Source organism: Cronobacter condimenti 1330 (genome assembly GCF_001277255.1).
Lineage (GTDB): Bacteria > Pseudomonadota > Gammaproteobacteria > Enterobacterales > Enterobacteriaceae > Cronobacter > Cronobacter condimenti.
This window is the reverse complement of record NZ_CP012264.1, coordinates 1784119-1899461: the sequence shown is the minus strand read 5'-3', so window position 1 is coordinate 1899461 and position 115343 is coordinate 1784119. Positions and strand designations below refer to the sequence as shown.

Annotated in this window: 102 protein-coding genes, 1 other RNA gene, 5 pseudogenes and 1 other annotated feature (2 of these 109 only partly in view); of the genes and pseudogenes, 39 read left to right on the top strand and 69 right to left on the bottom strand. The window is 56.4% G+C overall.

Annotation, left to right across the window (positions count from 1 at the left end; all coding sequences use genetic code 11):
- From hycC to hycA, 3 genes are all read right to left on the bottom strand, one after another.
- A protein-coding gene (gene hycC / locus AFK62_RS08690; RefSeq protein WP_007676458.1) for a formate hydrogenlyase subunit 3 crosses the window boundary here: on the bottom strand, positions 1-1700 show its 5' portion. It extends 127 nt beyond the left edge of the window; 1700 of the gene's 1827 nt are visible here — the first part of the coding sequence; its start codon is at positions 1698-1700; its stop codon lies beyond the left edge, outside the window.
- A complete protein-coding gene (locus AFK62_RS08685) occupies positions 1697-2305 on the bottom strand; it encodes a 4Fe-4S dicluster domain-containing protein (RefSeq protein ID WP_007676457.1) in 609 nt (202 codons plus the stop codon). The genes hycC and AFK62_RS08685 overlap by 4 nt, the downstream gene beginning before the upstream one ends.
- Before the next feature lie 82 nt (positions 2306-2387).
- Positions 2388-2852 carry a formate hydrogenlyase regulator HycA gene (gene hycA, locus AFK62_RS08680; RefSeq protein ID WP_007676456.1) on the bottom strand — a complete coding sequence of 155 codons (465 nt, stop codon included), beginning with the start codon at positions 2850-2852 and terminating at the stop codon, positions 2388-2390.
- A 237-nt stretch (positions 2853-3089) separates the two neighbouring features.
- On the opposite strand from hycA, the gene hypA reads away from it, so the two are divergent.
- From hypA to flhA, 6 genes are all read left to right on the top strand, one after another.
- Positions 3090-3440 carry a hydrogenase maturation nickel metallochaperone HypA gene (gene hypA / locus AFK62_RS08675; protein ID WP_007676455.1) on the top strand — a complete coding sequence of 117 codons (351 nt, stop codon included), beginning with the start codon at positions 3090-3092 and terminating at the stop codon, positions 3438-3440.
- 3 nt (positions 3441-3443) lie between these two features.
- Positions 3444-4316: a hydrogenase nickel incorporation protein HypB gene (gene hypB / locus AFK62_RS08670; protein WP_007676454.1), complete on the top strand. Its 873-nt coding sequence runs from the start codon at positions 3444-3446 to the stop codon at positions 4314-4316.
- Entirely contained in the window at positions 4307-4585 is a 279-nt protein-coding gene (locus AFK62_RS08665) for a HypC/HybG/HupF family hydrogenase formation chaperone (protein ID WP_007676452.1), read from the top strand. Before hypB ends, AFK62_RS08665 begins: the two co-directional genes overlap by 10 nt.
- Entirely contained in the window at positions 4585-5706 is a 1122-nt protein-coding gene (hypD, locus tag AFK62_RS08660) for a hydrogenase formation protein HypD (protein WP_007676450.1), read from the top strand. Before AFK62_RS08665 ends, hypD begins: the two co-directional genes overlap by 1 nt.
- Entirely contained in the window at positions 5703-6713 is a 1011-nt protein-coding gene (hypE, locus tag AFK62_RS08655; protein ID WP_007676448.1) for a hydrogenase expression/formation protein HypE, read from the top strand. The genes hypD and hypE overlap by 4 nt, the downstream gene beginning before the upstream one ends.
- 93 nt (positions 6714-6806) lie before the next feature.
- Positions 6807-8885 carry a formate hydrogenlyase transcriptional activator FlhA gene (gene flhA / locus AFK62_RS08650; protein ID WP_032984607.1) on the top strand — a complete coding sequence of 693 codons (2079 nt, stop codon included), beginning with the start codon at positions 6807-6809 and terminating at the stop codon, positions 8883-8885.
- Positions 8886-8987: 102 nt separating this feature from the next.
- Here flhA and AFK62_RS08645 read toward each other — a convergent pair whose 3' ends face one another.
- On the bottom strand, positions 8988-10349 hold the full coding sequence (locus tag AFK62_RS08645) for an APC family permease (protein ID WP_007676444.1): 1362 nt from the start codon (positions 10347-10349) through the stop codon (positions 8988-8990).
- Positions 10350-10767: 418 nt separating this feature from the next.
- Positions 10768-11010 (bottom strand): hypothetical protein, encoded by a 243-nt coding sequence (locus AFK62_RS08640; RefSeq protein WP_407641366.1) that lies wholly within the window; start codon positions 11008-11010, stop codon positions 10768-10770.
- Positions 11011-11027: 17 nt separating this feature from the next.
- Between AFK62_RS08640 and AFK62_RS22825 the strand changes: the two are divergent.
- A pseudogene (locus AFK62_RS22825) lies at positions 11028-11138 on the top strand (hypothetical protein); the annotation flags it as partial.
- A gap of 185 nt (positions 11139-11323) precedes the next feature.
- On the opposite strand, the gene AFK62_RS08630 reads toward AFK62_RS22825, so the two are convergent.
- Both AFK62_RS08630 and AFK62_RS08625 read right to left on the bottom strand, forming a co-directional pair.
- Positions 11324-19318 carry an AIDA repeat-containing protein gene (locus tag AFK62_RS08630; protein WP_007676436.1) on the bottom strand — a complete coding sequence of 2665 codons (7995 nt, stop codon included), beginning with the start codon at positions 19316-19318 and terminating at the stop codon, positions 11324-11326.
- A 32-nt stretch (positions 19319-19350) separates the two neighbouring features.
- A complete protein-coding gene (locus AFK62_RS08625) occupies positions 19351-20613 on the bottom strand; it encodes an autotransporter strand-loop-strand O-heptosyltransferase (protein ID WP_007676433.1) in 1263 nt (420 codons plus the stop codon).
- 787 nt (positions 20614-21400) lie between these two features.
- Between AFK62_RS08625 and ynhH the strand changes: the two genes are divergently transcribed.
- The 3 genes from ynhH to lpp all read left to right on the top strand — a co-directional run bounded on the left by ynhH (position 21401) and on the right by lpp (position 23580).
- Complete coding sequence (gene ynhH / locus AFK62_RS23135; protein ID WP_420864776.1) at positions 21401-21604, top strand: protein YnhH; 204 nt, start codon at positions 21401-21403, stop codon at positions 21602-21604.
- Between the two features lie 14 nt (positions 21605-21618).
- Complete coding sequence (pykF, locus tag AFK62_RS08620; RefSeq protein WP_053531844.1) at positions 21619-23031, top strand: pyruvate kinase PykF; 1413 nt, start codon at positions 21619-21621, stop codon at positions 23029-23031.
- A 312-nt stretch (positions 23032-23343) separates the two neighbouring features.
- Entirely contained in the window at positions 23344-23580 is a 237-nt protein-coding gene (gene lpp, locus AFK62_RS08615) for a murein lipoprotein Lpp (RefSeq protein WP_002443218.1), read from the top strand.
- A 139-nt stretch (positions 23581-23719) separates the two neighbouring features.
- Here the strand turns inward: lpp and ldtE are convergent, their stop codons facing one another.
- From ldtE to ydiJ, 9 genes are all read right to left on the bottom strand, one after another.
- Positions 23720-24754, bottom strand: a complete 1035-nt coding sequence (ldtE, locus tag AFK62_RS08610; protein ID WP_007676427.1) for a L,D-transpeptidase LdtE — start codon at positions 24752-24754, stop codon at positions 23720-23722.
- A gap of 94 nt (positions 24755-24848) precedes the next feature.
- On the bottom strand, positions 24849-25265 hold the full coding sequence (gene sufE, locus AFK62_RS08605) for a cysteine desulfuration protein SufE (RefSeq protein WP_007676423.1): 417 nt from the start codon (positions 25263-25265) through the stop codon (positions 24849-24851).
- A gap of 11 nt (positions 25266-25276) precedes the next feature.
- Complete coding sequence (gene sufS / locus AFK62_RS08600; protein WP_007676421.1) at positions 25277-26497, bottom strand: cysteine desulfurase SufS; 1221 nt, start codon at positions 26495-26497, stop codon at positions 25277-25279.
- Positions 26494-27768, bottom strand: coding sequence for a Fe-S cluster assembly protein SufD (sufD, locus tag AFK62_RS08595; protein ID WP_007676417.1), 1275 nt, complete (start codon positions 27766-27768; stop codon positions 26494-26496). Before sufD ends, sufS begins: the two co-directional genes overlap by 4 nt.
- Entirely contained in the window at positions 27743-28489 is a 747-nt protein-coding gene (gene sufC / locus AFK62_RS08590) for a Fe-S cluster assembly ATPase SufC (protein ID WP_007676416.1), read from the bottom strand. The genes sufD and sufC overlap by 26 nt, the downstream gene beginning before the upstream one ends.
- 20 nt (positions 28490-28509) lie before the next feature.
- Entirely contained in the window at positions 28510-30000 is a 1491-nt protein-coding gene (gene sufB, locus AFK62_RS08585; protein WP_007676415.1) for a Fe-S cluster assembly protein SufB, read from the bottom strand.
- A gap of 2 nt (positions 30001-30002) precedes the next feature.
- Complete coding sequence (sufA, locus tag AFK62_RS08580; protein ID WP_007676414.1) at positions 30003-30380, bottom strand: Fe-S cluster assembly scaffold SufA; 378 nt, start codon at positions 30378-30380, stop codon at positions 30003-30005.
- A 375-nt stretch (positions 30381-30755) separates the two neighbouring features.
- Entirely contained in the window at positions 30756-31166 is a 411-nt protein-coding gene (gene menI, locus AFK62_RS08575) for a 1,4-dihydroxy-2-naphthoyl-CoA hydrolase (RefSeq protein ID WP_007676413.1), read from the bottom strand.
- On the bottom strand, positions 31163-34219 hold the full coding sequence (gene ydiJ, locus AFK62_RS08570; RefSeq protein ID WP_007676412.1) for a D-2-hydroxyglutarate dehydrogenase YdiJ: 3057 nt from the start codon (positions 34217-34219) through the stop codon (positions 31163-31165). Before ydiJ ends, menI begins: the two co-directional genes overlap by 4 nt.
- Before the next feature lie 213 nt (positions 34220-34432).
- Here ydiJ and ydiK point away from each other — a divergent pair, with 213 nt between their 5' ends.
- Positions 34433-35551 carry an AI-2E family transporter YdiK gene (ydiK, locus tag AFK62_RS08565; RefSeq protein ID WP_032984634.1) on the top strand — a complete coding sequence of 373 codons (1119 nt, stop codon included), beginning with the start codon at positions 34433-34435 and terminating at the stop codon, positions 35549-35551.
- Positions 35552-35732: 181 nt separating this feature from the next.
- Positions 35733-35840: antisense sRNA RprA (gene rprA / locus AFK62_RS21090), an RNA gene on the top strand.
- Positions 35841-35855: 15 nt separating this feature from the next.
- Here the strand turns inward: rprA and AFK62_RS08560 are convergent.
- From AFK62_RS08560 to ppsA, 3 genes are all read right to left on the bottom strand, one after another.
- Positions 35856-38225 carry a glycoside hydrolase family 3 N-terminal domain-containing protein gene (locus AFK62_RS08560; RefSeq protein WP_053531843.1) on the bottom strand — a complete coding sequence of 790 codons (2370 nt, stop codon included), beginning with the start codon at positions 38223-38225 and terminating at the stop codon, positions 35856-35858.
- 3 nt (positions 38226-38228) lie between these two features.
- Entirely contained in the window at positions 38229-39617 is a 1389-nt protein-coding gene (locus AFK62_RS08555; protein ID WP_007676403.1) for an MFS transporter, read from the bottom strand.
- Positions 39618-39837: 220 nt separating this feature from the next.
- On the bottom strand, positions 39838-42216 hold the full coding sequence (gene ppsA / locus AFK62_RS08550; protein WP_007676402.1) for a phosphoenolpyruvate synthase: 2379 nt from the start codon (positions 42214-42216) through the stop codon (positions 39838-39840).
- Between the two features lie 334 nt (positions 42217-42550).
- Here ppsA and ppsR point away from each other — a divergent pair, with 334 nt between their 5' ends.
- Complete coding sequence (ppsR, locus tag AFK62_RS08545; protein WP_007676397.1) at positions 42551-43384, top strand: posphoenolpyruvate synthetase regulatory kinase/phosphorylase PpsR; 834 nt, start codon at positions 42551-42553, stop codon at positions 43382-43384.
- Positions 43385-43538: 154 nt separating this feature from the next.
- On the top strand, positions 43539-44585 hold the full coding sequence (locus tag AFK62_RS08540) for a 3-deoxy-7-phosphoheptulonate synthase (protein ID WP_032984632.1): 1047 nt from the start codon (positions 43539-43541) through the stop codon (positions 44583-44585).
- 53 nt (positions 44586-44638) lie between these two features.
- Here the strand turns inward: AFK62_RS08540 and selO are convergent, their stop codons facing one another.
- The 20 genes and pseudogenes from selO to AFK62_RS22820 form a co-directional block, all read right to left on the bottom strand.
- Positions 44639-46087: a protein adenylyltransferase SelO gene (gene selO / locus AFK62_RS08535; RefSeq protein ID WP_007676395.1), complete on the bottom strand. Its 1449-nt coding sequence runs from the start codon at positions 46085-46087 to the stop codon at positions 44639-44641.
- A 61-nt stretch (positions 46088-46148) separates the two neighbouring features.
- Positions 46149-46868, bottom strand: a complete 720-nt coding sequence (locus AFK62_RS08530) for an EAL domain-containing protein (RefSeq protein WP_007676394.1) — start codon at positions 46866-46868, stop codon at positions 46149-46151.
- Positions 46869-47019: 151 nt separating this feature from the next.
- A complete protein-coding gene (locus AFK62_RS08525; protein WP_226991927.1) occupies positions 47020-48024 on the bottom strand; it encodes a LacI family DNA-binding transcriptional regulator in 1005 nt (334 codons plus the stop codon).
- A 48-nt stretch (positions 48025-48072) separates the two neighbouring features.
- Positions 48073-49389, bottom strand: coding sequence for a 6-phospho-beta-glucosidase (locus tag AFK62_RS08520; protein WP_007676392.1), 1317 nt, complete (start codon positions 49387-49389; stop codon positions 48073-48075).
- Positions 49386-50717: a PTS sugar transporter subunit IIC gene (locus tag AFK62_RS08515; protein ID WP_007676391.1), complete on the bottom strand. Its 1332-nt coding sequence runs from the start codon at positions 50715-50717 to the stop codon at positions 49386-49388. Before AFK62_RS08515 ends, AFK62_RS08520 begins: the two co-directional genes overlap by 4 nt.
- Before the next feature lie 194 nt (positions 50718-50911).
- The gene (locus tag AFK62_RS08510; protein ID WP_007676389.1) at positions 50912-51376 is read right to left on the bottom strand and encodes an NlpC/P60 family protein; all 465 of its coding nucleotides are present in this window, start codon (positions 51374-51376) and stop codon (positions 50912-50914) included.
- A 77-nt stretch (positions 51377-51453) separates the two neighbouring features.
- Positions 51454-52197, bottom strand: coding sequence for a vitamin B12 ABC transporter ATP-binding protein BtuD (gene btuD / locus AFK62_RS08505; protein WP_007676388.1), 744 nt, complete (start codon positions 52195-52197; stop codon positions 51454-51456).
- Positions 52198-52199: 2 nt separating this feature from the next.
- On the bottom strand, positions 52200-52751 hold the full coding sequence (locus AFK62_RS08500; RefSeq protein ID WP_007676387.1) for a glutathione peroxidase: 552 nt from the start codon (positions 52749-52751) through the stop codon (positions 52200-52202).
- A 9-nt stretch (positions 52752-52760) separates the two neighbouring features.
- Entirely contained in the window at positions 52761-53783 is a 1023-nt protein-coding gene (btuC, locus tag AFK62_RS08495) for a vitamin B12 ABC transporter permease BtuC (protein WP_032984629.1), read from the bottom strand.
- A 77-nt stretch (positions 53784-53860) separates the two neighbouring features.
- On the bottom strand, positions 53861-54160 hold the full coding sequence (gene ihfA / locus AFK62_RS08490; RefSeq protein WP_007676383.1) for an integration host factor subunit alpha: 300 nt from the start codon (positions 54158-54160) through the stop codon (positions 53861-53863).
- A 4-nt stretch (positions 54161-54164) separates the two neighbouring features.
- Positions 54165-56552: a phenylalanine--tRNA ligase subunit beta gene (pheT, locus tag AFK62_RS08485; protein ID WP_007676379.1), complete on the bottom strand. Its 2388-nt coding sequence runs from the start codon at positions 56550-56552 to the stop codon at positions 54165-54167.
- Positions 56553-56567: 15 nt separating this feature from the next.
- The gene (pheS, locus tag AFK62_RS08480) at positions 56568-57551 is read right to left on the bottom strand and encodes a phenylalanine--tRNA ligase subunit alpha (protein ID WP_007676376.1); all 984 of its coding nucleotides are present in this window, start codon (positions 57549-57551) and stop codon (positions 56568-56570) included.
- A 142-nt stretch (positions 57552-57693) separates the two neighbouring features.
- Positions 57694-57818 (bottom strand) — a sequence feature (Phe leader region).
- Positions 57769-57813, bottom strand: a complete 45-nt coding sequence (gene pheM / locus AFK62_RS22445) for a pheST operon leader peptide PheM (RefSeq protein WP_106120997.1) — start codon at positions 57811-57813, stop codon at positions 57769-57771. (Overlaps the previous feature by 45 nt.)
- 118 nt (positions 57819-57936) lie before the next feature.
- On the bottom strand, positions 57937-58293 hold the full coding sequence (gene rplT, locus AFK62_RS08475) for a 50S ribosomal protein L20 (protein ID WP_000124849.1): 357 nt from the start codon (positions 58291-58293) through the stop codon (positions 57937-57939).
- A gap of 47 nt (positions 58294-58340) precedes the next feature.
- Positions 58341-58538 carry a 50S ribosomal protein L35 gene (rpmI, locus tag AFK62_RS08470; RefSeq protein WP_001124225.1) on the bottom strand — a complete coding sequence of 66 codons (198 nt, stop codon included), beginning with the start codon at positions 58536-58538 and terminating at the stop codon, positions 58341-58343.
- A 97-nt stretch (positions 58539-58635) separates the two neighbouring features.
- Positions 58636-59178: a translation initiation factor IF-3 gene (infC, locus tag AFK62_RS08465; RefSeq protein ID WP_012905609.1), complete on the bottom strand. Its 543-nt coding sequence runs from the start codon at positions 59176-59178 to the stop codon at positions 58636-58638.
- Positions 59179-59181: 3 nt separating this feature from the next.
- Complete coding sequence (gene thrS / locus AFK62_RS08460) at positions 59182-61110, bottom strand: threonine--tRNA ligase (protein ID WP_007676367.1); 1929 nt, start codon at positions 61108-61110, stop codon at positions 59182-59184.
- Between the two features lie 277 nt (positions 61111-61387).
- A pseudogene (gene gpJ / locus AFK62_RS21085) lies at positions 61388-61844 on the bottom strand (TipJ family phage tail tip protein); the annotation flags it as partial.
- A 121-nt stretch (positions 61845-61965) separates the two neighbouring features.
- Positions 61966-62145 (bottom strand): hypothetical protein, encoded by a 180-nt coding sequence (locus AFK62_RS23070; protein WP_369834729.1) that lies wholly within the window; start codon positions 62143-62145, stop codon positions 61966-61968.
- Positions 62146-62317: 172 nt separating this feature from the next.
- Complete coding sequence (locus AFK62_RS22820) at positions 62318-62917, bottom strand: NlpC/P60 family protein (RefSeq protein ID WP_007676364.1); 600 nt, start codon at positions 62915-62917, stop codon at positions 62318-62320.
- A gap of 173 nt (positions 62918-63090) precedes the next feature.
- On the opposite strand from AFK62_RS22820, the gene AFK62_RS08445 reads away from it, so the two are divergent.
- The gene (locus AFK62_RS08445; RefSeq protein WP_007676362.1) at positions 63091-63411 is read left to right on the top strand and encodes a hypothetical protein; all 321 of its coding nucleotides are present in this window, start codon (positions 63091-63093) and stop codon (positions 63409-63411) included.
- Between the two features lie 122 nt (positions 63412-63533).
- Here the strand turns inward: AFK62_RS08445 and AFK62_RS21080 are convergent.
- The 11 genes and pseudogenes from AFK62_RS21080 to AFK62_RS08400 form a co-directional block, all read right to left on the bottom strand.
- Positions 63534-63811: pseudogene (locus AFK62_RS21080) on the bottom strand (phage tail protein).
- A pseudogene (locus AFK62_RS08440) lies at positions 63774-64042 on the bottom strand (HK97 gp10 family phage protein); the annotation flags it as partial. The pseudogenes AFK62_RS21080 and AFK62_RS08440, both read right to left, overlap by 38 nt.
- A gap of 442 nt (positions 64043-64484) precedes the next feature.
- Positions 64485-64679, bottom strand: a pseudogene (locus AFK62_RS22815) (hypothetical protein); the annotation flags it as partial.
- Between the two features lie 217 nt (positions 64680-64896).
- Positions 64897-65370: a GNAT family N-acetyltransferase gene (locus tag AFK62_RS08435; RefSeq protein WP_200908866.1), complete on the bottom strand. Its 474-nt coding sequence runs from the start codon at positions 65368-65370 to the stop codon at positions 64897-64899.
- Between the two features lie 100 nt (positions 65371-65470).
- Positions 65471-66229: a class I SAM-dependent methyltransferase gene (locus AFK62_RS08430; protein ID WP_007676358.1), complete on the bottom strand. Its 759-nt coding sequence runs from the start codon at positions 66227-66229 to the stop codon at positions 65471-65473.
- Positions 66210-66677 carry a MarR family transcriptional regulator gene (locus AFK62_RS08425; RefSeq protein WP_226991922.1) on the bottom strand — a complete coding sequence of 156 codons (468 nt, stop codon included), beginning with the start codon at positions 66675-66677 and terminating at the stop codon, positions 66210-66212. Before AFK62_RS08425 ends, AFK62_RS08430 begins: the two co-directional genes overlap by 20 nt.
- Before the next feature lie 265 nt (positions 66678-66942).
- Entirely contained in the window at positions 66943-67452 is a 510-nt protein-coding gene (gene eco / locus AFK62_RS08420) for a serine protease inhibitor ecotin (protein WP_007676353.1), read from the bottom strand.
- A 276-nt stretch (positions 67453-67728) separates the two neighbouring features.
- The gene (locus tag AFK62_RS22440) at positions 67729-68217 is read right to left on the bottom strand and encodes a hypothetical protein (protein WP_007676348.1); all 489 of its coding nucleotides are present in this window, start codon (positions 68215-68217) and stop codon (positions 67729-67731) included.
- A gap of 147 nt (positions 68218-68364) precedes the next feature.
- On the bottom strand, positions 68365-69870 hold the full coding sequence (gene proP / locus AFK62_RS08410; protein ID WP_053531842.1) for a glycine betaine/L-proline transporter ProP: 1506 nt from the start codon (positions 69868-69870) through the stop codon (positions 68365-68367).
- Positions 69871-70400: 530 nt separating this feature from the next.
- Positions 70401-70628 carry a hypothetical protein gene (locus AFK62_RS08405; protein WP_007676342.1) on the bottom strand — a complete coding sequence of 76 codons (228 nt, stop codon included), beginning with the start codon at positions 70626-70628 and terminating at the stop codon, positions 70401-70403.
- A 275-nt stretch (positions 70629-70903) separates the two neighbouring features.
- The gene (locus AFK62_RS08400; protein WP_032984624.1) at positions 70904-71662 is read right to left on the bottom strand and encodes a DUF481 domain-containing protein; all 759 of its coding nucleotides are present in this window, start codon (positions 71660-71662) and stop codon (positions 70904-70906) included.
- A 294-nt stretch (positions 71663-71956) separates the two neighbouring features.
- On the opposite strand from AFK62_RS08400, the gene pfkB reads away from it, so the two are divergent.
- The 3 genes from pfkB to AFK62_RS08385 all read left to right on the top strand — a co-directional run bounded on the left by pfkB (position 71957) and on the right by AFK62_RS08385 (position 74195).
- Entirely contained in the window at positions 71957-72886 is a 930-nt protein-coding gene (pfkB, locus tag AFK62_RS08395) for a 6-phosphofructokinase II (protein WP_007676336.1), read from the top strand.
- Between the two features lie 54 nt (positions 72887-72940).
- On the top strand, positions 72941-73237 hold the full coding sequence (ghoS, locus tag AFK62_RS08390; RefSeq protein WP_007676332.1) for a type V toxin-antitoxin system endoribonuclease antitoxin GhoS: 297 nt from the start codon (positions 72941-72943) through the stop codon (positions 73235-73237).
- Between the two features lie 97 nt (positions 73238-73334).
- The gene (locus AFK62_RS08385; protein ID WP_007676330.1) at positions 73335-74195 is read left to right on the top strand and encodes a fructosamine kinase family protein; all 861 of its coding nucleotides are present in this window, start codon (positions 73335-73337) and stop codon (positions 74193-74195) included.
- A 28-nt stretch (positions 74196-74223) separates the two neighbouring features.
- Here the strand turns inward: AFK62_RS08385 and AFK62_RS08380 are convergent, their stop codons facing one another.
- Positions 74224-74760 carry a YniB family protein gene (locus tag AFK62_RS08380; protein ID WP_007676328.1) on the bottom strand — a complete coding sequence of 179 codons (537 nt, stop codon included), beginning with the start codon at positions 74758-74760 and terminating at the stop codon, positions 74224-74226.
- Positions 74761-74920: 160 nt separating this feature from the next.
- Between AFK62_RS08380 and hxpB the strand changes: the two genes are divergently transcribed.
- From hxpB to AFK62_RS08360, 4 genes are all read left to right on the top strand, one after another.
- The gene (gene hxpB, locus AFK62_RS08375; RefSeq protein ID WP_007676325.1) at positions 74921-75589 is read left to right on the top strand and encodes a hexitol phosphatase HxpB; all 669 of its coding nucleotides are present in this window, start codon (positions 74921-74923) and stop codon (positions 75587-75589) included.
- 190 nt (positions 75590-75779) lie between these two features.
- A complete protein-coding gene (gene kduD, locus AFK62_RS08370; RefSeq protein ID WP_007676322.1) occupies positions 75780-76535 on the top strand; it encodes a 2-dehydro-3-deoxy-D-gluconate 5-dehydrogenase KduD in 756 nt (251 codons plus the stop codon).
- Between the two features lie 113 nt (positions 76536-76648).
- Positions 76649-77239, top strand: coding sequence for a metal-dependent hydrolase (locus AFK62_RS08365; RefSeq protein WP_007676319.1), 591 nt, complete (start codon positions 76649-76651; stop codon positions 77237-77239).
- A 135-nt stretch (positions 77240-77374) separates the two neighbouring features.
- A complete protein-coding gene (locus AFK62_RS08360) occupies positions 77375-78766 on the top strand; it encodes an L-cystine transporter (protein WP_007676316.1) in 1392 nt (463 codons plus the stop codon).
- A 165-nt stretch (positions 78767-78931) separates the two neighbouring features.
- Here the strand turns inward: AFK62_RS08360 and cedA are convergent, their stop codons facing one another.
- Positions 78932-79177 carry a cell division activator CedA gene (gene cedA / locus AFK62_RS08355; protein ID WP_264358479.1) on the bottom strand — a complete coding sequence of 82 codons (246 nt, stop codon included), beginning with the start codon at positions 79175-79177 and terminating at the stop codon, positions 78932-78934.
- Positions 79178-79372: 195 nt separating this feature from the next.
- Here cedA and katE point away from each other — a divergent pair, with 195 nt between their 5' ends.
- Positions 79373-81628 carry a catalase HPII gene (gene katE / locus AFK62_RS08350; RefSeq protein WP_007676310.1) on the top strand — a complete coding sequence of 752 codons (2256 nt, stop codon included), beginning with the start codon at positions 79373-79375 and terminating at the stop codon, positions 81626-81628.
- A gap of 115 nt (positions 81629-81743) precedes the next feature.
- On the opposite strand, the gene osmE is transcribed toward katE, so the two are convergent.
- Complete coding sequence (osmE, locus tag AFK62_RS08345) at positions 81744-82085, bottom strand: osmotically-inducible lipoprotein OsmE (protein WP_007676306.1); 342 nt, start codon at positions 82083-82085, stop codon at positions 81744-81746.
- A 252-nt stretch (positions 82086-82337) separates the two neighbouring features.
- Between osmE and nadE the strand changes: the two genes are divergently transcribed.
- The 3 genes from nadE (at position 82338) to cho (ending at position 85103) form a co-directional block, all read left to right on the top strand.
- Positions 82338-83165, top strand: coding sequence for an ammonia-dependent NAD(+) synthetase (gene nadE, locus AFK62_RS08340; RefSeq protein ID WP_007676303.1), 828 nt, complete (start codon positions 82338-82340; stop codon positions 83163-83165).
- 97 nt (positions 83166-83262) lie between these two features.
- A complete protein-coding gene (gene yddG, locus AFK62_RS08335) occupies positions 83263-84153 on the top strand; it encodes an aromatic amino acid DMT transporter YddG (protein ID WP_007678130.1) in 891 nt (296 codons plus the stop codon).
- A 68-nt stretch (positions 84154-84221) separates the two neighbouring features.
- Positions 84222-85103 (top strand): excinuclease Cho, encoded by an 882-nt coding sequence (cho, locus tag AFK62_RS08330; protein WP_007678131.1) that lies wholly within the window; start codon positions 84222-84224, stop codon positions 85101-85103.
- Here the strand turns inward: cho and ves are convergent.
- From ves to astC, 7 genes are all read right to left on the bottom strand, one after another.
- The gene (ves, locus tag AFK62_RS08325) at positions 85100-85645 is read right to left on the bottom strand and encodes an environmental stress-induced protein Ves (RefSeq protein WP_053531841.1); all 546 of its coding nucleotides are present in this window, start codon (positions 85643-85645) and stop codon (positions 85100-85102) included. The two genes, cho and ves, sit on opposite strands and share 4 nt — an antisense overlap.
- 276 nt (positions 85646-85921) lie before the next feature.
- Positions 85922-86404: an ATP-independent periplasmic protein-refolding chaperone Spy gene (spy, locus tag AFK62_RS08320; RefSeq protein ID WP_053531840.1), complete on the bottom strand. Its 483-nt coding sequence runs from the start codon at positions 86402-86404 to the stop codon at positions 85922-85924.
- 295 nt (positions 86405-86699) lie between these two features.
- Entirely contained in the window at positions 86700-87665 is a 966-nt protein-coding gene (astE, locus tag AFK62_RS08315; protein WP_007678134.1) for a succinylglutamate desuccinylase, read from the bottom strand.
- Positions 87666-87675: 10 nt separating this feature from the next.
- Entirely contained in the window at positions 87676-89001 is a 1326-nt protein-coding gene (gene astB, locus AFK62_RS08310) for an N-succinylarginine dihydrolase (protein ID WP_007678138.1), read from the bottom strand.
- The gene (astD, locus tag AFK62_RS08305) at positions 88998-90476 is read right to left on the bottom strand and encodes a succinylglutamate-semialdehyde dehydrogenase (protein WP_007678140.1); all 1479 of its coding nucleotides are present in this window, start codon (positions 90474-90476) and stop codon (positions 88998-89000) included. The genes astB and astD overlap by 4 nt, the downstream gene beginning before the upstream one ends.
- Positions 90473-91510, bottom strand: coding sequence for an arginine N-succinyltransferase (astA, locus tag AFK62_RS08300; protein ID WP_007678143.1), 1038 nt, complete (start codon positions 91508-91510; stop codon positions 90473-90475). Before astA ends, astD begins: the two co-directional genes overlap by 4 nt.
- Entirely contained in the window at positions 91507-92727 is a 1221-nt protein-coding gene (gene astC / locus AFK62_RS08295; RefSeq protein ID WP_007678146.1) for a succinylornithine/acetylornithine transaminase, read from the bottom strand. The genes astA and astC overlap by 4 nt, the downstream gene beginning before the upstream one ends.
- A 442-nt stretch (positions 92728-93169) precedes the next feature.
- On the opposite strand from astC, the gene xthA reads away from it, so the two are divergent.
- Both xthA and AFK62_RS08285 read left to right on the top strand, forming a co-directional pair.
- Positions 93170-93976 (top strand): exodeoxyribonuclease III, encoded by an 807-nt coding sequence (gene xthA / locus AFK62_RS08290; RefSeq protein ID WP_007678159.1) that lies wholly within the window; start codon positions 93170-93172, stop codon positions 93974-93976.
- A gap of 45 nt (positions 93977-94021) precedes the next feature.
- A complete protein-coding gene (locus AFK62_RS08285) occupies positions 94022-94435 on the top strand; it encodes a pyrimidine (deoxy)nucleoside triphosphate diphosphatase (protein WP_007678161.1) in 414 nt (137 codons plus the stop codon).
- Here the strand turns inward: AFK62_RS08285 and AFK62_RS08280 are convergent.
- The 4 genes from AFK62_RS08280 to AFK62_RS08265 form a co-directional block, all read right to left on the bottom strand.
- On the bottom strand, positions 94395-94673 hold the full coding sequence (locus tag AFK62_RS08280; protein WP_007678169.1) for a YnjH family protein: 279 nt from the start codon (positions 94671-94673) through the stop codon (positions 94395-94397). The two genes, AFK62_RS08285 and AFK62_RS08280, sit on opposite strands and share 41 nt — an antisense overlap.
- A gap of 116 nt (positions 94674-94789) precedes the next feature.
- Positions 94790-96736, bottom strand: a complete 1947-nt coding sequence (locus AFK62_RS08275) for a DNA topoisomerase III (protein ID WP_007678182.1) — start codon at positions 96734-96736, stop codon at positions 94790-94792.
- 3 nt (positions 96737-96739) lie between these two features.
- On the bottom strand, positions 96740-97783 hold the full coding sequence (selD, locus tag AFK62_RS08270; protein WP_007678185.1) for a selenide, water dikinase SelD: 1044 nt from the start codon (positions 97781-97783) through the stop codon (positions 96740-96742).
- Between the two features lie 151 nt (positions 97784-97934).
- On the bottom strand, positions 97935-98486 hold the full coding sequence (locus AFK62_RS08265; protein ID WP_007678188.1) for an NAD(P)H nitroreductase: 552 nt from the start codon (positions 98484-98486) through the stop codon (positions 97935-97937).
- 174 nt (positions 98487-98660) lie between these two features.
- Here AFK62_RS08265 and sppA point away from each other — a divergent pair, with 174 nt between their 5' ends.
- The 3 genes from sppA to pncA all read left to right on the top strand — a co-directional run bounded on the left by sppA (position 98661) and on the right by pncA (position 102282).
- Complete coding sequence (sppA, locus tag AFK62_RS08260) at positions 98661-100511, top strand: signal peptide peptidase SppA (protein WP_007678190.1); 1851 nt, start codon at positions 98661-98663, stop codon at positions 100509-100511.
- 101 nt (positions 100512-100612) lie between these two features.
- Entirely contained in the window at positions 100613-101629 is a 1017-nt protein-coding gene (ansA, locus tag AFK62_RS08255) for an asparaginase (protein WP_032984751.1), read from the top strand.
- A gap of 11 nt (positions 101630-101640) precedes the next feature.
- On the top strand, positions 101641-102282 hold the full coding sequence (pncA, locus tag AFK62_RS08250; protein WP_007678208.1) for a bifunctional nicotinamidase/pyrazinamidase: 642 nt from the start codon (positions 101641-101643) through the stop codon (positions 102280-102282).
- A gap of 66 nt (positions 102283-102348) precedes the next feature.
- Here the strand turns inward: pncA and AFK62_RS08245 are convergent, their stop codons facing one another.
- Positions 102349-102627, bottom strand: coding sequence for a YeaC family protein (locus tag AFK62_RS08245; RefSeq protein ID WP_007678220.1), 279 nt, complete (start codon positions 102625-102627; stop codon positions 102349-102351).
- A 40-nt stretch (positions 102628-102667) separates the two neighbouring features.
- Positions 102668-103081, bottom strand: coding sequence for a peptide-methionine (R)-S-oxide reductase MsrB (gene msrB / locus AFK62_RS08240; RefSeq protein WP_007678223.1), 414 nt, complete (start codon positions 103079-103081; stop codon positions 102668-102670).
- 345 nt (positions 103082-103426) lie between these two features.
- Here msrB and gapA point away from each other — a divergent pair, with 345 nt between their 5' ends.
- Together gapA and AFK62_RS08230 are read left to right on the top strand one after the other, a co-directional pair.
- The gene (gene gapA, locus AFK62_RS08235) at positions 103427-104422 is read left to right on the top strand and encodes a glyceraldehyde-3-phosphate dehydrogenase (protein ID WP_007678226.1); all 996 of its coding nucleotides are present in this window, start codon (positions 103427-103429) and stop codon (positions 104420-104422) included.
- A gap of 78 nt (positions 104423-104500) precedes the next feature.
- Positions 104501-105388, top strand: a complete 888-nt coding sequence (locus AFK62_RS08230) for a D-hexose-6-phosphate mutarotase (protein ID WP_007678227.1) — start codon at positions 104501-104503, stop codon at positions 105386-105388.
- A 123-nt stretch (positions 105389-105511) separates the two neighbouring features.
- Here the strand turns inward: AFK62_RS08230 and AFK62_RS08225 are convergent, their stop codons facing one another.
- Entirely contained in the window at positions 105512-106222 is a 711-nt protein-coding gene (locus AFK62_RS08225; RefSeq protein WP_007678228.1) for a MipA/OmpV family protein, read from the bottom strand.
- A 472-nt stretch (positions 106223-106694) separates the two neighbouring features.
- Here AFK62_RS08225 and yeaG point away from each other — a divergent pair, with 472 nt between their 5' ends.
- The 3 genes from yeaG (at position 106695) to AFK62_RS08210 (ending at position 111838) form a co-directional block, all read left to right on the top strand.
- Entirely contained in the window at positions 106695-108629 is a 1935-nt protein-coding gene (gene yeaG, locus AFK62_RS08220) for a protein kinase YeaG (protein ID WP_007678229.1), read from the top strand.
- A gap of 124 nt (positions 108630-108753) precedes the next feature.
- Positions 108754-110037: a YeaH/YhbH family protein gene (locus AFK62_RS08215; RefSeq protein WP_032984754.1), complete on the top strand. Its 1284-nt coding sequence runs from the start codon at positions 108754-108756 to the stop codon at positions 110035-110037.
- A gap of 238 nt (positions 110038-110275) precedes the next feature.
- Positions 110276-111838, top strand: coding sequence for an EAL domain-containing protein (locus tag AFK62_RS08210; protein ID WP_050555048.1), 1563 nt, complete (start codon positions 110276-110278; stop codon positions 111836-111838).
- A gap of 50 nt (positions 111839-111888) precedes the next feature.
- Here AFK62_RS08210 and AFK62_RS08205 read toward each other — a convergent pair whose 3' ends face one another.
- Positions 111889-112062 (bottom strand): con-10 family general stress protein, encoded by a 174-nt coding sequence (locus AFK62_RS08205; protein ID WP_004386632.1) that lies wholly within the window; start codon positions 112060-112062, stop codon positions 111889-111891.
- A gap of 435 nt (positions 112063-112497) precedes the next feature.
- On the opposite strand from AFK62_RS08205, the gene AFK62_RS08200 reads away from it, so the two are divergent.
- From AFK62_RS08200 to AFK62_RS08190, 3 genes are all read left to right on the top strand, one after another.
- The gene (locus AFK62_RS08200; protein ID WP_007678235.1) at positions 112498-113022 is read left to right on the top strand and encodes a YbaK/prolyl-tRNA synthetase associated domain-containing protein; all 525 of its coding nucleotides are present in this window, start codon (positions 112498-112500) and stop codon (positions 113020-113022) included.
- Between the two features lie 186 nt (positions 113023-113208).
- The gene (locus AFK62_RS08195) at positions 113209-113655 is read left to right on the top strand and encodes a DUF441 domain-containing protein (RefSeq protein ID WP_007678238.1); all 447 of its coding nucleotides are present in this window, start codon (positions 113209-113211) and stop codon (positions 113653-113655) included.
- A 75-nt stretch (positions 113656-113730) separates the two neighbouring features.
- Positions 113731-114915, top strand: coding sequence for a CynX/NimT family MFS transporter (locus tag AFK62_RS08190; RefSeq protein WP_007678242.1), 1185 nt, complete (start codon positions 113731-113733; stop codon positions 114913-114915).
- 3 nt (positions 114916-114918) lie between these two features.
- Here the strand turns inward: AFK62_RS08190 and AFK62_RS08185 are convergent, their stop codons facing one another.
- A protein-coding gene (locus tag AFK62_RS08185; protein ID WP_007678244.1) for a CTP synthase C-terminal region-related (seleno)protein crosses the window boundary here: on the bottom strand, positions 114919-115343 show its 3' portion. Its footprint extends 283 nt past the window's final position; 425 of the gene's 708 nt are visible here — the last part of the coding sequence; its start codon lies beyond the right edge, outside the window — the gene reads right to left on this strand; its stop codon occupies positions 114919-114921.

Genomic DNA, 115343 nt, shown 5'->3' with positions numbered 1-115343 from the left:
CGAAGCGTAATCAGCGGTGCAAACGCGGCCTTAACGGGGCGCGCAAAACCGTGTGCGGTGATAACCATCGCCGGCTCATGGTCGTAACCGCACACCCAGGCGCTGCCGCGCGTGCGTGTCGGCAGACGATCGCCTTTAAAAAACATCATCAGCAGGAACGGCAACAGCAACGAGCCCACCAGCAGCAGCGCGACAGCAGGCTGTGACACAGTGGTCCCTGCGGTCGTCAGCGGCAGCGGCACAGCGCGGCCCACCAGCGGCAACAGCCACGGCGCGCCAATCCCGCCCACAAGACAGCACAGCGCTGGCAACGCCACACACAGACGCATCAGCCACGGCGCGTCGGCGGCTTGTTCCGCCTGCGCCGTGCGCGGCGCGCCGAGGAACGTCACGCCATACACTTTCGCCATACACATCACCGCCAGCGCGCCGGTTATCGCAAGCCCCACCGCCAGGAGCGGCCCGAACAGACGGGCGATAAAGAGCGGCTGCGCGCCGAGGTTAAAGAAGGCCTGATAAATGACCCACTCACCAGCAAAGCCGTTGAGCGGCGGCAACGCCGCCATTGCCATCAAGCCCACCAGCATGGCGAGCGACACCAGCGGCATTTTTTTGCCCATACCGCCGAGTTTTTCGATATCACGGTGCCCGGTGCGATGAAACACGGCGCCCGCCCCGAGAAACAGCGTGGTTTTAAAGAGGCTGTGGTTAAAGAGATGATAAAGCCCGCCGACAAGACCAAGCGCCACCAGCGCGGGTTCGCCAAGGGAAATGCCCGCAAGCCCGGCACCGAGACCCAGCAGGATAATCCCGATGTTCTCAAGCGTATGGTAGGCGAGAAGCCGATTGATATTGTGCTCCATCAGCGCATACAACCCGCCGATAAAGGCGGTCAGCATGCCGAGCAGCAGAACCAGTACGCCGCACCAGAGCGGCAGCGCCGCGTTCATTAGCGACACGACCAGGATGCCATACAGCCCGACCTTTAACACCACGGCGGAAAAGAGCGCCGCCGCGGGTGCCGGGGCTTGCGCATGGGCCTGTACCACGCCGCCATGCAGCGGCACGATACCGGCCAGCAGCCCAAACCCGACGAGTCCCAATAGCCAGACGCCTGCGCCGAAGGGCGCCGTCGCGGTAAGCGAACTTAACGCCAGAATATCGAGCGTGCCGTACTGCCTCCAGAGTAGCCAGCAAGCGAGCGCCAGCAGTAACGTCCCAAGGCGTCCCAGCGCGAAAACCAGCTTGCCGCTCGCGCTGTCGCCGGTCATAAATACCGCGGCAAGCGCCATAATTTCTGCCATGGCTACCAGCGCCGCCAGGTTCTGCACGGTGACCGCAAGCGTCGCGGCCCCCAGCAGCAGATTGATGAGCGCGCTGCCGGGGCGTCTTTCACCATCGCGCGGAGCGATAAGCGTAAAGAGACAAATGAAAAACCCCGGCAGGCCGAGTGTGGCAAGCCAGATTGCGTTAAACGCGGTCAGACGCACATCAAGATGACCTATCTGGGCAGAGAGCGGCCCGGCGCTGCTTTGTAGCAACAGCGCCGCGCCGGCCATTAGCGCGCAGAGGGAGCCCAGCGCGCCGCCAAGCCCGGCCGTCAGCGCGCTGAACGGTTTGTGCCAGGCCGTCAGCAGCGACAGCACAAGCCCCGCGCCAAAGGCTGTCAGCGCGCCCTGATATAAGAAAATCGCGTTCATTGTTCTCCTCCGCGCGGGCTTAAGAGCAGCGACAGATCGCCGAGTTCGGCATTGATGGTCAGTTCGCGTTTACGGCGGCTGGCGCGCGCGATGTCATGGTTATCGACCATTTTCAGCGCGCGGGTCGGACAGGTGCGTACGCAGGCCGGGCCGTCTTCGTCGAACTGGCAGAGATCGCATTTGACCGCCACGGCGCGCACGCCTGGCACCCAGTCGAGAAATGCGCCGACGTGGGCAGGCGCAGGTGGCGCAGGTGGCGCTTTCGGGCTGTTCACATTGGCCGGAATGTGCAGCGGTCGGCTGCCGGAAAATTCAATCGCGCCAAACGGGCAGGCGATGCCGCACAGTTTGCAGCTAACGCACAGGCTTTCATTAAGTTGAATCGCCCCCGCCTCGCGGGTGATGGCGTTCACCGGACAGACCTGCGCGCATGGTGCGTCTTCGCAGTGATGGCACAACTGCGGCGCGGAGTCTTTCTGGTTACGCATGACCGTCAGGCGCGGCCTGGATTGCAGTCCATGCAGGCGGTGCGTCTCTGAACAGGCAGCCTCGCAGGTGTGGCAGCCGATGCAGAGCGTGGAGTCGGCAATGATAAAACGGTTCACCAGGGGTTCCTCAGGTGATAGTCATTTTTGACGAAAAGTGACGAAGACAGCGGATTTCGACAGTCTCCGACACTTCGCCCTTTTAATGTGACGACGCGTCGCGCGACGCCAGGATCTCGCTGATGCGCAGCGGCGCATCGTGCTGCACCGCGTCATACAGCCCGTCATAGACCGCACCGATTTTGTCGAGGTAGTGCGCCAGCACGCGCTCGCGGTCGCGGATATCGACTGTGCCGTCCATGTTGCCCTGCGCATCAAGCTGCGCGGTGGCAAGCAGGGTCTCTTCGCTACCGTCGCGGCGGGCTATCAGGTAGTTAATGGTGCGGCAGTGGAAGCCTTCGGCCTGCTCCACGCGAATAGCGAAATGCTCGAAAAGAAAAAAGCACAGCCCATTCTGCGGTTCACAGCCGAGCGAATGGTGCAGTTTCTGGCGTGACAGCGTGATCGCCTGGACCAGGGTATTGCAGTAGGTGTGCCAGTGCGCCTGCAGGCTGCGGTGACGGTCGGCGATAAATTCCGCCTTCTGGCTTAATTCAGAAAGGATCATGGTTTTATGCTCGTTTAACAGAGATAGCCCTGTTTAGCAGGAACCATGCCATTTTTTAACTCATTGTTAATTAATGACTTAATAAAAAATGTCAGCATCCACTTTCTGTCATGACATGTCATTTCGACAGCCTCGACACCCGCCGTGACAGCCGTTACCCGCCCTTTTCTCTCTACTGCGCCGCCTTATGCGCTGGCACCCTTATTGCATTAGTGAGCGCATCGTATCGGAGGCGTTATGCATGAACTCACACTCTGCCAGCGGGCAGTAGAAATCATTGAACAGCAGGCGCAGGCCTGCGGCGCGCGTAAGGTGACCGGCGTGTGGCTGGAGATAGGCGCGTTTTCATGCGTTGAGCGTGGCGCGCTGGAATTTTGCTTTGACCTTGTCTGTCGTGACACCTGCGCGGAGGGCTGCGCGCTGCATCTCACGCAACAGGAGGCGCAGTGCTGGTGCCGCCAGTGCCAGCGCAGCGTCCAGTTACTGACTTCCCTTGTCCGGCGCTGCCCACATTGCCACAGCGCGGATTTACGTATCGACGCCGACGACAGCGTGCAAATCAAGCGTCTGGAAATAGAACAGGAGTAAACCATGTGTACGACCTGCGGTTGCCAGCATGGCAACCTTTATATAGAAGGCGACGAGCGCGACCCGCATTCCCCGTTTCGCGCCGCCCCTTTTGCCGCCGCCACGCACGCGGCATCGCCTATTACAGCCGTTAACCTCGCCACCTTTACACCTGATGCCGACGCCCTGGGCGATTTACATTATGGACACGGCGAGGCGGGCACCCACGCCCCGGGATTAAGCCAGCGTAAAATGGTGGAAATTGAAATCAACGTGCTGGATAAAAACAACCGGATCGCGCAGCGCAACCGCGAGCGACTCGCCGCACACGGACAGCTCGCGCTCAATCTGGTTTCAAGCCCCGGCTCCGGCAAAACCACCCTGCTGACGGAAACCCTCAAACGCCTTAATGGCCATACGCCCTGCGCGGTCATCGAAGGCGATCAGCAAACGGTCAATGACGCCGAGCGCATTCGCGCGACCGGCACCCCGGCGATACAGGTCAACACCGGCAAAGGCTGTCATCTCGACGCGCAAATGGTGCAGGACGCGATGGCGCGTTTACCGCTTGACGATGGCGGCGTGCTGTTTATCGAAAACGTCGGCAACCTCGTCTGCCCGGCGGGCTTTGATCTGGGCGAGCGTCACAAAGTGGCGGTGCTCTCGGTGACCGAGGGCGAGGATAAACCGCTTAAATACCCGCATATGTTTGCCGCCGCCTCGCTGCTGCTGCTCAATAAAGTGGATCTCCTGCCGTATCTGCAATTCGATGTGGAAAAATGCATGGCTTATGCGCACGATGTGAACCCGAACATCACCATTTTGCTGGTGTCTGCCACCCGTGGCGACGGTATGAACGCCTGGCTTACATGGCTGGAGGAACAGCGATGTGCATAGGCATTCCGGGGCAGATTTGCGAGCTGCTGACGGACAATCTCGCCCGCGTCGCGGTATGCGGCGTGCGGCGTGAGGTCGATTTAACGCTGGTGGGCACTCATGACGATACGGGTCTGCCGCGTCTTGGTCAGTGGGTGCTGGTGCATGTGGGTTTTGCCATGAGCCTTATCGATGAAAAAGAGGCGCTGGATACGCTGGAGGCGCTGCAAAACATGTTTGACGTCGAGCCGGATGTCGGCGCGCTGCTCTATGGCGAGGAGAATCGCTGATGCGCTTTGTGGATGAATACCGCAACCCCGACCAGGTGTTGCGCCTGACCGACCGGCTACGCGAACGGGCCGCCCTGCTCACCAACACCGCGCAAAAGCCGCTGCGGATCATGGAAGTGTGCGGTGGCCACACGCACGCCATCTTTAAATTTGGCCTCGACCGGCTGTTACCGGACAATATTGAGTTCATTCATGGCCCCGGTTGCCCGGTCTGCGTGCTGCCGATGGGCCGTATCGACAATGCGACCGAAATTGCCCACCGCCCCGGCGTGATTTTCTGCACCTTTGGCGATGCGATGCGCGTGCCCGGGAAAAACGGATCGCTGTTGCAGGCCAAAGCGCAGGGCGCGGACGTGCGTATCGTCTACTCGCCGATGGACGCGCTGAAAATCGCCGAAGGGCACCCACAGCGCGATGTCGTGTTTTTCGGCTTAGGATTTGAAACCACTATGCCCGCTACCGCGCTGACGCTGATGCAGGCGAAAGCGCGCGGTATCACTAATTTTTACTTTTTCTGCCAGCACATCACGCTTATCCCGACGCTGCAAAGCCTGCTGGCGCAGCCGGATAACCAGATAGACGCGTTTCTGGCACCGGGGCATGTGAGCATGGTTATCGGCACCGAACCTTATGCGTTTATCGCCGGGCATTTCGCCCGCCCCCTGGTAGTGGCAGGTTTTGAGCCGCTCGATCTGTTGCAGGGCGTACTGATGCTTGTTGAACAGCGGTTAGCCGGAAAAAGCCGGGTGGAAAATCAGTACCGCCGCGTGGTGCCGGATGCAGGTAACCCCGCGGCACAACGGGCGATTAGAGAGGTGTTTTGCGTCGAGGGCGACAGCGAATGGCGCGGGCTTGGCGTGATTCGCCACTCCGGCGTGCGGCTTCGCGCGCCGTATCACACATTCGATGCCGAAGCGCATTTTGCGCCCGCGCCGCAGCAGGTCAGCGACGCCCCGCAGGCCCGCTGCGGCGACGTGCTTACCGGCCGTTGCAAACCCGCCCAGTGCCCGCTGTTCGGCACACGCTGTACCCCGGAAAACGCCTTCGGGGCGCTGATGGTTTCTTCAGAAGGCGCCTGCGCTGCCTGGCACCAGTATCGTTCAGAGGAGTGTGAAGCATGAGCACCATTACCCTTGCCCACGGCAGCGGCGGCCAGGCGATGCAGCAGTTGATCGACCGCCTGTTTATGCAGGCGTTTGCAAATCCGTGGCTTGCCGAGCAGGAAGATCAGGCGCGGCTACCCATTGCCGAACTGAGTGCGGCGGGCGACCGTCTGGCCTTTTCTACCGACAGCTATGTGATAGATCCGCTGTTTTTCCCGGGCGGCGATATCGGCAAGCTCGCCGTGTGCGGCACCGCGAATGACGTGGCGGTGAGCGGCGCCGTGCCGCGCTGGCTCTCGTGCGGGTTTATTCTTGAAGAAGGTCTTGAGATGGCGACACTTGAGCGGGTGGCGCAAAGCATGGCTGCGACGGCACAGGCCGCAGGCATTCAGATAGTCACCGGGGACACAAAAGTGGTGCCGCGCGGTGCGGCGGATAAACTCTTTATTAACACCGCAGGGCTTGGCGCTATCCCCGCCGGGCTGCACTGGGGCACACGCGCGCTTATGCCAGGCGACGTTATTCTGGTCTCCGGCACGCTTGGCGATCACGGGGCGACTATCCTTAATCTTCGCGAACAATTGGGCCTTGAAGGCGAGCTTGTAAGCGATTGCGCGCTGCTCGCGCCGCTGATTGCGACATTGCGCGACGTGCCGGGTATACGTGCGCTGCGCGACGCCACGCGCGGCGGCGTTAATGCAGTGGTGCATGAATTTGCTGCAAGCGCCGGTTGCGGTATTGAATTGCAGGAACGCGCGCTGCCACTGAAACCTGCGGTACGCGGCGTCTGCGAACTGCTCGGCCTCGATGCGCTTAATTTCGCGAACGAGGGTAAGCTTGTGATAGGCGTTGCGCGTCATTCAGCCCAGGCGGCGCTTGACGCCCTGCGCGCGCATCCGCTTGGGCAGGATGCTGCAATCATAGGCGATGTCGTCGCGCAAAAAGGCGTGCGGCTGGCAGGGCTGTACGGCGTCACGCGCACCCTTGATCTGCCGCACAGCGAACCTTTACCCCGGATCTGCTAAACCCTGTTCCTGCGCAAGAACCTGATAATCAGGCTGCGGATACAATATTGATTTACGTTTTCGCCTTTTGCGAAATCATTCTGGATGAGCCTAATGTCATACACACCCATGAGCGATCTCGGCCAGCAAGGGCTGTTCGATATCACTCGCACTCTGATGCGCCAGCCCGATCTGTGCGCGCTGGCGGAGGCGCTGAAAACGCTGCTCAATGCCACCGGCATGGCGGATCGGGTCAACATTCTGCTTTATCACCCCAAACACCAGCGCACCTGCTTCTACGGCGTTGATGGCGTCGGCAACGCGGTGACCTATGAAGACGAAACGGTGCTTTCACATGGGCCGGTGCGGCGGCTGCTGTCTCGCCCGGAGGTGCTGCACTGCCGGTATGACGAATTCGCTGAAACCTGGCCACAGCTGGCGGCGCTTGCGCTTTACCCGGCGTTCGGCCACTACTGTCTGACACCGCTTGCCGCTGAAGGGCATATTTTTGGCGGCTGCGAGTTTATTCGCAACGCCCATGAAAGCTGGACAGAAAAAGAGTTCTCGCGCCTGCAAACCCTCACACAGATTGTGAGCGTGGCGGCCGAGCAGATCCAGACCCGCCTTGGCAACAGCCAGGATTACGCGCTGCTGTGCCGCGAGCGCGACGACTTTCGCATTCTGGTCGCCATCACCAACGCGGTGCTCTCCAAACTGCACCTCGACGAGCTGGTGACCGAGATTTCCCACGAAATTCACCGCTATTTCAATATCGATTCCATCAGTATCGTGCTGCCCTCGGCGCGCAAGGGTAAGCTGACGGTCTACTCAACGCATTATGTCGATGAAGCCGCGCCGCTGCATGATCAGAGCGAAGTTATCGAAAAAGGCACGCTCTCCTCTCGCGTATTCAGCACGCGCGAAATGCTGCTGGTGAACTTGCATCAGCGCGATGAACTGGCGCCTTACGAACAGATGCTCTTTGAGATGTGGAACAACCAGATCCAGACCATCTGTCTGCTGCCGCTGATGTTTGGCGAAAAAATGCTGGGCGTGCTGAAGCTTGCACAGTGCGAAGAACATATTTTCACCGCCGCTAACTTAAAACTCCTGCGCCAGATTGCTGAGCGTATTGCCATTGCCGTGGATAACGCGCTGGCCTACCAGGAGATCCACCGCCTGAAAGAGCGGCTGGTGGATGAAAACCTGGCGCTGACCGAGCAGATCAACAACGTGCCGGCGGATTTCGGTGAAATCATTGGCCGTTCGGACGCCATGATGGCCGTGATGAAGCAGGTGGAGATGGTGGCGAAAAGCGACAGTACGGTGCTTATTCTTGGCGAAACCGGCACCGGCAAAGAGCTTATCGCGCGCGCGATTCATAACCTCAGCGACCGCAACGGACGGCGAATGGTGAAGCTAAACTGTGCTGCGATGCCAGCCGGGTTGCTGGAAAGCGATCTGTTCGGCCACGAGCGCGGCGCGTTTACCGGCGCCAGCGCCCAGCGCATTGGCCGCTTTGAACTGGCAGATAAAAGCAGCCTTTTTCTGGATGAAGTCGGCGATATGCCGCTTGAACTGCAGCCGAAACTGCTGCGCGTCTTGCAGGAGCAGGAGTTCGAGCGGCTTGGCAGCAACAAAGTTATCCAGACCGACGTGCGGCTTATCGCGGCCACCAACCGCGATTTGCGCCAGATGGTGGCCGACCGGGAGTTTCGAAGCGATCTTTATTATCGCCTGAACGTGTTTCCGATTAACCTGCCGCCGCTGCGCGAAAGGCCTGAAGATATTCCGCTACTGGTGAAGGCGTTCACCTTTAAGATTGCGCGTCGGCTTGGCCGCAGCATCGACAGCATTCCTGCTGAAACGCTGCACGCGTTAAGCGAGATGGAGTGGCAGGGTAACGTTCGCGAGCTGGAAAACGTCATTGAGCGCGCGGTGTTACTGACGCGCGGCAATGTGTTACAGCTTTCGTTGCCGGAGCTGACCTTTCGTGCGGCGAAGAAAACCGTCGCCGCGCCGCTCGCCGATGTGCGTGAAGGTGAAGATGAGGTGGCGCGCATCACGCGCGTATTAAAAGAGACCAACGGGGTGATTGCCGGGCCGAAAGGCGCCGCCGCGCGTCTGGGTGTGAAGCGCACCACGCTGCTTTCCAGAATGAAGCGGCTCGGGATCGATAAAGAAGCGCTGTAGTCGCGCGAGGGTTACCTGACAGGCGGGTGCGCGGTGCTTCACCCGCCCTGCGTGAGAACGACGTAAAATACGGCGGGTAAGCGTAGCGCCCCCGCCTTTTCATTACTTGCCTTTAAACATCGGTGGCGGGCGGCGAAAGCGCCGCGTCAGCCAGGTCAGATACATAAGCCCCAACGCAGCCCAGATAAGGCCCATCGTCAGCGAGCTTTTCTCCAGATTCAGCCATAGCACCGCAACGGTCAGCGCGCCTACCAGCGGCAGAATGAGGTAGTTCACCCGATCCTTCCAGCCTTTGTTACGCCCTTCGCGCAGGAAGAAATGATTGACCACCGACAGATTCACAAACGTAAAGGCCACCAGCGCGCCGAAGTTAATCAGCGCCGTCGCGGTCACCAGGTCAAACGAGAGCGCACTCAGCGCCACCACGCCCACCAGGATCACGTTCAGCGCCGGCGTGCGCCAGGTCGGATGCACATAGCCGAACACCTTTTCCGGGAAGACATTATCGCGACCCATCACATACAGCAGGCGCGATACGCTCGCGTGGGATGCCAGCCCTGACGCCAGCGTATTGACGAACGTGCAGCACAGGAATACCGACTGGAACAGCTTGCCGCCCACATACAGCGCAATCTCCGGCAGCGCCGCATCCGGCTCTTTAAAGCGTCCCATCGTCGGGAAAAAGAGCTGAATAAAGAACGACGCCGCGATGAATATCACGCCGCCATACAGCGCAGTGAGGAAAATCGCACGCGGAATGGTTTTACCCGCATCCGGCGTCTCTTCAGAAAGCGTCGTCACGGCATCAAAGCCGAGGAACGAAAAGCAGACAATCGTGGCACCGGTAATGATCGGCAGCAGTTGCGCATTTTCACTGACAAACGGCTGCACCGACCACACGGTACCCGCCCCTTCGCCGTTATGCAGCCCGTGGATCACGAGGAAAATAAATACCGCAATGATAGCCACCTGTACCGTCACAAAAAAAGTATTGAAGTTTGCGACCAGGTTGACGCTTTTGAGGTTCGCAAGCGTCATGATCCCGACATACAGCACCACCCAGATCCACGGGGACACATCCGGGAACATGGCGGAGAGATAAAGCTTCGCCAGCAGCACGTTGATCATCGGCAGGAAGAGATAATCCAGCAGCGATGACCAGCCCACCAGGAAACCGACGTGCGGATTAATGGCCTGCTGGGCATACGTGTAGGCGGAGCCGGCTGTGGGGAAGCGTTTCACCAGTTTGCCGTAACTGATAGCGGTGAAAAGCACGCCCGCCAGCGCCAGTAAATAGGAGGCTGGCACGTGACCGTTGCTGATGCCAGAGACGATACCGAAGGTATCAAACACCGTCATCGGGGTCAGATAGGCCAGGCCCATCATCACGACCTGCCAGAGTTTTAGCGATTTGCGCAGTTGCGGACGCGCCGCCTCTACGTTGAGATCAACGTTAGTCGCCATCGCACGTTCCCCCTTTCGTCTCTGTGAGGAGCTGCAAAACAGAGGCCGGAGAGGGTCGTCGTAGCGCGCGCGGTGTGGGTGGCGTCAAAAAATACGGGAACGCGTGCCCGTAAGGACTGCGGCTCAGGCAAGCGCCCGCACGCAGCGGACAGATATAAAGTGGCACCATCTCATTATCCTCGTAACGTATCCTGAACGTCGTCTGTAAACCGCTGTCGCACAGACTCCTTCGCGCGACACCGGAAAAGCCGGCGCAACAGGCCCGGCGAGCTTTTGCCGCAGCCTTCTGTGGCGCGACGCAGTGCCTGCTGATACCGCTGCGGGTAAGTAAACCTGTAGCCTGGATAACGCCCGCCTGCCATAAAAGCGGAGAAAGTTTCCATCGGGCCGTCAGGCGTTTTTCAGCATCCACTCGATTTCAGTTTCGGTGATGGCCGCTCAAACTGGATAAGCTCATCGTTTTTACAGACGTGAAACACCTCGCAAAAACGCGCGCCCAGCCGCTTGCGCATCGCCGGATGAACCTGGAATTCGTACAGGGCGTCACTCTGACGGACAGGAAACGGCGTTCCTTCCTGCGCCAGACCGTGACCTTCCACCGCCTCGGGCAGCGGCTAGTCGTTTCCAGGCCGTGCACTATACCTGCAAGCACCGCAGACATCACGAGATAAGGGTTCGCATCGGCCCGGTGGGCTGTTTGTGGCGCTCAACCGCAAACCGTATCTGGGCCTGATGGAGCAGAAAGCCAACCGGGAGCGCTACGGCCACCAGAGCCTTGAGCGTCTGGATGACGAACGGGACGATTTCACCGCCCCTTCTCATTTCCCCTAACCCCATGTGGAGAACGAAAAAGCCGGCCAATATTTCCCCGTCAAAAGGGGGATGCGCTGCGCTTAAATGCCCCTCCCCCTTCCTTTATTACACGCAAAAAAAAGCCGCCCTATGAGGGGCGGCTTGTGGTCATTTTACTGTTATCAGAAGCTGACTTTCAGCGTCACCTGGCCGCCGTAGCCGCCGGTGCCGGCGTCATCGATGGTTTTGGTGTAGCCGGCGCGTACGCCAAGCGTCACGTTGTCGCGGATCTGGCCGTCGATGCCCACATCCAGCGCGGCGGCGGTGCCGTCCTGATCTGGACTGAAGGAGACTTCGCTGCCTGCCACGCCTGGCGCGCTGACGTTAACATCGCCTTTGGAGTCGAACGTCTGGATGAAGGACGGACGCACCCACCAGCTAACCGGCGGCGGGTTGCTCGTCGTCTTCAGCGTCGCGTTGTTGCCAAAGCGCAGACCGGCACGGACCTGCTGGCTGTGACCATCGCCAAACTGAACATCAGCCGCGTCGTCGCCACCATCTTTCAGGTTCACACCACGGTACTGGTATTGCACCTGCGGTTCGAGCACCAGGCCGCTGCCGATATCAAACGGCAAGCCGGTTTCGAAGGAGCCGACATAGCCCCAGCCGTGCGTTTTCAGACCGTCCCCGTCGCGCGGGTTGGTGTCAAAGTTATGACGGGTGCCTTGCGCCACCACATCAACCCACCAGCCGCTTTCATGTACGCCGTTGACATACAGACCGGCGCTGTAAGCGTCGTCACGTACCGTACCCGCTTTTGATTTCTCGCTGCGCTGTACGTCGATGGCAGAGAGACCCGCCGCACCGTAGATGCCCACGCCCCATTCCATGGAAGACGCTGTCGCTCTCCACAGGTCGCTACCGATCTGCAGGAAGGTGTAGCCGCCTTTGCTTTCCGGCGTGTTGCCGTTACGCAGATCAGACGCGCCGTGGTCGTGGCTCAGCTGACCGGCCTGGAAGCGTGCCCACATGTTGCTACCATCCTCGCCAGGCGTGCGCGCCGCGTAACGACGGCTGTCAAGCGTGCCAAGCAGCGCGCTGTCGTAGTCCATCGCCTGTGCATACAGCGAGCTGTAGAGGTACATGGCCGAACGGTAGTTCTGCGGGCCATTCTCGTTGCCGTTGCCGGCCGCCGTGGTCAGATACCAGCTTTCGCTGCCAGCGCCCTGACGCAGGCTGTAGTTATACGCACCCGCCTGCAGGTTGTTCGCCAGACTAAACGCGTCGTCAGTGGTGGTCGCGCCGTTAATGGCGTTGACAACCTGGATACCGTCGCCGGTGGTACGTGCGCCCAGACCGCCCTGGTTACGGATGGCGATGCGGGTGTTGCCGGTCGCGGTGCCGCCGTTGAGGATCAGGCTGTCGGTGGTGGCCGTCCCGCCCTGGAACAGGGTGTTCAGGGTGATGGTGCCGCCGTTGCCCGTCAGGTTAGTCACCGTCAGGGTTTTCGGTACGAATGCTCCGGTCGGTACCTGATAATCGACAGCGCCGCCGAGCGTCAGGTTATTAAGCAGGGAGTTATCGGTCATAAGCCAGGTCGAGCCTGCGTCAACGGTCAGATCGGTCGGGTCAATGCTACCCGACAGCGTAGTGCCGTTGGTCAGCTGCAGCGTGGTGCCGAGCTGCGCAACAATATCGGTGACCGCCTGCAGACGGCTGAACACCAGGGTACCGCTTTGCAGCCAGGTGCCGCCGGTCTGGTTAAGCACGCCGCTGAGGGTCAGTTTGCCGTCGCCTTCTTTATACAGGCTACCGGTGCCGCTGATATTCGCCACAATCGCGTTGTCGCTCTTATCCGTGGTGACACTCAGTTTGCCGGTGTTGGTTATGTTGCCGGAAATCGCCGAACCGTCGTTCAGCGCCGTGGTGCCGGTCAGAATACCGCCGTTTGCCACGCTAAGCTTACCGCCGTTCTGGACAACCGTATTGTTCGCGATGCCGTCAGCCGCTACCGTCAGCAGGCCGCCGCTTTCCAGCAGCAGGTTGTTGGCGAGCTTGTTCGCAATCGAGAACTGACCCAGCGCGTTCTTGCCATCCACCGTGGTGTCGGTGCCAGCGATAATGCCTGCGCCGCTGTTCAGGTCGATGTTAGTCGCCTCAGCCGCATCCGCCACGGCCAGCATACCGCCCTGGTGAATGATGGTCTGGTCGGCTACGCCGCCTTTGCGGATAAACTGCACGCCGCCTTTGGTAACGGTGGTCGCGATAGCGGTACCACCGAGCGTCACGCTCTGGCTGCCGTTTTCGCTCACCGTGGACGATGCTACCGTACCGCCGTTGTTGACGACCTGATCGCCCACCACGGTGTTGTCGATAACAATCGCGCCGTCATTGACGTTCTGGATCCCGCCCGCCTTGATGATGGTCGAGATAACCGTACCGCCGCTGTTGACGTTTTGCGTACCGCCCAGATTGATGGTAGCGCTGTTCGCCGTACCGCCGGTCAGCACGTTCTGAACGCCGCCCGCCGCAATGTTGGTGTTGAAGGTCTGACCGCCGTTGTAGATATTCTGCACGCTGCGCTCAAACAGATTGGTGTTTTTCGCCACACCGCCCTGATAGACGTTCTGCACCGCGTTGGCTGCCAGTTCAGTGCCGTCAGCGGTCCCGCGCACGTTCTGTACGGAATCGTTGATAAGCACGGTATTTTCAGCCGTTGCACCCGCGCCAATGTTCTGGACCGCAGCGCTGTCCATGATGGTGCTCACTGCGCGACCGCCGTTCAGCAGGTTCTGCTCGCCGCCGCGGTTACGCGTGCCGTTCACCACCGCGCCGTTGTAAACGGTCTGTTTCGCATTGTCGTTAAGCCAGGTGGAGTTGACATTCGCCCCCTGGTAAACGCGCTGCTCGCCGTTGTCATAGAGTTCGGAACCGGTCGTGGTGCCATAGACATCCTGCACGCCGTTATCGAAGATCATGGTGACATCTGCGGTCGCACCCTGATTCACACGCTGATAGCCGCCGTTTTGCAGTACGGTGACGATAGAGCGCCCACTCAGGATCTGCTTGCCTTCGACAATGGTGAAGTCGGTCACGCCGCCTGCGCTGATGTTCTGCAAACCACCCGCCGCTACGGTGCCGTTATTGTCATACCCGCCTGAAGCGATGTTCTGCACGCCGCCATCCAGTACCGCGTTTTCGAAGGATTTACCCCCGCTTGCCACGTTCTGGATGCCGCCGCGGTTTACGGTTGTTTTAACCGCATTGCCGCCCGCATTGATGTTTTGTACACCGCCTTCCAGACGCGTACCCTGCGCATAGCCGCCATTGCCGATGTTCTGGCTGCCGCCGAGCAGGCGCGTATCCAGCGCTTTCGCACCGCTGTTCACGTGCTGTTCGCCGCCGTTCATCACGGTGGAAATCGCAAGTGACGCCGTGCTGAGGTGCTGTGTGCCGCCCGCGTTGATCACGGTACCTGCCGCGCGACCATACGGGTCGACAATCTGCTGGCCGCCGTTGTTGATAACCGCGTCAAACGACTGACCGTCAACACGCTGCACGCCGCCATTGTTAACCAGCGTGCCTTTCGCCTGGCCGCTCGCCTGGATGACCTGTACACCGCCGTCGCTGATGCTGGTCCCTGAAGCAGTACCGGCCACCAGTTGCGTACCGCCGCCGAACACGGTGCCGTCAGACGCCGCGCCGCCCAGTTTCACATGCTGTACGCCGCCGCTGTGCACGATAGAGCCTGCCGCGAGGCCGCCGACGTTAACGAGCTGCAGACCACCGTCGTTAATGACAGCGGAAATCGCCGTGCCATCGACGGACTGCGTACCGCCTTTATTAATCTGTGTGTCGACCGCTTTACCGGTTTCCTGCACCAGTTGCGTACCACGGTCGCCGATGCTGGTGCCGGACGCGGTGCCTGCGACCACCTGTTTGCCGCCCGCGAAGATTTTCGCCGTTGACGAGGCGCCGCCTTTATTGATGTGCTCAAGACCGCCGTCAGTCACGATAGAGCCGCGTGCCAGACCGCCGTTATTGACGATTTGCGTGCCGCCGTCTTTCACGATCGCTGAGGTCACGGTACCGTCAACGCTCTGAACACCGCCACGGTTAACGTGGGTGTCGTTCGCCATACCGGTTTTGGTGATGAGCTGTAAACCGCCGTCGCTGATGCTGGTGCCGGACGCCATGCCCGCAACCACCTGTACGCCGCCGCCGAAGATAACGCCATCGGAAGACGCGCCGCCGAGGTTGATGTGCTGCAGACCGCCGCTGTGGACGGTGGTGGCACGCGCCAGACCACCGCTGTTGACCAGCTGAATGCCGTCATCATTTACCACGGTAGAGGTCGCCGTGCCGTCAACGCGCTGCAGACCGCCCGCGTTGACCAGCGATGCGAAGGCCAGACCACCCGTTTTCACGTGCTGAATAGCGTCATCGCCAATCACGGTTCTGCCTGCCGTGCCGGAAACGGACTGGATACCGCCGAGCAGAATGGAATCGGAAGCCGCGCCGCCGAGTTTCACATCCTGGACGCCGCCGTCACGCACAACGGTTTTGTTGGCGTGACCGCCGTTTTGCACCAGCTGGACGCCGCCGTCGTTGATGGTGCCCAGGTTTGCGGTACCGTCAACATTCTGCAGGCCGCCGCTGTTAACTGTTGCGCTGACCGATTTCCCGGTCGCTTCGATATGCTGCTCAGCCCCTGAATCGATCTGGGTGTTGGATGCGGTACCCGCCAGCTGCTGTACGCCGCCAAAGAGGTGTGCATCCGCAGACGCCCCGCCAACCGAGACATGCTGCAGACCACCGCTGTTGACCTGGGTGTCTTTCGCCAGACCGCCGCTGTTAACAAGCTGCGTGCCGCCGTCTTTCACGATGGCAGCGATAGCCGTGCCGTCGACTGCCTGGGTGCCGCGATAGTTGATTTGGGTACCAGTCGCAATACCAGTAACCTGTACCTGCTGAGAACCGCCGTCGTTCACGCTGGTGCCAGCGGCGTTGCCGGAGACCTGCTGAATACCGCCGCCAAAGACTACGCTGTCAGAGGCGGAGCCGCCTTCAGCCACATATTGCAGGCCGCCGCTGTTGATAGCGGTGCTGTCCGCCTTGCCGCCGCGGTTAACCAGCTGGATGCCTTTGTCGTTGATGGTAGTGGTTTTCGCCGTACCGTCCACGCGCTGCAGACCGCCTGCGTTAATCAGCGTGCCGGAGGCGTTCGCGCCTACCTGCACATGCTGCACGCCGCCGTCGCCGATGATGGTATCGCCCGCAGTGCCCGCCAGCGCCTGTGTGCCGCCGAGCAGCAGGGAGTTGGAGGCCGCGCCGCCGAGTTTCACATCCTGCACACCGCCGTTGCGCACGACCGTGCTGTTGGCATGGCCGCCAACCTGAACCAGCTGGGTGCCACCGTCGTTAACGGTCGCATAGTTTGCGGTACCGTCCACGTTTTGCAGGCCGCCGCTGTTGACCGTCGCGCTAACAGAAAGGCCGGTCGCTTCAATATGCTGCTCAGCACCTGAATCAATCTGGGTGTTGGATGCGGTGCCCGCGAGCTGCTGCACGCCGCCGTAGAGATGGGCATCGGCAGACGCGCCGCCGAGGGAGACATGCTGCAGACCGCCGCTGTTGACCTGGGTGTCTTTCGCCAGACCGCCGCTGTTAACAAGCTGCGTGCCGCCGTCTTTGACGATGGCGGAAATCGCCGTGCCGTCAACGGCCTGGGTACCACGATAGTTGATCTGCGTGCCGGTGGCTTTACCGGTCACCTGAACCTGTTGAGAGCCGCCTTCGTTTACGCTGGTGCCGGACGCGGTGCCGGAAACCTGCTGGATGCCGCCGCCGAAGACCACGTCTTCAGAGGCCGCGCCGCCCTGGGCGATGTATTGCAGGCCGCCGCTGTGGATAGCGGTGTTATCCGCAAGACCGCCGCTGTTAACGAGCTGGATGCCTTTGTCGTTGATGGTGGTGTTTTTCGCCGTGCCGTCAACATTCTGCAGGCCGCCTTCGTTAATCAGCGAGCCGGTGGCAGAGCCGCCGGTTTTCACGTGCTGTACGCCGCCTTTACCGATGACGGTGTCGCCCGCGTTGCCCGCGAGCTGCTGGGTGCCGCCAAGCAGAATGGAGCCGGATGCCGAACCGCCGAGCGCCACGTCCTGGATACCGCCGTTACGCACGATGGTGCTGTTAACGTGGCCGCCAGTCTGAACGAGCTGTACACCGCCATCGTTCACCGTTGCGTAGTTTGCGGTACCATCGACATTTTGCAGGCCGCCGCTGTTGACCGTCGCGCTAACAGAAAGCCCGGTCGCTTCGATATGCTGCTCGCCGCCTGCGTCAATCTGGGTGTTGGACGCGGTGCCTGCCAGCTGCTGCGTGCCGCCAAAAAGATGTGCGTCAGCCGATGCGCCGCCGAGCGACACATGCTGCAGACCGCCTTTGTTCACCTGGGTGTCTTTCGCAAGACCGCCTCGGTTCACCTGCTGAACGCCGCCGTCTTTCACGACCGCCGCGATCGCTGTGCCGTCAACGGCCTGGGTGCCGCCGTCGCCAATCTGCGTGCCGGTCGCGTTACCGCTGACCTGCACCTGCTGGGAGCCGCCCGCGTTAACGCTGGTGCCGGACGCGGTGCCGGAAACCTGCTGGATGCCGCCGCCGAAAATCACGCTGTCAGACGCCGAACCGCCTTCTGCCACATACTGCAGGCCGCCGTCGTTGATCGCAGTGCTGTTGGCTTTGCCGCCACGATTAACCAGTTGAATACCCTGATCGTTAATGGTGGTGGTTTTCGCTGTACCGTCAACACGCTGCAGACCGCCTGCATTAATCAGCGTGCCGGAGGCGTTTGCGCCCACCTGAACATGCTGCACGCCGCCGTCGCCAATGACGGTGTTACCCGCCGTGCCCGCCAGCTGCTGGGTGCCACCCAGCAGAATCGAGCCGGAAGCCGCGCCGCCGAGTTTCACATTCTGCACGCCGTCTTCACGCACGATGGTGCTGTTGGCATGACCGCCCGACTGGATAAGCTGGGTGCCACCCGCTTTCACGGTAGCGAAATTCGCGGTGCCGTCGACGTTCTGTAAGCCGCCGCTGTTGACCGTCGCGCTGACCGATTTACCGGTCGCTTCGATATGCTGCTCCGCGCCCGCGTCAATCTGGGTATTAGAGGCCGTGCCCGCCAGTTGCTGGGTTCCGCCGAAGAGATGCGCATCTGCCGACGCGCCGCCAAGCGAAACGTGTTGCAGACCGCCGCGGTTCACCTGGGTGTTTTTCGCAAGACCGCCGCTGTTAACGAGCTGGGTGCCGCCGTCTTTAACGATGGCGGAAATCGCCGTGCCGTCAACGGCCTGGGTGCCGCGGTAGTTGATTTGCGTATCGCGAGCCTGGCCGCCGACCTGCACCTGCTGGGTGCCGCCGTCGTTGATACTGGTGCCGGATGCGACGCCTGAGACCTGCTGGATGCCGCCGCCGAAGATAACGCCGTCGGACGAGGAGCCGCCTGCGCTGATGTACTGGAGACCACCGTTATTGACGGAGGTGTCGCGGGCGAAACCGCCGCGCTCGACGACCTGATGGCCGCCATCGTTTACCACGGCGGAAATCGCCGTGCCGTCAACAGACTGGGTGCCGCCGCTGTTAACCAGCGTGGTGGTTGCAGTGCCGCTTGCGAACACATGCTGCTCGCCGCCGTTGCCGACAACGGTATGCACCGAAGTGCCGTTGACGCCCTGCACGCCGCCTTTGAGGATAACGGTACGCTGCGCCTGACCGTCTTTTTCAATGACCTGCTGGCCGTTGTTGATGGTCGTGCCGGTCGCGACGCCATTCTGGCGCACCAGCTGGAAACCGCCGTCGGAGAGCGTGGTGTTCTGTGTAAGACCGCCAGCAACAATTTGTTTGCCGAGCGCGCCAATGACATGGTTGGTGGTCGTCCCGCCGACCAGCACTTGCTGGACGCCATTTTGCACCACCTCATCCTGGACTGGCGAGGTGACATCGGGCGTATAAGCGAACGCCCCGCCGCTGGCAAGCGCACTTCCAACCGCTGCCGTCAACAACACCGCCCCGCTGGCGCGTTTGCCTTTCGCACGTGTCAGTTCAGACACGACGATAAACGCGCGCTGGACTTCACTCCACACCAGCCGGTAACTGCAATTAAGACTTCTCTTCATGTTGATGCCCTCGAAACCCGCTCAACACGCCGTCAGGCGGCGTGTTGATTTGGGTCTGCCAATGCTGTTGTTTTGATGTCGAATGGGTTGCTTTTCAGGGAGATAAGCCGACGTATATGGCCTATCACCTGTTTACCCGTGATAAAACGCGTGCACTCGTACTGCCGGTCCGTGCCTTTGTGGCGCGGACACCAGAAATAGTCCTGATGGTCAAAATTCAGACGCACGTCATCCCAGCAGCCGTTACAAACGTGGGTATTGATGACGCGCCAGGGGGTATAAAATTCGCTGCCGGGCAGGCTAAAGCCGCTTATCAGCACGACAGGGATGCGACAGCCCCAGGCAAGCCAGGAAAGCCCGCTGCCAAGGCCGATAAAGAATTCGGCGTGCTCCAGCAGCGCCACGCGATCGCGCAGTGGCAGGCTGCCGGTGAAATCTTCTACGCCGTGAGGGATCCGGTTCCAGACATAACCGCGTCCGACGACGCGCTCTTTATCGATGCATAAAACGCGATAACCCTGCGCTTTCAGAAATTCGATAACTTCATGCCAGCCGCTACCGTTGTTCCAGAATTTGGCCTGGCTTGTGGATTGTGTGGCGATACACACGTAGGGTTCCGCTATCTGACGCGGCGCGTTCTGACGCAAATCCGGTACGATTTCCGTGGGGTCGACGCCAAGAATGTGACCGGCGGTGCGGTGCAGGCCGACGGCGCGGAAATCAAACGGCTGTTTGTCGAGGTCGCCCTGAAAAAAGAGTCCGACGCGCCAGGTGGCGTAAGGTGGTTCACGATGGGTGCGTTCGTTTGCCCAGCGGTCCGGTGCGTAGAACTGCAATTCCGGGTAGACCGGCGCGAAAAGCTCGATAATGGGCTGTGCCATGGTGCATTCCACCTGGCAGCCAAAGGTCTGACGAAAACGCTCGGCGTATGGCACCCAGCCGACCAGGTCGCCCAATGTGCCGGTGGGAAAGGAGATGAGTACGGGTTTGTCGCGCATGTCGAGCGCATGATCGAGCAGCGGTTCATCCTGCCCTTTCTTCCAGACCTGCAGGCGAAAAGGGACATAGTATTTTTTGGTGCTGATCACCCAACCTTCAGCGATATCACTCGCAAAAAGTATATTTCCCGTTTCGTTATCGCTTATTTCAACGCGCCAGTCGCCTGCCGGAAGAAGCAGTCGCGCGCCATCGTTAAAGTCATAAAGAATGCCTTCCGGCCCCTGCTGCGTGGGTATATCCGGGGGTAAAATAAAGGCGTAGCCATTACTGGCAGATGATACAGATGTCATCGCCATACCTACCTTAATTATCAGTATCAGGGTTATGCTGCTATTAAATAATTAACCCAACGTGTTTTAGACACACGTCAATGCTCAGACAGGTGCTGTCTGACGCAGTTATTTATCCGACATATCGCCAATCCGTTGAGCAGACAAAATGATGGTTTTAGTGTAGCTACATCGTTACTTATTGCAAATTTTTACCAAATATAAAAAACCTTTATTATCAAATAGATAGATAAATGTCACTGTAAGTGACTTTTCACTAAAGCTAAACTTTACAAGCATTTAGCACTCTTATAGAGACACCACTTTAGGATTATCCTCACCTTGCAATACGCAGATCAGGCTATTTCGAAGCGGAAAGAATATATTTTTTGACCATCAACCAGACGCTAAAAACATACTCTTTGTTTATTTTCAATAGGAAAACCGGCAACGATGCACGCCGCCCCACAGCAAATATTAGTAGGGTTTCATGAGCGCGGTAGTTTTATTAACGAATAAAAATTAAACACGCACGTTATAAATTAAGATGAGAATAATTATTTTTTTGTTTCGCGAATAAACCAAAATAAGATTCCGAAACGTTTTGGGGCGATGAATATAATTTAAGCAGCAATATCGATAATTGAGAGAGCCTTCACAACACACTTGTACAATAAAAGTTTGCTGATAACGTTTTGTCATGCTTCCTTAACGGATAAGCAACAGAAACGAAGCGGTGGAGGTTTTTCCATAATGAAACAGCGTTTTTAATTCCTTTCTGCGTAGCCGGAAGCTATAATGCGGGCATTCTAACTTGAATGGTTTCAGCACATTGGATAACGCCTTTACCGTCGAACATTTGCTCTCTCGCCGCCTGGCTGAACCACAAGCACACTTTCTCCTGCACGCTCTTTTGATGTCACCTATCCTTAGGCTGTGGCATCACAACTTTCGCAACACAAGTTTACCCGACCGGCAAAGCACGCCGCAGGGCATGATTTCCATATCCTTCAACTAAAGATTAAGACTGTCATGAAAAAGACGAAAATTGTTTGCACCATCGGTCCGAAAACCGAATCTGAAGAAATGCTGACCAAAATGCTCGATGCGGGCATGAACGTGATGCGCCTTAACTTCTCCCATGGCGATTACGAAGAACACGGTCAGCGCATCAAAAACCTGCGCAACGTTCTGGCGAAAACCGGTAAGCAAGCCGCTATTCTGCTGGATACCAAAGGCCCGGAAATCCGCACCATCAAACTGGAAGGCGGTAACGACGTTTCTCTGAAAGCCGGTCAAACCTTTACTTTCACCACGGACAAATCTGTGGTGGGCAACAGTGAAATCGTTGCAGTAACTTATGAAGGCTTCACGAAAGATCTTTCCGTGGGCAACACCGTGCTGGTGGATGACGGCCTGATTGGCATGGAAGTTACCGCCATCGAAGGCAATAACGTTATTTGTAAAGTGCTGAACAACGGTGACCTGGGCGAAAACAAAGGCGTAAACCTGCCGGGCGTTTCTATCGCCCTGCCGGCACTGGCGGAAAAAGATAAAAAAGACCTTATCTTTGGTTGTGAACAAGGCGTCGATTTCGTTGCGGCTTCCTTTATTCGTAAACGCTCTGACGTCGAAGAAATTCGCCAGCACCTGAAAGCGCACGGCGGCGAGCACATCCAGATTATTTCGAAAATCGAAAACCAGGAAGGCCTGAATAACTTCGACGATATCCTCGAAGCGTCTGACGGCATCATGGTTGCGCGCGGCGACCTGGGCGTTGAAATCCCGGTTGAAGAAGTCATCTTCGCGCAGAAAATGATGATCGAGAAATGTATCCGCGCGCGCAAAGTGGTTATTACTGCGACCCAGATGCTGGACTCCATGATTAAAAACCCGCGTCCGACCCGGGCGGAAGCAGGCGACGTAGCGAACGCCATTCTGGATGGTACCGATGCCGTGATGCTGTCGGGTGAATCTGCTAAAGGGAAATACCCGCTGGAAGCTGTGACCATCATGGCGACTATCTGCGAGCGTACCGACCGCGTAATGACCAGCCGTCTGGAGTTCAACAATGACAGCCGCAAGCTGCGCATCACTGAAGCCGTATGTCGTGGTGCGGTAGAAACCGCTGAGAAACTGGAAGCGCCGTTGATTGTGGTTGCGACTGAAGGCGGTAAATCAGCGAAGTCCGTACGTAAATACTTCCCGGATGCCACTATCCTTGCCCTGACCACCAACGAACTGACTGCGCGTCAGCTGGTGCTGAGCAAAGGCGTGGTACCGCAGCTGGTGAAAGAGATCTCCTCTACTGACGATTTCTACCGTCTTGGTAAAGACGCTGCGCTGGAAAGCGGCCTTGCGAAAAAAGGCGACGTGGTAGTGATGGTGTCAGGCGCGCTGGTTCCGAGCGGCACGACTAACACCGCTTCTGTGCACGTCCTGTAATAATATCCACCTTTTTTTAAACACGATTAAAAAGGTGCCGAAAGGCGCCTTTTAATTTGGCTTAAATAGACGCTGTGAATAAAAAAGCAAATCGGATTTCACTATTTAACGTTGATTTTTTCTAAGATGAATCCGATGAAAGTCGCCTGTTTTCTTTCATTTTTTTTAATGGTTCGCGCAATGTCGATGCTTCTTTGAGCGAACGATCAAAATTAAGCGTATTCCCATCAAAAAAATATTCTCAACCTAAAAAACTTTGTGTAATACTTGTAACGCTACATGGAGATTAACTCAATCTAGAGGGTATTAATAATGAATCGTACTAAACTGGTACTGGGCGCGGTAATCCTGGGTTCTACTCTGCTGGCTGGTTGCTCCAGCAACGCTAAAATCGATCAGCTGTCTTCTGACGTTCAGACCCTGAACGCTAAAGTTGACCAGCTGAGCAACGACGTGAACGCAATGCGTTCCGACGTTCAGGCTGCTAAAGACGACGCAGCTCGCGCTAACCAGCGTCTGGACAACATGGCTACTAAATACCGTAAGTAATAGTACCGTGTGAAAGAAAAATGGCGCACATTGTGCGCCATTTTTTTTGCCCCGCTTCTGCCCTCTTATTCTTGCGCTTTCCCTTTGCCACACTGATGCTCTTTCTGCTTTATGCGCGTGGAAAACGTGCGTTGTCACGTCACTGTACGGTCATATGAACCGATGGCTGCACCACAGCTTCATTAACGCTCTCACTGCCTGATGAAATCACCGCAGCCCTGGCGCTCTGTATCGGTGTCACAGGTGCCGGCTTTCCGCCAGATGCACTCACGATAACCGGGTAGCCTGTACGGCGCGTCAGCGCGTTATCTACCGCGAGCGTATCGGTGCCCGCATCGTCAATGAACTGGCCAAATGCTGCATTGATGGCAACCGGCATCGTCTGCGGATTATCCGCGTCACTGCGCGACAGCGGCTGATGCACTTCAACATACCTCTCGCCATCAGGCTCGGTAGAATATTTCACGGGTTCGTTGATAATTTGCACGCGTGCTCCCCACGCCACCTGATTAAAGAGCGCTTTAATATCCGCCGCGCGCATACGTATACATCCGGAGCTGGCCCGCAGCCCGATGCTGCTGCGGGCATTGGTGCCATGAATGAGATATTCACCGCCGCCCTGCTGTAAACGCAGCGCAAAGCGCCCCAGCGGGTTATTCGGCCCGGCGGGAATCACTGCTGGCAACGTGACGCCGTGGGCCTGCGAACGGGCGCGCATGGCGGCCGTCGGGGTCCAGGTCGGGTTGGGGATTTTCTGTATAATGCGCGTCGACATGACCGGCGTTTCGCGGCCTGTCAGGCCAATGCCAATAGGGTAGACCTCAACGCGAGGTTCACCCGGCGGATAATAGTAGAGACGCAACTCCGCCAGGTTGACGACAATGCCCTCACGCGGCGTGTCGGGCAATATCATTTGCGTTGGGATAATCAACTCGCTGCCGGCCATCGGCAGATACGGGTCGACCGTATTATTCGCCTCCAGCAATAACAGCACGCCGGTCTGATAGCGCTCGGCGATTTTTTCCAGGTTTTGGCTCTCACGCGGGACAAGGTATGTCTGGTTTTCGCCAATAAGACGACTGCCAGGCGGCGGCAGCGGATAATCCACAGCGTGAACCTGCGCCGCGCCAAGTAGCCACAGCGCGAGCAATGGGCAGGAAAAATTGCGTTTCATAAGCACGACCTGTTTTCACCGACGGGCGTCGGAAGGCTGAACATCCGCGAAGCCCATCGGGCCTCGCGTGACAGGAGAAAGCCGTGCTGTAAGATTAGCTCAGGTCGGCGGCTTTCGCGCGGATAGCGCGGATCATCGCCTCTAAGCCTTGTGAGCGGGACGGGGTAAGATGCTGGGTCAGCGACATCTCTTCAAACCACGAGCGAATGTCGAAACTGACGATATCCTGCGCGGTCATCTGCTGGTAGAGCGCAAACACGACGGCGATAAGCCCTTTCACGATGGCCGCGTCACTGTCGCCACGCATCTCAATGACGCCATCGTCGCGCGGTGACATCACAATCCAGACCTGGCTCTGGCAGCCCAGAATACGATGCGCCGGCGTACGGTCCGCGTCATCGAGCGGTGCCAGCCGCTGGCCAAGCTCGATGATATAGAGATATTTTTCTTCCCAGTTCGCGCAACGGTTAAAGTTACGCAGCAGTTTCTCTTTTTCCGGCAAACCAGCCATTATCGCTCCTTTCAGCCTAACAAACGATGAATGCGGATAAGCCCGGCGACCAGCCGGTCCACTTCATCTTCGGTATTGTACATCGCGAGCGACGCGCGGCACATTGCAGGTACGCCGTAAAATTCCATGAGCGGCATCGCGCAGTGATGCCCGGTACGCACCGCAACACCGTAGTTATCAAGAAAACTGCCCACGTCGTAGGCGTGATGTTTGCCAAGGTTAAAGGCAATAACCCCCAGCCGTTCGGCAGGGCCGTAGATATGCAGATCCGGCACCGCCTGCAATTCACGCAGTGCATAGGTCATCAGCGTGCGCTCGTAATCGTGAATATTATCGAGGCCAATTGCGTCAACATAATTCATCGCCGCGCCAAGCCCGATAATTCCACCCGTATTCGGCGTGCCCGCTTCAAAGCGCCACGGCGCGGCAGCCCAGGTGGTGCCCTCAGTCAGGCTGACGGTTGCGATCATCGCCCCGCCCCCTTCCCACGGCGGCATCGCCTGGAGAATATCTTCTTTAACGTAAAGCACGCCAATACCGGTCGGCCCGTAGAGCTTATGACCGGAGAAAAGATAGAAGTCACAATCCAGCGCCTGAACGTCCACCTTGTGGTGCATCACTGCCTGCGCGCCGTCCACCAGCACTTTCACACCCGCCTGGTGGGCAGTCGCAACAATGTCCGCCACCGGGTTTTCAGTACCGAGCACATTAGAGACGTGCGTGACCGCCAGAAGCCGGGTGCGGTCATCCATCAATGAGGGCAGTTTATCAAGCTGCAGTGTGCCGTCCTGGTTTATCGGCAATACCCGCAGCTGCGCGCCAGTGCGCTCACACAGCATCTGCCACGGCACAATATTCGCGTGATGCTCCATGGCGGTGACGATAAGGTTATCGCCCGCGCGCAGCTGGCTGTTACCCCAGCTGTTCGCCACCAGGTTTATCCCCTCGGTTGTGCCGCGGACAAAGACTATCTCTTCCGGCAGACGCGCATTAATAAACTGCGCCGCACGTGAACGCACATCTTCCATACGCTGGGTCGCTTGCGCGCTCAGCGTGTGAATACCGCGATGGACCGCGGCATAGCCATGACGGTAAAACTCCGCCTCGGCGTCAATCACTGCGAGCGGCTTCTGGGCACTGGCCGCGCTGTCGAGATACGCCAGCGGCTGGCCGTTAACCTCGCGCGTCAGCACCGGGAAGTCGCTGCGCACCTGCTGTAGAGAAAAACTCATGCCTCTCCCCCTGCAAAGCGCTGACCGATACGGGCCAGCACCTGCTGTTTGAGCGCCTCGTCGTGGATGCTTTCCGTCAGCTCCGCGGCGAACGCGAAGATAATCATCTGCTGCGCCGCCTGTTCGTTAATGCCGCGCGAGCGCAGATAGAACATTTGCTCATCGTCAATGCGGCCCACCGTCGCGCCGTGGCTGCATTTCACGTCATCGGCATAAATTTCCAGCTGCGGTTTAGTATCGACTTCCGCCAGTCGGCCCAGCAGCAGGTTGTTATTGCTCATCTGACCGTCGGTTTTAATCGCATGCTGCGCGACGTTAATCAGCCCGTTAAACACCGCGCGGCCTTTGTCACGCACGATGGTTTTATGCAACTGGCGGCTGTTGCAGTAGCCTTTGTTGTGCTCAAGCCAGGTACGGGTATCGCACACTTCATTATTTACCGGCAGCGCCAGGCTGTTGACCCGAAGCGTAATGTTTTCGCCGTTAAGCTGTGTGCTGGTGTTGTGGCGCAGGACGCCCGCACCCAGCAGAAAACTGCTGCTGGCCGCCTGCGCGTCCTGCGAGACCAGCAGATCGTTATGCGCAAAATGCCAGCTCACCGGGTTTTCAAACGCAAGCTTATAGTGATTAAGCTGCGCGTTAGCGCCAACCTGCATGGTCAGTCTCGCGCCGGTGAAGTGCGGCTGCGCATCGCGGCTGACGTAATGTTCGATAACCGTCGCCTGCGCGCCTTCGCCAAGATCCAGATGATGACGATAATGCACGGTATTGATTTCATCGCCGGCGCGGCCTGCGCTGATATGCATCAGCAGTAGTGCTTTTTGCGGCTGCTGGTTACGTGCCACCCGAATATGCGTGACGGTGTGCGCCAGGCTTTCCGTCAGGTGTAAAAACGCTTCCGGCTGAACCGGCGCAGGCAACCCGCTGCGGCTGTCGTTGACGCTAATTTCAAATCCGCTGCCGTCATGCGCGTCGCTAAGCTCTGGGGCGAAGCGGCCATCGACAAACACCAGGCGTAGCGCGTCAACCGGTAAGGCGAGTTCATCGCACGCGTCACGGCTAAGCGGCTGGGCCGCAGGCATGACGAAGTCGTGCTTCAGTAAGCCGTCGAGCGGCGTGTATTTCCAGTTTTCATGTTTACGGGTGGGCAGCCCGAGACGCAGCAGCTGTTGCAAATGCTCGCGCGCCTCTTCAGAGCGTTCCCCGCCCTGCGCCTCAAACAGGCGATGCCACTGTTGCAGCGCGTTACTGTTGTTCGGTAAGCCAGCCATAGCCCTGCTCCTCCAGCTGTTTGACCAGAGAGAAGTCGCCAGACTTCACGATCCGCCCCTGATACAGCACATGAACAAAATCAGGCTTGATATAGTCCAGAATGCGCTGGTAGTGGGTAACGATGATAAACGCACGCTTACCGTCACGAAGCGCGTTCACGCCTTCAGAGACTATCTTCAGGGCGTCGATATCCAGACCTGAGTCCGTCTCATCGAGGATGCACAGCTCCGGCTCCAGCACCGCCATCTGGAGAATATCGTTACGTTTTTTCTCACCGCCGGAGAAGCCAACGTTCACAGAACGGGTCAGCAAATCTTCCGGCATTTTCAGCAGCTTGATTTTCTCTTCCATCAAATCCTGGAAGTCAAAACGGTCGAGTTCTTCCTGGCCGCGGTATTCGCGTACCGCGTTCAGCGCGGTCTGCAGGAAGAACTGGTTGCTGACGCCCGGGATCTCTACCGGATACTGAAATGCCATAAAGATGCCTTCGCCCGCACGCTCTTCCGGCGACAGCGTCAGCAGATCTTTGCCTTTGAAATGCACTTCACCGCCGGTGATTTCATAATCTTCGCGCCCGGCAAGCGTCGCAGAAAGCGTACTTTTCCCCGAGCCGTTCGGCCCCATGATGGCGTGCACCTCCCCTGGTTTTACTTCAAGGTTTAAACCGCGCAGGATGGCCTTCTCTTCTACGCTGACCTGTAAATCGTTAATGCTTAACATGTCTTATCCTTTTTCTCGCCTTAACCGACGCTGTGCTCAAGGCTAATGGCTAATAATTTTTGTGCTTCGACCGCGAATTCCAGCGGCAGCTCTGAAAAGACATCCTTACAGAAGCCGTTCACGATCATCGAGATAGCGTCTTCTTCGCTGATCCCGCGTTGCAGGCAATAGAACAGCTGATCTTCGCCGATGCGCGAAGTCGTCGCCTCGTGCTCCAGCTGGGCGCTGTTGTTACGACACTCCACATACGGGAAAGTATGCGCGCCACAGTCCGGGCCAATCAGCATCGAGTCGCACTGCGTAAAGTTACGGGCGTTAGTGGCCGTTGGCATGATTTTTACCAGGCCGCGATAGCTGTTCTGGCTTTTGCCGGCGGAGATCCCTTTCGAGATGATGGTCGATTTGGTGTTTTTACCGATATGGATCATCTTGGTGCCGGTGTCGGCCTGCTGATGGCCGCTGGTCAACGCCACGGAGTAGAACTCACCAATGGAGTTATCGCCGCGCAGGATGACGCTCGGGTATTTCCAGGTAATGGCCGAACCGGTTTCTGACTGCGTCCAGGACATCTTGCTGTTTTCGCCTTCGCACAGCGCTCGCTTGGTCACGAAGTTCAGGATGCCGCCGGTGTTATTGTCGCCCGGGAACCAGTTTTGCACCGTTGAGTATTTGACCTCGGCGTCTTTATGGATGATGACTTCGACCACCGCGGCGTGCAGCTGGTAGCTGTCGCGCACCGGTGCCGAGCAGCCCTCGATATAACTGACGTAGCTGCCTTCATCGGCCACCAGAATGGTGCGCTCAAACTGGCCGGTTTTCTCCGCGTTAATACGGAAATAGGTGGAAAGCTCCATCGGGCAGCGCACGCCTTTCGGCACATAGATAAACGTGCCGTCGGAGGCGACGGCGGCATTGAGTGCCGCGAAGAAGTTATCGTTCGACGGTACCACGGTGCCGATATACTTTTTCACAAGCTCCGGGTGATCGTGGATAGCTTCGCCAAATGAGCAGAAAATAATGCCCTGCTCCGCCAGTTTGTCGCGGTAGGTGGTGGCAACCGAGACAGAGTCGAAAATGGCGTCGACCGCCACTTCGCGCCCTTCACGCACCGGTACGCCAAGCTGGTTGAACGCCTCTTCCACTTCCTGCGTCAGGTAGCTGTTGTTATTTCCCCCGGGCTGCTGCACGGCGCCAGGCTGGGATGCACATGCATCGTCGCAATGGCCGCAGGAAGGCGCGGAGTAATAACTGTAATCCTGATAATTTAGTTTGTCGTAATGGGCATGCAGCCAGTGCGGCTCTTCCATTTCAAGCCAGGCGCGATAGGCGCTCAGGCGAAACTCCAGCATCCACTCCGGCTCGTTGCGTTTCGCGGAAATCGCGCGCACAACCTCTTCATTGATGCCATTAGCCAGTTCATCGGTCTGAAGCCGGGTAAAAAAGCCCTCTTTGTAGTTCAGGGGGCCGCTCCAGGTGTTGACATCGTCAGTTGCTTCACTGTTACGGGACATAATTACTCCGCCTGGACCCCAAAACTTTCACCGCAGCCGCACGCGTGCTGCGCTTTAGGGTTATTGAATTTAAAAATCTGGTTTAAGCCTTCGCGCACGAAATCCACTTCGGTGCCGTCAATAAACGGCATCGCCTGAAGCGGTACATACAGGCGCGCGCCGTCTGCCTCGAAAACCAAATCGTCGTCTTTAGGTTCGCTGACCGTGTCCAGCACATAGCCAAACCCGGCGCAGCCGCTCTGTTTCACACCCAGACGAACACCCAGCAGACCCGGTTTCTGCGCCATTAAGTCGCGAATATGTTTGGCCGCGTCTGGCGTCATCGTCAGGCCCTGCCAGTTGAACTCTGCGGGGTTGAACGTACCTGCTTGTGATTCCATAGGTCTGTCTCCTGGAGTGAATGCCTTGCGGGCGATAACGCTATGTTAGTGATAATAATTATCACTTCAACCTCTGCGGATCAGGGGTATTCCCGTTAACGGCACATTTTGAACACTTTCATTAAGCATAGACCCTCCCTGAGAGCCTGCTGCGGGCAAAGATAGCGTTCAAAAGAGATGAATATTCAATGGGTTAACAACCAAAACGAAGAGATAAGTATGCGATACTGCCGCCTGAATAAAAGATGTATCGTTTATACCTATTTATATAATAGCGCGCCTGCGGGCGCCGGGTTGTCCTAAAGGGCGGTTATCGCGGGGGAGATAAGGACGTAATAAAAAACCCGGCATCGCCGGGTTTAGTGTGAAACGGTATCAGATAACCGCGGTGGTGAGGCGCGACGTGCAGCAGAGCCGGTCTTGCTCGTCGAAAATCTCTATCTGCCACACCTGGTGGCGTCGCCCGACGTGCACAGCACGGCAGACGCCGCGCACACGGCCGCTGCGTACGCTGCGCAGATGGTTGGCATTGACCTCAAGCCCGACGACGTTTTGCTCGCCCTCAGTGCAAAGATAGCCCGCCACCGAGCCGAGCGTTTCAGCGAGTACAACCGATGCCCCGCCGTGCAGCAGGCCGAAAGGCTGATGGGTACGGCTGTCCACAGGCATGGTGGCTTCGATGTGCGCATCATCTAACCGGGTGAAGCGGATATCCAGCAGCCCGACCATATTACTGGCGCCCATTGCATTTAGCGCCTCAAGCGTGGTGCTACGCCGCCAAATCATACGATGATCCCCAACAGTGCCTGAACCGGATGACGCACACCGCTGCCCTCGATGCGTTTAACCTGGCTTCGACAGGAATACCCTGTCGCAAGGCAGCGGGTACGGGGCAAACGCTGCATCGCCTGATGCCAGGAAAGCTCATAAATGCCGAGTGAATTGGCGTGGTTTTTCACCTCATGTCCGTAGGTGCCCGCCATGCCGCAGCAGCCGACATTCACGCCTTCAAGTCTTGCGCCGAACTTCGCGAAAATGGCCGCCCACTGGCTGGCCGTACCCGGAAGCGCAGTGACTTCAGTACAGTGCCCGAACAGATACCACGGCTCGCCGCCAACCGACGAGGCCGGACGATCGGCAAGCGCCGTGGTAAGCCATTCATGCACCAGCTGCACGTGGAATTCGCCCCGCGTCTCGCCAAGCGTCTGCTTATATTCATCGCGATAGCAGAGCACCAGCGCCGGATCGACCCCCACGAGCGGCATGCCGAGTTGCGCCACGCGGTTTAAGAAATCAGCCGTTTTGCGCGCTGTCCTGGCGAAGCGCTGAAGGAAGCCCTTGATATGCTGCGCTTTGCCGTTGGGCGAGAATGGCAGCACGACCGGCGTAAACCCAAGCTTTTCGCAAAGCCTGACGAAATCGGCCACTACCTGCGCGTCGTAATAACTGGTAAACGGATCCTGTACCACCAGCACCGTGCGCGCTTTCTCTGCCTCCGGCAGCCGCTCCAGCTCCTCAAGCGTCATCCCGGCGCTGCGATGCCCCACCAGTTGTTGCTGAAGCGTCGGCGTTGAGAGCAGCGGCAGATCAACCATGCCGATATGGCGCTCGGAGAGCGAACGCACCCACGGCTGGCGCATAAAGAAATTGAAGGTTTTCGGCGCACGCGCCATCAGCGGCGCATAGCTTTCAACCGTCGCTATCAGATGGTCGCGCATCGGGCGTAAATAGCGCGTGTGATACAGCTGCAAAAAGCGTGAGCGAAACTCCGGCACGTCGATTTTGATAGGACACTGCGTAGAGCAGGCTTTACAGGCGAGACAGCCGCTCATTGCCTCTTTAACCTCGTGCGAGAAATCATATTCGCCGCGCCCGGCATGCCAGCTGTTGCGGGTGCGCTCAATCAGCGAGCGCAGACTGGCGCGCTTGTGCGGCAGCGCTTTTTCAAGCGCCAGCGGGTCGATACCGCGATCCGAAAGCAGCCGCAGCCATTCGCGCACCAGCGTCGCACGCCCTTTTGGCGAATGAATGCGGTTGCTGGTGATTTTCATCGACGGACACATCGGGCTTTTCACATCGAAGTTAAAGCACAGGCCATTGCCGTTGCACTCCATCGCGCCGCGCCAGGAGGTGCGCACCGCGAGCGGGATCTGCCGGTCGAAGGTGCCGCGCTTCACCGCGTCCACTTTCATCATCGGCGCGTCAAGGCCATACGGCGCGCAAATCTTGCCGGGGTTCAGGCGGTTATCCGGGTCGAAGGCCGCCTTAATCCGCCGCAGCTCGTCATACAGCGTTTCCCCGAAAAACGCCGGGCTATATTCGGCGCGAAAGCCTTTGCCATGTTCGCCCCACAACAGGCCGCCATAGCGGGCAGTGAGCGCCACCACTTCATCGGAGATGCGCTTCATCAGCATCTCTTGCTGCGGATCGCACATATCCAGCGCCGGGCGCACATGCAGTACACCTGCATCCACATGGCCAAACATGCCATAACTCAGGCCGTGGCCATCCAGCAGCGCGCGGAATTCCGCGATGTAATCCGCCAGATGTTCCGGCGGCACACAGGTATCTTCGGCAAACGGTATCGGCTTGGCGAGCCCTTTGGCATTACCAAGCAGCCCCACCGCTTTTTTACGCATCGCATAAATACGCTCAACGCCTGAAAGCTCGCGGCAGACCTGCCAGCCGATAACGCCGCTCTGGTTGTCGGCCATCAGCTCATCAAGCCGGGCGCAGAGCGACTCGACGCGGCCATCGATCAGCGCTTCGTCATCGCCCGCGAATTCGACGATATTGAGGCCAAGCATCTCTTTATCCGGCACGTCGGTTATCAGTTCACGCACCGAATGCCAGACGATATCTTCCCGCGCCAGGTTCAGGACACGTGAATCCACGGTTTCGACAGACAACGCCTGCGCCTCGACCATAAAGGGCGCGCTGCGTAACGCCGAGTCGAAGGAGTCATATTTTACATTCACGAGCCGCCGCACTTTCGGCAGCGGCGTGATATCAAGCCGTGCTTCGGTAATAAATGCCAGCGTGCCTTCCGATCCGCAGAGGATGCGAGTCAGGTCAAATTCTGAAAGTGAGTCGTTAAAGACGTGGCGCAAATCGTAGCCGGTAAGAAAGCGGTTGAGCTTTGGAAACTTCTCAAGGATCAGCGCCCGCTGCTCACGGCAACGCGTCAGCACGGTGTGATAAACACGACCGAGCGTCGTGCGGGCGCGACCCAGCTCTTCGGCAAGCGGCGTCGGGATGGCCTGAGTATCGAGAATATCGCCGCCCAGCAGCACCGCACGCAGGCCAAGCACATGATCGGAGGTTTTACCGTAAACCAGCGAACCCTGCCCCGAGGCGTCAGTGTTAATCATCCCGCCAAGCGTGGCGCGGTTGCTGGTGGAAAGCTCCGGCGAAAAGAAATAGCCGTAGGGCTTTAAGTATTCATTGAGCTGATCTTTGATAACCCCAGCCTCGACGCGCACCCAGCACTGCTCTGGGTTGATTTCGATGATGCGGTTCATGTAGCGCGACATGTCGACGACGATCCCCTGATTGAGGGACTGGCCGTTCGTGCCGGTACCGCCACCGCGCGGGGTAAAAATCAACGAGGCAAAGCGCGGTTCTGCGGCAAGACGCGCCATAAGCGCCACATCAGCGGTGGAGCGGGGGAAAATCACCGCGTCGGGAAGAAGCTGATAGATACTGTTATCGGTCGCCATCGTGAGGCGATCGGCGTAGTTAGTGGCGGTATCGCCGGTAAAACCTTGTTGCTCCAGTGCCTGCAAAAAGTTCAGCACCACCTGGACCAGCCCGGGCGCCTGAGAAATTTGTGGGATCATGGATCGTTGACCCTGCCTGACATTTTGATGTTGGAAGTTATCGTTTGCGTTGTGCATTCAAGGTTGTATCACATTTTTTTATGTCACGCCCGCCAGAAATGCGCCGGGGATGCGGCTATTCAAAAGGCCCGAAATCACTCATCATAAGCACGCCCCGACCGGGGCGGGAACGCCTTCGGGCGTAACGCGTATGACAAAAGGTGAATGTGGTTTATGGTAAAACTTCGACAGCCCATGGACGTGCCGCAAATTCTGCTGTCCGTGTTGTTTCTCTCGGTAATGATCATCGCCTGCCTGTGGATTGTGCAGCCCTTTATTCTGGGGTTCGCCTGGGCAGGCACGGTGGTTATCGCCACCTGGCCGCTGTTGCTGCGGCTGCAGAAGATGCTGTGGGGCAGGCGCTCGCTGGCCGTGATCGTGATGGTACTCATCCTGATGATGCTGTTTGTTATTCCGGTGGCGTTGCTGGTCAACAGTCTCGTGGATAACAGCGCGCCGTTTATTCACTGGCTGACCTCCGGCCAGATGACCATGCCAGACCTGGCGTGGCTCAACAGCATTCCGTATATCGGCAATAAATTGTATCTCGGCTGGCACAACCTCGTTGAGAGCGGCGGTTCAGCCATCATGGCCAAAGTGCGCCCCTACCTGGGGACGACGACCGGCTGGTTTATCGGCCAGGCCGCGCATCTTGGGCGCTTGCTGATGCATTGTGGCCTGATGCTGCTCTTTAGCGCCCTGCTCTACTGGCGCGGTGAACAGGTCGCGTACGGCATTCGTCACTTCGCGATTCGCCTTGCCTCTACGCGCGGCGACGCGGCCGTGCTGCTGGCAGGCCAGGCGATCCGCGCCGTGGCGCTCGGCGTGGTAGTGACTGCCCTGGTTCAGGGCGTGCTGGGCGGCATCGGTCTTGCGATTTCTGGCATTCCTTACGCCACGCTCCTGATGGTCGTGATGATCTTAAGCTGTCTGGTGCAGCTTGGTCCGTTGCCCGTACTTGTGCCTGCCATTATCTGGCTTTACTGGAGCGGTGATGCCACCTGGGGCACCGTGCTGCTTATCTGGAGCGCCGTGGTAGGCACGCTGGATAACATTATCCGCCCGATGCTGATTCGGATGGGCGCAGATTTACCGATGGTGCTTATCCTCTCGGGCGTTATCGGCGGGCTTATCGCCTTCGGCATGATTGGTCTTTTTATCGGCCCGGTACTGTTGGCGGTATCCTGGCGATTGTTCTCGGTATGGGTGCGCGAAGCGCCGTTACCGGAGGATAATTCGCAAACTGTGATCGAGGCGCTGGAAGAGAGCGAACAGGAAAAAGTAAAACAATAAAACGCAGGCGGGGAAACCCGCCTTTTACTTAAGTGCTGCTTATTGATTACCTCCCTATTCTACTGGTCAGACCCGTGATTTATCGTAAATTCCGTCCTTTGGCTCGTTAATAATTCATTAACGCTGAACTATTGAGACGAATCTGATCGACGCAAAAAATGGATAAGCCTACTATTTATCCACGGTTATAAATCAACGCCTTGATTTATAAACATGGAAATCCCCTGAGTGAAACAACGAATTGCTGTGTGTAGTCTTTGCCCATCTCCCACGATGGGCTTTTTTTTATTCTTCGACTGATTACTTATTGCTCAATATTACATGAGCTGAGCATCCGCCAGTTATTTCCGAGTTCCCGGGTGTCACCTTCTACGGTAATCAAACCGCGACGACGAATATCGCCACTGTTCGCCCCGATATATATTTCAAACTCGCCAGGCTCCACGATGCGCGCCCCCTCGCGATTCGTAAAATTGAGCATATCAACCGGTACGCGAAACGTGAGACGCGCGCACGCGCCGGGGGCCAGAGAGACCCGCCCAAAGGCTTTCAGCTCCTGCACCGGGCGCACCAGCGAGGCCACCTTATCGCGCACGTAAAGCTGTGCCACCTCGCTGCCCGCCTGCGCGCCCCGGTTAGTGAGCGTCACCGAAACGTTGACCTCGCCATCCATCGGCACTGACGGGCTGGCAATCTCCAGCGGGCCGTAGTCGAATTCCGTCCAGGTTTTGCCATAGCCAAAGGGATAACGCGAGCCAAAATGAAACGCGAACGGCGTGCCGCCGCTCTTGAGCTTGTGGTTGTAGTAGTACGGCATCGCACCGGCGCTCTTCGGCACCGACACCACCAGACGCCCCTGCGGCTCAATCTTACCGGTCAGCAGATCGGCTATCGCCTGCCCGCCTTCCTGACCTGGTGCCCACGCCATCACCCAGGCCGCAACGCGCGATTCGAGCCCACCCAGATGATAAGGCCGCCCGCCGGTCATCACGACAACCACGGGCTTGCCGGTCGCGATCAGCGCCTCCAGTAACTGCTGCTGAACGCCGGGCAGTTGCAGGCTATCAGTATCGGAGCCCTCACCGACGGTTCCGCTCTGGAATAACCCGGACAGGTCGCCGACAAACGCCAGCACCACGTCGCTTTGCGCGGCGAGCGTCACTGCCTGTGGGATCATCGAGGTATCGTCAGACACCGGCGATTGCTGCATCGGTTTTTCGCCGCTGTCGCCCGGGAACACCGGCGCACCCGCCATGCGTTTTTCGATGATATGGCAGCCTTTGGCATAACCCACACGCGCATCGCCAAGCTGTTCGCGCAGCGCCGCGAGCGGCGTCGTGACCTGGTTTGTCTGCTCCAGCATATCGCTGATGATAAGATGCACCGGGAAACTGTACCCGCTTAGCAGCGCCAGCGGATCGTCCGCCGTTGGCCCGACGACCGCCACGCGCGGTTCGCCGCAAAGGGGCAGCACACCGTCGTTTTCAAGCAGGGTCAGGGAGCGCGCCGCCACCTCGCGGGCGATGCGCCGCGTTTCGTCGCTTTGCAGAGAAATGGCGTTTTCATCGGCATAAGGATGTTCAAACAACCCAAGTCGGAATTTCTCTGCGAGTACGCGCGCCACGATTTCATCGACTTTTTCCATAGAGATAAGCCCACGCGCCAGCGCGTCGGCGAGATGCCGCGCGCAGTCATCTTTCGGCAGTTCGATATCCAGCCCGGCGTTGAAAGCCAGCGCCGCCGAATGCGCGGCATCCACGGCCACGCCGTGATGCTGGTGCAACAGGCTCACCCCGCCGTAGTCGGCGACGATAATGCCGTCGAAGCCCCACTGTTCGCGAAGTAAGCGGGTCAGTAAAAAGTCATCGGCGTGCGTCGGCACATTATCGATATCGTGATACGCCGGCATCACCGAACCGGCGTGCGCCAGTTTGACGGCCATTTCAAAGGGCAGCAGGAAGGTATCATTGAGTTCGCAAAAGCCAAGGTGCACCGGTGCATGGTTGCGTGCCCCTTCGCTGAAGGAGTGGCCCACGTAGTGTTTAAGCGTCGCCAGCAGATCGCGCTGCGGCCCCTGCAAGCCTTTCACATAGTGCGTCGCCATCAGGCCCACCAGCCATGGATCCTCGCCGAAGGTTTCTTCGGTGCGGCCCCAGCGCACATCGCGCGAGACATCAAGCACCGGCGCAAGCCCCTGATGACAGCCGACTGCCCGCGCCTCGCGGCCGATCGCCTCTGCCGCCTGCTCAACCAGCTGCGGGTCCCATGTCGAGCCATAATTGAGCGAGGACGGAAACAGCGTCGCGTCTTTACACAAAAGCCCTACCAGACACTCTTCGTGGAACATCGCAGGAATGCCAAGCCGCGTCTCTTCCACCAGCATTTTTTGCAGGCGGTTAGCGGCGCGTACCCCTTCGCGCGGCGCCACGATGTGCGTGCCGAGCGGGCGGGTAATCTGCCCGGCACCGCGTTGCAGACGCTCGGCGAGCGCCGCCTGCTGCGTGGCGCCGGAAAACTCATCACTCAGATCGGTGCGCTCCCGGTGATCGCCGTCGGGCGACAACACCAGCCAGTAGGCATGCATCTGGGCGAATTTCTCCTCCGGTGTCATACGGGCGAGTAAATCGGCGACGCGTTCAGCCACCGGACGGGTTGGGTCCTTATAAATAGTCATCGGTTACTCCTGGATTGCAGGCTTGAGAGAGGTCGAGTCTTCGCGAAGCTGGCGTTTTTGCACCAGTTCCTCCGCGATGGCAGCCACACGACGGCTGCTTAACTGATAGAAACAGAGTAGTAGCGCCATCAGTAAAAACAGCGCGCAGGGAATCAGCGTGAACAGCGCGTTGATAGTTGTCAGCACGCTCGCGCTTTGCGTAGCCTGGTTTGGCAGGTAATCGACCATGCCGAGGATCCAGCCCACGACTGCGCCGCCGAGCGCCAGGCCAAGCTTGATGGCAAACAGCGCGGTAGAGAAGACCAGGCCATCGAGACGGCGCCCGCTGCGGTGTTCTTCATAATCCACCACGTCAGAAAACATCGTCCACTGTAGCGGCGTAGTCAGGTTCTGAATAAAACTGAAGACGATATTAATCGCAAAAATTAACCAGACGGCTGTTGGGGGAATAAAGAAAATCAGCGCGGCCAGCACCACAAAACTAATAATCGTCCACTGGTATGAACGCACGCGGTCATATTTACCGAGCAGGCGCTCCGATAATAACGCGCCGGTAAGATTCGCCACCATGCCGGAAACAATAAATACGAACACCAGATCCGGGCGCAGCAGAACATATTTCACGTAATACATGGTCGCTGAACCGCGCGTCACCACGGCGGTCAATAATAAAATATTGAAGAGAAAAATGATGCGCCACTGGCTGTTGGCGGCCAGCAGTTTTAAATCTTTCAGCATCGAGCTATTGCCGTCATTGACGGGCAGATAACGCTCACGGGTCATAAAAAAACAGCAGAAAAAGAGTACGACGCCCAGCAGGCCCATCAGCCCCATCGCGTAGAAATAGCCCTTTTGCGCATTGCCGCTGCCAAGCCAGTCGACCATCGGCAGCGCAATCACGGTCACGATAAGCCCGCCGATAAAAGAGAGCCCAAAGCGCCAGGATTGCAGCGAGTGGCGCTCGCGAGGGTCCATCGTAAGCGAGCCCGGCATTGCACAATACGGCACGTTAATGGCCGAATACACCAGGCTCAAAACGCTGTAAGTAACGCAGGCGTAAATGATTTTGGTCGTTTCGCTCGCCTGCGGGACGTAGAAGGTAATCAGACAGCTCGCGCCGAACGGAATGGCAAACCAGAGCAGCCAGGGACGAAAGCGCCCGTAGCGCGTTCGGGTTCTGTCCACCAGCGCACCGATGCACGGATCAACAAAAGCATCCACGACCCTGACCAGTAAAAACATTGTGCCCATAATGGCGGCGGGCAGCCCGAAAACATCCGTATAAAAATAGGCGAGAAATAGCGTCGCGGTTTGCCAGACCAGCGCACTCGCCATATCGCCTAAGCCATATCCTATTTTATCTTTTGTCGTAAGAGCAGAGGTGAGGTTCATTATTATTGGCCTTATCAACGTTAGAAAGCGTGTTATCTCGCACGCAAACCACGGGTGCGATATCAGGCCTAAGTATTGTGAACGCACCGCTCACCAACAATTGCAGAAATCCACAGCCAGTTTATGATTTTTTGCTTTTTCCCGTATTTGTGATGCGGTGCAAATTAACCATTACAAATAAAAAACCCGCCATCTGGCGGGTTTTTTAAATATATCGCATTTATTTTTTAAGCTCTGCCAGACTAAGCCAGGTTTGCACCACCGTGTCCGGGTTAAGCGAAAGTGAGTCTATCCCCTCCTCCATTAACCAGGCGGCAAAATCCTCATGATCCGACGGCCCCTGTCCGCAAATGCCGACATATTTGCCCTGCTTTTTCGCCGCGCGGATTGCCATGGACAGCAGCGCCTTGACGGCCTCGTTGCGCTCGTCGAACAGTTCAGAGACGACACCGGAGTCGCGGTCCAGGCCGAGCGCCAGCTGGGTCATGTCGTTAGAGCCAATCGAGAAGCCGTCGAAATGCTCAAGGAACTGCTCGGCCAGCAGCGCGTTAGACGGGATTTCGCACATCATAATGATCTTAAGCCCATCCTCGCCGCGCTTAAGCCCCTGGCGCGCCAGTTCGTCCACCACCGCTTTCGCCTGATCGACCGTGCGCACAAACGGGATCATGATTTCTACGTTGGTAAGCCCCATCTCGTTACGCACGCGTTTCACCGCCTCGCACTCCAGCGCGAAGCAGTCGCGGAAGCTGTCGGCCACGTAACGGCCCGCACCACGGAAGCCGAGCATCGGGTTTTCTTCATGCGGCTCATAACGCTCGCCGCCGACCAGGTTGGCATATTCATTAGATTTAAAGTCAGACAGACGCACAATGACGCGCTTCGGCCAGAACGCAGCGCCCAGCGTCGCGATGCCTTCGGTCAGGCGGCCTACATAGAATTCAACCGGGTTGTCGAAGCCTTTCATCATCTCGCGGATCTGGTTTTGCAGCGCAGGCTCCTGCTCATCGAACTCCAGCAGCGCGCGCGGATGCACGCCTATCATGCGGTTGATGATGAATTCAAGGCGCGCGAGGCCCACGCCCTCGTTGGGCAGGCAGGCGAAGTCAAAGGCGCGATCCGGGTTGCCGACGTTCATCATCACTTTCAGCGGCAGGTCCGGCATGGTGTCAACGCTTGAGCTTTTCACGCTGAAATCCAGCAGGTCAGCATAGACGTAGCCGGTATCGCCTTCGGCGCATGACACGGTGACTTTTTCATCATCCTTGATGCGCTCGGTAGCGTCGCCGCAGCCGACGACGGCGGGAATGCCCAGTTCACGGGCGATAATAGCCGCATGACAGGTGCGCCCGCCGCGGTTGGTGACAATCGCCGCGGCCTTTTTCATGATAGGTTCCCAGTCCGGGTCGGTCATGTCGGTGACGAGGACGTCGCCGGGCTGAATACGGTTCATCTCGCTGATGTCATGGATAACTTTCACAGTGCCCGCGCCGATGCGATGCCCGATGGCGCGCCCTTCAGCGACCACGTTCCCTTGCGAGTGCAGCATGTAGCGCTCCATCACCTGACCGCGCGAACGCACGGTTTCCGGGCGCGCCTGTACGATAAACAGTTTGCCGGTGTGACCATCTTTGGCCCACTCGATATCCATTGGCCGGCCATAGTGTTTCTCAATCTGCACCGCCTGTTTCGCCAGTTCCTGCACCTCTTCGGGAGTGATACAGAACAGATCGCGGTCTGCCTGCGGCACATCTTCGATGCGGACCTGCTTGCCGTGCTCCTGGGTGTCAGCGTAGACCATGCGAATCTTCTTCGAGCCCATGGTGCGGCGTACAATCGCCGGGCGGCCTTCGGCAAGCCCTGGTTTGTGCACGTAGAACTCATCGGGGTTTACAGCGCCCTGCACCACCATTTCACCCAGGCCATACGCGGCGGTGATAAACACCACCTGGTCGAAACCTGACTCGGTGTCGATGGAAAACATCACGCCAGAGGCGGCGAGATCGGAGCGCACCATGCGCTGTACGCCCGCCGAAAGCGCAACGCCGCGGTGGTCATAGCCCTGGTGTACGCGATAAGAGATGGCGCGATCGTTAAACAGGGAGGCGAACACATGTTTCACCGCCACCATGACCGCTTCAATCCCCTGCACGTTAAGGAAGGTTTCTTGCTGGCCTGCAAAGGAGGCATCCGGCATATCTTCTGCGGTCGCGGAGGAGCGCACCGCAAAGGACGCTTCGGCGTCATCGGCAGACAGTTTTGCGTACGCATCACGGATCGCCTCTTCCAGCGCCGGCTGGAACGGGGTGTCGATAATCCATTGACGGATCTGCGAGCCCGCTTTCGCCAGTTCGGTCACGTCGTCGATATCGGTTTTATCCAGCAGTTCATAAATACGCTGGTTAACGCCACGGCTTTCGAGGAACTGATTAAACGCCTCGGCGGTCGTCGCAAACCCGTTAGGTACTGAGACGCCCATACCGGACAGGTTAGTAATCATTTCACCGAGGGAGGCGTTTTTGCCCCCAACTCTGTCTACATCATTCATGCCGAGCTGGTTATACCAAAGTATGAGCGATGACGAGCCATTGTTGGACATCGAAGCAATCCTTTTATGATATATGAACGGAATTAAGAAACACCTGACAGCTGTTTTAGCCTGGCATAGAAAACGCTGCGGGAAAAACGGTGAATCGTTCAAGCAAATTGAAATATTCAACTTTTCAGACAAATTCTGGATTTTGTAACTTCTTGATTAGGCTGGATTACTCTTTTGAACTATGATTTATGGTGATATTTACATGACAGCGTATGGTTACGAATAAAATTAAAAACAGCGTTTCATTTTTAAAAATAAGAGAAACGCCATGCCGCGTACATCCGCATTATTTTATGCTTAAGATGATGCTCAACCTTAATAAAGGACAGATACAATGGATAATGTTGCCGATCGCCAGGTTTTTTATATTTCCGATGGAACCGCTATCACAGCAGAGGTATTAGGCCATGCGGTCATGTCGCAATTTCCGGTCAGCATCAACAGCATTACCCTGCCCTTCGTTGAAAATGAAAGCCGCGCAAGAGCGGTGAAAGAGCAAATCGACGCTATTTATCAGCAAACTGGCGTCCGCCCGCTGGTGTTCTACTCCATCGTACTGCCGCTGGTGCGCGACATCATTCTGCAAAGCCAGGGATTTTGTCAGGATATCGTTCAGGCACTCGTCGCGCCGCTTCAGGAAGAGCTGCGCCTCGACCCGACCCCTGTTGCCCATCGCACCCACGGCCTGAACCCGGCGAATATCACCAAATATGACGCCCGTATCGCGGCTATCGATTACACGCTTGCGCACGACGACGGCATTTCCATGCGTAACCTCGACCAGGCGCAGGTGATCCTGCTTGGCGTCTCGCGCTGCGGCAAAACGCCCACCAGCCTCTATCTGGCGATGCAGTTTGGCATCCGCGCTGCCAATTACCCTTTTATTGCTGACGATATGGATAACCTCAACCTTCCGGCGGCGCTGCGCCCCTTCCAGCATAAGCTGTTTGGTTTGACGATTAACCCGGAGCGGCTGGCGGCCATTCGCGAAGAGCGCCGTGAGAACAGCCGTTACGCCTCAATGCGCCAGTGCCGTCTGGAAGTGGCCGAAGTGGAAGCGCTTTACCGCAAGCATCAGATCCCCTACCTCAACAGCACTAACTATTCGGTAGAAGAGATGGCGACCAAAATTCTCGACATTATGGGGCTGAGTCGTCGCATGTACTGACAAACTAGTACAAAGGTGCGATATTCTGTGTTAGGGTAGCGCCACGCGCTCCGGTGAATCTTTTAATGGCCTTGTATTCAGGGCGGATTGGTTTATCGTGATGCCCATCACTTCCGGCGCTGATGCCGATGAAGCAACAGATTCTGAGACACCCATGATTAAAACCGATGAACTTCGTACTGCGCGCATCGACAGCCTGATTACTCCGGCTGAGCTCGCGGAACGCTATCCCGTCACACCGGCGGTCGCAGGCCATGTGCTGGACGCCCGCCGCCGTATTGAAAAAATCCTTAATGGCGAGGATCACCGTCTGCTGGTGATTATCGGCCCCTGCTCCATTCACGATACCGACGCCGCGCTGGATTACGCCGCACGCCTGGCGCGGTTGCGTGAGAAATATGACGCCCGCCTTGAAATCGTTATGCGGACCTATTTCGAAAAACCACGCACGGTGGTTGGCTGGAAGGGCCTTATTTCAGACCCGGATCTCAACGGCAGTTACCGCGTGAACCATGGCATTGAACAGGCGCGTCGCCTGTTGCTTGAGGTGAACGCGCTGGGCGTGCCGACCGCCACCGAATTTCTCGATATGGTGGTCGGTCAGTATATTTCCGATCTCATCAGCTGGGGTGCCATCGGTGCGCGCACGACCGAGAGCCAGATCCATCGCGAAATGGCCTCCGCGCTCTCCTGCCCGGTGGGCTTTAAAAACGGTACGGACGGCAATACGCGCATCGCTGTGGATGCCATTCGCGCCGCGCGCACCAGCCATATGTTTCTCTCCCCCGACAAGCATGGCCGCATGACCATCTACCAGACCAGCGGTAATCCTTATGGGCATATCATCATGCGCGGCGGCAAAACGCCGAACTATCATGCCGGGGCGATTAACGAAGCCTGCCAGGCGCTGCGCGAGTTTGATCTGCCGGAACGTCTGGTGGTGGACTTCAGCCACGGCAATTGCCAGAAGCAACACCGGCGTCAGCTGGATGTCTGCGACGACATCTGTCAGCAGATCCGCGCAGGCTCCACCGCGGTTGCGGGCGTCATGGTTGAAAGTTTCATTGCCGAAGGCACCCAGAAAATCGTCCCCGGCACACCGCTGACTTATGGCCAGTCGATTACCGACCCGTGTCTTGGCTGGGATGACAGTGAAATCTTACTGGCACGGCTGGCGCAGGCTGTAGAAAGCCGTCTCTGAGCGCCGCGTTAAAAACAAAGGGGAAACCGGACGGTTTCCCCTTTTTTATGCACTCAGCTTGAACAACTCACTTCAAGATGTTTACCCCAGTCTGGCGGACGGTGCGTGTAGTCATCGTCACGATCGGCAAACGGATCTCTCAACGCCTCCAGCAGCCGCGTAAGTTCGCTCGGGTCGTCGCGCTCTGCCGCTTCTATCGCACGCTGGGCCAGCCAGTTACGCAGCACCAGCGCCGGGTTAACCGATTTCATCAGCGTCTGGCGCGCGTCATCTTCAACGCCTTCCTCCGCCAGCCGTGCGCGATAGCGTGCAAACCAGGCGTCAAAGGTGGCGCGGTCGATAAACTCATCGCGCAGCGGCGAGGCCGATGAGCGCTGCTCGGTCACGCTCAGCATCCTGAAAGTGCGCGTATAGTCGCTGCCCTCGCGCGCCATCAGCGTCAGCAGTTCACGCAGATAATCGTTGTCGCCCTCTTTTTCCACCGTAAAGCCGAGCTTCGCTCGCATCTGTTTGCCCCACTCGCGTAGCAGAACGGGCTGGTATTCATCCAGAAGCGCATTAAGCCGCTCTGCCGGGATCACCGGCGACAGCGCCTGCGCCAGGCGTTGCAGGTTCCATAAGCCGACGCCCGGCTGGTTGTCGAACGCATAGCGGCCCTGGTGATCCGTGTGGTTGCAGATAAAGCCCGGCTGATAGTCATCCAGAAAACCATACGGGCCGTAATCCATCGTCAGCCCGAGAATCGACATATTGTCGGTATTCATGACGCCGTGGGCGAAGCCGACGCACTGCCAGCTCGCCATCAGATGTGCCGTGCGGGTCACGACCTCGCCAAACCAGAGCGCGAAGCGATCTTCATCGTGCGCCAGATGCGCGAAGTGGTGCGCAATGACGTATTCCGCCAGTTCGCGCACTTTCTCCGGTTCGCGGCGGTAATAAAAGTGCTCGAAATGGCCGAAGCGCACATGGCTTTCGGCGATGCGTATCAGCATCGCGCCGCGCTCGGTGGTTTCGCGGCGCACCGGGGTGTCGCTGGTGACGATGCTGAGTGCGCGCGTGGTGGGTATACGAAGACCGTGCATCGCTTCTGAAGCGAGGAATTCTCGTACGGTCGAGCGAAGCACCGCACGGCCATCGCCCATCCGCGAATAGGGCGTCAGACCCGCGCCTTTCAGATGCCAGTCCACCTTGCGGCCATCCTTGAGTCTTTGCTCGCCGAGCAAAATGCCGCGCCCGTCGCCCAGTTGTCCGGCCCAGACGCCAAACTGATGGCCGCTGTAGACCTGCGCCAGCGGCGCCATACCCGGCAGCAGCGTTTCGCCGCCCAGGACGCCCGCAGGACCCTGATAGTCAAACAGCGTATCCGGCAGTTTCAGCGCCTGCGCCAGCGGCGCGTTGTGACAGAGCAAGCGGCTGTTAGCCAGCGGTGTGGGGGTAAGTTCTGTATAAAAGCCTGGCAGTTCATCGCGCCAGGTCGCGGTAAAACGGGGGTTTTGGCTCATGGCTCCTCCTGCGTTAAGTGTAGTGCGTAATGCAGGAGTTAAACACGGCGCAGGTTTAAGGTTATTGCGCCATCGCGAGCGTCAGTACAAGGGTTTCGCCATCCATTGACGGCCAAAGCGCGCCCTGTACGCCAGTAAAACCGAGGCGACGCGCCTCATACAGCGCCTCGTCGTTATCGACGCCGGGCAGGACCAGCGTCTGGCAGCAAGGCCCGACCTGATTGGCGATAGCGTACATAAACGGCTCGAACATGCCCCCCGCGCGCCGTTTCTGAACGAAGGTTTTATCGAGCGTGACGCGCCGGAAAAGACCGTCGAAAATCGCCCGCCCGGTTGCTGCCCCCGCCCCAAAGTTACTTAGCATTAATGGGAAATAACGAGACAGCGAGAACATTGTTTTATTTTCTTTACCTTTATTAAGTTCAGGAAAATTCTCATTAATACCTAACTCGAGAAAAGGTAATTGCGCCAGACGTGACCGTAATGTCGGGCTCGATAAAATGGCACTGGCTATCTTATGATCAATGTTGACTACCGCAAAAAGGGAATTTTTTATAAATGCTTCGCGCCATTTTTCGATCAAACTTATTTTTTCGTAAAAAAGCATTAATCTTTCTTCAGCATTTATTCGCGGGATAATAAATTCCGTGGGAAAACGCACCTGCGCATTCAGGCTGGTGAAATTGGCAATGACTTCCATCCCCAGCAGCCCCTCTGACGGATGGGCGATCGGGGCGAACAGCAGATGAGACTGATACCGTGTATCGAGCGAAACAATCATATTGTCTGCCCTGCGCGTTATTAATAGGAGCTCGCTATACTGGATTAAGTCACTGGCGCGTGCAACCAGGTTGATTCTGTTAAAGTATTTCTCCCGCCGTTTCGGCGCTAATTTCAGATTACTCCTTACAGAAAGAGCTTATCCTGGTATTTCATTCGACACCAGCACCAGTGAGATCCTTTACAGAATCGCGTTCGACTATTCTGGGTGTGAATATTTGTAACCCGCCTTCTTCTTCCAGTAATTTTCTTGCCCCATAACGTGCCATTTCGGTAATTGGAAAATGTACGCTGGTCAGACGTGGCCGAACAAAATCGGCGCGCTCGCCGCTGTCATAACAGATACATGAAATGTCATGCGGGATCCGTAAGCCTTTTTCATTAATCGCAAGCATCGCGCCGACGGCCATCTCTTCGTTACAGCAGTAGATGGCGGTCGGCGTGGCGCGCGCGAGCAGCGCCTGCATCTGCAGATAACCGCCCTGAAGATCGTAATCCGCCTCAAGGCACGCGACTGGCGCGAGCGACGCCGCCGCCATGGCGTCGATAAAACCTTGCAGACGCAAACGGCTGGAGGCACGCGATAACGGGCCATGAAGGCAGGCAATGGCGGTATGCCCGCGCGTCAGGAAGTAACGGGTCGCCATGGCGCTGGCGTCGCGATGATCGAACGTCACGCAGTGCGCTTCAAGCCCTGGCACGTCGCGATCCAGCACGACAAAACGCTTACCTGCCGCCGCCATATCGCGCAGCGCGTCGTCGTCAAGCATACGGATATGCAGCAACAGCCCGTCGCAGCGCAGGTTATAGAGCTGATTAATGGCATCGCGTTCGTTTTGCGCGCTGTCGCGGCCCTGGGTGACCAGAAGCTGTTTGCCGTGGCGTTGCGCCTCACTCTGTACGGTATCCATCAGCGCGCCAAAAAAGCCGCCGCGGTAAGAGGTGGTGACAAGCCCGATAGTGTGACTCTGGCTTGAGGCGAGTGCGCGCGCCGCCGGATTAGGAGAGTAACCGAGCGCCTGTATCGCCGCTTCGACGCGCTCGCGGGTTTGCGATTTGACTTTACTGTCGCCGTTGACCACGCGGGAAACCGTGGCGCGGGAGACACCCGCGTGGGCGGCGACATCTTCCAGAGTAACCATCAGGCGATCCCTTATCTGAATGAGGCTCCCCGATAGTACCCGAAATTTTCGCAGTGGGTGGGCTTATCCCTGGAATTGAGGAAGGTAGTCACGGTTGAGCGTCAGCACCTCTTCCAGCAACGCCTGTGCAAGCGTTGCGTCGCCCACCAGTGGGTTGGTCAGCAGCGCCAGCAGACCGCTTGCGGTATCGCCCTCCACGGCCGCTTTAATCGTCAGCCGCTCGTAGGTTTTCACCTGCACTGTCAGGGCATGCATGGCAGGCGGCAGTGCGCCGAATACCAGCGGATGCGCGCCCTGCGCGTCCACCACGCAGTTGGTTTCCACCACCGCGTCGTCGGGCAGGCCGTGAATGGCGCCACGGTTGGCGGTATTTACCACAAGCGTCGCGCCGCGGTTGTTATGAATAGCGTCGATGAGTTCCAGCGCCACCTGGGAATAAAACGCGCCGCCACGGAAGCTCAGCTGCTCGGGCTTGTGCGATAACTGCGGATCTTTATAGAGCTCAAACAGTTCACGCTCCACCTGCATCACCTGCTCGGCGCGGGTGCCGCGGCCTCGCGCGGCCTCTACTTCTTCGTCGAGCATCTGGCGGCTCAGGTAAAAATAGCGATGATACGGACACGGAATGGCGCCAAGCGCGCGTAACAGCGCGGCCGGCCACGGCGCCTCCTGAATATTATTCATCGTGAGCGTCGCCCCGTTGCAGAGCCTGTCGATGACCTCCTGCGTGCGGTCTTCGCCGCGCACGGTAACCTGATGCACCCACACCATATGGTTCAGGCCCGCAAAACGCAGCGCGACCTCCTGCGACGGCGCGCCGAGCATGGCGGCAATCATGTGATGCATCGTGACCGGCACATTGCAAAGCCCGATAATTTTCGCCTTGCTGTGGCGCTGCACCGCTTCGGTGACAATCGCTGCGGGGTTCGTGAAGTTGATGATCCACGCCTCTGGCGCCAGCGCTTCTACCTTACGGGCAATATCGAGCAGCACCGGAATGGTGCGCAGCGCCTTGGCAAACCCGCCGACGCCGGTGGTCTCCTGCCCTATTAACCCATACTTCAACCCGAGCCGTTCGTCGCATGCGCGGGCCGGAAGCTGCCCGACACGCAGTTGCGTCAGCACAAAGCTTGCGCCGCGAATAGCCTCATCCGGCGTGAAATGCACCGATACGCGGACATGCGAAAGCCCGTTCTTCGAAAGCATCCGGCGTGTCAGCCCCGCGATAATCTCGACTTTTTCGCGCCCCGGCTCGACATCCACCAGCGCCAGTTCATGCAGCGCAATGGCCTCTTTGCGGGCAATCAGCCCCTCTACCAGTTCCGGCGTATAGCTGCTGCCACCGCCGATAATGGCGATTTTAATGGCCTGTACAGTCATGATGTTCTCCCTGTTGCGTTCACTGGTGCGGTGACGGCATTACCCGCCTGCTCCCGCTCCTGTTGAATCAGCTGTTTTTCATACACTTTAAAGAAGGGGTACCAGAGCAGGCCGTCAACGACCAGCAGCACGGCCACCAGCAGCGCGGCGCGCACATCCCATGCTGCGGAGATCATCGCCCCAAGCGGCGCAGGTGCGGTCCAGGGGGCCATTGCCACCATTTTCTGTATCAGATCCATATTGAGCGCCACGTAGGCCAGCACGGCATTCACCAGCGGCACCATGAGTAGCGGAACGAACAGCGTCGGGTTCATCACCACAGGCGACCCGAACAGCAGCGGCTCATTAATATTAAACAGCGCGGGCATGAGACTGAGTCTGCCGATGGTTTTCAGGTGCACCGAACGGCTTCTCAGATAGAGCATCGCCAGCACGAGCGTCGAGCCAGAACCGCCAATGCAAATATAGAATGCCCAGAACGGGGCCGTGAGGATTTGCGTCGTCGCCTCGCCGTGTGAGAGCAGCGCCGCGTTGGCGGCAATGTTCGCCATGAAAAGCGGATTTAGCAGCCCCTGCACCAGATTGTCGCCATGAATACCGGCAAACCACAGCAGATTAGCCAGCAGCACGCAGAGGAGGATCGCAGGCAGGCTATCGCCTGCGGCAATCACCGGCTGGAACAGCTGCATTACCGCCGCCGGGATGAGCATCTGAAACTCGTTTTGCATCAGAAGGCTTAGCGGGTAGACGGTGAGCAAAATGCCGGTCAGCGGCAGTAGCAAATCAAAGGACCGCGCGATGGCAGGCGGGACCTGTTCCGGCAGACGCAGCGTGATGCCATATTTCTTCAAAAGACGCGTTAGCTCAACGGCCCAGATGGCGCATAACAAGGCGGTGAACACCCCTTGCCCGCCGAGAAACTCGAGCGACAGTTTGTTATCCACCTGCGGCGCGGCGGCGAGTAAAAACGCGCTCATCGACAACAACCCTGCCGTCAGGCCGTCCAGCTGATAGGATTTCGCAAGGCTATATGCCGTCCCAATCGAGACGAAGAGGCTCATCAACCCCATCGTCATAAAAAACGGCATGGTTATGGTATTCCAGTGTACTTTCGCAAAACCAAGCCAGCGCTGACCGAAGGCTGACGTAGTGGCCGCATCAAACGGCGGATTCGCAATGATCAGCATGATGCTGCCGATAATCAGAAATGGCATCGCGCAGATAAAGCCGTCGCGAATAGCGATAATGTGCCGCTGGGTGCCGATACGTCCGGCGAGCGGCGCGATATGGCGCTCCACCAGCGCCATCAGTGCGCGATAGAGGCTCATATCCCACCCCGTGTAATGTGATTCATGCGAGTTTCTCCGTAGGGAACCAAAATGAGAGCGCTCTCAATGGGTACTGACTTTAGCCTTATGCGCCAAATCAGGTAGTGAGAGCGCTCTCAAAACGAATACAAAATGCGCGTTTTATTGATGAGGCGAAGGGAAATAAACCCACCGCAAATGCGATGGGTAGAAGATTAGATGCGGCGAGCCTGCCAGAATTTCTTGCGCCAGTAGACGTTGTCGAGCGAGGAGCGCATCACGCCACGGCTGGTGGAGGCGTGGATAAACTGGTTATCGGTGTCGTAAATACCTACGTGCAGGCCGTTCTGCCCTGAGCCGGTTTTGAAAAAGACCAGATCGCCTGGCAGGAGATCGTCTTTATCGATTTCGGTGCCTATTTCCGCCTGCTGGCGGGTTTCGCGCGGCAGCCTCAGCGAGAAGCGATCGCGGAATGTCATCATCACGAAACCGGAACAGTCCACCCCGCCGCGACTCATGCCGCCGTAGCGGTAAGGCGTGCCGTACCAGTGATTAAGCTGGTCGTTGAGCTCGGCAATCACGGTGATGGAGTCGGAAAGTCGCGCATTCGGCGGCGGCGCCCGGTGAGAGCTACACCCCGCCAGCAGCAACGCTGTAACAAGTAAGATCCATAGCCGCATTTTTCAGGCAAATCCTCTGGCCTTATGATTTTTCGCTAATGTAGCCGTCGGCGCGACGGCTGGCAAGATGGCCGCGCTCAGAGCGGGTTGATAAGCATACTATGACCTGCGACCTGTAACCGCTGGAATGGCACGCCATAGGCCTCGCCAAGCCTTGAAGGGGTCATTACCTCGTCGCACAGCCCCTCTGCTATCAGCTTACCTTCTCGCATCAGCCAGACGCGGTGCGCGTGGCGCAGCGTATGGTTCAGGTCATGGCTGCTCATTACCACGGCGATACCCGACTGCGGTAGCGTAAAGAGCAAACGGTCGAGCGCCGCCTGCTGGGCGACATCCAGGCTGTTCATCGGTTCATCAAGGATAAGCAACTTGCCATCAGCGTGGTTGCGTGGGTGAATTTGCAGGATAGCGGCGGCGATCCGCACTCGCTGCCATTCGCCGCCGGAAAGCGCATTAACCGGTCGGGACAGCTTGTCCGCAAGCATCAGGCTGTGCGCGACCTCTTCAAGCGCAGCCGCACACAGTGAGCCGCCGTGCAGCGTCAGGTAGTGCCACACCGGCATCGCAAACGGCGGCGTCTGCTGTTGCGTAAGGTATGCCCGTTGTCGGGCAAGCGCTGCGGCGCTTATCGCCGTGAGCGGCTTTCCGTCGAAAAGTATGTCGCCGGGGCCGTTACTCAGCCCAGCCAGTCGATGCAGCAGCGTGCTTTTGCCAGCCCCATTGGGGCCGACCACATGGACAATATCGCCCGCCTGAAGCATCACGGTGACAGGCCCAAGACGCGTTCCCACCGCAACGTCACGCAACTGCATCAATGCCATCGTTACTTCGCCAGCGCCAGCTTAATCGCCTCCATGACGATTGGGTCTTCCGGCGTCATGTCTGGTGAGAAGCGCTGGATCACGTGACCGTCGCGCCCTACCAGGAATTTCTCGAAATTCCACAGGATGTCGTCCGGGTAGAGCGGCGCGCGGCCTTTGCTGGCCATGCGCTCGTAAAAGCCGCTCTGCTCCGGCGCGACAGCTTTAGGTGCGGCGGCGATCAGTTTCTGATACAGCGGATGGCGGTTATCACCGTTGACGTCGATTTTGCTGAACATCGGGAACGTCACGCCATAAGTGGTGCTACAAAAGGTTTTAATTTCATCTTCACTGCCCGGCTCCTGGCCGAGGAACTGGTTACACGGAAAGCCGAGCACGCGAAAACCAGAAGGTTCCCAGGCTTTATGGATGTTCTCAAGCTGCTCATATTGCGGCGTCAGACCACATTTTGAGGCGACGTTGACGATAAGCAGTACTTTGCCTTTGTATTGCTCAAGCGAAATGGTTTCACCGTCAATGGTGGTCACTTCGGTATTCAGAATGTCGTGTTGCATAGCTTCCCCTTAAACAATGGTGTGATGGACCTCGCGTCCAGCCCTTAATAATAGCCAGATAAATACCGGTGCGCCCAGGGTGGCGGTAACCACGCCTATCGGCAATTCTGCCGCCACCAGGGTCAGGCGCGCGATGATGTCGGCCGCCAGCAGCGCGCCGCCGCCGGCGAGCATCGCCGCTGGCAGTAATGTCCGGTGATCGGATACGCCGCACAGGCGCAAAACGTGCGGCACCACAAGGCCAACAAAACCAATCGCGCCTGCCAGCGCAACGCTGACGCCTGCAAGCCAGCCGGTGGCGATGACCAGCAGGTTACGCCACATCCAGACCGGCAAACCGAGCTGGCGGGCAGAGGTTTCGCCCAGCGCGAGCAAATTCAGTGCCTTCGCCTGAAAACTTCCCCAGACGAGCGCCGGGAGCAGCGCAAGCATCAACCACCCTTGCTGCCAGTCGACCCCGCCAAATCCGCCCATCATCCAGTACATTAACTGGCGTAAATCGAGGCTGGTGGAGAAGTAGACCGCCCAGGTCATCAGCGCGCTGCAGACAATCCCGAGCGCGACGCCCGCCAGCAATAGCCGACTGGTAGAGAGGTGACGCCGCGCAAAGTGCAGAAGGATGAGGGTGGCGATAAGCGCACCGGTGATGGCAAAGAGGCCGAGCGCCCAGCCAGGGAGCGTGCCACCGCCCAGCATCACCGCCGCCACCAGCCCAACGCCTGCGCCGTTAGAAACGCCAAGCAGCCCAGGCTCGGCCAGTGGGTTTTCGAACAGGGCCTGCATCATGGCGCCACACAGCGCGAGCGCCGCCCCCACCAGCACGACGGCAAGCGTCCGCGGCAGGCGGATCTGCCAGACAAAAAGCCGACCTGCCTCGCTCGTCCATGCGGTGGGCCACAGCCAGACATCGCCTGCGCACAGGCTGAGTATCACCGCCAGCGCCAGCGCTAGCGCAAGACCCGTCAGCACGCGACGTTCACGACGGCGTTGCGAGTGAATACAGAGGGAAAGAGAGGCCAGTTGAAGTTTCATGCCTTTGATTTTACGGCTCGCTTTAGGCAGGGCAAAGAAAAAAGGCCGCACAATGCGGCCTTTTTGGTCAGGTCAGATTAACTTTCTTTCGGCGAAGCGTTCTCTACGCGACTTTTCAACTTCTGCCCCGGGCGGAAGGTCACCACACGGCGAGCCGTAATGGGAATATCTTCACCGGTTTTCGGGTTGCGTCCGGGACGTTGGTTCTTATCACGCAGGTCAAAATTACCGAAACCGGAGAGTTTTACCTGCTCGCCATTTTCCAGAGCGCGACGGATCTCTTCGAAAAACAGCTCTACCAGTTCTTTGGCATCCCGCTTGCTAAGCCCAAGCTTATCAAACAGATATTCTGACATTTCAGCTTTTGTAAGCGCCATAGGTTCAATCCCTCAATGATGCCTGGAATCGCTCTTTTAGTGCCGTTACACATTTCGCAACAGTAGCGGCAATCTCGTCTTCTTCGAGTGTACGGCTGTTATCCTGAAGGATCAGGCTGATGGCAAGGCTCTTATAGCCTTCCGCAACACCCTTACCGCGGTACACGTCAAATAAGTTTACGCCAACTACCTGATTTGCGCCAACTTTCTTACACTCGGCCAAAATATCTGCTGCCGGTACGTTTTCTGCCACGACAACCGCGATGTCACGGCGGTTCGCCGGGAAGCGGGAAACTTCTTGTGCCTGCGGTACGGCACGGTCAGAAAGCGCGCTCCAGAGCACCTCAAACACCAGCGTACGGCCATTCAGGTCAAGCTTGCGCTCAAGCTCCGGATGCACAACGCCAATAAAACCAATGTGTTCGCCCTTTAAATAAATGGCAGCACTTTGGCCAGGATGCAAGGCCGGATTGGCTTCTGCACGGAACTCAATTTCAGATAATTTACCCGTAAGTTCCAGAACCGACTCCAGCGTCCCTTTCAAATCGTAGAAGTCAACGCCGCCTTTCGCCAGATCCCAGTGCTCTTCATAACGGTTGCCACACAGAGCGCCTGCCAGCATAAGATCCTGACGAATGCCCAGGTCCGCCTGAGTATCAGGCACAAAGCGCAGGCCGGTTTCAAAGATGCGTACGCGGCTTTGCTGGCGATTCTGGTTATAGACCACCGTCGTGAGCAGACCAGTCAACAGAGATAAGCGCATCGCCGACATTTCGCTGGAGATAGGGCTTGGCAGGATCAACGCTTCTTCATTCGGATGCAGCAACTGCTGTACTTTCGGATCGACGAAGCTGTAGGTGATCACTTCCTGGTAACCGTGATCGTTAAGCAGCGTTTTCACGCGCTTGAGAGAAAGGTTCGCCTCGCGATGGTCACCCATCACCAGTGAAGCCTGTACCGGCTCGTTCGGAATATTGTCGTAGCCATAAACGCGCGCGACTTCTTCCACCAGATCTTCTTCAATGGCGATATCAAAACGCCATGACGGCGCGACGGCCTGCCAATCGCCCTGCCCTTCAGTGACGTCGCAACCGAGGCGCTTCAGGATATCGGTCACCTGCGCATCCGCAATATGATGGCCGATCAGACGATCGAGTTTGCTGCGGCGCAGCGTGATAGTGGCGCGTGTCGGCAGTGCCGCTTCGCTCGTGACATCAATAACCGGACCGGCTTCGCCGCCGCAGATATCCAGCAGCAGGCGCGTGGCGCGTTCCATGGCTTTGTATTGCAGTTGCGGATCAACACCACGTTCATAACGGTGAGAAGCATCCGTATGCAGGCCGTGACGGCGCGCGCGCCCCGTGATAGCGAGCGGCGCAAAGAATGCGCATTCAAGCAGAACGTTACGGGTTTCGCCATTCACGCCAGAGTGTTCACCGCCGAAAATGCCGCCCATCGCCAGCGCTTTGTTATGGTCTGCAATGACCAGCGTATCTGCGTTCAGCGTCGCCTCGTTGCCATCCAGCAGCGTCAGCGTTTCGCCCTCTTTCGCCATACGCACAACGATGCCACCTTCAATGCGCTCAAGGTCAAACGCGTGCATCGGCTGGCCCAGTTCAAGCAGCACGTAGTTGGTGACGTCTACTACGGCATCGATTGAACGAATGCCGCAGCGACGCAATTTTTCACGCATCCACAGCGGGGTCGGCGCGGTCACATCGATACCTTTCACCACGCGGCCCAGGTAGCGCGGGCAAGCGTCTGCGGCCTCAACCTGAATGGGCAGCGAGTCAGTGATAGTGGCGCTGACCGGTGCGATTTCCGGCGTGTTGAGCGCCTGCGCGTTCAGCACCGCAACATCGCGCGCTACACCGATGATGCCAAGGCAGTCGGCGCGGTTCGGCGTAACGCTGATTTCGATGGTGTTATCGTCAAGCTTCAGGTATTCGCGGATATCAGTGCCGACAGGCGCGTCTGCCGGCAGTTCAATGATACCGTTGTGATCGTCAGAAATGCCGAGCTCAGAAAAAGAACACAGCATCCCTTCGGACGGTTCGCCACGCAGTTTTGCCGCTTTGATTTTGAAATCGCCCGGCAGCACCGCGCCCACGGTCGCTACAGCCACTTTCAGGCCCTGACGGCAGTTCGGCGCGCCGCAGACGATATCGAGCAGACGATCGCCGCCAACGTTCACTTTAGTAACGCGCAATTTATCCGCGTTCGGGTGCTGGCCACACTCAACGACTTCACCGACGACGACGCCATGAAACGCACCTGCGACTGGCTCCACGCCGTCCACTTCCAGGCCCGCCATCGTAATCTGATTCGCCAGCGCCTCGCTGTCGAGGGCCGGATTTACCCACTCGCGTAACCACAGTTCGCTAAATTTCATTGTTCTGTCCTGCCCTTATTTAAACTGTTTGAGGAAACGCAGATCGTTTTCGAAGAAAGCGCGCAGATCGGTCACGCCATAGCGCAGCATGGTAAGACGCTCCATGCCCATACCAAAGGCAAAACCGGAGTAGACTTCCGGGTCGATACCGACATTACGCAGCACGTTCGGATGCACCATGCCACAGCCCAGCACTTCCAGCCACTTGCCGTTTTTACCCATGACGTCCACTTCTGCGGAAGGTTCAGTGAAGGGGAAGTAGGACGGACGGAAACGAATCTGGAGATCTTCTTCAAAGAAGTTACGCAGGAAGTCGTGCAGCGTCCCTTTCAGGTTGGTAAAGCTAATGTTTTTATCAACGATTAAGCCTTCCATCTGATGGAACATCGGGGTGTGGGTCTGATCGTAGTCGTTACGATAAACACGGCCCGGCGCGATAATGCGAATCGGCGGCTGCTGGTTTTTCATGGTGCGGATCTGCACACCGGAGGTCTGCGTACGCAACAAGCGGGTAGCGTCGAACCAGAAGGTATCGTGATCCGCACGCGCCGGGTGATGGCCCGGAATGTTCAGCGCATCGAAGTTATGATAGTCGTCTTCAATCTCAGGCCCCGTCGCCACGGTAAAGCCAAGCTCGGCGAAGAAACTTTCGATACGGTCGATAGTACGCGTGACCGGGTGCAGACCGCCATTTTCAACGCGGCGGCCTGGCAGCGAAACATCGATAGTTTCTTCCGCCAGGCGGGCATTCAACGCAGCGCTTTCCAGTTCATTTTTACGTGCGTTCAGAGCCTGCTGTACCTGCTCTTTTGCTTCGTTGATAACCGCGCCCGCGGCAGGACGCTCTTCCGGCGGCAACTCGCGCAGAGTAGTCATCTGAAGGGTCAAATGCCCTTTTTTCCCTAAATATTCGACGCGTACGTTATCTAACGCGGCAACATCCTGGGCGCTGGTTATGGCCGCCTTTGCACTGGCAACCAGATCTGCGAGATGTGGCATGATTTTCCTCGTTATTCGGCGCTTGCGCCGGTTTGTTGAACTCTGTCTTGTTATTCTCTGTTTCAGGTGACACGCACGGCCAGCGCAAGCCTGCGGCGCGTTCTGTCGCCTGCCACTTGAAACAGACCCATAAACGGCAGATATAAAAAAAGCCTCCTGATGGAGGCTTCTGGCGTTGATTTTCCGTTTCTTTTCTTACGCGCAAAGCCCCTTTAATTCAGGCGCTAAAGTAAAAAAAGAAGCGGAAAATGGCAGCGTTCATGCTTGCGTTACCCTGACTGGCTGAATGGCGAATTCCACTATTGAAAAGCCCGCCAGTAAAAATGTCAACAGATTGATATGGTAGAAATTAAAAGAGGGAGACAAGCTCCCTCTTTCAACTGGCTTATGCCAGAGCTGCTTTCGCTTTTTCAACCAGGGCAGAGAATGCCACTTTGTCGAATACGGCGATGTCAGCCAGGATCTTACGGTCGATTTCAACAGAGGCTTTTTTCAGGCCGTTGATGAATTTGCTGTAAGAAATACCGTTCTGACGTGCTGCTGCGTTGATACGTGCAATCCACAGCTGACGGAACTGACGCTTACGTTGACGACGGTCACGGTAAGCGTACTGACCTGCTTTGATAACAGCCTGGAAGGCAACGCGGTATACGCGAGAACGCGCACCGTAGTAGCCTTTAGCTTGTTTCAAAATTTTCTTATGACGTGCACGTGCAATCACACCACGTTTTACGCGAGCCATAGTGCTCTCCTGTTTCTATTCTGTAAAAAAGTTAAAAGTTAAACGGCTTATGCGTACGGCAGGCACGCGATGACCAGACCCAGATCGCCTTTGGAAACCATGGCTTTCGGGCGCAGGTGACGTTTACGCTTAGTCGCTTTTTTGGTCAGAATATGACGCAGGTTAGCGTGCTTGTGCTTAAAACCACCTTTACCGGTTTTTTTGAAGCGTTTAGCAGCACCGCGTACGGTCTTAATTTTTGGCATCTTAATTACATCCACTTCGCATTGTTAATTAAACGAAACGTAGGCGAACAAAATCTGTGAAGCCCAAAGGCTCCACAGAAAATGCTACTTGAAGGCCTTACTGTTTCTTCTTAGGAGCGAGCACCATAATCATCTGGCGGCCTTCGATCTTCGTTGGGAAGGATTCGACTACTGCCAGTTCTTGCAAATCGTCTTTCACGCGGTTAAGCACTTCCATACCGATTTGCTGGTGGGCCATCTCACGACCGCGGAAGCGGAGCGTGATTTTAGCCTTATCGCCTTCTTCGAGAAAGCGAATCAGGCTGCGGAGTTTTACCTGATAGTCGCCTTCATCTGTACCAGGACGGAACTTAATTTCCTTCACCTGGATAACTTTTTGTTTTTTCTTCTGTTCCTTAGAAGACTTACTCTTTTCATAAAGGAACTTGCCGTAGTCCATAATACGACAAACTGGCGGCTCGGCGTTAGGGCTGATTTCAACTAAATCTACTCCGGCTTCTTCAGCCTTTTCGATAGCTTCTCTCAGACTCACAATCCCCAGTTGCTCACCTTCCAGACCTGTTAAGCGAACTTCCTGGGCGCGAATCTCGCCATTGATACGATTCGGACGTGCCGTTTGAACTCGTTTTCCGCCTTTAATACCTTATTCCTCCAGTTGTTGAAGACTGCGGCTGCGAATCTCTTGCTGCAGCTTTTCTATTACGTCGTTGACATCCAGACTACCGAGGTCTTTACCACGGCGGGTACGAACGGCAACTTTGCCTGCTTCGACCTCTTTGTCACCGCAGACCAGCATGTACGGGACACGACGTAAAGTATGCTCGCGGATTTTAAAGCCAATCTTCTCGTTTCTCAAGTCTGCTTTTACACGAATGCCAGCATTTTGTAGTTTACGGGTCAATTCGTTAACGTATTCAGACTGCGAATCGGTGATATTCATCACCACGACCTGTACCGGAGCGAGCCATGTCGGGAAGAACCCGGCGAACTCCTCGGTCAGGATACCAATAAAGCGTTCCATAGAGCCCAGAATCGCACGGTGAATCATCACCGGCACCTGGCGCTCGTTATTTTCGCCCACATAAGACGCGCCAAGACGCGACGGCAGAGAGAAGTCGAGCTGTACGGTACCACACTGCCATGCGCGGTCGAGGCAGTCATAGAGCGTAAACTCAATTTTCGGGCCGTAAAAAGCACCCTCACCCGGCTGATATTCAAACGGGATATTATTCTCTTCCAGCGCGACAGCGAGGTCAGCCTCTGCGCGGTCCCACATTTCGTCCGTGCCAATGCGTTTTTCAGGGCGAGTGGACAGCTTAACTACGATTTTCTCGAAGCCGAACGTGCTGTACATGTCATAAACCATGCGAATACAGCTGTTCACTTCATCACGTACCTGCTCTTCCGTACAGAAGACGTGGGCATCATCCTGGGTAAAACCGCGTACTCGCATCAGGCCATGCAGCGCGCCCGAAGGCTCGTTACGGTGGCAGCTACCAAACTCCGCCATACGCAATGGCAGGTCGCGGTATGATTTTAGACCCTGATTAAAGATTTGCACGTGACCTGGGCAGTTCATTGGCTTGATGCAGTACTCACGGTTCTCGGAAGAAGTCGTGAACATGGCGTCTTTGTAGTTATCCCAGTGGCCCGTTTTTTCCCACAGTACGCGGTCCATCATGAACGGACCTTTAACTTCCTGGTACTGGTATTCTTTCAGCTTAGAGCGAACAAACGTTTCCAGTTCGCGGAAAATCGTCCAGCCGTCGTTATGCCAGAACACCATGCCAGGCGCTTCTTCCTGCATATGGTACAGGTCAAGCTGCTTGCCGATTTTACGGTGGTCGCGTTTCGCCGCTTCTTCAAGACGCTGCAGATACGCGTTCAGCGCTTTTTTATCTGCCCAGGCGGTGCCGTAGATGCGCTGCAGCATTTTATTGCTGCTGTCGCCGCGCCAGTAAGCGCCTGCGGTTTTCATCAGTTTGAAGTGATGGCAAAAGCGCATGTTCGGTACATGCGGGCCACGGCACATATCTACATATTCTTCGTGATGATAAAGACCTGGTTTATCGTCACGGGCAATATTTTCATCAAGAATAGCCACTTTATAGCTTTCGCCGCGATTCACAAACGTTTCGCGCGCTTCCTGCCAGCTAACTTTTTTCTTGATAACGTCGTAATTCGACTCCGCCAGCTCGTGCATACGCTTTTCGAGGGCGTCGATATCTTCCTGAGTCAGGGTGTGGTCGAGATCGACATCGTAATAGAAGCCGTTGTCGATAACCGGACCAATCGCCATTTTAGTATGTGGCCACAGCTGTTTGATGGCATGGCCCAGCAGGTGCGCGCAGGAGTGACGAATAATTTCCAGTCCATCTTCATCTTTCGCGGTAATAATCGCGAGCTGAGCGTCCTGTTCGATAACATCGTGGGCGTCAACCAGTTCACCATTCACGCGGCCGGCAATACAGGCTTTCGCGAGACCCGGACCGATATCCAGGGCAACATCCATGGGGCTGACAGCGTGGTCGTAATGGCGTTGGCTGCCATCAGGAAGCGTAATAACAGGCATCATAAATCCTTATTCACAGTGGTGACCCACACGCAAGATCACATATGATTAAAATTAGCGTTTACATTCATTAAGTTACGATACCATCTGACCAACACTCGTCAAATTGGTACGCACTTTGGTACACAAAGCGATTTTCGTATCACTGTGTCACTCTGCGCCTGTGACAATGGTAACATCTTTAAAATGCATAAAGCTATTAATGCGATATCAACGCAACGATGGCTTTACTCATCGCTAAGCTCATACAAATCTTGCCATTGATGGTGACAGTTTATTCAGCGACCCAGGCTGCCGATGCAGTTCTTGTTTCAAGTACTAGCGTAACAGAGGTGTTTTTCTGGTTCCCCTTTGTATCCTGCTGAACCAGACCGGTAACGCCAACGTTGAAGCGTACGCGCGTTACATCCGGATTTGTAAGTTCGCACCAGTGGGGTTGCAAATTTCACCTCTGTGTTGACGACTGTGGTCGCTTCTATCGCGGAGAATCCCTTCATAGGAGCCTGCGTCCCTGAGCCACGCCGCCATGCTGCACTAATGCCGTTGATGCTGATATTACCGTTTGGAGTGGTGATTGGCGTTTTGTTCAGCATGAAGGACGAAGGGTGCGTCTGGTCTACCGGACGGTAAATTGGCCCCTCGCTGATAAGATCCAGAACGCGGTAAAACTGTTTTGATTTGAGGTTCTCGTCGAGAAGTTTAGGAGTGCTGGCTTTGCCGCCGCCTGAAGACATAACGCCACCTTAGCTAATTGATTCAGTCCTGGTTGTTCGATGTGTCGATACCGACGAAGATTATGTTTGAGCCAACTACCATCTCTCCAGGAAGAAGAGGCACCGGCCGCCCCTGACCAACTCAGTTTTCAGCGCTGGTAAAAGAGTTGTTTGTGATGGTGTTATTTTCTGCTGCTTCAGCCGCATTCTTAGTTTTCATGTTGCGGGCCATATAGATGGAGTAAGCAACAGAAGCAGCGGCTATCACGAGCGTTGCCACCAGGGCGACGGTTCCCGAAATGGCACCTTCTACTACTGGCACGAAATGCACCGTTGAACCATCAGGAAGCTTCCTGTCCATATACAGGCGAACTGAATCTTCAGTAAACTCCTCGCCGGCTATACGGATGCGTATACGGGTTTTCAGGAAGTCCTTTTTAAATGGGGGCTCTGTGCCAACAGCCGCCTTAATCCCTGCGCAGGTGTCTCAACATTCATCTCGACCTTTCGGAAATGTCTTCGTAAATGCCCTGCAAGTTTAAAGATGAGCACCTTTCGTGTCTCCAGATGGAATGAGTTTGCTTAATGAACGCTGGCCTGTAAGGCTCCCTGCGGCTCAGGTGACCTGCGCAGTCGTGATGAAGCACCATATTTTCATGCAGGAGGATCATGGCGTGGCAGGAGTCAGCGCCAGGGAAAGGCTGGCGAATAATTACGTCGCCGGGCCTGGCTTCCGACAGCTCAACCCGATGGAAACCATTGGCTTCCATGTTTTTGAGATACAGGTTCTCTTCCCGAAGCCCCCCCTGTGTCCTCTTAAAATCAGGCAGGTCGATGCCGCACAGATGGTACGCATCACGAAAAAGCGTGTAGCAATCCATGCCATACGCCCCTTCGTTATTGCTCTGAAACCTTTCAACGGCTATCGGGTATGACGGACAGGTGCCCCCCTTCCATACAACATCACCGTAATAGCCATTGGTGCCGGAGTGAAAGCGGATTACATCGCCGCCATAGGACTGAAGGTTTGCCTCGGAGAGTTCAATGAATGCGCCAACGCTTTCGATAATCAGTGCCGCTGGGATGTCACGCACGAAATACTCCCATAAAAAACCACCCGAAAGTGGCCCTGTCTATAACTGATCAAATATCAGGGTAGGATATATCCCACTCAGTCTATATGTTGTGGTTTCAGCCCTTCAGCGAAAATTTGCTGGAGAACATCGGCAAGGGGGGATGGCTGATTACCTCTGCTTAAGGATACTTTATGGCCTCCGATATGCTTATTGCCCAACTTGAAAAACGCATCGAAACGCTTGAGAAAGAAAACCTTGAGCTCTCCGAGTGGAAAGAGAATATAGAAGCAGAAATCGAGAATATTAAAGGGAACACCCAGCATCTCATTATTCGAAGTGAGCTTACTCTCTATACCCTGTCCGCACTCATAACATCGGGTTCGCTAAAAGGCATTTCTATTGACAAACTAATAGAAGATGCGACTTTTGACCCTTCCGACATCGGTGATGAAGTAATTTCCAAAGAGAAAGAGATCGTTGCTTCAGTACTTAAAAAGGTCAAAGGGTTATAACCTGACTTGCCTTTAATAAGGAGACCTGAAAGAAGGTCTCTTTATTGTTGCGTTAAATGCGCCTGCCTGAATCATCTTGCTACGTGTTCAAAAGTAGCCGTTAACTCGTAGTATCCTCCTGTCTAAACGGTGCTCCATGACCGACAGACAAAAAGTTTCTGTACTCCGGTATCAGACGGAGTCCAGTAAAAAGACTCGACCACTATTCTCGCTTTCAGGAACGCGTCGATAGCTTAACTGGATTGATCCGGCAGTTATCGTCGGTGCCTCTGATAACGAGCGAGTACTTATCCATGAGCGGGTTGATGCCTTTAACCTGGCGTTGCTCGTAACCGTCGCCAGGCCTCACTACGGCTACATTAGGTTTGCGTGACATGCGGATCGTGAACATAAACCGCATAGTTGACTGAGTAGCCCACCCTGCCAGGCACCTTTGTGCCGTTGGCGTCATCTCGCGAAACTGGCTGTTGAGAAGCGTTGAAGTGTCGATGGGTGTGTACAGCGCTGCCTGAGCTCCGCCGATTAACAGCGCCGATTGCACGGCGCGGACAACCTTACGCCCCTGCACGTCACTTATAAGTTTGTCGAGGTTGGCTTTCGCCTGACCAATCCCCCCTACTTTTCCCGCCATGGTTTTCTTCAGGCAATAAAAAACCCCGCCAGAGCGAAGTTTATGTATGTAAGCTTTTGATAAATAATTTATAATTCGGTACTGGGCGAGCATCAAAAAGCAGACTTCATGCTTATATAAATTGTTTTTATCATTCCATACAATTCTTTAAATGAGGGTACCCAGTCTATAAACCAGAAACTCACATAAAGCATAATTACGCTCATTATCAAATCAAAAATTAAATGGAACCAGTACGCAAAAGGTCTTTTATTTTTATGTATATATTCGTTCTGCCGCGATCCTCTGAAGGTTAATGTATAGATGCCGCTAAACAGAAATGTTATTGACCTATATAGCTGAATTGAGCTAACTAAAAAGCATACACATGCCACAAACCAATATTTACCTTCTATCACTCTTCATCCCGTTAAATGATTTTTATCCAGTATCGTAAGGTAAATTATATGCCCGTCAGGATGGCGTAGTCATCCACTACGCGCTCGGACGTGTCGGCATAACGGATAACCTGCCGCACCTCGTCGGCGTCGACCACAATCGGATCTGCCTCTGTCGATATACCAATCAGCAGGTAATCACCAGTCTCCGCCAGTGCAAACTCTGTTCAGATGGTATTCTTCACGACAATTTCAGATCCAGCCTCGCGAACGGTAGGCTTAAGCTTCTGCCATGCTACTTCGCTGACTGTTTCGGCTTCTGAATCGCCACGGGTTTAACAGACACCTCTTCATCATTCCAGACGTGAACCGATAATGACTAAAGCCACGCTGTTTCGCGGCTCCGGCACATACGGTAGGCCGGAGCGTGGAACGCCAGACGCGTATTATTCGTCATTTCTGAAAATAACCCGCACCTCACTTCAGCTTCAGTTTCATTCCGAAATGTGAATCGGTGAAGCCCAGCGATTTATAAAACCGAATAGCGTCCTGACGCTGTCGGTCTGTCGTCAATTGAACGATTATGCAGCCTGCTTGTGTGGCAGACGCGATCGCATGAGCGAATAACTGTCGCCCGATGCCGGCGCCGCGCCATGCTTTTTTTACTCTGACATTCTCAATTTGCGCTCTGAGCGCGCCCTGATGTGACAAGCCTGGTATAATCGTTAGCTGGAGCATTCCGACAATCTCCTCATCGCGTTGCGCCAGAAGGATTGTGTTATCCTGGCTTGCCTGGATCCGACGAAAAGCCGCCAGATAACGCTCATAAGCGGCGTCGTCTTTTGTCTCACGTGTTGCGCCAAGCGTATCGTCATAAAGTAGATCGATTAAAATATGCAGATCCGCTTCACATGCCGCGCGAAAGGTTATTACGCCTGCGTTATTTTCCATATTTCCCTTAAAAAACTGTGGGCCGGGTTAAAGAAAATCAGCCAACCCGGTATGTATACCGATGCGCGCCATCATGATGACTGGCGGCGTGATTTCACCGCTAAATCCGGCCTATGCGCATATTGACAGGCCACGTCATGGTTTTGTGCTGACCTGGGTCACCCCACAGATCGTGCAGGTCAGCAGCAAAACGGGTGACAATATTCTCCTGTTCTTTCTGCTGCGCCTGCCTGACAGCAGACCACGTCGAGACATAGCCCAGAAGCGCGTTGAGATCCCACTGCGCCTCAATCACCAGCGCAGGCGCCTGAATCTGCGCAAAGGGAAAAAAGAGATCCCGATAACCCGAATCAACCCACTGCCGCTCAGGGGGCCAGAAAGGACCAATTTCGTCGTCATAAAACTGCCTGAAACGCTCACCCACCGCGCCGTCGATGCTGAGTACGCCATAGCTAATTAGCGCCAGGATGGCATCTGCCGACGCGACGCGCCGCACCTCTTTATAAAAAGCATCCAGCCTGAACCAGTGTGCAGCCTGCGCGGCGGTAATCAGGTTAAAGCCATGAAAATCGTCCGGCAGGCTCTCAGCAGGCGAAGCCATATAGCGGACACCCGGTGTTTCGGGAGCATTGCGCAATTGATCTTCACTCGGGTCGACACCCGTGACAGCCTGGAAATGCGCCGAGAGCAGGCGCGTCAGCTGGCCTGTGCCGCAGCCAACATCCAGCGCTTTCTGGTTATCCGGCGCGATGCTGGCCAGATGCGCGGCAAGCTCAGGCGGATATTCCGGGCGGAACCGGGAATACGCCCTGCCCCCCGCGGCAAACCAGTTGCCATGCTCAGTCGTGTTTTTCGTCATACCGTACCCCCTGTGTGAGCGCGATTTTCGCGTCCTGGATCCTGCTCTCCACACCGCGTGTTTCCAGCGCATCGAGCGTAGTTTTAAGCACCTGCATTAGCGGCCAGCCCGTTTCTTTTTCAAGCGTCTCAACGGTTAAGAAAATGGACTGCCAGTGAAGCTCCAGCGCCTCAAGGATCGACTGCCCCAGCGGCGTAAGGCGCAATGCGCTTTTTCGCCCGTCGCTTAATGCCTCGCGCGTCAGGATGCCGTCCTGCTCCATGAGCGCAACTGTCTGGCTTATGGCGCCCTGCGTCAAAAACGTCACCGCCTTGATTTCACTCACCGTTGAGGCTCCCGCGAGCAAAGCACGCAGCACGGGCGTATAGCGGCTGCGATAATTAACGGGCAACTCGGGATAAGCTCTCTCCGACCCGCTGTCTATCAGCTCTGTAAGATATCTCAGCATTTCGCCGAGTCCGTGGACGTAATTCATCTCTTCACTTCGGCCCCATCAAATGCATTAGCGCTAATGTATTTACACCATCCTGTGCCGCGTCGTCAACGCATCCCGTGCCACGTGGCGGGATTGACTACCGAAGAGGGGAATAAGCAGGGTGAGAAGGTTGAACGGCATGACCCCTTGCCCCTCGTTCACGATGAGACAAAACGCAAAAGGCAAGCCTGTCATGGCCTGCCTTTTGCGTTACAAATGCCGCTGTGGAGGTAGCGCGTTACCCTTTATCCGCAGTCGCGATGGTTTCCTGTGCTTTCCAGAGACGATATTTCACCTCGATATTTGCAGGGGTATAGATAACCACCGGCAGCTTGCTGTTGTAACTGAGCATGCCTGCATCGCCGAGATAAGCGGTAATGAATCGCTTTTCTTTTTTCCCGTCCGGGCAAGCCATCATTGTGGAAACATGCCTCACAGAGCCGTCGTCATTTTGAGAAGTCTTGAACACGTAATAATCGTAACCCCAGCCTTCCAGGGTTTTCTGCTCAAACTGTCCGCTCAGCAGATGCCGGTTGCAGTCCACATCGAGCGTTTGCCCGATCATCAGCTCAACTTTATACGACGCCTCATCCTGGCGAGTCGGTAACTGAATAACCTGGCGCACCATGCCTGCTTGCGCGTCAGGGTATGGCGCCAGGTTGTCATGCGCTTTTTCGCCTGCAAGCGCACCGGTGGCGACACTGCCCATGGTTAACATGGTCGTGATCAGCGCTGCGATATTCTTCATTATTTACTATCCTTTTCTGCTAAAAAAACAGCCAAATAAACCATTTAATTTTTATTTAACCAATAAAAACGCCGAAATTTTATATAGGGATAGTATCTTATGTCACGAAAGAAGACCGTTTCGGCTGGCGTGCGTCGTACATGTTTTTTTACAGAATGTGTAATTGTGACACACAACAACCGCTAAACCGATGGGCCAAAAAACCATAACCTTTTGAAAAATAGCGTTAAACGGGGTTTTATCATTATCGCCACGTGCGGGTTTTCGGTGGGCGGCTTACCAGTAGCCCTGCTGAACAGGGATGAGAATAATATGCGTGATAGGTTCAGCGTCGCCATGAAACGCAGAAACGGTAAACTCCCCTTTTAACGCGAAGCCGGTCTCGCCGTTTGCCGGGCCGCGCGTTTTATAGCGGTCATCTTCAACGGTGATATTGAGACCAGTCGCACGGCCCTGCGTCTCGTTAGGGCACGCTTCGCACCAGAGCATAATTTCAAAGCTCCTGTCGTCAGCCTCTGCCGGTAACGCCAGCTTTACCTCAGGCGCGAATACCACATTGATAAAAACTTTCTGATTACGGTGTGCCGTTAAGAATTGAGCTAATGCTTGCGCCTGCGCGGAAAAATCCGCCACTGCCGCCGCCTGCTTTCTGGCGCTTACGGCAGGAAACGCTTTTTCGCGACGCAGCTTGTAGACGGCCGCGACGGCGCACAGGAGAACAATAAAAACCACGGCACCGATAATTTCTGCTGCACTTGCTGACATTACTCTCATCCTTAAGCAAAGCGGGAGTGATAAAAACGCGTGGAGTATAAAGCGGATAGCACCGCACCAGAACAGGCGTCATCGTACGATGCCAACGTCACGGGGTGTTATTACAGGCAAAAAAAAGCCCCCGAAGGGGCTTTATGATTACTCGTTAATGCGGGGATGCTGATCCACAAGACGGGTTCGTTTCTCCTGCAAATCGGCAATCTCTTTATCAATATCTTCGATTTTCTGTTCGATATTGTCGTGATGTTCACGCAGAATTTCGCGCGCTTCCTGAATATCAGAGGCCGCCGGTGTCGCGCCTTTGAGCGGACGATTCGCGGTCTCTTTCATGGTCAGACCGGTAATCAGGCCAACCACCGCCACTACCATCAGATAATAAGCGGGCATCATCAGATTCTCGGTGCCCTCAACCAGCCACGCAGCGACGGTCGGCGTCAGACCGGCCACCAGCACCGAAATATTAAAGGCACTCGCGAGTGCGCTGTAGCGGATATGCGTCGGGAACATCGCCGGTAGCGAAGATGCCATTACGCCAGTGAAACAGTTCAGTATCACCGCCAGCATCAGCAGGCCTGAGAAAATAAGGCCAATGACATTACTGTTGATCAGTATAAAGGCGGGAATTGCCAGCACAATCATCGCGACACTGCCGAAAATCACGAAAGGCCGGCGGCCAAAACGGTCGCTTAACAGGCCCATGACTGGCTGTACAAACAGCATTCCGATCATGATGGCGATGATAATCAGCACGCCGTGTTCTTCGGAATAGTGCAGGTTGTGCGACAGATAGCTCGGCATATAGGTGAGCAGCATGTAATAAGTCACGTTGGTGGAAATCACCAGACCTATACATGTCAGCAGGCTGCGCCAGTGCTTGGTCGCAATCTCTTTAAAAGAGACTTTAGGGCCGTGCTGAAGACCTTCGCGATCGCCCTGCTCCAGCTTATCAACATGCTGCTGGAATGCCGGGGTCTCTTCCAGCGCGTGGCGCAGGTAAAGACCAATCAGACCCAGCGGCAGCGCAAGGAAGAACGGCAGACGCCAGCCCCAGCTCAGGAAGCTTTCTTCGCCAAGGATCGCGGAAATCAGCACTACAACACCCGCGCCAAGGACAAAGCCCGCGATGGAGCCGAAGTCGAGCCAGCTGCCCATAAAGCCGCGTTTGCGATCGGGTGAATATTCCGCGACGAAAATCGACGCGCCGGTATATTCCCCGCCGACCGAGAACCCCTGCGCCATTTTACAGAGCAACAGCAACACAGGGGCCCAGATACCAATACTCGCGTATGACGGAATTAGCCCAATACAGAATGTACTGACGGACATAATGACAATGGTTATCGCGAGGATCTTCTGACGGCCATATTTATCGCCGAGCATACCGAAGAACAGACCGCCCAGCGGACGGATAAGAAAGGGAACCGAGAACGTCGCCAGCGCGGCAATCATCTGTACGCTGGGATCAGCCCCCGGGAAAAAGACTTTGCCGAGTGCGTAAGCCACAAAACCATACACACCGAAATCAAACCACTCCATCGCGTTACCCAGAGAGGCGGCGGTAATCGCTTTACGAAGTTTTGCATCATCAATAATCGTGACGTCACTCAAAGAGATCGGTTCTACTTTTTTTCTTTTAAGCTTCATATCCATCCTCGTTGAATTCGCTCTTTGACGTGGGTAGTGGCAAACGCCGCCATATACCGCACAGTCCGCTTCCTTCGCGATAAAGAAGGCTTATCATTCCGGGCCTTCTTTTAAGAGCGTAGCAGGAACTCTTCCCGCTGTTAGTAATGACCTATCTGAATGTGCTTACCTGCTTTTTCAGATAACTGACTCTTCTTTACCCTAACAGCGAACAAATTCGTGATCAACTTCACAGGTTTATTTTATCGCGATTTTGGATAGCAATTCGGCATATTTCATTAGCCAACTAAGCAATACCAGATGAAAATGCCTGGAGATGGTGGGGATATTTTCAACTGCATTTAAGCCTGCGCATAAACCGTAAGCATGGGGAACCTCACACATTCTGGTGATAAGAATGCGCTTATTTGCATCACTGCGGTTAAACGCTATCGCGGGAATATAAAAGAAAGGAATTTAAGCGGGGCTAATAATAAAAAACCGGATCGTGTGATCCGGTTTTTAGTAGGGTAAGTCAGACCAGCAATCCATTAGGACCAGTCGCCTGCCACCAGCGTTTGTGCGTTAAACGCATCATTCATTGACTGCTCTGTAGAGGACGCGCCTGGCTGAATATTCGAGCCTGCTTCGATATCGCTGACACGCCATCCGGCGTAAGGGGCGTTGTCTTGTGTGGTCTGGGTAGTCGGGGCAGCAAAGGCGCTGAAAGAAAGCACGCTCAGCGTCAGCGCGGCGGCCGCGGTTTTGAAAGTATTCATCTTTATTATCTCTTTATTGCAGCAAAAAATTCGGTGACGTCATACTCACCACCAGCACGCAAATAGTAGATCCAGATCACACTTTGGAACAGTCAAATTATTTGTCGAGTGATTTCAAAGAAACTGAATCCGCATTCATCGCGTTGATTTAAAAAGAGATAGATTAAGAACGTGCGTAAGCTTAATGACACGCATTGCTAAAATAAGCGCGAGATAAAGAAAGGAATAAAAAAGGCTGGCAGTGCCAGCCTTTAGCATGATGTACGCAAGCGCAATTACATGCGGTAACCCAGCGTCACAGAGGTGCGGGTGTCCGTGTGATCCGGAGCGGTTGACGGCGGGCTGGAGTTCCAGGTCACGTTATACGCGACTTTCAGTCCAAAGTGCTCGTTAATCGCCACGTCGAGCGCGGTTTCGGAGTTAACGTTAGTATCATCCGAGCCAAATACAGAGACGCCCTGCGTGAACTTAGTGTTATCGGTCAACTGCCAGGTGTAAATGCCGGACGCATAGCCCAGCCCCTGGGTTTTGGTTTCGCCGTTGGTGTACTCGTCATAACGCACACCCGGACCGAATTCAAAACGCAGGCTGTGTACCGGGCCATTCAGGAACTGGCGACCATAACCCAGCGTCATCACATCGCGCTCACGGTAACCGTTATAACGGTCAGTCAGCCAGCTTGCCTGGCCAAACAGATAGTCATAATCGGTTACGTTCACACGGCTACGTCCACCCAACGCATATTTTTCGGAAGAGCGTTCGTCGTTAGAAGAGGTGTTGCTGGCGTTACCCCACAGCGACCATGCAGTGGTATTGCCATACCAGGTCAGATTGCTGTCAGCCGTTAAGGAAGAACTTTTGGTGTTGCCGGTTTGTGCCAGGTAACCCGCGTTTAAATTACCTTCAAACGGTTTTTTCGCGGTGGAAGGATCGTCCATGACAGTAAAAACGGTATTATCAGCCATCGCGTGCTGGCTCAGCAGCGCGCCACCCGCCAGCAGCATTGCCAGGGGCACTGTCTTAAAAAGCTTCATGTTGATTTTCAGGTCCATACAACAAAAAAAAGGACCATTACGGTCCCGTAACTTTTTCTCTGGATCAATAAAATCCGCCCACAGAAAGGTAACGAATTATAAAAAGAGCCTTTTGGCTTAGCAATGAATTCCTTTCGACATTTAAGAATAAGCGCACTCTGAAAAATAACTTTTTATATATAAAAAACCCATCCCGGATTTAAATCAGGAGTTAGGTAAAATCAGCACGTTAATCACCCACCGTCTGGCTCTCGGGTGCTACGCTTAGGGCAGTCCATAAAATACGGAGGCGATATGGTACGTATCTATACGCTGACGCTGGCGCCGTCGCTCGACAGCGCCACGATCACGCCGCAGATTTATCCGGAAGGGAAATTGCGCTGCAGCGCGCCGGTCTTTGAACCGGGCGGCGGCGGCATCAATGTCGCGCGGGCGATAGTGCACCTTGGCGGCAACGCGACCGCCCTCTTCCCCGCAGGCGGCGCGACAGGCGAACATCTCGTCTCGCTGCTTCACGATGAGCAGGTGACGGTTGAAACGATCAGCGCCCGCGACTGGACGCGCCAGAATCTGCATGTCCATGTTGAATCAAGCGGCGAACAGTACCGCTTTGTTATGCCTGGCGCGACCCTGACGGACGATGAGTTTCGAAAACTCGAAGAAAAAGTGCTGGCGATTGAGCCTGGCGCAATCCTCGTTATCAGTGGCAGTCTGCCGCCTGGCGTGGGTGTCGAGAAACTCCAGCAACTGATTAAAGCGGCCCGCCAGCAAGGCCTTCGCCTGATTATCGACAGTTCCGGCGAAGCGCTGGCCGCAGCGCTTGAGATTGGCGATATCGAACTGGTGAAGCCGAACCAGAAAGAGCTGGCGGCGCTGGTGAAACGGGATTTAACCGCGCCGGATGACGTGCGTCAGGCGGCCATGGAGCTGGTCCAGAAAGGCAAAGCCCGCCGCGTGGTGGTGTCGCTGGGGCCACAGGGCGCGCTCGGCGTCGACGGCACCGACTGCGTACAGGTCGTGCCGCCGCCGATGAAAAGCCAGAGCACCGTCGGCGCGGGTGACAGCATGGTCGGCGCCATGACGCTGCGCCTCGCGCAGGACGCGTCGCTGACGGACATGGTGCGCTACGGCGTCGCTGCCGGCAGCGCCGCGACCATTAATCAGGGCACGCGGCTTTGCTCGCAAGAAAACACTGACCGCATCTACCACTGGCTTCAACGCTAACTTTCTGGCCAGCCCCGAAGGGCTGGCGTTTCACTGCTGACAATGAGGTTCGCCATGAGTAATGGAGAAGTGACCCGCTATGTCGTCACCGTTAAATTTCATGAAAAAAGCCTGACCGATATTAATGAACTCACTAATCATCTGACGCGCGGCGGCTTTCAGCTCACGCTTGCTGATGACGATGGCAATATTCACGAGCTCGGCACCAATACGTTTGGTCTGGTCAGCGCGCTCAGTAAAGAGGAAGTCGAAGCGCTGGCCCAGGGGCTTGGAGAAGCGGCGCTTGGGGAAACGCCGCAGGTGATCGTGACCACCTTCGACGCGTGGGTGCGCGACAACGACGTTAACTGAGGCCCGTTGCGCCCGGCGGGATGTGCGCTCGCGCAGGTTATCCTCTGCACAGGCGCGTTAAGCTGACTTTCTTTACGGGAAACCTGGGAGAGTAATCATGTGGCATGCCATTACGCGTTTGTTAAACGAACAGCTGGGCGCCGGTGAAATCAGCCAGCGAACCGAACTGCCGGGCGGTGAAATTCATGCCGCGTGGCGTATCGACTGGGCCGGGCGCACGATTTTCGTTAAAGGCGACGACGCCACGTTGTTGCCCTGCTTTACCGCCGAAGCCGATCAGCTTACCCTGCTGGCGCGCAGTAAAACGGTCACGGTGCCGGACGTCATCGGCGTCGGAAGCGATCGCGACTTCAGTTTTCTGCTTCTTGAGTATCTGCCGCCAAAACCCCTGGATGCGCATAATGCATTTTTACTGGGCCAGCAGCTTGCCCGCCTGCACCAGTGGAGCGAGCAGCCGCAGTATGGCCTCGATTATGACAACACGCTATCCACCACCCCACAGCCTAATGCCTGGCAGCGCCGCTGGGCGAGCTTTTTTGCTGAACAGCGTATCGGCTGGCAGCTCGAACTGGCGGCGGAAAAAGGCATGGAGTTTGGGGATATCGACAGAATTGTCGACGCGGTGCATCAGCAACTCGTCTCTCATCAGCCCGCCCCTTCACTGCTGCACGGTGATCTGTGGTCCGGCAATTGCGCATTAGGCCCCAATGGCCCGTATATTTTTGATCCTGCCTGTTACTGGGGGGATCGAGAATGTGATCTGGCGATGCTGCCGCTGCACCCGGAACAGCCCGCGCAAATTTATGACGGCTATCAGTCGGTGCTGCCACTGCCAGGCGGTTTCCTGGAGCGCCAGCCGCTCTATCAGCTCTATACCCTGTTAAATCGCGCGACGCTTTTCGGCGGTCAACATCTGGTGACCGCGCAGAAAGCGTTAACGCACGTTTTAGGTGTGTGACGGGCGCGCCTTCGCGGCGCGCCCATCTTTACAGAAAGCCGAGCAGCGAAAAGAACACGTAACCCAGGATAAGCACGATGACAGGCAGGACGTAGAGCGGAAAGATTTGCACAAAAATCGTATGACGCGGCACCACGATACGTGAATCCAGCGCCTCGCGGGTGAGTCCTTCTTCCCCTTTTGCACGCTCCAGAATCAGGCTGTCTTCGACATGTTCGCGTAAAAACCGCGCCTGACGGCACATCCGCGCGCCGGATGCCTGTAACGCCAGACCGACAAAAATTAAAATATAAATCAACCAGAAGCCGATATTGGCGCCACGCGTGAAATCGGGTTGCGGCGAGTTGTACCAGAAGAGGTTCAGGAACGGCGTGTTAAAACGCACCATCTCAATCATCACATGCGCAAAATCCATCATCACGGCATTAATGCCAGGCTGTTTCTCGCTGTGCTGATACATGAATTTCAGAACGGAGATAATAGTGGAGAGCGTGGCAGGAATGAAAATCACCCATCCGGCGATGCGTTTTAAGACACCAATGCGTCCAGCTTGTTGATACGTCATGCTTTCCCCTTGATAGCGACGCGACAGATTCGCCTAAGTTTACCCCGTGACGCGCCTTTTCGCCTGAACTTTCCGGCGTGCAAGCGGAAAGCGGTAGCCATAAGGGGTTTTTCCGGCTATTGATTATCCTTTCCCGCGTAAAAAGAAGGAGTGACAGACGATGTCTTCGCCGCGACAGATTCTCGCCGCTATTTTCGATATGGATGGTTTACTGATTGATTCCGAGCCGCTCTGGGACCAGGCGGAACTTGAAGTGATGGCGACGCTTGGGGTTGATACCTCACGCCGTCATGAACTGCCCGATACGTTAGGGCTTCGCATCGATCTGGTCGTTGAATTGTGGTTTGCGCAGCAGCCGTGGAACGGCCCGTCAGTCGCCGAGGTGACGCAGCGCATCATCAGCCGCGCCATGACGCTGGTGGAAGAGCAGCGCCCGCTGCTGCCGGGCGTGGCGGATGCCATTGCGCTGTGCAAATCGCAGGGGCTTAAGGTGGGCCTCGCATCGGCCTCGCCGCTGTTTATGCTGGAGCGCGTGTTAACGATTTTCGGGCTGCGCGAACATTTTGATGCGCTCGCCTCCGCCGAACATCTGCCGTACAGCAAACCGCACCCGCAGGTCTATCTGGACGCTGCTGCGAAACTCGGCGTCGATCCGCTTTGTTGCGTAACGCTGGAAGACTCCGTTAATGGCATGGTCGCGACAAAAGCCGCGCGGATGCGCTCAATTGTCGTGCCGGCCGAAGAAAACCGCACCGACGCGCGCTGGGCGCTTGCTAACGTACAACTGCATTCGCTGATCGAGCTTGAACCCTGGCATTTGCGCGGCTAATCCCACCTTTACCGCTGCCGTACCGGTGGCGGCTTCATGACGCGCTTTGTGACGAAACCTTGCCTCTGTCATAATTTTAAAACAGAGTTTCATTTACTTTTGTTTTTTGCTCAGGCGACTCCTATCATTGCTTTGAATGCGAAAGGGAGATCTCCCTGCGCCGCGTAGATGAGCCAAAGAGGAACGGAACATGCTGGACAAATTCACGCTTGCCGGAAAAGTGGCGATGGTGACCGGATGCAATACCGGCCTGGGACAAGGTATGGCGCTTGGGCTTGCCGCCGCCGGGTGTGATATCGCAGGCGTCAGCCGCCGTCCGGCACTGGAAACCGCCGCAAAAGTGCATGCGTTGGGCCGTCGTTTTGTCGCCATTGAGGCAGATTTAGCCAGCGCACCGCCACAGGAGCTCGTCGCCCGAACCGTCGAGGCGCTGGGCCACGTTGATATCCTGGTCAACAACGCCGGGATTATTCGTCGCGACGAGGCCCTTAATTTCAGCGAAAAGGACTGGGACGAGGTGATGGATCTCAACCTCAAAGCGCTGTTCTTTCTCTCACAAGCGGTCGCGAAGCAATTCATTGCTCAGGGCAGCGGCGGTAAAATTATTAATGTCGCCTCGATGCTCTCGTTTCAGGGCGGCATTCGCGTGCCTTCTTATACCGCCTCGAAAAGCGGCGTATTGGGCCTCACCCGACTGCTCGCCAATGAATGGGCGCCCTACGGCATCAACGTTAACGGCATCGCGCCGGGCTATATGGCGACGAATAATACCCAGGCGCTGCGTGAAGATACCGAGCGAAACGAGGAGATCCTGGCGCGTATTCCGGCAGGCCGTTGGGGTAAACCAGAAGATTTACAGGGGCCGGTCATTTTCCTCGCCTCGGCAGCGTCAGATTATGTGAATGGCTATACGCTCGCCGTCGATGGCGGCTGGCTCGCCCGATAGCCTCAAAGCGAGGCGTCACGGGCCCTGCGGTGACAAAGTGTTACACCGTCACCACTTTTCTCTACTGTATAAAAACCCTATACTGGATAGATTGACAGTTACAGGGTTTTATCATGACGGCGGAAGGCCACCTGCTTTTTTCGATTGCCTGCGCGGTGTTTGCCAAAAATGCCGAGCTGACCCCTGTGCTGGCGCAGGGCGACTGGTGGCATATTATTCCTTCCGCCATCCTGACCTGTCTGTTGCCGGATATCGATCACCCGAAATCGTTTCTCGGGCAACGGCTGAAGTGGATCTCAAAACCCGTGGCGCGAATGTTTGGCCACCGGGGCTTTACGCACAGCCTGCTCGCCGTTTTCGGTGGGCTGACGCTCTTTCTTCTCAAAGTGCCGGAAACCTGGATCCTCCCCGCCGATGCGCTGCAGGGGCTGGTGCTTGGCTACCTTAGCCACATCCTTGCCGACATGATTACCCCTGCGGGCGTGCCGCTGCTCTGGCCGTGTCGCTGGCGCTTTCGCCTGCCGCTGCTCTATCCGCAAAAAGGCAACCAGCTGGAGCGGGTGCTCTGCATGGCGCTTTTCGTCTGGGCAGTCTGGATGCCCCAGAGCCTGCCGGATAACAGCGCGGTGCGATGGTCATCTGAGATAATCAATTCGCTGCAAAATACGTTTAATCGCTTTATTCATCACCAGATGGAACAGTAAATAAGCTGAAATCGCGTTTTGATATAACCCATTCCATTTGGATATAAGGCACGCTGTTTTGATTCTGATACCCTTTGCGACATAAAGGCATGCCATTTCGGCTATGCCGGTTATAAAGACATCAGGAGTACGGGGATGAATCTTCCACTGATAGCGAACGTAGTTGCGTTCGTGGTTCTGCTGCTATTGCTGGCGCGCACGCGTCACACGCAGTGGAGCCTCGCAAAAAAAGTTTTACTCGGTCTGGCGATGGGCGTGGTCTTTGGACTGGCGCTGCATACCATTTATGGCTCCGACAGCGAGACGCTGAAAACCTCCATCCAGTGGTTTAACATTGTCGGTAACGGCTATGTACAGCTGTTGCAGATGATCGTGATGCCGCTGGTATTTGCGATGATTTTAAGCGCCGTCGCGCGTCTGCATAACGCCTCATCGCTTGGTAAAATCAGCGTGCTGACCATCGGCACCTTGCTCTTTACCACGCTTATCGCCGCACTGGTCGGTGTGCTGGTCACCAATCTCTTTGGCCTTACGGCGGAAGGTCTGGTGCAGGGCAGCGCGGAAACCGCGCGCCTGAACGCCATTCAGACCAACTACGCCGGGAAAGTCGCCGACCTGACCGTGCCGCAGCTGATTCTCTCTTTTATTCCGAAAAACCCGTTTGCTGACCTCACTGGCGCAAGCCCGACTTCTATCATCAGCGTCGTGATTTTCGCCGCCTTCCTGGGCGTGGCGGCACTGAAGCTGCTGAAAGATGACGCACCGAAAGGCGAACGCGTACTGGCCGCCATTGACGTGCTGCAAAGCTGGGTAATGAAACTGGTACGTCTGGTGATGCAGCTGACCCCTTACGGCGTGCTGGCGCTGATGACCAAAGTGGTAGCAGGCTCCAACCTGCAGGACATCATCAAACTCGGCAGCTTTGTGGTCGCCTCGTATCTGGGCCTCGGCATTATGTTTGTGGTTCACGGCATTCTGCTCGCCGTGAACGGCGTCAGCCCGCTGCGCTACTTCCGTAAAGTGTGGCCGGTTCTGACCTTCGCGTTTACCAGCCGCTCCAGCGCCGCCAGCATTCCGCTGAATGTCGAAGCGCAGACACGTCGTCTGGGCGTGCCGGAATCGATCGCCTCGTTCGCTGCCTCCTTTGGCGCGACGATTGGCCAGAACGGCTGCGCGGGCCTTTACCCGACAATGCTTGCTGTAATGGTCGCCCCGACAGTTGGCATCAACCCCCTTGACCCGGTATGGATTGCCACCCTGGTGGGCATTGTTACCTTAAGCTCTGCCGGTGTGGCGGGTGTCGGTGGCGGCGCAACCTTTGCGGCACTTATTGTCCTGCCTGCGATGGGCCTGCCGGTCACGCTGGTGGCGCTGCTTATCTCCGTTGAGCCGCTTATCGACATGGGCCGTACCGCGCTGAACGTCAGTGGTTCGATGACCGCAGGTACGCTCACCAGCCAGTGGCTGAAGCAAACGGATAAAACCGTTCTGAACAGCGACGACGAAGCCGAACTGGCGCACCGTTAATCGCAGAATAAAGGTTATCTTTGTAAACCCCGGCCCCTGTGCCGGGGTTTTGTTTTTGCCGCTATCCATACGTGCGGACTCAGGACGTAAAAAAGCCCGCTATCCGGCGGGCTTTTTTTCAGGTCAGGCGACATTTTTCTTCGGCGCGTCGCGACGATATGCGTCTTATACCTCATCCTGTTTGAGCTGATTCGCCCAGCGCTGGGCGGCTTCCGGGGTGCTGAACACAGGCGAACGGCGAAAACTATCCCCGGACATCACAAACGCCACATATTTGCCCTTCAGCACCCAGACATCGTCAAATCCCTCCATGCGATCCGCATGATCCGGCGGGGCGGGCTCTACGCGTGGAACATAGCTGATAACGGGACGATTCTGATGACGAAGTGGTTTCATAAGCGTCGGATTCACTGGCTGGAAACAAAAGATAAACCACTATGATAGCGGATCGGACGGCGTTCCGTCGCATCATGCGTGCGATGTACCGTTCATTTGCCGCTTTTTGCGCCGCCCTCTTTTCCGCAATAACTTCAAGCCTGTTCTATAGTTACCTTACATTTCATGCAGTCATCTGACTGCTTAAGAAAAGGAAAGGAGACGAGTTCAATGTCGAATGATGAGAAACGCCCTAACCACCAGGCCCCGTTCCACGACGCACAGTCATCTAAACCAGGTATGGGTTCGCTGGCACCTGCCGATGGCTCCCACCGCCCTTCTCCGGCGCCGACCCCGCCTGGCGAGCAGCCGACCGCGCCGGGCAGCGTGAAAGCACCGCAGGTCTCAAACGATAAGCTCAGCGCGCTGGAAACCTTTCGCAAAGGAGGTGAGAACGAGGCGCTAACGACCAACCAGGGCGTACGCATCGCCGACGATCAGAACTCGTTGCGGGCCGGCACCCGCGGCCCGACGCTGCTGGAAGATTTTATCCTGCGCGAAAAGATCACGCATTTTGACCATGAACGTATCCCTGAACGTATCGTTCACGCCCGCGGTTCCGCCGCGCACGGCTACTTTCAGCCCTACAAAAGCCTGAGCGACATTACCAAAGCTGCCTTTTTAAGCGACCCGCAAAAAATCACGCCGGTGTTTGTGCGCTTCTCTACCGTTCAGGGCAACGCGGGCTCGGCAGATACGGTGCGCGACATCCGTGGTTTTGCCACTAAGTTTTATACCGAAGAAGGGATTTTTGATCTGGTAGGTAATAACACGCCGGTCTTTTTCATTCAGGACGCCCATAAGTTCCCGGATTTCGTGCATGCCGTGAAGCCGGAGCCGCACTGGGCGATTCCACAAGGACAGAGCGCGCATGACACATTCTGGGATTACGTCTCGCTCCAGCCGGAGACGTTGCATAACGTGATGTGGGCGATGTCTGACCGCGGCATTCCGCGCAGCTACCGCACTATGGAAGGCTTCGGCATTCATACCTTCCGCTTTATCAATGCCGAAGGCAAAGGCACGTTTGTGCGCTTCCACTGGAAGCCGGTGGCGGGCAAAGCTTCTTTACTCTGGGACGAATCACAGAAGCTCACCGGCCGCGATCCGGATTTTCACCGTCGCGATCTGTGGGAGGCGATTGAAGCGGGCGACTACCCTGAATATGAACTCGGCGTGCAGCTGATCCCTGAAGAGGATGAGTTCAAATTTGATTTCGACCTGCTGGATGCCACCAAACTGATTCCGGAAGAGCTGGTGCCTGTGCAACTGGTCGGCAAAATGGTGCTGAACCGCAACCCCGATAACTTCTTCGCGGAAAACGAGCAGGCGGCATTTCACCCGGGGCATATCGTACCGGGGCTGGATTTCAGCAACGATCCGCTGTTGCAGGGGCGTCTTTTCTCCTACACCGACACCCAAATAAGCCGTTTAGGCGGGCCCAATTTCCACGAAATCCCCATTAACCGCCCGACCTGCCCTTACCATAACTTCCAGCGTGACGGCATGCACCGGATGGATATCGACACCAACCCGGCCAACTATGAACCGAACTCGATTAACGACAACTGGCCGCGCGAAACACCGTCTGCGCCAAAAGCCGGCGGGTTTGAAAGTCATCAGGTGCGCGTTGAGGGCCATAAAATCCGCGAGCGCAGCCCGTCATTCAATGAGTATTACTCGCAGCCGCGTCTCTTCTGGCAAAGCCAGACGCCAGTCGAGCAGCGCCACATTATTGATGCGTTCAGCTTTGAGCTCAGCAAAGTAGTGCGCAGCTATATCCGCGAGCGCGTGGTGGATCACCTCTGCCATATCGATATTTCACTGGCGAATCCGGTGGCGAACAACCTTGGCATTACGCTTTCGGATGAGCAGATGCACGTTGCGCCGCCAAAAGATGTCAACGGGCTGAAAAAAGATCCGTCCTTGAGCCTTTATGCAATGCCAGGCGGCACAGTAAAAGGCCGTGTGGTCGCCGTACTGCTCAACGATAAGGTGAAATCCGCCGATCTGCTCGCGATGTTGCAGGCGCTGAAATCACACGGCGTGCACGCGAAACTGTTGTACAGCCGCATGGGTAGCGTCACTGCCGATGACGGTTCACAGCTTGAGATAGCAGGTACGTTCTCAGGTTCGCCGTCCGTCACGGTGGACGCCGTTCTGGTACCGGGGGGTGCGGCAAGCGCGCTTGCCGATAACGGTGATGCCGTGTACTACCTGCTGGAGGCCTACAAGCACCTTAAAGCGATCGGCCTGATGGGCGATGCGCGTGGCCTGAAAAGCCGGCTCGCCGTACCGGATACGGGGGAAGAAGGGATCGTTGAAGCCGATGATGCTTCAGGCAGTTTCATGGATGATTTCATTCACCAGCTCGCCTGCCACCGCGTCTGGGCGCGTACTCCGAAAGTCGCCTCGATCCCGGCCTAATTGCCGTTTGTCACACGCTAAAACGCCGCGTAATGCGGCGTTTTTTATGGCCCGTAATGTATGTGTGACAGGCACAAAAAAACCGGCCGGAGCCGGTTTTTTTTGTTCACCGCAATTACTGTTTCGGTGCCTGCGGGTCGGTATCGTACTCAGAACAGGTCTGGTAACCAGAGTTCAGTACGTGACCTGTTTCGTCCAGCGCGACGAAATAGGTTTCGGTTTTGCCGTTGCGGCTGCCCAGAATATAGGTCTGGCAGGTGCCGCGCGCGTGGATCATGGTCACTTCAGAAGAAGGTTTACCCGCAATCTGCATGACCTGCTGACGGCTCATGCCTTTTTTCACATCTTTAACCACCGGCTGGGTAAACTGATCGGCGGTACGATCGTAAGCCGTACACCCTGCCAGCATGGTCATCACTGCCGCTGCACCCAGAAATCCTGCAAACTTCTTGTTCATTGTGTCATCCTCTTTTTTTCAGCGTGTGCAGATAAGCCTGGAATATAAAATAACATTTTTCAACTCGTTACCCGAAACACACAGAAATTAAGAGTATTCCTCGCAGGCCTTTTGCCTGCCTAAAAACCGCGAGCGCCCCGCACGACGGCGGCAGAGCGGCGACAACTTGTCGTTTTGCTCACAACGGGTTAGCTTTAACAGATAACCATTTCAATGCCTGCGCGTTGCGGGCGAACCAGACTGGAGGGGTAAATGGCATTACAACAAGAAATTATTCAGGCGCTTGGGGTAAAACCACAGATTGACGCAAACGAAGAGATCCGCCGTAGCGTCGATTTTATGAAGGCTTATCTGAAAGCCTATCCGTTTCTGAAAACCCTGGTGCTTGGCATCAGTGGCGGTCAGGATTCCACCCTTGCGGGCAAACTAAGCCAGCTTGCCATCACGGAACTGCGTGACGAAACGGGCGATCAGAGCTACCAGTTTATCGCGGTGCGCCTGCCTTTCGGCGTACAGTTTGATGAAAAAGACTGCCAAGACGCGCTGGCCTTCATCCAGCCGGATAAAGTGCTGACGGTCAACATTAAAGAGTCGGTACTGGCGAGCGAAAAAGCACTGCGCGAGGCAGGAATCGAACTGAGCGATTTTGTTCGCGGTAATGAGAAAGCGCGCGAGCGTATGAAAGCCCAGTACAGCATCGCCGGGATGACCAAAGGCGTGGTGGTGGGCACTGACCATGCTGCCGAAGCCGTAACCGGCTTTTACACAAAATATGGCGATGGCGGCACTGACATCAACCCCCTGTTCCGCCTGAATAAACGTCAGGGCAAACAGCTGCTAAAAACACTGGGCTGCCCGGAACATCTTTACCTGAAAGTGCCGACCGCCGATCTGGAAGACGATCGTCCGTCGCTCCCGGACGAAGTGGCGCTGGGCGTCACCTATGACAACATTGATGATTACCTGGAAGGTAAACCTGTCGATGAAAAAATCAGCCAAATCATCGACGGCTGGTATGTCAAAACCGAACACAAACGTCGTCCACCCATCACTGTTTTCGACGATTTCTGGAAACAGTAATCGCCCGGATACATCCCCGGCTCGCCGGGGATGTAGCGCCGCCCCGCTTTCTTGTCGTTTTTCTTTTGCGCGACAGCGCATTTTTCACGGATGACGTATGTCAGTTTCAACGCAGCGCGCCACGCTGCCAGGCCTTGCGGCCATTGTGCTCTGGAGCACCTCTGTCGGCCTGTTTCGCAGCATCAGCGAAGCGTTTGGCCCGGTGGGCGGCGCAGCGCTCATCTACACCGTCAGTTCTCTTTGTCTGATGGTCTCCCCGGGTTTGATACACCCGAAACGCCTGCCACGCCGCTATCTGCTTATCGGCGGGGCCCTGTTTGTCGGTTATGAAATCTGCCTGGCGCTGGCGATAGGCCTTGCGCACACCCGCGCGCAGTCGCTGGAACTGGGCATGATTAACTATCTCTGGCCGAGCCTGACGGTGCTACTGGCCGTGCTGATTAACGGCCAGCGTTGCCGCGTCTGGCTATGGCCGGGCCTGCTGCTGGCGGTAGCGGGCGTGTTTCAGGTTCTCAAAGGCGATGGCGACTGGTCGCCTGCCCAGCTCTGGCTCAACGTGCAGGATAATCCGACCGCGTATGCGCTCGCCTTCAGCGCCGCCATCGTCTGGGCGTTTTACTGTAACCTCACGCGCCGCTGGAGCAACGGCCAGAATGGCGTGGCGCTCTTTTTCTGCGCCACTGCCGCGGCGCTTTGGCTGAAATATTTCCTCGCACCGCAGCCGCCGATGCAGCTCTCCGTCTGGGCTGTCGCGCAACTACTCTTTATGGGATTGTCCACCGCCACGGCTTATGCCGCGTGGAACTACAGCCTTCAGCACGGCAATATGACGCTGCTTGCCACTGCCTCTTACTTCACACCCGTGCTCTCGGCGCTGCTGGCGAGCCTGTGGCTTGGCCTCGCGCCGGGTATCGCCTTCTGGCAGGGCGTGGCGATGGTCGTGGCAGGCTCCCTGCTCTGCTGGCTCGCGACACGTAAGCTGAACTGAAGATGATGCTTTTTCAACCACACATTCCCTGATAGACTGGATAAGTAAACAGTATTCAGGAGAGTGATGTGGTAAGGCGTACTGGCGCGCCGCGGCTGGAGTTTGAAAAAGCGGCAATTTATGAATATCCCGAACATCTGCGTCCGTGGCTCGACGATTTGCCAAAACACCCTGGCGTGTATGTCTTTCATGGCGAAAGCGAAACCATGCCGCTGTATATCGGCAAGAGCGTCAACATTCGCAGCCGGGTGCTCTCGCACCTGCGCACGCCCGACGAAGCCTCAATGCTGCGCCAGTCGCGGCGCATCACGTTTATCCGCACCGCGGGTGAAATTGGCGCACTGCTGCTGGAGGCCCAGATGATTAAAGAGCAGCAGCCGCTGTTCAATAAACGCCTGCGTCGCAACCGGCAGCTTTGTTCGCTGCAACTGAAAGGCGAAAAACCCGAGGTGGTATACGCGCGCGATGTCGATTTCTCGCACCAGCCGGGGCTGTATGGTCTGTTTTCGAGCCGTCGGGCGGCACTCGGCACACTACAGTCGATAGCCGATGAACAACAGCTCTGCTACGGCCTGCTTGGGCTGGAATCGGTCCGGCCAGGGCGTGCCTGTTTCCGCTCGGCGCTCAAGCGCTGCGCGGGGGCCTGTTGCGGTAAAGAACCGCTCGACGACCACAACGCCCGTTTAATGGACGCGCTGGACAGAATGCGGGTGATCTGCTGGCCATGGAACGGGCCGGTGGGTCTGCGGGAAACGTTTGGCGAGATGACCCAGTACCATATCATCCATAACTGGTACTGGTTAGGCTCGGTCGAATCGTTAAGTGACGTGGCGAAAATCTCACGCGCGCCGCAAGGCTTTGACAACGATGGCTATCGTATTCTCTGCAAACCGCTCATCAGCGGCGAGCACGAGATTATCGAAATCGGCGGCAGCGCGCGCCTGGGCTAAAGATACGTAATTTCGCTAAACAGCAGTTGCCCTTCGGTTTTCAGCAACCGAAGGGTATGCATCCCTTCCTGCCACCATGCCCCTTGCTCGGCTGTCAGCAGTTTATCGTTAAGCTGCCAGGCACCGCTCAGCACATAAACAATCCCGCCGCGTGCGTTGCGGGTGGTAAACGTGCGGTCCGCAACGCGCACCTGCGCACGGCAGCGATCGCGTCGGGTCATCAGATTGAAATCAAGCGACATGCGCCCGTCAGTGAGCTCAGCACGCACCGGATGCTCGCCCGCAAAGGTAAAGGGCTGGTGACGCTTTAACGTATGGCGAAACCCGCCGCCGCTGTGGAGCGTCACTTCGCCGCCGTCCAGTAGCATCACTACACGGTCAACCTGCGGCACAACATTGAATTCGCCGTTACTGGCAAGCGAGGCGATACTGGCGCGCCAGTTGAAATCCCGGGTCGGCGGAAAGCAGCAGATCTCGCGGGTTTCGCCTGCGCCGTTACGCCACAGGTTCACCGGCATTTTTTTGACGTCGAAAAATTCCATCCCCACTCCTGGAAAAACGCATGGTGCGCAAAACGTCGCAGACGGGCTGCGGCGCAAAAATTATCGGTATAGTTTCACTGGCATCGTTATCGGCAACGCCAGAGGATTGCTGTAGCGGATCCTTAAACGGCACTCGTGCGGAACAGCGCAGCGGCATGAGAATGATAACCAACAGAAATTACGTGGCAAGAGGCGCGGGAAAAGAAAAACCGCCGGTTCTGGCCTGCGCCCCTAAGGGAACTGGACAAAACCGGCGGTCTTAAGCAGTGTCAGAAATTATTCTGAATCTGCAGGCATTTTACCTTCAGGAGCAGGACGTTCTGTCAGACGCTTCTCAAAATTGGCATTAAACTGCTTTTTCTGCTCAGGCGTCAGTACGTTATAGATTTTGTTCTGGGTTTCCATATGGGCAAGCATACGGGCTTTACGCTGGTCATCCATTTTGTCTATCTGGGCCTGCGCTTTGTCTTTATCGAAGCTGTCGCTTGCGATCAGCGCATGCATTGCACGACGTTCATCCAGCGACGGGCGCTCGAATTTTTCACGCTCGGCTTTACGGATGTCGCGGATCTGTTGTTTTTGCGCATCGGTAAGGTTCAGGCCCTGGAACATCATATCGTGATGCGGTCCGCGCGGACCTTTATGCTGCATCATTGGCTTGCCGTTCGCATCAGGCGCCGGGGCGTCCGCCGCATGCGCCAGGTTTGCCGCGCCGAGAGCCAGTGTGGAAGCAACGAAGATAGCCGTTAATTTACGCATAATGTTGTCCTTACTTTCAGTTAATTCAGCAACAGGTTGTCGCCTTGACGAGATTAATTCTACGGGCAGATTCGTCAATAAGTCAGAGTCTGAGTAAAACAGTGAAAGCATAAAAAACAAAGATTGTGCGATTATGGAGGAAATAAGGAAAAAGAAAGGATAACGTTTTTAAGATATTACAATGCATTGATTATGAAGATTTATTGAGCGCAGTATAAAGGCACCACGCTGCAAATAAAAGCAAACCGCTAAGAATTTTCCGCATTATTTCTACGGCCCCATACGGAGCCGTAAATTATTTTATTTCTTTCAGCATTAATCCTGCCCGCAACCCCAGCGCGACGGACGGGTTAGGAAATAACACACGTTCATTTTCCTGCGCGTAATAACGCTCATCACCATCTTCAGCCAGCAATGTCCCGGCGTTAAATACCGTGAAATTTTCCGTGTCGCCGGTCATATGCAACACAAAATGCTCACTGCGGCGGGTCAGCTGCTGCGCCACTTCAAAACGACGCGGCGCAATGTCGCTTGCAGGCAGCGGTGAGCCATCAAGCAGCGCCGCGAGCGCCCGCTGGGTCAGCGAAAACCGGCTGAGATCGTTCTGGCCAAACGGCAGCGCTTTACCAAGCTCCAGCGTGCAGCTCAGCGCCGCGAAACGCTCACAGGACAGGTGGCTGAAGGTGCCGCCCGGCGTGCGGTGAAACACCAGCGCCTGTAACCCGGCGTCGCCAAGCCACATCAGAAAATCCTCCGGCCAGGCGCGCGGGCGGGCGGGCAGCACGCCAAAGCGCGGAAAGGCCGATGCGCGAATCGCCGTATGCAGATCCAGATGCCAGCGGATGGCCTCGTCGCCCGCGCTGAAAAATGTCTCCAGCGCTGCCTCAAGCCGCGCGGCGCGCGCGGTTTCCGTACCAGGCTCAGCCGTCTGCCAGCGCCCGCCGAAAAGCCGGTTGAGATCGTAATCGATAAACCGACGACCGGCCCGCAGCGCCGCGGGGTTGCCCAGCACAACTAACAGCCGCCAGACGAGCGGTGTCTCGCCGCGCAGTAGCGGCGCAAGAAGTTCACTGAGCATCTCCACCGGCGCGGTTTCGTTGCCATGAATGCCCGCACTCACCACCAGCGCGCCACGCGTCGGGCCTGCCGGCGTAAGCTGCATAACGCCTTCTTCCAGCCATTCAAGCCGCACCGGCCCACGCTGGCAACGCTGTACAGGCGGTGCTTCGCCTGCGAGTGTTCGCGCGATAAAATCTTCCACCCAAGGCTCCTTACTGCTGGAACGGATAAACGCTGCCAAGATCAAGCAGACGCGTCAGCGCATCAAGCGCCTCGCGCCCTTCTCGCAGCAATTGCGGATCGACTAAATCCTCCTGCGTCAGCCGGTCACGGTAGTGACGATCGACCCAGGCGTTGAGCCGCGTAAAGAGAGTCTCATTCATCATGACCGCCGGGTTCACGGCCTGACGTTCGGCATCGGTCAGCACGACGCGCAGGCGCAGGCACGCCGGGCCGCCGCCGTTCGCCATGCTTTCGCGCAGGTCAAAAACATTCAGTTCGCTGATGGGGTTATCCGCTGCCAGCAACTGGTTCAGATAACGCCATACGCCCTCGTGGCGGCGTGATTCCTCCGGCAATACCAGCACCATCGAGCCGTCATCGCGGCTTAGCAACTGGCTATTAAAAAGATACGTTTCAACCGCGTCCTGCACCGAGACGTCGTTTTCGGGCACGACCAGCGGCGTGAAGCCCGGCACTTTCGCGGCGAGTTGCTCAAGCAGCGCCTGCTGATGCAAAAACGCGTGCTGATGGCAAAACAGAACCTGACGGTTTGATACCGCAATCACGTCGTTGTGAAAAACCCCCTGGTCAATCACCGCCGGGTTTTGCTGGGCGAAGATAACGCGATCGGGTTCGACCTGATTGAGCCGCGCGACGGCCTGCGAGGCCTCCAGCGTCTGGCGGGCCGGGTAACGCGCCGGGATTAGCGCCCCGCTCTCTTCGCGACCGTAAATAAAAAGCTGCATACCCGGCTCGCCGTAATCGCCACCGAGCCGGTTATGGTTCGCCGCGCCTTCGTCGCCAAACATCGCTACCTGAGGCAGCGCCGGATGCACGATAAAGCGCGATTCATCGCGAAAAATCGCGCGCAGCAGACGCTCGGTTCCGGGCGCCTCGCTGGCGCGATGGAATTTGTTGTTCAGGTTTGCGACCGTCAGATGCACCTTGCCATCAAGCGTGTCGGCAGACGGCGAAACGGTCGCCGCATTCGCCACCCACATTGAGGAAGCGGAGCTGGCGGCAGAAAGCAGATGCGGGGCTGCACGCCAGGCTTTCTCCAGCACCTGCTCATCACGTCCGGTGAACCCAATCTGGCGCAGCGCGGCCAGATTCGGGCGCTCCTGCGGCGGGATCACGGCCTGCGCAAAGCCCGCGTCCGCCAGCGCTTTCATCTTGGCCAGGCCCTGCTTCGCCGCAAGCTTCGGGTTAGAGACCTGAAAACGGTGTTTTGTCGAGGCTTCGTTACCGAATGACAGCCCCGCATAGTGGTGGGTTAACCCCACCAGTCCATCAAAGTTGACTTCGCGTGCTTTCATGCCTGCTCCTTCGCGCCAAAATCGAGCCCCGGGTTCAATGTCTGGGGCAGAGCGAACCTCGGGCTTTCAAGCGACGCCATCGGCCAGGCGCAGTAATCTGCCGCATACCAGGCGCTGGCGCGATGGTTGCCCGAAGTACCCACACCGCCAAACGGCGCCGTACTGGCCGCCCCCGTCAGCGGTTTGTTCCAGTTCACAATGCCTGCACGCGCTTCCAGCAGGAGCTGGTCAAACTTTTCGCGCACCGGTGAGATAAGCCCACAGGAGAGGCCGTAACGCGTGGCGTTAGCCAGCGCGATGGCCTCCTGATAGTCATCATAGCGCCAGACGCCCAGCAGCGGCCCGAAGACTTCTTCATCCGGCACCTCCGCCACGCCGGTCAGTTCGACAATGCCTGGCGTCAGGAGCGAACTGCCCGCCTGCACCAGCGACGGCGTTAACAGCGCGTTGCCGCCACGCGTCAGATGGCCCTGCCACGCCTCCAGCACCCGCTCCGCTGCCTGTGCGCTGATAAGCCCACCCATGAACGGTTGCGGTTCGGCATCCCACGCGCCAGGGCGCAGACGTGCTGCCACCTCGACCAACCGCGCAAGGAAGGCATCGCCCGCCGCGCCACGCTTCACCAGCAGACGGCGTGCGCAGGTACAGCGCTGGCCCGCGGTGATAAACGCCGACTGAATAGTCAGATGTACTGCGCCATCAATGTCATCCGGATCCTCAACAATGAGCGGGTTATTGCCGCCCATTTCCAGCGCCAGGATTTTCTCCGGCTGTCCGGCGAGCTGACGGTGCAGTTGATAGCCCGTGTTAGCGCTGCCGGTAAACAGTAAACCATCGATATCCGGCTGCGCCGACAGCGCCTGGCCTGTCGCGCGTGCGCCCTGCACCAGATTCAGCACGCCTGCGGGCAGGCCCGCTTTCTCCCAGAGCTTGATTACGGCTTCGCCGGTATGGGGCGTCAGTTCGCTTGGTTTAAACACCAGCGTATTGCCCGCGAGGAGCGCCGGGACAATATGCCCGTTCGGCAGATGACCGGGGAAGTTATACGGCCCGAATACCGCCAGCACGCCATGCGGGCGATGGCGCAGCGTGGCCGCGCCGTCCGGCATCGGCGTGTGCTGCTCACCGGTGCGAGTCTGGTAGGCCTTGAGCGAAATCCCCACTTTATTGATCATCGCCGTAACTTCGGTGGCTGCTTCCCAGCGGGGTTTGCTGGTTTCCTGCGCGATGATACGGGTCAGTTCAGCTTTGTTTTCTTCCAGCAGGGCTGCAAAACGCTCAGCCAGCGCCTGACGCTCGGCAAACGGACGCTTCGCCCAGGCCGGAAACGCCGCGCGGGCCGCGGCGCACGCCGCGTTGACCTGGGCATCATCAGCCGCCCGCCCCTGCCAGAGCCGCTCACCACCGACCGGATTGTGTTTTTCCAGCACCTCGCCCTGCCCCGTTATCCACTCACCGTTAATCCATAGACTCATACTTTTTTCTCCTCAGGGCACAGGCGCACCAGGCGAACCTGGTCGCCATGCTGGCATTTCAGGGCTTCAAGCGTGGCGGCGTCCAGAATGAGCCTGTCGGCGTCAGGTCTGGCGCGAATAAGCATCACGCGGAAATGGTCATAGCTTTCGTTCGCGACCATACAGGCAGGCAGATCATCGCCGGTCGCTGGCTGGCCTTCCGCCACTTCAACCAGGCGGCTTTTGCGGATGGCACGTACGCGGTCGATATCGCATTCAAGCGTCGGGCCGCCGTCAAAGATGTCCACATAGTTGCGGTAACGGAATCCTTCGGCCTCCAGTACAGCGCGCGCCGGCGCAGTGTCTTTATGGACCTGGCCAATCACGCTCTGCGCCTCTTCGGAAAGAAACTGGGTGTAGATGGGATGTTTTGGCATCAGCTCGGCGATAAACGCCTTCTGGCCGGTGCCGCACAGGTAATCGGCGCGGCTGAACTCCATTGAGAAAAAGCGCTGACCAAGGCTTTCCCAGAACGGCGAATAACCATGCTCGTCGATCACCCCGCGCATTTCAGCCACCACTTTTTCATTAAAACGGTCGCGAAACGCGGCCATGAACATAAACCGGGATTTAGAGAGCAGATAGCCGTTGCCGTTTTTGCGCCAGTCCGGGTCAAGAAACAGCGTGCACAGCTCACTGCTGCCGGTGTGATCGTTACTGAGAAAGAGCGTCGGCAGCGCGTTATAGACATTCAGCTCTTTCGAGGCGTGCACCAGCGTGCCGACGCGGTAGTTATACCAGGGTTCGCTGAGGCCGACGGCCACTTCGATGGCGCAGATCCCGGCAACTGTACGGCTGTCGGTATCTTCAAGCACGAAGACATAGCCCTGATCGCCAGGCTCCAGTGCATTACGCCAGGTCTGTAACGAACGCTCGACGCGCGCGCTCAGCGTTTTTTCATCCACTGGCAGTGAGGTCAGCCCGCCGCCGGTTTTTGCGGCAAGCTTTAACAGCGCCGGCACGTCGTCATGCGTAACGGGGCGAATGACCATCATGATGCGCCCTCCTTAAGCCAGTTTTCGCAGGCGCGCGCCACGCGGCCAAGCCCGGTTTCAATTTCCTGATGGCTGATGTTGAGCGCAGGCGCAAAGCGCAGCACATTGGCGCCCGCAATCAATACCATCGCGCCTTCCTGTGCCGCCGCGAGCGAAATCGCCTTCGCTTTACCGGCGTACTCGTCTTTCAGCACACAGCCAAGCAGCAGGCCCAGACCGCGGATCTCTTTAAACAGGCCGAGTCGCTGGTTAATGGCGTTGAGCTGTTCGACCAGCGCATCGTGGCGGGCTTTCACACCCTCCAGCATCTCTGGCGTGTTAACGAGATCCAGCACTTCACCCGCCACCGCACTGGCCAGCGGGTTGCCGCCGTATGTGGTGCCGTGGGTGCCGACACCCATTACCGCCGCGCAGCGCTCGGTGGTTAGCATCGCGCCAATCGGGAAACCGCCGCCCAGCGCTTTGGCGGTCGAGAGCACATCCGGTGTCACGCCATAGTGCATGTAGGCATAGAGCGAACCGGTGCGCCCGACGCCGGTCTGAACTTCATCGAAAATCAGCAGCGCGTTATGACGATCGCAAAGCTCGCGCAACCCCTGCAGGAAGGCTTTATCGGCAGGCACCACGCCCCCTTCGCCCTGCACCGGCTCGACAATCACCGCGCAGGTGTCGTCATTAATCAGCGCAGCGGCGGAATCGAGATCGTTAAACGCGGCATGGCTGATTTGCGGCGGCAGCGGTGCAAAATCCTGAGAGTAAGATGGCTGACCGCCCGCCGATACGGTAAACAGCGTGCGGCCGTGAAAGGCATTTTTGAAGGCGACAATGCCGCTTTTCTGCGGTCCGTAATGGTCGTGAGCATATTTGCGGGCGAGTTTTAGTGCCGCTTCGTTAGCTTCCGCGCCGGAGTTACAGAAAAAGACGCGGTCAGCGAAGGTTGCGTCAATCAACCGTTTGGCGAGACGCAGCACCGGTTCGTTGGTGTAGCCGTTGCCGGTATGCCAGATTTTCGCCGCCTGGGTTTCCAGCGCCTGGCGCAGTTTCGGATGCGCATGTCCGAGCGCGTTTACCGCGATGCCGCCGGCGAAATCGATATACTCTTTGCCTTCCTGATCCCAGAGCGTAGACCCCTCAGCCCGCACAGGAATAAACGCTGCCGGGGCGTAAACGGGGATCATCCACTCATCAAAGTTCTGGCGGGTAATTGACTGCGACATAGCGACCTCGTCCGGTAAAAAAATGGTTGTTTATTTGTTAATGAAATGATTCATTTGCGCTCTTACTGTAGATTGCACGCTTCATGCCAGCCAGCGAAGAAAATGCATACCCGGGAGGGAAAAACTATAAATCAATAGGTTACGCGCCTTCTCTATTCACTTTTAATGCATAAAAAGTGAATACTTTTAAGCGAAAACGGCTCTGGTGGTAAAAAAACTCGCACTATTATGCATTGATAAAATATTGTTCTGGATTTGTGATCGTAGCCGGGATTTGTCGTGAAAATATGCCCCATTTCAGGGCGCAAGCGCTGTTTTAGTGCAGGAAAAGGTGTCATTCATCGCTGGCAGCCATTGGTATAACCGTACCGGGCCGGGAGACGCGCCGCCGTTTTTTCTGATACCATCGCGCCACTCTTGTTTATCCAGTGTGTTCGCGACTATGAAATTCATCTCTTTTAACATCAATGGCCTGCGCGCCCGCCCTCACCAGCTTGCCGCGCTGGTGGAACAGCATCAGCCGGACGTCATTGGCCTGCAGGAAACCAAAGTCCATGATGATATGTTTCCCCTCGAAGAGGTGGCGAAACTGGGCTACAACGTGTTTTATCACGGCCAGAAAGGCCATTACGGCGTGGCGCTGCTGACCAAAGCGACGCCGGTTGCGGTGCGCCGCGGCTTTCCGGGTGACGATGAAGACGCGCAGCGTCGCATCATCATGGCAGAAATTCCCTCCGCCATTGGCAACATCACGGTGATCAACGGGTACTTCCCGCAGGGCGAAAGCCGCGATCACGCCGTGAAGTTTCCGGCGAAAGCAAAGTTTTACCAGGATCTGCAACAGTATCTGGAAACCGTGCTCACCAAAGACAACCCGGTGCTTATCATGGGCGATATGAATATCAGCCCCGCCGATCTGGATATCGGTATTGGTGAAGAGAGCCGCAAACGTTGGCTGCGCACCGGCAAATGTTCTTTCCTGCCGGAAGAGCGGGAATGGATGGGTCGTCTGCTGAACTGGGGCCTGGTGGATACCTTCCGCCACGCGAACCCGGACGCCGCTGACCGTTACTCGTGGTTTGACTACCGCTCGAAAGGGTTTGACGATAATCGCGGGTTGCGTATTGACCTGTTGCTGGCGAGCGCGCCGCTGATGGAGCGTCTGGTGGAAACGGGCATCGATTACGATATCCGCGCCATGGAAAAACCTTCCGATCACGCGCCCGTCTGGGCGACCTTCTCGCTGTAATGCGCATGGCTCCTCCTGCAGGAGGAGCCTTTCGGAGTCATCACTATGCACATGATTGACGTTGTGGCAGCGATTATCGTTCGCGATGGCCGTCTTCTGCTCGCGCAGCGTTCAGCAAAGAGCGATCAAGCGGGGTTGTGGGAGTTTCCTGGCGGCAAAGTTGAAGCTGGCGAAAGCCAGCCGTCGGCACTCGCACGTGAGCTTCTGGAGGAACTGTCGATTGAGGCGCGCATTGGCGCGTATGTCGCAAGCCACACGCGGGAGGTCTCCGGGCGCGTCATTCGGTTACATGCGTGGTGCGTGGAGGATTTCGCGGGCGAGCCGCAGGCGCTGTGTCATAGCGCGCTTGCGTGGTGCGAGCCGCACGAGGCGTTCGGCTATGCGCTCGCCCCGGCGGATATTCCCTTGCTGGAGGCGTTTATGTCCGTACGCGACGCCAGACCAGCGGATTCGTACTGAGCGTTTTCTCATCGCGCTGGCACTGCAGCAGCACGCCATCGGCCTTAATGACCGCCCCTTCCGAGTAGTTCTGATCCTGATAGACGCAGCACTGGATGCATTGCTGTGAACGCTGCCCCCCGGTGTTAAAGACCTCTTCCGGCACATTGACCTGCACATCCGGGCGCAGCCTGTCTGCACCGGCCGGCAGTGTCGCAAGCAGCGCCAGCACTGCGAATAAACTCTGTTTCACTGACACCCTGTTTCCCCTCTTGTTGCGTGATGACGCCGCTGCGCGACGCCTGTTTTCACTCTGGCGCGTCGCGGTTTCCTTTAAAGAGTATCGGCCAGGCGGGCGTAAGGTTTATCCCTGCGTTACTCGGTTGCTGGCTGCGCACCGCTGCGCTTGCGAAACGTCGGCTTTTTGCCGCCCTTCCCCGCGCGCCCTTTTTGCGCCTTCTGTGGCGCGACCAGCCCGCGGAACTGCCGAACCGGCGCACTGCGCGCCTGGTCAATCAGCGTGTAGAGCGTCTGTACCAGCGGCTGCATGAAATCCTGATAGCGACACTGCTTTTCGCTGATTTGGGTGAGTGTCGATTCCCACTGCGCCGTCATATCCGGACGCGCGGCAAGCTCCGGCAGCGCATGGATCAGCGCTTTCCCGGCAGGTGTGGAGTGAATGTAGCGCCCCTGCTTTTCCAGAAAACCGCGCCTGAACAGCAGTTCGATAATACCCGCGCGGGTCGCTTCGGTGCCGAGCCCGTCGGTCGCGCGCAGGATTTTCTTCAGATCTTTATCCTGTACAAAACGTGCGATGCCGGTCATGGCCGAGAGTAACGTGGCGTCGGTGAAGTGGCGTGGTGGCTGCGTCTGGCGCTCAACAACCTCGCCGCGCTCGCACAGCAGTTCATCCCCCTTTGCCACCACCGGCAGCGGCGTGCCGTCGTTCTCTTCATCGCGCTCTTTGGCGCCAAGGAGCGTACGCCAGCCCGCTTCAGCGAGAAAGCGCGCTTTGGCGATGAACTTGCCGCCTGCGATTTCGAGCTCTATCACACATTTACGAAACTGGGCGTCCTGGCAAAACTGCATCAGATACTGACGGGCAATCAGGCCATAAACTTTCGCCTCGCCCTCAGAAAGCGAGACCGACGCGCTGCGCGCCGTCGGGATAATGGCGTGGTGCGCGTCCACTTTTTTATCGTCCCAGCAGCGGTTGCGCCGCGACGGGTCGACCGCAGACCCCGGATTGAGATCCGGCGCGTGCACGCCAATGGCGTTTAACACCGCATGGCGGCCTGCGAAGTGTTCTTCCGGCAGGTAACGGCAGTCGGAGCGCGGATACGTGATGAGTTTGTGGGTTTCGTAGAGCTTCTGGCAGATATCCAGCACCGTCTGGGCGCTTAAGTTGAAGCGTTTGGCCGCCTCAATTTGCAGCGTTGAGAGCGAAAACGGCAGCGGCGCGGCTTCGCTCTCGCGTTTGTCGTTATAGCTTGTGACCCGCGCGGGCTTGCCATCGATGCGTTTGACGACATGTTCCGCCAGCGCACGGTTTAACAATCGACCTTCTTCGTCCTGATGAGGCTCACAGGCTTCGCTCGGCTGCCAGAGCGCGGTAAATCGCTCCTGCGCGGGCGTGACGATATGCGCTTTCACCTCGAAGAAATCTTTGGCGATGAAGTTTTCTATCTCTTCATCTCGCCGCACCACCAGCCCAAGCACTGGCGTCTGGACACGGCCTACCGAGAGCACGCCCTGGTAGCCCGCGTTCTGCCCAAGCAGCGTATAGGCGCGGGTCATGTTAATGCCGTAAAGCCAGTCTGCGCGAGCGCGGGCGAGCGCTGAGGTGCTAAGCGGCACGAACTCACGGTTCTCGCGCAGCTTGTCGATGGCGCGCTCAACCGCCTGCGGGTTGAGATCGTTAATCAGGCAGCGGCGCACCTGCTGGCGTTTCTCCTGGGGCAGTTGCAGGTAGTCGAGTACTTCGTCTACCAGCAGTTGCCCCTCGCGGTCCGGGTCGCCCGCGTGGACCACTTCCTGCGCCTCGCGCAGCAGCTTTTTAATGACGTTAAGCTGCTTTGCGACGGCCGGTTTTGGCTGCAACTGCCATTTGTCCGGCACGATAGGCAGATCGGCGAGATTCCAGCGGCCATAGCGGCTGTCATAGGCGTCCGGCTGGGCCTGCTCCAGCAGATGCCCGACACACCAGGTGACCACCTGACCGTTTCCGCATTCAATAAACCCATCGCCCCGGCGGTGCGGCTTAGGCAACACATCGGCAATGGCACGCCCCAGACTGGGTTTTTCGGCAATAAACAACCGCATCGATCAGCGAATCTCCACCATGGGGCGGCCGCCACGCGCGGTTTTTAGCTCGCCAATGGCGCTGAGCTTAATGCCATGTTGCGCTGCGACGGCCTGAACCTCGGCTTCTGCCGCCGGGTCAACTGCCAGCAACAGACCGCCGGAGGTTTGCGGGTCGCACAGCAGACTGCGCCAGGCGTCCGGCATGTCGCCCATCAGGTGACCATAGCTTGCAAAGTTGCGGCTGGTACCGCCTGGCACCGCGCCCTGCGCGATATAGTCTTCCACGCCCGGCAGTTTCGGCACGGACTCATAACAGAGCTCCGCCTGAAGCCCTGCCCCCTGACACACTTCACTTAAGTGGCCAAGCAGCCCGAAGCCGGTGACGTCGGTCATCGCCCGCACGCCGTTAATTTGCGCAAAATCCGCGCCTGCTTTATTCATGGTGCACATCACTTCAGTGGCAAGGCCCTGATGTTCCGGGCGCAGCAGTGATTTCTTCTCAGCCGTAGTGAGCACACCGATGCCCAGCGGTTTAGTGAGAAAGAGCTTACAACCCGCCTCGGCGGTGCTGTTTTTCTTCACGCGCTCCGTCGGCACAATGCCCGTCACCGCCAGGCCAAAAATCGGCTCCGGCGCGTCGATTGAGTGCCCACCCGCCAGCGCGATGCCCGCCTGCTGGCAGGCGAAGCGCCCACCTTCAACGACGTCGCGGGCGATTTCCGGTGCCAGCGTATTGACCGGCCAGCCGAGGATAGCGATAGCCATAATCGGTTTGCCGCCCATGGCAAAAATATCGCTGATGGCGTTTGTCGCCGCGATGCGGCCAAAATCAAAGGGGTTGTCCACGATCGGCATGAAGAAATCGGTGGTGCTGATAACGCTCGTACCGTTGCCCAGGTCATACACCGCCGCATCGTCGCGGGTTTCGTTGCCGACAAGCAAGTTGGGGTCGATAAACTTCGCCTGATCGCTGTGCAGGATGGTTTCCAGCACTTTCGGGGAAATTTTACAACCGCAACCTGCTCCGTGGCTGTATTGGGTCAGACGAATCGCTTGCTCACTCATGGACCGCTCCTTGTTTGGTCAGAATCAGGTGATCGACATCATTCGATAAATAACGCGCGCTTATGGTAGCGCCTGAAAGGCGGAGTGGTAAGTATGGCTGTCTGAATTGCGCCGCTTTTGCTCACAATCCAGACAGTTTTGCGCGAGGGCTTCAGAAATAACGCACGAAGGGAGCGGTGTCCGGCAGGTTAATGGTGGTGGACGCCTTCAGTTGCGGGGTGCCGAGATAGAGAAAACCGACAATTTGATCCTGCTCGCGGCAGTCAAACGCCTCGCGCACCAGCGGGTTATCGGTAAACGGGCCGCTGCGCCAGATGCCGTTAAAGCCCTGGGCGAGCGCCGCCATCTGCATCGCCATGACCGCGCAACCGGCGCTGACGACTTGCTCCCAGCGCGGCACTTTGTGGTGCTCCTGACAATGGGCGACCACAGTGATGATAAGCGGCGCGCGAAACGGCGCGTTACGGGCTTTATCAACGGCTTTTTCTTCCTGGTTGTCAGCAAGGGCGGCTTTCTCCAGCAGGGCGCTGAAGCGCTCGCGCCCTTCCCCTTCGATAACAAAGAAGCGCCACGGCTGTAGCGTGCCGTGATCCGGGGCGCGCAGGCCCGCATGAAGAATGTTTTCCAGCGCCTCGCCCGTCGGCGCAGGCTCGGCGAGACGCGAGGCGCTGCGGCGGTTGACCAGCATATCTAATGCATCCATCTCAACTCTCCTGTGATGATTTTTAATCATAAAATTAACACAGCGGTATGTTTTGTTACACCCTGCCGGCGTTTCCTGCTGACAAGGCCGCCCGGGGTATTTACACTTTGTCGGCGTCCCGCCTGTAGCGGGAGGTTACGGGGTTCCCCGTTATTCACGGATTAGGGAGAGTAAATGCGTACCCTTTGGCGAATTATTGCCGGATTCTTTAAGTGGACCTGGCGCCTGCTCAACTTCATCAGAGAGCTGGTGATGAATCTGCTGTTTCTTTTGCTGGTGCTGGTGGGCGTCGGTATCTGGATGCAGCTTAACAGCGGCCCGTCGGAGCCGGGGCGCGGCGCCCTGCTGCTCGATATCAGCGGCGTGGTGGTGGATAAACCGTCGGTCAACAATAAGCTTAGCGCGCTTGGCCGCCAGCTTTTTGGCGCAAGCTCTGACCGCCTGCAGGAAAATTCACTCTTTGATATCGTCAACGCGATTCGCCAGGCGAAAGAGGACCGTAACATTACGGGCATCGTGCTGGATCTGAAAGATTTCGCCGGGGCCGATCAGCCCTCGATGCAGTATATCGGTAAGGCGCTGCGCGAATTCCGCGACGCCGGTAAGCCGGTGTACGCCATTGGCGAGAGCTACAGCCAGAGCCAGTATTATCTTGCGAGCTTCGCCAATAAAATTTGGCTCTCGCCGCAGGGCACCGTCGATCTTCACGGTTTCGCCACGAATGGCCTCTATTACAAATCCTTGCTTGATAAGCTCAAAGTGACGACGCACGTCTTCCGCGTCGGGACGTATAAATCCGCCGTCGAACCGTTTATCCGCGACAATATGTCGCCGGAAGCGCGCGAGGCCGACAGCCGCTGGATTGGCGAGCTGTGGCAGAACTATCTCGGCACGCTCGCGGCTAATCGTCAGGTGCCGGCAAGCCAGATTTTCCCGGGTGCCCAGGCGATGATTGAAGGCCTTGAAGCCGCAGGTGGCGATACCGCCAAATATGCGCTCGACCATAAGCTGGTGGATGAGCTGGCGAGCAGCGCAACCATTGATAAAGCGCTGGTGAAACAGTTCGGCTGGAGCGACAAAGACAAAGATTTCCGCGGTGTCAGCATTTACGACTACCCGGTGAATAAACCGTCTGACGAGGGCGGCAGCATCGCTGTGGTGTTCGCGAACGGCGCGATCATGGACGGTCAGGAGACGCCGGGGAACGTTGGCGGCGACACCACGGCCGGGCAGATCCGCGATGCGCGTATCGACCCGAAAGTGAAAGCGATTGTGCTGCGTGTGAACAGCCCTGGCGGCAGCGTGACGGCCTCTGAAACCATCCGTCAGGAGCTGGCGGCCGCGAAAGAAGCCGGTAAACCTGTGGTGGTGTCGATGGGCGGTATGGCGGCCTCGGGCGGCTACTGGATCTCCACGCCTGCGAACTACATTGTGGCGAATCCGAGCACGCTCACTGGCTCTATCGGTATTTTCGGTGTGATCAATACGATGGAAAACAGCCTGGACGCGATTGGCGTGCATACCGATGGTGTGGCGACCTCTGCGCTTGCAGATGTGGCGGTGACCAAAGCGCTGCCGCCGGAAGTGCAAAAACTGATGCAGATAACTATCGAAAACGGCTATCAGCGCTTTATCAACCTGGTCGCGCAGTCGCGTAACAAGACGCCGCAGCAGATTGACCAGATTGCGCAGGGCCACGTCTGGACCGGTGAAGATGCGAAGAACAACGGTCTCGTGGATAGCCTCGGCGACTTCGACGACGCGGTGAAAAAAGCCGCTGAACTGGCGAAGCTGAAAAGCTGGCATCTCGATTTCTATCAGGATGAACCCAGCTTTATCGATATGGTGTTCGCGAACCTGACCGGCTCGGTGCACGCGATGCTGCCGCAGGCGCTTCAGGCGTGGCTCCCTGCGCCGGTCGCTGATGCGGCACTGGCGGCGAAAAAGGAAGGCGATAAGCTTGCCGCCTTTAACGATCCGCAAAATCGGTACGCGTTCTGCCTGACCTGCGGCGACGTGCGCTAACGCGCAGGCCTCGTTTCTGTCACAGCCCGGCTTATGCCGGGCTGATTTTTTTGTCGACCGCCACTATACTGCGCGGGTTTATGCACAACTAAAACCATCCTATGCAAAAGAAATCGATTTACGTTGCCTATACCGGGGGCACCATCGGTATGCAACGCTCCGAACACGGCTATATTCCGGTTTCCGGTCATCTCCAGCAGCAGCTTGCACAGATGCCGGAATTCCACCGCCCCGAAATGCCCGATTTCACTATCCATGAATATGTACCCCTGATGGACTCCTCGGATATGACGCCGCAGGACTGGCAGCATATCGCCGAAGACATCAAAGCCCATTACGATGACTATGACGGTTTTGTCATCCTGCATGGCACTGACACGATGGCGTTTACCGCCTCGGCGCTCTCCTTCATGCTGGAGAACCTGAGCAAGCCGGTTATCGTGACTGGCTCGCAGATCCCACTGGCGGAACTGCGCTCTGATGGACAGATTAACCTGCTCAATTCGCTCTATGTCGCGGCGAACTACCCGATTAGCGAAGTAACGCTGTTCTTTAATAACCGTCTTTATCGCGGCAACCGCACCACCAAAGCGCATGCCGACGGCTTTGACGCCTTCGCCTCCCCTAACCTGCCGCCGCTGCTCGAAGCAGGTATTCATATTCGCCGCCTGAATACACCTCCCGCCCCGCACGGCCACGGCGAACTGGTGGTGCACCCGATTACACCGCAGCCTATCGGCGTGGTAACGATTTACCCGGGGATCTCCGCCGACGTGGTGCGTAATTTTCTGCGCCAGCCGGTGCGGGCGCTTATCCTGCGCTCCTATGGCGTGGGAAATGCCCCCCAGCATGGCGACTTTTTGAAGGAGCTTCAGGAAGCCTGTTCACGCGGGATTGTGGTGGTAAACCTGACGCAGTGTATGTCCGGCAAGGTGAATATGGGCGGTTACGCCACGGGCAACGCGCTGGCACACGCCGGGGTGATTAGCGGCTTCGACATGACTGTCGAGGCGACGCTGACTAAACTGCATTATCTGTTAAGCCAGGGGCTGGAGCCGCAGGAAATCCGCGATGCGATGATGCGTAACCTGCGTGGCGAGCTGACCCCGGACGAGTAAAAGGAGCCGTTATGAATTCACGCGCCCTGCTGCTGGTGGATCTGCAAAACGATTTTTGCGCTGGTGGCGCACTGGCTGTCGCAGAGGGTGACAGCACCGTGGATATCGCCAACGCGATGATTGAATGGTGTCAGAGCCGCGGTGAACCGATTCTGGCAAGCCAGGACTGGCACCCGGCCAACCACGGCAGCTTTGCGTCGGTGCAACAAACCGCGCCGTTCACGCAAGGCACGCTGGATGGCCTGCCGCAAACGTGGTGGCCGGATCACTGCATTCAGAACAGCGACGGAGCTGCGCTCCATCCGCTTCTGAACCAGAAAGCCATTGAACAGCGTTTTTTTAAAGGCGAGAACCCGACTATCGATAGCTATAGCGCGTTTTTCGATAATGGGCATCGCCAGAAAACCGCGCTTGACGACTGGCTGCGCGCCCGCGGCATCAGCGAGATTATTGTAATGGGCCTCGCCACGGATTATTGCGTCAAGTATACGGTGCTGGATGCGCTGAGCCTTGGGTATGACGTGAATGTCATTACCGACGGTTGTCGGGGCGTTAATCTGACGCCGCAGGCGAGTATGCTGGCGTTTCAGGAGATGGCGGCGGGCGGCGCGACACTGTTCACGCTCGACGACTGGCGCGAAACGCAGGCGTAAGGCACCAGAAAAACAAAAGCCGCAGCGTAACCTGCGGCTTTTTTATGCGCTTCAGCAAATTTCAGCTTACTGTGGTTTCAGCGTGGCGATAGGCTGCGCATTAATGCCAAATTCGGCTTTCAATTGCTGCTTGCTCTTCATCACCAGCTGACCGTCGGTGCCGATAGTCATGTGCTGCGGATTGGTGTTATGGCGCATCTGCCAGAGCATAACCAGTTGCAGACTGTTTTCCTTCTGTTCAGGCGTCAGCGCTACGCCGTCAGGCCATTTACCCAGCTCTACCGCCGTCGCAAGCCGCTCATAAACTTCTGGCGTCATGCTGCTAATCAGGTCTTCCAGGTTCATAAAATCGCGCTCCAGTGGAATAATTTGCTGAATCGATTCTTCAGCCTTTGATTTGCTCGCCATTGTCATCGTCGCTGAAGCTCAGCGAGGCGGAATTAACGCAGTAGCGCTCGCCGGTCGGCTGCGGGCCGTCCGGGAAAACGTGACCCAGATGTGCTTCACAGTTTCCACAGCGAATTTCAATGCGCTGCATACCGTGCGAGTAGTCATTGAGATAACGAATCGCATCTTCGCTGACGGGCTCGTAAAAACTCGGCCAGCCGCAGCCAGAATCGTATTTGGTTTCAGAGTTAAATAGCGGCGCATCGCACACCAGACAGTGGTAGACGCCATCACGCTTGTTATGCAGCAGGCGCCCGGTATACGGCGGTTCCGTGCCGTGATTCTGGGTGACATAAAACTGCATTTCCGTCAGGGTGTTTTTCAGATCGTCCTGGGAGTTTTGATTGGCCATAAGGTGACATCTCGGGGAGGTTTAAGCAGTTACATTACCTGCAATATTCTAACAAAACATTAACAGTAACGCGTACACTTTTGGTCTAAACTTAGCACTGAAAATGCAGCGAACAAGCAAACGTGACGCAAGTCACACTTTTATTTTCGACGCCCTTTTAAATTCCTGGCGGTGTCCCCATATGGACCTAAGCCCAAAAGGAAGAGTAAGGCGAGTCAGTCGTGCAAAGCTTGTCCATAGGATTGATTTGTCGCAATGATTGACACGATTCCGCTTGACGCTGCGTAAGGTTTTTGTAATTTTACAGCCAACCTTTTATTCACTAACAAATAGCTGGTGGAATATATGACTATCAAAGTAGGTATCAACGGTTTTGGCCGTATCGGTCGCATTGTTTTCCGTGCTGCTCAGAAACGTTCTGACATCGAGATCGTTGCAATCAACGACCTGTTAGACGCTGAGTACATGGCCTACATGCTGAAGTATGACTCTACTCACGGTCGTTTCGACGGTACCGTTGAAGTTAAAGACGGTCATCTGATCGTTAACGGTAAAAAAATCCGCGTTACCGCTGAAAAAGACCCGGCTAACCTGAAGTGGGACGAAGTGGGCGTGGACGTGGTTGCTGAAGCAACCGGTATCTTCCTGACCGACGAAACCGCACGTAAACACATCACCGCTGGCGCGAAAAAAGTTGTTCTGACTGGCCCGTCCAAAGACAACACCCCGATGTTCGTTCGTGGCGCTAACTTTGATAAATATGCAGGCCAGGACATCGTTTCCAACGCGTCTTGCACCACCAACTGCCTGGCACCGCTGGCGAAAGTTATCAACGACAACTTCGGCATCATCGAAGGTCTGATGACTACCGTTCACGCGACCACCGCTACTCAGAAAACCGTTGACGGCCCGTCTCACAAAGACTGGCGCGGCGGCCGCGGCGCAGCACAGAACATCATCCCGTCCTCTACCGGTGCTGCTAAAGCTGTAGGTAAAGTACTGCCGGAACTGAACGGCAAACTGACCGGTATGGCGTTCCGCGTTCCGACCCCGAACGTTTCTGTTGTTGACCTGACCGTTCGCCTGGAAAAAGCAGCGACCTACGAGCAGATCAAAGACGCTATCAAGAAAGCCGCTGAAGGCGAAATGAAAGGCGTTCTGGGTTACACCGAAGACGACGTTGTTTCTACCGATTTCAACGGCGAAATCTGCACTTCCGTGTTCGATGCTAAAGCAGGTATCGCACTGAACGACAACTTTGTGAAACTGGTTTCCTGGTACGACAACGAAACCGGCTACTCTAACAAAGTACTGGACCTGATCGCTCACATCTCCAAATAAGTGAGATGAGAATGTGATCTTTAAGGGCGACTTCGGTCGCCCTTTTTATTTGGCTTTAAAGACAGAGGATTGCCAGAAATGATTAACACGATTTTTGCCCTGCCGGTGTCTGAACAGTTAACTCCCTACCTTTCTCGTCGTCAGCATGACGAGCTGGACGTGGTTGTCATCGATCATCCGAGCGTCCGCGCCGCCGTGGCGCTGCAAGGCGCGCATCTGCTGTGCTGGAAGCCTGCCGGCGAAGAAGAGGTTTTATGGCTGAGCGACAACACGCCGTTTAAAAAAGGCGTTGCGCTCCGCGGCGGCGTGCCGATTTGCTGGCCGTGGTTTGGCCCATCAGCCGATAACGCACTGCCGTCTCACGGTTTCGCCCGCAATCTTCCATGGTCGTTAAGCGCTCACAATGAAGATGACAACGGCGTAGTGCTGACGTTTGAACTGCATGCGAATGACGAAAGCCGCCAGTACTGGCCGCACGATTTCACGCTGTACGCACGTTATAAACTCGGCAAAACCTGCGAAATGGAACTCGAAGCGCACGGCGAATTTGAAACCACCTCCGCGCTGCACACTTATTTCAACGTAGGCGACATCGCCGACGTTAAAGTCAGCGGTCTTGGTGACACCTACATCGATAAAGTTAACGGCGGGGAACAAGGTTCGCTTGGCGACGGTGTTCAGACTTTCCCGGACCGAACCGACCGTGTTTATCTGAACCCGGAAGGGTGCAGTCTGATCCATGATGGCGCACTGAACCGCACCATTGAGGTGACCCACCATCACAATAGCAACGTGGTGGGTTGGAACCCAGGCCCGGCGCTGTCCGTCAGCATGAGCGATATGCCAGATGACGGCTATAAGACCTTTGTTTGCGTAGAAAGCGCCTGCGTGACCAAACCGCAGCAGACACGGGAAGACAAACCGTCGCGCCTCTCTCAGACGCTGCGCGTTGTGAAAAAAGCCTGACACATGACGGCCTCGTTGACGGGGCCGTTATCTCCCCCCTCCCCTGCATTAACTTTCCCGGTTTTTACTTTCGCGCCATAAAAAAGGGGCGCACAAGGCGCCCCACGAAACGATGTCTGCGTATCAGAACGTATAAGTCACGCCGGTCGACAGCAGCGCAGACCAGGAACGGTCCACCATCGGGCTGTCTTTCGCTTCGTCGCTCAGGTGCGTATAGCGACCACTGCCGTAGACGCTCCAGCTGTCAGACAGACGATAGGTCGCAGTCAGCTCGGCATACGGCGCCCAGCCATCGTCAGCATCGTAGCGGCTCAGGCCGCTGCGACGAGATTCTCGCCCGCTTACGCCATAGTAATAATCGTTCTGGTTTTCGCTGCTCCACTCCACACCGATACCTGGCGTTAACGTCAGGCCACCGTTGGTATAACGATAGAGCCAGGCCAGATCCCATACGATGCCATTGCTGTTATCCAGCGTGTCGGCCGCAAGCGAGGTGCGCAGGAAACCGTATTGCGTGTTATGCACGTAAGAAAGCCCCGCCATCAGCGTCGCTTTACGCTCATCCAGACGGCGTAACGCACGGCTATCGCTGTCGCCAGGCTTAAAGTGCAGCGGCGAGTAATACGCCATAATCGAGAGCTTATCGGCGGTGTCATTCCACAGGTAATAACCCGCGCCCAGGCCACGCACCCAGAAGTTATCGCCTTCATAGTTGATAACCGGCAGAGGATAAACGTCTCTGTCGTACTGTTTATAGGGATTGACTACCCATCCTGCACCCGCGCCAACGGACAGCTTGCCCTCGGCATGCGCAACGGTAGCGGCGGAAGCCATGAGGGCACCCAGTGCCAGAAATTTGAATGTGCTCACAATCCATCAAGTCCTTTAGTCAAATAATCAGCTCGCGAAGTGTAACCGTCCCTTACTCTTCACCCCAAATTTTTTCTCACTTCTTTACATCATTCGATCGCGCAGCGTCGCATTTTCGCGTTACAGCGGCCTTGCAATTTTATGACTTTGCGGTGAATCCGTGTCTTGTGTGTAAATGCTTGCGTAGAAACAACGGGATGAGTGCTTGATAAATCACTGGATCCCTAAAAGGGCGGCATGCAAGTTTTTCAAATGCCATCTACGCTTAAAATTAAGAAGGTGCATTACCCTGACCGCAGTAGCACAGTGCAACGCGCAAAATAAATGCTTCAGTTGGCATAAGGGTTGCTGTACTCAGAATACGTCTTCCGGGAGCCTCCACTATTCATATGAACGGCTCTTCAACCTGTGCTAAAAAACGAAAGGACGGCATGCCATGAATATATTCGATCACTATCGTCAGCGTTATGAAGCTGCCAAGGACGAAGAGTTCACACTGCAGGAATTTCTTACCGTTTGCCGGCAGGATCGCAGTGCTTATGCCAATGCGGCGGAACGGCTATTGATGGCCATTGGTGAGCCAGTGATGGTGGATACTGCCCAGGAGCCACGGCTTTCCCGTCTCTTTTCGAACCGGGTGGTTGCCCGGTATCCGGCCTTTGAGGAATTCTATGGCATGGAAGAGGCCATTGAGCAGATTGTGTCGTACCTGAAACATGCGGCACAGGGTCTGGAAGAGAAGAAACAGATCCTCTATCTGCTGGGCCCGGTGGGGGGCGGTAAATCGTCACTTGCTGAGCGTCTGAAATCACTGATGCAGCGCGTGCCGATTTATGTATTAAGCGCCAACGGCGAGCGCAGCCCGGTCAACGATCACCCGCTGTGTCTGTTTAACCCTCAGGAAGATGCCCAAATTCTTGAAAAAGAATATAACGTCCCGCGCCGTTATCTCGGCACCATTATGTCGCCGTGGGCCGCGAAACGCTTACATGAGTTCGGCGGGGATATTACCAAATTCCGCGTCGTCAAAGTCTGGCCGTCGATTCTTGAGCAAATCGCGATTGCGAAAACCGAGCCTGGTGATGAAAACAACCAGGATATTTCGGCGCTGGTGGGTAAAGTCGATATTCGTAAGCTTGAGCATCACGCGCAAAACGATCCGGACGCCTACGGCTATTCCGGCGCACTGTGTCGCGCAAACCAGGGCGTAATGGAATTCGTTGAAATGTTCAAAGCGCCGATTAAAGTGCTCCACCCGTTGCTGACCGCGACGCAGGAAGGGAACTATAACGGGACGGAAGGCATCTCTGCCCTGCCCTTTAACGGCATTATTCTGGCGCACTCCAACGAATCTGAATGGGTTACTTTCCGTAATAACAAAAACAACGAAGCGTTCCTCGACCGCGTTTATATCGTCAAGGTGCCTTACTGCCTGCGTATCTCGGAAGAGATCAAAATCTACGAAAAACTGCTTAATCACAGTGAGCTGTCGCACGCGCCGTGCGCCCCAGGCACGCTGGAAACGCTCGCCCGCTTCTCTATTTTGTCGCGCCTGAAAGAGCCAGAAAACTCCAGCATCTATTCAAAAATGCGCGTCTATGACGGGGAAAGCCTTAAAGATACCGACCCGAAAGCGAAATCCTATCAGGAGTATCGCGACTACGCGGGCGTGGACGAAGGCATGAACGGGCTCTCTACCCGTTTCGCATTCAAAATCCTTTCGCGCGTCTTTAACTTCGATCACATCGAAGTGGCGGCAAACCCGGTTCATCTCTTCTATGTGCTGGAGCAACAGATAGAACGTGAGCAGTTCCCGCAAGAGCACGCGGAGCGTTATCTCGAATTCCTGAAAGGCTATCTCATTCCGAAATACGCCGAGTTCATCGGCAAAGAGATCCAGACAGCCTATCTGGAGTCCTATTCCGAATATGGTCAGAACATCTTTGACCGTTACGTAACCTACGCGGATTTCTGGATCCAGGATCAGGAGTATCGTGACCCGGATACCGGCCAGCTCTTTGACCGCGAATCGCTTAATGCGGAACTGGAGAAAATCGAGAAACCGGCCGGCATCAGCAACCCGAAAGATTTCCGTAATGAAATCGTCAACTTCGTGCTGCGCGCCCGTGCTAATAATAATGGCCGCAACCCGAACTGGACCAGCTATGAGAAGCTGCGCACGGTTATTGAGAAGAAAATGTTCTCGAACACCGAGGAGTTGCTGCCCGTTATCTCCTTTAACGCCAAAACGTCCACGGATGAGCAGAAAAAACACGATGATTTTGTCGATCGCATGATGGAAAAAGGCTATACCCGCAAGCAGGTGCGTCTGCTGTGCGAATGGTATTTGCGCGTGCGTAAATCGTCTTAAACCATCACCCGGGAGCGTTCGCGCTCACCGGGCTTACAACGACGCGAACCGCAGGCCGGGTACGCCACGCGTATCCGGCGCTACAGGCGTCGCGCAAAGTTGGCAAATGCAGTACGGGGGGCATATGACCTGGTTCATAGACCGACGTCTAAACGGCAAAAACAAAAGCACGGTGAATCGCCAGCGCTTCTTGCGCCGTTACAAAGCACAAATCAAACAGTCAATTTCTGAAGCTATCAATAAACGCTCGGTGACCGACGTTCAGAGCGGCGAGTCGGTGTCGATTCCGAACGACGACATTAGCGAACCGATGTTTCATCAGGGACGCGGCGGCCTGCGCCATCGCGTCCATCCGGGTAATGACCATTTCGTGCAAAACGATCGTATTGAACGGCCTCAGGGGGGCGGCGGCGGGTCCGGCGGCGGTCAGGGCCAGGCAAGCGCCGACGGCGAAGGCCAGGACGAGTTCGTGTTTCAGATCTCCAAAGACGAATACCTTGATCTCTTGTTCGAAGATCTCGCGCTGCCGAATCTGAAAAAAAACCAGCACCGACAGCTTAACGAATATAAAACCCACCGCTCCGGTTACACCTCCAATGGCGTGCCGGCGAACATCAGCGTGGTACGTTCATTGCAAAACTCGCTGGCGCGCCGTACGGCGATGACGGCGGGTAAACGTCGTGAACTGCGCGAACTGGAGTCAAATCTTGAAGAGGCGCTGAAAAGCGAACCCGCGCAACTGCTCGAAGAAGAGCGTCTGCGCCGGGAAATCGCCGAACTGCGCGCCAAAATCGAACGCGTGCCGTTTATTGACACCTTCGACCTGCGTTACAAAAACTTTGAGAAACGTCCGGAGCCGTCAAGCCAGGCCGTGATGTTCTGTCTCATGGACGTATCAGGCTCCATGGATCAGGCGACCAAAGATATGGCCAAGCGCTTTTATATCCTGCTCTATCTGTTCCTGAGCAGAACCTATAAAAACGTCGATGTGGTCTATATCCGCCACCATACCCAGGCGAAAGAAGTCGATGAACATGAGTTTTTCTATTCGCAGGAAACCGGGGGCACCATTGTCTCCAGCGCGCTGAAGCTCATGGATGATGTTGTTAAAGAACGCTACGACCCGGCGCAGTGGAATATTTACGCCGCACAGGCCTCAGACGGCGATAACTGGGCGGATGACTCCCCGCTTTGCCACGACATTCTGGCGAAGAAAATTCTGCCTGTCGTTCGTTATTACAGTTATATCGAAATCACTCGTCGTGCCCACCAAACTCTGTGGCGTGAATATGAAGATTTGCAGGCGAAATATGAGAATTTCGCTATGCAGCATATTCGCGATCAGGAAGATATCTATCCGGTATTCCGCGAACTGTTTCACAAACAGGCCAGTGAAAACTACAGCTAACCGCAGGGCCGCTTGTCGGCCCTGACATTTCTTATTTCCCTATCACAAATTAAAGCACTGCTTAACTTTTATATCAGCCCTGCTTAATTAATTCGTCATTATCGTCCATAATATTAAGCAAGGAATGAGCGCCGTATTAATAACCCTACAGAATTTACTTACAGCCGGTTCGCTATCAGTTATAGTGAGCGGCATTAAATAAGAACGACGCTGCGCCGTCGCAGGACCACCATGAATCATGTTTAACAGGGTCTCATTGGGCTTGAATAAAACTTCCGGGACAGCGGGAATAATCATCGCCAGTTTGTTTGCTGTTCTGGCCGTTGCGCAAATCATGTGCTGGCGAATAGAAGCCAGCAGATTAAATGATTACAGCCGGGCTGTGCTGGAACGCAGCGTGACGCTGGTGCAACAGGCGAATGATATTTCCGCCCGCGAGGCGAAAATGGCACATTATTCCACTTGTAGCGAAGCCGATCTCAATGCATTGCGCACGCTGCTTTGGAATTACCAGATGATCAAAGATGTCGGCCGCACCGGCGCCCGTGGCATTTTATGCTCGGCGCTCTGGGGCCGCCTTCCTATTCCACAACCACTGAGCGCATCGGAAAGTTTTGTCGGCCGCCAGGGTGCCCGCTGGCTATTAAACCTGCCGTTAACCGACACCATCCAGGTCACGGGCTGGTGGCGCAACGATCTGCTGGTGATATTTTCTCCGTTTATCTTTACCCGCTTTGAAAAAGACGCCGTCACCGCACGCTACAGCGCCGTTATCACCAACGGGGATCATGACCGCCGCTGGTTTACGCTGGGACCTACCCAGGCGCTATTAACTGATGCGGATGCCACCTCCCACTACGCCTGGTATTTCATTACGCAGCAGCAATGTAATACGCAATACGATCTCTGCGTCATTGCGGGTACGCACCCTTATGGATTGTTGCAGGCTCGCTGGTATCATCTCGCCCTTCTCATCGCATTGGGTCTGGTGCTCGGGCTTTCCCTTTGCGCCGCGCTTGCCCTGTATCAACGAAAAAAATCTTCATTGTCGATGCTGCTTGAAAATGCCTTAAAAAATGGGGACATGCGCGTGGTCTACCAGCCGATTTATGAGATTGAAACCGGCTGCATGAAAGGCATGGAAGCATTGTTACGCTGGCACGATAATAATGGCGAGGCTATCTCACCGGACGTTTTTATTCCGCTCGCCGAAAAAGAAGGGCTGATGGGGAAAATTACCGAGTTTGTCACAACACAAGCGGTGGCTGAAATGGCCCCCTTACTGACGCGATACGACCTGACGCTCAGCATTAATATTAGTCTTGCGGATCTTTTCTCTCGTCACTATCTCGATTTCCTGACAGAACTGACGCGAAAAACCGAACTTGCGACTCATCGCATTATGCTTGAAATAACCGAGCGGGAAAATGCCACCCTTGCTCACATGGAAGCGGCAATATTATTATTTAAACGTCAGGGTTTTCTGATAGCGCTTGATGATTTTGGCACCGGATATTCGACAATATCCTGGCTGTCGCGTCTGCCGATTGACGAAGTGAAAGTCGATAAAAGTATTACCGATGCCATTGGCACCCCGTCGCTGAATAAGACCTTGTTAGTGAATCTGATTCTGATGTTAAAAGCGATGCCGCAGCAGATCGTATTTGAGGGGCTGGAACAGCGGTTACAGGTCGATTACCTTCAGGATAATTTTCCGGGTTGCTACGGACAAGGCTGGTGGTTTTCCAGACCTATCGACAGCCAGGCGCTGCGCTTATTGCTGACCATGCAGGCAAAATAAAACAGCAGCCCTGAGGCTGCTGCGATGACAAGTAAAAAGCGCGATGCAGATTATTTACGTCCGCCGCTGTGGCTATTCTGTCCGCCTTTTTTACCTGCTTCAGAGGCGCGTTCCGGGTCATTTTTAAAATTCCCGCCGCTCTGCTGCCCGCCTTTTTTACCCGCTTCTGATGCTTTTTCACGATTTTCGGCAAAATTGCCGGAACCACCACGATGTTCAGCCATAACAGCCTCCGAGATTGGGTTAGTGTTACCAGAAAAAACGTCAATGGTTAATACAGCATCACTTGCCGAAGGTATCATTTACGCCTACCGGTCAAGCGCGCTTTCCTGCTTTTCTCAAACGTCGCTCAGTTCGGCGCACTGCCGTCCGGGCCGCGATTGTGAAACTATCTCACTACTTTCCGGCGCTGTGTTTACGATACACCGGCTGGCTGAAGCCATTACTTCTCTTTTTTACAGCAGACATTTTCATAAGACACTCTTATGACCTTAATACACCTTTGCGAAGTAAGCCAAACGACAGATTTTTATTTTCTGTGTGAAATTAAATTACCTCGTTTATTTTATTCGTTTTTTATTGTGTGTAAATTTCGTGGCATTGCAAAATAAGCGAGCCGCCAGTAAGGTGGAATACATAAATATAAGCGAGGCGACAAAATGAAAGGTATGGATATACATGAGCAACTGGTGGCGTTACTGACCAACGGTCAGGCGCGGTTTCGCGTTATGGAGCATGAGGCCGTAGGAAAATGCGAAGCGGTCTCAGCTATCCGCGGCACGGCATTAAGCCAGGGCGCGAAAGCCCTCGTTTGTAAAATCAAAGGCAATGGCGTGAAACAGGTAGTGCTGGCGGTGCTTGGCGCCGATCTACAGGCCGATCTCGCCTTACTGGCACAGCAACGTGGCGGTACCAAAGCCTCGCTGGCGAGCCCTGCCGAGGTCGATACCCTCACCCACTGTGTTTTTGGCGCAATCCCGCCCTTTAGTTTTCACCCGGACCTACACCTGGTTGCCGACCCGCTGTTATTCGAGCGCCACGATGAAATCGCGTTCAACGCCGGTCTGCTCGAAAAATCGATTATCATGAGCACCGCTGACTATCTGCGTCTTGCAAAACCTGCGCTTGTCGCATTTCACCGGGCGCCGTCTACCAACGCTTTTCCAGATACCGCACCGCAATAATCAGCGTGGCGGCGGTGGTGAAGAAGAACGCGGCTATCCAGAGCGCATCGGGCGACAGTAAATCGTTCATCGTTTCTCCGGAGGTGTCGCAAAGTCATCAGGGGTAGACTGCCCCCACAGATACCGGCATTTAATTGCAAAATAATGACGACAGGCCGCGGCGGTCGTCTGGCAAGGAGCTTGACTATGTTCGATATGACGCTGCTTATCCTGCTGGCGCTGGCTGGCCTCGGGTTTGTCAGCCATAACCTGGCAGTGACGGTTTCAGTGCTGGTGCTTATCGTCATCCGGATGACGCCGCTCAGCGCCTGGTTTCCGTGGGTAGAAAAACAGGGCGTTACCGTAGGTATTATCATTCTGACCATCAGCGTGATGGCACCCATCGCGAGCGGCACGCTGCCCGCCTCCACCCTCTTTCAGGCGTTTCTCAACTGGAAATCGCTGGTCGCGATCGCAGTCGGCGTGTTTGTCTCCTGGCTTGGCGGCAAAGGCGTGGCGCTGATGGGCAGCCAGCCGTCGATTGTCGCGGGCCTGCTGGTCGGCACCGTGCTTGGCGTGGCGCTCTTTCGCGGGGTGCCGGTCGGGCCGCTTATCGCTGCGGGGTTGGTCTCTTTACTGATAGGCCGCCAGTAGCCGTGCATAATGTCCTCTCTTTTCACCTGACGTCCTCGCGCAGCGCCACCACGCTGACGCGCTCATGAGGGATCCATGTCTGTACTAATTTCTGTACGTCGCGGCGGCTGGCTGCTGCTGGCGGGCATACTGACGATTGCCACCACGCTTCGCGTAACCTTTACCGGCGCGGCGCCGCTGCTTGACGCCATTCGCCTTGACTTCACACTCTCCACCGCCGCCACCGGACTGCTGACCACGCTGCCGCTACTGGCCTTTGCGCTGGTGTCACCGCTCGCGGCGGGAAGCGCCCGGCGCTTCGGCATGGAGCGCAGCCTGTGCGCCGCGCTGCTGTTTATCTGCGCGGGTATCGCGCTACGTTCATCAGGCAGCGTGGCGGCGCTCTTTACGGGCACCGCGCTGATTGGCTGTGGCATCGCCCTGGGCAACGTTTTGTTGCCTGGCATGATCAAACGTGACTTCCCAGGCCATGTCGCGAAACTGACGGGTGCCTACTCCCTGACAATGGGGCTTGCGGCCGCAGCGGGTTCAGCGCTGGTGGTGCCAGTGGCCACACTCACCGGCGGCTGGCGCGGCGCGCTACTTGCGCTCATCGTCTTTCCCCTGCTGGCGCTGCTGCTGTGGCTCCCACAACTGCGCGCCGCCCGTCGCGATGCCGTAGGCGGCCATGCGGCACAGCAAGGGCGCGGCATCTGGCGCTCACCGCTCGCCTGGCAGGTCACGCTGTTTCTTGGCGTCAACTCGCTTATCTATTACATCGTCATCGGCTGGCTGCCGTCGATCCTTATCAGCAGCGGCTTTAGCGAAGCGCAGGCCGGTTCGCTGCATGGCTTAATGCAGCTTGCAACCGCCATACCCGGTATTGCTGTGCCGTTGCTGCTGGCAAGACTGCGCGATCAGCGCGGCATCGCCATTCTGACGGCACTGCTTTGCGCGATAAGCCCCATCGGGCTGTGGCTTTTTCCAGGTCTCGCCGCCTGGTGGGTCGTGATTTTCGGTTTTGGTTCGGGTGCGACCATGATCCTCGGCCTGACGTTCATCGGCCTGCGCGCCAGCTCAGCGCATCAGGCAGCGGCGCTGTCGGGGATGGCGCAATCGGTGGGGTATTTGCTGGCGGCGTGCGGGCCGCCTGCTATCGGCAGGCTCCATGACCTGTTGCAAAGCTGGAGCCTGCCGCTGATGGTGTGTGCTGCACTGGCCGTCGTCATGGCCATTGCAGGCGGTTTTGCCGGACGCGCGCGGGAAATCGGCGCGCCGTAGTCATTACCGACGGGCGGCGCGCAGGAATTCGCGCACCAGCGGCACGGGCCGCCCGTCGAGCGCGCCGCGCTCGTGCTGGAACAGCGTCGCCACGAAGAAAGGATGGGTGGTAAGTTCGACGGCGCGCACGTCGCCCTCGTTATCCCAGCCGGTCACTTTTAGCGCGTCTGCGCTCAGCGCATCGATAAATGCCTGGGCTACACCAAAATTGCAGTGGTACGCCTCTTCAATCATCTCCCGCCCGTAGGCGCGTGCGATAAGCGTATGCGGACGTAACTCAATTTCCCCGGTTTGCTCCACCAGCGAACAGCTCAGCGGTGAAATCACCTGTCTGCCGCCCTGTGCCGTTTCGCCATGGTTCGCATCGTCCCATCCCAGCACGTTGCGGGCGTATTCAATGACCGCATGCTGGAAGCCACCACAGGTGC

What these genes read in the sequence shown, in the direction of transcription:
- AFK62_RS08400 (WP_032984624.1), bottom strand. Translation starts at nt 71,662, where the DNA reads ATGAAGCTTTTTAAGACAGTGCCCCTGGCAATGCTGCTGGCGGGTGGC.
- AFK62_RS08200 (WP_007678235.1), top strand. Translation starts at nt 112,498, where the DNA reads ATGAAAGGTATGGATATACATGAGCAACTGGTGGCGTTACTGACCAAC.
- pncA (WP_007678208.1), top strand. Translation starts at nt 101,641, where the DNA reads ATGAATTCACGCGCCCTGCTGCTGGTGGATCTGCAAAACGATTTTTGC.
- flhA (WP_032984607.1), top strand. Translation starts at nt 6,807, where the DNA reads ATGTCATACACACCCATGAGCGATCTCGGCCAGCAAGGGCTGTTCGAT.
- AFK62_RS08530 (WP_007676394.1), bottom strand. Translation starts at nt 46,868, where the DNA reads ATGATTGTTTCGCTCGATACACGGTATCAGTCTCATCTGCTGTTCGCC.
- ghoS (WP_007676332.1), top strand. Translation starts at nt 72,941, where the DNA reads ATGAGTAATGGAGAAGTGACCCGCTATGTCGTCACCGTTAAATTTCAT.
- btuC (WP_032984629.1), bottom strand. Translation starts at nt 53,783, where the DNA reads ATGAAACTTCAACTGGCCTCTCTTTCCCTCTGTATTCACTCGCAACGC.
- astD (WP_007678140.1), bottom strand. Translation starts at nt 90,476, where the DNA reads ATGAGTCTATGGATTAACGGTGAGTGGATAACGGGGCAGGGCGAGGTG.
- selD (WP_007678185.1), bottom strand. Translation starts at nt 97,783, where the DNA reads ATGAGTGAGCAAGCGATTCGTCTGACCCAATACAGCCACGGAGCAGGT.
- AFK62_RS08625 (WP_007676433.1), bottom strand. Translation starts at nt 20,613, where the DNA reads ATGGCGATGACATCTGTATCATCTGCCAGTAATGGCTACGCCTTTATT.
- AFK62_RS08225 (WP_007678228.1), bottom strand. Translation starts at nt 106,222, where the DNA reads ATGGCTTCCGCCGCTACCGTTGCGCATGCCGAGGGCAAGCTGTCCGTT.
- AFK62_RS08195 (WP_007678238.1), top strand. Translation starts at nt 113,209, where the DNA reads ATGTTCGATATGACGCTGCTTATCCTGCTGGCGCTGGCTGGCCTCGGG.
- ansA (WP_032984751.1), top strand. Translation starts at nt 100,613, where the DNA reads ATGCAAAAGAAATCGATTTACGTTGCCTATACCGGGGGCACCATCGGT.
- AFK62_RS08555 (WP_007676403.1), bottom strand. Translation starts at nt 39,617, where the DNA reads ATGAACCTCACCTCTGCTCTTACGACAAAAGATAAAATAGGATATGGC.
- AFK62_RS08230 (WP_007678227.1), top strand. Translation starts at nt 104,501, where the DNA reads ATGATTAACACGATTTTTGCCCTGCCGGTGTCTGAACAGTTAACTCCC.
- sufC (WP_007676416.1), bottom strand. Translation starts at nt 28,489, where the DNA reads ATGTTAAGCATTAACGATTTACAGGTCAGCGTAGAAGAGAAGGCCATC.
- thrS (WP_007676367.1), bottom strand. Translation starts at nt 61,110, where the DNA reads ATGCCTGTTATTACGCTTCCTGATGGCAGCCAACGCCATTACGACCAC.
- AFK62_RS08510 (WP_007676389.1), bottom strand. Translation starts at nt 51,376, where the DNA reads ATGCGGCTATGGATCTTACTTGTTACAGCGTTGCTGCTGGCGGGGTGT.
- AFK62_RS08630 (WP_007676436.1), bottom strand. Translation starts at nt 19,318, where the DNA reads ATGAAGAGAAGTCTTAATTGCAGTTACCGGCTGGTGTGGAGTGAAGTC.
- selO (WP_007676395.1), bottom strand. Translation starts at nt 46,087, where the DNA reads ATGAGCCAAAACCCCCGTTTTACCGCGACCTGGCGCGATGAACTGCCA.
- yeaG (WP_007678229.1), top strand. Translation starts at nt 106,695, where the DNA reads ATGAATATATTCGATCACTATCGTCAGCGTTATGAAGCTGCCAAGGAC.
- proP (WP_053531842.1), bottom strand. Translation starts at nt 69,870, where the DNA reads ATGAAGCTTAAAAGAAAAAAAGTAGAACCGATCTCTTTGAGTGACGTC.
- AFK62_RS22440 (WP_007676348.1), bottom strand. Translation starts at nt 68,217, where the DNA reads ATGTCAGCAAGTGCAGCAGAAATTATCGGTGCCGTGGTTTTTATTGTT.
- AFK62_RS08215 (WP_032984754.1), top strand. Translation starts at nt 108,754, where the DNA reads ATGACCTGGTTCATAGACCGACGTCTAAACGGCAAAAACAAAAGCACG.
- nadE (WP_007676303.1), top strand. Translation starts at nt 82,338, where the DNA reads ATGGCATTACAACAAGAAATTATTCAGGCGCTTGGGGTAAAACCACAG.
- ppsR (WP_007676397.1), top strand. Translation starts at nt 42,551, where the DNA reads ATGGATAATGTTGCCGATCGCCAGGTTTTTTATATTTCCGATGGAACC.
- AFK62_RS08430 (WP_007676358.1), bottom strand. Translation starts at nt 66,229, where the DNA reads ATGACGAAAAACACGACTGAGCATGGCAACTGGTTTGCCGCGGGGGGC.
- pheT (WP_007676379.1), bottom strand. Translation starts at nt 56,552, where the DNA reads ATGAAATTTAGCGAACTGTGGTTACGCGAGTGGGTAAATCCGGCCCTC.
- AFK62_RS08425 (WP_226991922.1), bottom strand. Translation starts at nt 66,677, where the DNA reads ATGCTGAGATATCTTACAGAGCTGATAGACAGCGGGTCGGAGAGAGCT.
- spy (WP_053531840.1), bottom strand. Translation starts at nt 86,404, where the DNA reads ATGCGTAAATTAACGGCTATCTTCGTTGCTTCCACACTGGCTCTCGGC.
- hypE (WP_007676448.1), top strand. Translation starts at nt 5,703, where the DNA reads ATGAGCACCATTACCCTTGCCCACGGCAGCGGCGGCCAGGCGATGCAG.
- sufE (WP_007676423.1), bottom strand. Translation starts at nt 25,265, where the DNA reads ATGGCTGGTTTGCCGGAAAAAGAGAAACTGCTGCGTAACTTTAACCGT.
- ydiJ (WP_007676412.1), bottom strand. Translation starts at nt 34,219, where the DNA reads ATGATCCCACAAATTTCTCAGGCGCCCGGGCTGGTCCAGGTGGTGCTG.
- eco (WP_007676353.1), bottom strand. Translation starts at nt 67,452, where the DNA reads ATGAAGAATATCGCAGCGCTGATCACGACCATGTTAACCATGGGCAGT.
- AFK62_RS08190 (WP_007678242.1), top strand. Translation starts at nt 113,731, where the DNA reads ATGTCTGTACTAATTTCTGTACGTCGCGGCGGCTGGCTGCTGCTGGCG.
- hypB (WP_007676454.1), top strand. Translation starts at nt 3,444, where the DNA reads ATGTGTACGACCTGCGGTTGCCAGCATGGCAACCTTTATATAGAAGGC.
- kduD (WP_007676322.1), top strand. Translation starts at nt 75,780, where the DNA reads ATGCTGGACAAATTCACGCTTGCCGGAAAAGTGGCGATGGTGACCGGA.
- ppsA (WP_007676402.1), bottom strand. Translation starts at nt 42,216, where the DNA reads ATGTCCAACAATGGCTCGTCATCGCTCATACTTTGGTATAACCAGCTC.
- hxpB (WP_007676325.1), top strand. Translation starts at nt 74,921, where the DNA reads ATGTCTTCGCCGCGACAGATTCTCGCCGCTATTTTCGATATGGATGGT.
- msrB (WP_007678223.1), bottom strand. Translation starts at nt 103,081, where the DNA reads ATGGCCAATCAAAACTCCCAGGACGATCTGAAAAACACCCTGACGGAA.
- AFK62_RS08285 (WP_007678161.1), top strand. Translation starts at nt 94,022, where the DNA reads ATGCACATGATTGACGTTGTGGCAGCGATTATCGTTCGCGATGGCCGT.
- lpp (WP_002443218.1), top strand. Translation starts at nt 23,344, where the DNA reads ATGAATCGTACTAAACTGGTACTGGGCGCGGTAATCCTGGGTTCTACT.
- yddG (WP_007678130.1), top strand. Translation starts at nt 83,263, where the DNA reads ATGTCAGTTTCAACGCAGCGCGCCACGCTGCCAGGCCTTGCGGCCATT.
- sufB (WP_007676415.1), bottom strand. Translation starts at nt 30,000, where the DNA reads ATGTCCCGTAACAGTGAAGCAACTGACGATGTCAACACCTGGAGCGGC.
- AFK62_RS08665 (WP_007676452.1), top strand. Translation starts at nt 4,307, where the DNA reads ATGTGCATAGGCATTCCGGGGCAGATTTGCGAGCTGCTGACGGACAAT.
- AFK62_RS08385 (WP_007676330.1), top strand. Translation starts at nt 73,335, where the DNA reads ATGTGGCATGCCATTACGCGTTTGTTAAACGAACAGCTGGGCGCCGGT.
- rplT (WP_000124849.1), bottom strand. Translation starts at nt 58,293, where the DNA reads ATGGCTCGCGTAAAACGTGGTGTGATTGCACGTGCACGTCATAAGAAA.
- AFK62_RS08380 (WP_007676328.1), bottom strand. Translation starts at nt 74,760, where the DNA reads ATGACGTATCAACAAGCTGGACGCATTGGTGTCTTAAAACGCATCGCC.
- ihfA (WP_007676383.1), bottom strand. Translation starts at nt 54,160, where the DNA reads ATGGCGCTTACAAAAGCTGAAATGTCAGAATATCTGTTTGATAAGCTT.
- menI (WP_007676413.1), bottom strand. Translation starts at nt 31,166, where the DNA reads ATGATTTGGCGGCGTAGCACCACGCTTGAGGCGCTAAATGCAATGGGC.
- rpmI (WP_001124225.1), bottom strand. Translation starts at nt 58,538, where the DNA reads ATGCCAAAAATTAAGACCGTACGCGGTGCTGCTAAACGCTTCAAAAAA.
- ves (WP_053531841.1), bottom strand. Translation starts at nt 85,645, where the DNA reads ATGGAATTTTTCGACGTCAAAAAAATGCCGGTGAACCTGTGGCGTAAC.
- AFK62_RS08245 (WP_007678220.1), bottom strand. Translation starts at nt 102,627, where the DNA reads ATGAACCTGGAAGACCTGATTAGCAGCATGACGCCAGAAGTTTATGAG.
- AFK62_RS08560 (WP_053531843.1), bottom strand. Translation starts at nt 38,225, where the DNA reads ATGACTATTTATAAGGACCCAACCCGTCCGGTGGCTGAACGCGTCGCC.
- AFK62_RS08435 (WP_200908866.1), bottom strand. Translation starts at nt 65,370, where the DNA reads ATGGAAAATAACGCAGGCGTAATAACCTTTCGCGCGGCATGTGAAGCG.
- AFK62_RS08645 (WP_007676444.1), bottom strand. Translation starts at nt 10,349, where the DNA reads ATGGCGACTAACGTTGATCTCAACGTAGAGGCGGCGCGTCCGCAACTG.
- AFK62_RS08405 (WP_007676342.1), bottom strand. Translation starts at nt 70,628, where the DNA reads ATGAATACTTTCAAAACCGCGGCCGCCGCGCTGACGCTGAGCGTGCTT.
- AFK62_RS08640 (WP_407641366.1), bottom strand. Translation starts at nt 11,010, where the DNA reads ATGTCTGCGGTGCTTGCAGGTATAGTGCACGGCCTGGAAACGACTAGC.
- AFK62_RS08515 (WP_007676391.1), bottom strand. Translation starts at nt 50,717, where the DNA reads ATGAGCCTCTATCGCGCACTGATGGCGCTGGTGGAGCGCCATATCGCG.
- ydiK (WP_032984634.1), top strand. Translation starts at nt 34,433, where the DNA reads ATGGTAAAACTTCGACAGCCCATGGACGTGCCGCAAATTCTGCTGTCC.
- AFK62_RS08360 (WP_007676316.1), top strand. Translation starts at nt 77,375, where the DNA reads ATGAATCTTCCACTGATAGCGAACGTAGTTGCGTTCGTGGTTCTGCTG.
- AFK62_RS08540 (WP_032984632.1), top strand. Translation starts at nt 43,539, where the DNA reads ATGATTAAAACCGATGAACTTCGTACTGCGCGCATCGACAGCCTGATT.
- xthA (WP_007678159.1), top strand. Translation starts at nt 93,170, where the DNA reads ATGAAATTCATCTCTTTTAACATCAATGGCCTGCGCGCCCGCCCTCAC.
- hycA (WP_007676456.1), bottom strand. Translation starts at nt 2,852, where the DNA reads ATGATCCTTTCTGAATTAAGCCAGAAGGCGGAATTTATCGCCGACCGT.
- btuD (WP_007676388.1), bottom strand. Translation starts at nt 52,197, where the DNA reads ATGGCATTGATGCAGTTGCGTGACGTTGCGGTGGGAACGCGTCTTGGG.
- AFK62_RS08520 (WP_007676392.1), bottom strand. Translation starts at nt 49,389, where the DNA reads ATGACTGTACAGGCCATTAAAATCGCCATTATCGGCGGTGGCAGCAGC.
- gapA (WP_007678226.1), top strand. Translation starts at nt 103,427, where the DNA reads ATGACTATCAAAGTAGGTATCAACGGTTTTGGCCGTATCGGTCGCATT.
- pfkB (WP_007676336.1), top strand. Translation starts at nt 71,957, where the DNA reads ATGGTACGTATCTATACGCTGACGCTGGCGCCGTCGCTCGACAGCGCC.
- hypD (WP_007676450.1), top strand. Translation starts at nt 4,585, where the DNA reads ATGCGCTTTGTGGATGAATACCGCAACCCCGACCAGGTGTTGCGCCTG.
- AFK62_RS08265 (WP_007678188.1), bottom strand. Translation starts at nt 98,486, where the DNA reads ATGGATGCATTAGATATGCTGGTCAACCGCCGCAGCGCCTCGCGTCTC.
- AFK62_RS08365 (WP_007676319.1), top strand. Translation starts at nt 76,649, where the DNA reads ATGACGGCGGAAGGCCACCTGCTTTTTTCGATTGCCTGCGCGGTGTTT.
- ldtE (WP_007676427.1), bottom strand. Translation starts at nt 24,754, where the DNA reads ATGAAACGCAATTTTTCCTGCCCATTGCTCGCGCTGTGGCTACTTGGC.
- astA (WP_007678143.1), bottom strand. Translation starts at nt 91,510, where the DNA reads ATGATGGTCATTCGCCCCGTTACGCATGACGACGTGCCGGCGCTGTTA.
- AFK62_RS08275 (WP_007678182.1), bottom strand. Translation starts at nt 96,736, where the DNA reads ATGCGGTTGTTTATTGCCGAAAAACCCAGTCTGGGGCGTGCCATTGCC.
- sufA (WP_007676414.1), bottom strand. Translation starts at nt 30,380, where the DNA reads ATGGAATCACAAGCAGGTACGTTCAACCCCGCAGAGTTCAACTGGCAG.
- osmE (WP_007676306.1), bottom strand. Translation starts at nt 82,085, where the DNA reads ATGAACAAGAAGTTTGCAGGATTTCTGGGTGCAGCGGCAGTGATGACC.
- AFK62_RS08205 (WP_004386632.1), bottom strand. Translation starts at nt 112,062, where the DNA reads ATGGCTGAACATCGTGGTGGTTCCGGCAATTTTGCCGAAAATCGTGAA.
- pheS (WP_007676376.1), bottom strand. Translation starts at nt 57,551, where the DNA reads ATGCCACATCTCGCAGATCTGGTTGCCAGTGCAAAGGCGGCCATAACC.
- sufD (WP_007676417.1), bottom strand. Translation starts at nt 27,768, where the DNA reads ATGGCTGGCTTACCGAACAACAGTAACGCGCTGCAACAGTGGCATCGC.
- sppA (WP_007678190.1), top strand. Translation starts at nt 98,661, where the DNA reads ATGCGTACCCTTTGGCGAATTATTGCCGGATTCTTTAAGTGGACCTGG.
- katE (WP_007676310.1), top strand. Translation starts at nt 79,373, where the DNA reads ATGTCGAATGATGAGAAACGCCCTAACCACCAGGCCCCGTTCCACGAC.
- AFK62_RS08210 (WP_050555048.1), top strand. Translation starts at nt 110,276, where the DNA reads ATGTTTAACAGGGTCTCATTGGGCTTGAATAAAACTTCCGGGACAGCG.
- AFK62_RS08500 (WP_007676387.1), bottom strand. Translation starts at nt 52,751, where the DNA reads ATGCAACACGACATTCTGAATACCGAAGTGACCACCATTGACGGTGAA.
- pykF (WP_053531844.1), top strand. Translation starts at nt 21,619, where the DNA reads ATGAAAAAGACGAAAATTGTTTGCACCATCGGTCCGAAAACCGAATCT.
- sufS (WP_007676421.1), bottom strand. Translation starts at nt 26,497, where the DNA reads ATGAGTTTTTCTCTACAGCAGGTGCGCAGCGACTTCCCGGTGCTGACG.
- astC (WP_007678146.1), bottom strand. Translation starts at nt 92,727, where the DNA reads ATGTCGCAGTCAATTACCCGCCAGAACTTTGATGAGTGGATGATCCCC.
- AFK62_RS08445 (WP_007676362.1), top strand. Translation starts at nt 63,091, where the DNA reads ATGGCCTCCGATATGCTTATTGCCCAACTTGAAAAACGCATCGAAACG.
- hypA (WP_007676455.1), top strand. Translation starts at nt 3,090, where the DNA reads ATGCATGAACTCACACTCTGCCAGCGGGCAGTAGAAATCATTGAACAG.
- astB (WP_007678138.1), bottom strand. Translation starts at nt 89,001, where the DNA reads ATGAAAGCACGCGAAGTCAACTTTGATGGACTGGTGGGGTTAACCCAC.